The 115,343-nt window shown below is 43.0% G+C and carries 88 protein-coding genes (1 of these 88 running past the window's edge); 38 read left to right on the top strand and 50 right to left on the bottom strand.

Going from position 1 to position 115,343, the window contains the following annotated elements; translation table 11 throughout:
• The 5 genes from KXD93_RS17990 to KXD93_RS17970 all read right to left on the bottom strand — a co-directional run.
• Window positions 1-154 carry the start of a SusC/RagA family TonB-linked outer membrane protein gene (locus tag KXD93_RS17990; RefSeq protein WP_258138716.1) on the bottom strand. 3,143 nt of this gene lie to the left of the window's left edge, so the window shows 154 of its 3,297 coding nt (coding positions 1-154); its start codon is at window positions 152-154; its stop codon lies beyond the left edge, outside the window.
• Window positions 155-753: 599 nt separating this feature from the next.
• Window positions 754-1,191: an L-rhamnose mutarotase gene (locus tag KXD93_RS17985; RefSeq protein WP_258138715.1), complete on the bottom strand. Its 438-nt coding sequence runs from the start codon at window positions 1,189-1,191 to the stop codon at window positions 754-756.
• The gene (locus KXD93_RS17980; protein WP_258138714.1) at window positions 1,178-2,821 is read right to left on the bottom strand and encodes a sodium:solute symporter; all 1,644 of its coding nucleotides are present in this window, start codon (window positions 2,819-2,821) and stop codon (window positions 1,178-1,180) included. Before KXD93_RS17980 ends, KXD93_RS17985 begins: the two co-directional genes overlap by 14 nt.
• 18 nt (window positions 2,822-2,839) lie before the next feature.
• Window positions 2,840-4,069, bottom strand: a complete 1,230-nt coding sequence (locus KXD93_RS17975) for an enolase C-terminal domain-like protein (protein WP_258138713.1) — start codon at window positions 4,067-4,069, stop codon at window positions 2,840-2,842.
• A complete protein-coding gene (locus KXD93_RS17970) occupies window positions 4,066-4,869 on the bottom strand; it encodes an SDR family NAD(P)-dependent oxidoreductase (protein WP_258138712.1) in 804 nt (267 codons plus the stop codon). Before KXD93_RS17970 ends, KXD93_RS17975 begins: the two co-directional genes overlap by 4 nt.
• A 375-nt stretch (window positions 4,870-5,244) precedes the next feature.
• On the opposite strand from KXD93_RS17970, the gene KXD93_RS17965 reads away from it, so the two are divergent.
• Both KXD93_RS17965 and KXD93_RS17960 read left to right on the top strand, forming a co-directional pair.
• On the top strand, window positions 5,245-6,147 hold the full coding sequence (locus tag KXD93_RS17965; protein WP_258138711.1) for an AraC family transcriptional regulator: 903 nt from the start codon (window positions 5,245-5,247) through the stop codon (window positions 6,145-6,147).
• Between the two features lie 113 nt (window positions 6,148-6,260).
• The gene (locus KXD93_RS17960) at window positions 6,261-8,603 is read left to right on the top strand and encodes a glycoside hydrolase family 95 protein (RefSeq protein WP_258138710.1); all 2,343 of its coding nucleotides are present in this window, start codon (window positions 6,261-6,263) and stop codon (window positions 8,601-8,603) included.
• Window positions 8,604-8,698: 95 nt separating this feature from the next.
• Here the strand turns inward: KXD93_RS17960 and KXD93_RS17955 are convergent, their stop codons facing one another.
• The 13 genes from KXD93_RS17955 to KXD93_RS17895 form a co-directional block, all read right to left on the bottom strand.
• Complete coding sequence (locus tag KXD93_RS17955) at window positions 8,699-12,274, bottom strand: VCBS repeat-containing protein (protein ID WP_258138709.1); 3,576 nt, start codon at window positions 12,272-12,274, stop codon at window positions 8,699-8,701.
• A 186-nt stretch (window positions 12,275-12,460) separates the two neighbouring features.
• Complete coding sequence (locus tag KXD93_RS17950) at window positions 12,461-14,077, bottom strand: RagB/SusD family nutrient uptake outer membrane protein (protein WP_258138707.1); 1,617 nt, start codon at window positions 14,075-14,077, stop codon at window positions 12,461-12,463.
• A gap of 25 nt (window positions 14,078-14,102) precedes the next feature.
• Entirely contained in the window at window positions 14,103-17,312 is a 3,210-nt protein-coding gene (locus KXD93_RS17945; RefSeq protein WP_258138705.1) for a SusC/RagA family TonB-linked outer membrane protein, read from the bottom strand.
• A 775-nt stretch (window positions 17,313-18,087) separates the two neighbouring features.
• A complete protein-coding gene (locus KXD93_RS17940; RefSeq protein ID WP_258138704.1) occupies window positions 18,088-20,499 on the bottom strand; it encodes a glycoside hydrolase family 31 protein in 2,412 nt (803 codons plus the stop codon).
• A 469-nt stretch (window positions 20,500-20,968) separates the two neighbouring features.
• Entirely contained in the window at window positions 20,969-23,437 is a 2,469-nt protein-coding gene (locus KXD93_RS17935; RefSeq protein ID WP_258138703.1) for a glycoside hydrolase family 95 protein, read from the bottom strand.
• A gap of 48 nt (window positions 23,438-23,485) precedes the next feature.
• Window positions 23,486-27,655, bottom strand: coding sequence for a hybrid sensor histidine kinase/response regulator transcription factor (locus tag KXD93_RS17930; protein WP_258138702.1), 4,170 nt, complete (start codon window positions 27,653-27,655; stop codon window positions 23,486-23,488).
• A 352-nt stretch (window positions 27,656-28,007) separates the two neighbouring features.
• On the bottom strand, window positions 28,008-28,898 hold the full coding sequence (locus KXD93_RS17925) for an AraC family transcriptional regulator (protein ID WP_258138700.1): 891 nt from the start codon (window positions 28,896-28,898) through the stop codon (window positions 28,008-28,010).
• Between the two features lie 151 nt (window positions 28,899-29,049).
• The gene (locus KXD93_RS17920) at window positions 29,050-29,649 is read right to left on the bottom strand and encodes a LutC/YkgG family protein (RefSeq protein ID WP_258138699.1); all 600 of its coding nucleotides are present in this window, start codon (window positions 29,647-29,649) and stop codon (window positions 29,050-29,052) included.
• On the bottom strand, window positions 29,649-31,028 hold the full coding sequence (locus tag KXD93_RS17915; protein WP_258138698.1) for a LutB/LldF family L-lactate oxidation iron-sulfur protein: 1,380 nt from the start codon (window positions 31,026-31,028) through the stop codon (window positions 29,649-29,651). Before KXD93_RS17915 ends, KXD93_RS17920 begins: the two co-directional genes overlap by 1 nt.
• A complete protein-coding gene (locus KXD93_RS17910; protein WP_258138697.1) occupies window positions 31,029-31,739 on the bottom strand; it encodes a (Fe-S)-binding protein in 711 nt (236 codons plus the stop codon).
• Window positions 31,736-33,121, bottom strand: a complete 1,386-nt coding sequence (locus tag KXD93_RS17905; protein ID WP_258138696.1) for an FGGY-family carbohydrate kinase — start codon at window positions 33,119-33,121, stop codon at window positions 31,736-31,738. Before KXD93_RS17905 ends, KXD93_RS17910 begins: the two co-directional genes overlap by 4 nt.
• Before the next feature lie 18 nt (window positions 33,122-33,139).
• A complete protein-coding gene (locus KXD93_RS17900) occupies window positions 33,140-34,414 on the bottom strand; it encodes a sugar isomerase (protein ID WP_258138695.1) in 1,275 nt (424 codons plus the stop codon).
• 83 nt (window positions 34,415-34,497) lie between these two features.
• Window positions 34,498-36,618 (bottom strand): bifunctional aldolase/short-chain dehydrogenase, encoded by a 2,121-nt coding sequence (locus KXD93_RS17895; RefSeq protein ID WP_258138694.1) that lies wholly within the window; start codon window positions 36,616-36,618, stop codon window positions 34,498-34,500.
• A gap of 434 nt (window positions 36,619-37,052) precedes the next feature.
• Between KXD93_RS17895 and KXD93_RS17890 the strand changes: the two genes are divergently transcribed.
• From KXD93_RS17890 to KXD93_RS17855, 8 genes are all read left to right on the top strand, one after another.
• Window positions 37,053-39,245, top strand: coding sequence for a glycoside hydrolase family 3 N-terminal domain-containing protein (locus KXD93_RS17890; RefSeq protein ID WP_258138693.1), 2,193 nt, complete (start codon window positions 37,053-37,055; stop codon window positions 39,243-39,245).
• Between the two features lie 114 nt (window positions 39,246-39,359).
• Window positions 39,360-40,067 carry an NUDIX hydrolase gene (locus KXD93_RS17885; protein WP_258138691.1) on the top strand — a complete coding sequence of 236 codons (708 nt, stop codon included), beginning with the start codon at window positions 39,360-39,362 and terminating at the stop codon, window positions 40,065-40,067.
• Window positions 40,068-40,166: 99 nt separating this feature from the next.
• Window positions 40,167-41,834: a ribulokinase gene (locus KXD93_RS17880; RefSeq protein ID WP_258138690.1), complete on the top strand. Its 1,668-nt coding sequence runs from the start codon at window positions 40,167-40,169 to the stop codon at window positions 41,832-41,834.
• 64 nt (window positions 41,835-41,898) lie between these two features.
• Entirely contained in the window at window positions 41,899-42,600 is a 702-nt protein-coding gene (locus tag KXD93_RS17875) for an L-ribulose-5-phosphate 4-epimerase (protein ID WP_258138689.1), read from the top strand.
• A gap of 94 nt (window positions 42,601-42,694) precedes the next feature.
• Window positions 42,695-44,185, top strand: coding sequence for an L-arabinose isomerase (araA, locus tag KXD93_RS17870; protein ID WP_258138688.1), 1,491 nt, complete (start codon window positions 42,695-42,697; stop codon window positions 44,183-44,185).
• A gap of 150 nt (window positions 44,186-44,335) precedes the next feature.
• A complete protein-coding gene (locus KXD93_RS17865) occupies window positions 44,336-44,698 on the top strand; it encodes a BlaI/MecI/CopY family transcriptional regulator (protein WP_258138687.1) in 363 nt (120 codons plus the stop codon).
• Window positions 44,699-44,700: 2 nt separating this feature from the next.
• Window positions 44,701-46,353, top strand: coding sequence for a M56 family metallopeptidase (locus tag KXD93_RS17860; RefSeq protein WP_258138686.1), 1,653 nt, complete (start codon window positions 44,701-44,703; stop codon window positions 46,351-46,353).
• Window positions 46,354-46,394: 41 nt separating this feature from the next.
• The gene (locus KXD93_RS17855; RefSeq protein ID WP_258138685.1) at window positions 46,395-46,874 is read left to right on the top strand and encodes a hypothetical protein; all 480 of its coding nucleotides are present in this window, start codon (window positions 46,395-46,397) and stop codon (window positions 46,872-46,874) included.
• Between the two features lie 5 nt (window positions 46,875-46,879).
• Here KXD93_RS17855 and KXD93_RS17850 read toward each other — a convergent pair whose 3' ends face one another.
• Both KXD93_RS17850 and KXD93_RS17845 read right to left on the bottom strand, forming a co-directional pair.
• Window positions 46,880-47,560, bottom strand: a complete 681-nt coding sequence (locus KXD93_RS17850) for a LytR/AlgR family response regulator transcription factor (protein WP_258138684.1) — start codon at window positions 47,558-47,560, stop codon at window positions 46,880-46,882.
• A gap of 1 nt (window position 47,561) precedes the next feature.
• The gene (locus KXD93_RS17845; protein ID WP_258138683.1) at window positions 47,562-48,620 is read right to left on the bottom strand and encodes a sensor histidine kinase; all 1,059 of its coding nucleotides are present in this window, start codon (window positions 48,618-48,620) and stop codon (window positions 47,562-47,564) included.
• A 175-nt stretch (window positions 48,621-48,795) separates the two neighbouring features.
• Between KXD93_RS17845 and KXD93_RS17840 the strand changes: the two genes are divergently transcribed.
• A complete protein-coding gene (locus tag KXD93_RS17840; RefSeq protein ID WP_258138682.1) occupies window positions 48,796-50,106 on the top strand; it encodes an erythromycin esterase family protein in 1,311 nt (436 codons plus the stop codon).
• A gap of 61 nt (window positions 50,107-50,167) precedes the next feature.
• Here KXD93_RS17840 and KXD93_RS17835 read toward each other — a convergent pair whose 3' ends face one another.
• Both KXD93_RS17835 and KXD93_RS17830 read right to left on the bottom strand, forming a co-directional pair.
• The gene (locus KXD93_RS17835; RefSeq protein ID WP_258138681.1) at window positions 50,168-51,175 is read right to left on the bottom strand and encodes an EamA family transporter; all 1,008 of its coding nucleotides are present in this window, start codon (window positions 51,173-51,175) and stop codon (window positions 50,168-50,170) included.
• Entirely contained in the window at window positions 51,172-51,627 is a 456-nt protein-coding gene (locus KXD93_RS17830) for a TQO small subunit DoxD (protein WP_258138679.1), read from the bottom strand. Before KXD93_RS17830 ends, KXD93_RS17835 begins: the two co-directional genes overlap by 4 nt.
• 82 nt (window positions 51,628-51,709) lie before the next feature.
• On the opposite strand from KXD93_RS17830, the gene pdxR reads away from it, so the two are divergent.
• The 6 genes from pdxR to KXD93_RS17800 all read left to right on the top strand — a co-directional run bounded on the left by pdxR (window position 51,710) and on the right by KXD93_RS17800 (window position 59,003).
• Window positions 51,710-53,200, top strand: coding sequence for a MocR-like pyridoxine biosynthesis transcription factor PdxR (gene pdxR, locus KXD93_RS17825; RefSeq protein ID WP_258138678.1), 1,491 nt, complete (start codon window positions 51,710-51,712; stop codon window positions 53,198-53,200).
• Between the two features lie 330 nt (window positions 53,201-53,530).
• Window positions 53,531-54,307 carry an alpha/beta fold hydrolase gene (locus tag KXD93_RS17820; RefSeq protein ID WP_258138677.1) on the top strand — a complete coding sequence of 259 codons (777 nt, stop codon included), beginning with the start codon at window positions 53,531-53,533 and terminating at the stop codon, window positions 54,305-54,307.
• A complete protein-coding gene (locus KXD93_RS17815) occupies window positions 54,307-55,884 on the top strand; it encodes a Mur ligase family protein (RefSeq protein WP_258138676.1) in 1,578 nt (525 codons plus the stop codon). The genes KXD93_RS17820 and KXD93_RS17815 overlap by 1 nt, the downstream gene beginning before the upstream one ends.
• A gap of 20 nt (window positions 55,885-55,904) precedes the next feature.
• Entirely contained in the window at window positions 55,905-57,077 is a 1,173-nt protein-coding gene (locus KXD93_RS17810) for a D-alanine--D-alanine ligase family protein (RefSeq protein WP_258138675.1), read from the top strand.
• A 12-nt stretch (window positions 57,078-57,089) separates the two neighbouring features.
• Complete coding sequence (locus KXD93_RS17805; RefSeq protein ID WP_258138674.1) at window positions 57,090-57,917, top strand: aminotransferase class IV; 828 nt, start codon at window positions 57,090-57,092, stop codon at window positions 57,915-57,917.
• Between the two features lie 408 nt (window positions 57,918-58,325).
• Window positions 58,326-59,003 (top strand): outer membrane beta-barrel protein, encoded by a 678-nt coding sequence (locus KXD93_RS17800; RefSeq protein WP_258138673.1) that lies wholly within the window; start codon window positions 58,326-58,328, stop codon window positions 59,001-59,003.
• Between the two features lie 561 nt (window positions 59,004-59,564).
• Here the strand turns inward: KXD93_RS17800 and KXD93_RS17795 are convergent.
• The 3 genes from KXD93_RS17795 to KXD93_RS17785 all read right to left on the bottom strand — a co-directional run bounded on the left by KXD93_RS17795 (window position 59,565) and on the right by KXD93_RS17785 (window position 62,745).
• Window positions 59,565-60,212, bottom strand: coding sequence for an ankyrin repeat domain-containing protein (locus KXD93_RS17795; protein WP_258138672.1), 648 nt, complete (start codon window positions 60,210-60,212; stop codon window positions 59,565-59,567).
• Window positions 60,213-60,418: 206 nt separating this feature from the next.
• Window positions 60,419-61,435 carry a DUF1574 domain-containing protein gene (locus KXD93_RS17790; RefSeq protein WP_258138670.1) on the bottom strand — a complete coding sequence of 339 codons (1,017 nt, stop codon included), beginning with the start codon at window positions 61,433-61,435 and terminating at the stop codon, window positions 60,419-60,421.
• Window positions 61,435-62,745, bottom strand: a complete 1,311-nt coding sequence (locus KXD93_RS17785; RefSeq protein ID WP_258138669.1) for an MBOAT family O-acyltransferase — start codon at window positions 62,743-62,745, stop codon at window positions 61,435-61,437. Before KXD93_RS17785 ends, KXD93_RS17790 begins: the two co-directional genes overlap by 1 nt.
• A 313-nt stretch (window positions 62,746-63,058) precedes the next feature.
• Between KXD93_RS17785 and KXD93_RS17780 the strand changes: the two genes are divergently transcribed.
• Together KXD93_RS17780 and lolA1 are read left to right on the top strand one after the other, a co-directional pair.
• Entirely contained in the window at window positions 63,059-65,635 is a 2,577-nt protein-coding gene (locus tag KXD93_RS17780; protein WP_258138668.1) for an FtsK/SpoIIIE family DNA translocase, read from the top strand.
• 127 nt (window positions 65,636-65,762) lie between these two features.
• A complete protein-coding gene (lolA1, locus tag KXD93_RS17775) occupies window positions 65,763-66,443 on the top strand; it encodes an outer membrane lipoprotein periplasmic chaperone LolA1 (RefSeq protein WP_258138667.1) in 681 nt (226 codons plus the stop codon).
• Between the two features lie 182 nt (window positions 66,444-66,625).
• Here the strand turns inward: lolA1 and KXD93_RS17770 are convergent, their stop codons facing one another.
• Window positions 66,626-67,768: an acyltransferase family protein gene (locus KXD93_RS17770; RefSeq protein ID WP_258138666.1), complete on the bottom strand. Its 1,143-nt coding sequence runs from the start codon at window positions 67,766-67,768 to the stop codon at window positions 66,626-66,628.
• 154 nt (window positions 67,769-67,922) lie between these two features.
• Here KXD93_RS17770 and KXD93_RS17765 point away from each other — a divergent pair, with 154 nt between their 5' ends.
• Window positions 67,923-68,195 carry a hypothetical protein gene (locus KXD93_RS17765; protein WP_258138665.1) on the top strand — a complete coding sequence of 91 codons (273 nt, stop codon included), beginning with the start codon at window positions 67,923-67,925 and terminating at the stop codon, window positions 68,193-68,195.
• On the top strand, window positions 68,192-68,959 hold the full coding sequence (locus tag KXD93_RS17760; protein WP_258138664.1) for an MBL fold metallo-hydrolase: 768 nt from the start codon (window positions 68,192-68,194) through the stop codon (window positions 68,957-68,959). The genes KXD93_RS17765 and KXD93_RS17760 overlap by 4 nt, the downstream gene beginning before the upstream one ends.
• Window position 68,960: 1 nt before the next feature.
• Here the strand turns inward: KXD93_RS17760 and KXD93_RS17755 are convergent, their stop codons facing one another.
• Window positions 68,961-69,446, bottom strand: a complete 486-nt coding sequence (locus KXD93_RS17755) for a hypothetical protein (protein ID WP_258138663.1) — start codon at window positions 69,444-69,446, stop codon at window positions 68,961-68,963.
• Between the two features lie 175 nt (window positions 69,447-69,621).
• Here KXD93_RS17755 and KXD93_RS17750 point away from each other — a divergent pair, with 175 nt between their 5' ends.
• Together KXD93_RS17750 and KXD93_RS17745 are read left to right on the top strand one after the other, a co-directional pair.
• Complete coding sequence (locus KXD93_RS17750; RefSeq protein ID WP_258138662.1) at window positions 69,622-70,320, top strand: SGNH/GDSL hydrolase family protein; 699 nt, start codon at window positions 69,622-69,624, stop codon at window positions 70,318-70,320.
• A 34-nt stretch (window positions 70,321-70,354) separates the two neighbouring features.
• Window positions 70,355-70,873: a 3'-5' exonuclease gene (locus tag KXD93_RS17745; RefSeq protein ID WP_258138661.1), complete on the top strand. Its 519-nt coding sequence runs from the start codon at window positions 70,355-70,357 to the stop codon at window positions 70,871-70,873.
• 82 nt (window positions 70,874-70,955) lie between these two features.
• On the opposite strand, the gene KXD93_RS17740 is transcribed toward KXD93_RS17745, so the two are convergent.
• From KXD93_RS17740 to KXD93_RS17730, 3 genes are all read right to left on the bottom strand, one after another.
• Complete coding sequence (locus tag KXD93_RS17740) at window positions 70,956-72,116, bottom strand: PepSY-associated TM helix domain-containing protein (RefSeq protein ID WP_258138659.1); 1,161 nt, start codon at window positions 72,114-72,116, stop codon at window positions 70,956-70,958.
• Between the two features lie 2 nt (window positions 72,117-72,118).
• Window positions 72,119-74,593 (bottom strand): TonB-dependent receptor, encoded by a 2,475-nt coding sequence (locus KXD93_RS17735; protein WP_258138658.1) that lies wholly within the window; start codon window positions 74,591-74,593, stop codon window positions 72,119-72,121.
• Window positions 74,594-74,922: 329 nt separating this feature from the next.
• Complete coding sequence (locus KXD93_RS17730) at window positions 74,923-76,803, bottom strand: CocE/NonD family hydrolase (RefSeq protein ID WP_258138657.1); 1,881 nt, start codon at window positions 76,801-76,803, stop codon at window positions 74,923-74,925.
• A 144-nt stretch (window positions 76,804-76,947) separates the two neighbouring features.
• Between KXD93_RS17730 and KXD93_RS17725 the strand changes: the two genes are divergently transcribed.
• Complete coding sequence (locus KXD93_RS17725) at window positions 76,948-80,340, top strand: DUF6443 domain-containing protein (protein WP_258138656.1); 3,393 nt, start codon at window positions 76,948-76,950, stop codon at window positions 80,338-80,340.
• A 4-nt stretch (window positions 80,341-80,344) separates the two neighbouring features.
• On the opposite strand, the gene KXD93_RS17720 is transcribed toward KXD93_RS17725, so the two are convergent.
• Entirely contained in the window at window positions 80,345-81,037 is a 693-nt protein-coding gene (locus tag KXD93_RS17720) for an imm11 family protein (protein ID WP_258138655.1), read from the bottom strand.
• A gap of 515 nt (window positions 81,038-81,552) precedes the next feature.
• On the opposite strand from KXD93_RS17720, the gene KXD93_RS17715 reads away from it, so the two are divergent.
• Window positions 81,553-81,927, top strand: a complete 375-nt coding sequence (locus KXD93_RS17715) for a hypothetical protein (RefSeq protein WP_258138654.1) — start codon at window positions 81,553-81,555, stop codon at window positions 81,925-81,927.
• A 59-nt stretch (window positions 81,928-81,986) separates the two neighbouring features.
• Here the strand turns inward: KXD93_RS17715 and KXD93_RS17710 are convergent, their stop codons facing one another.
• From KXD93_RS17710 to KXD93_RS17680, 7 genes are all read right to left on the bottom strand, one after another.
• Window positions 81,987-83,831, bottom strand: a complete 1,845-nt coding sequence (locus KXD93_RS17710; RefSeq protein WP_258138653.1) for a CocE/NonD family hydrolase — start codon at window positions 83,829-83,831, stop codon at window positions 81,987-81,989.
• Window positions 83,832-84,131: 300 nt separating this feature from the next.
• Window positions 84,132-85,100, bottom strand: coding sequence for a glycoside hydrolase family 5 protein (locus KXD93_RS17705; RefSeq protein WP_258138652.1), 969 nt, complete (start codon window positions 85,098-85,100; stop codon window positions 84,132-84,134).
• A 123-nt stretch (window positions 85,101-85,223) separates the two neighbouring features.
• Window positions 85,224-86,039: an MBL fold metallo-hydrolase gene (locus KXD93_RS17700; RefSeq protein ID WP_258138651.1), complete on the bottom strand. Its 816-nt coding sequence runs from the start codon at window positions 86,037-86,039 to the stop codon at window positions 85,224-85,226.
• The gene (gene bla / locus KXD93_RS17695) at window positions 86,020-86,907 is read right to left on the bottom strand and encodes a class A beta-lactamase, subclass A2 (protein ID WP_258138650.1); all 888 of its coding nucleotides are present in this window, start codon (window positions 86,905-86,907) and stop codon (window positions 86,020-86,022) included. Before bla ends, KXD93_RS17700 begins: the two co-directional genes overlap by 20 nt.
• Window positions 86,908-87,068: 161 nt before the next feature.
• A complete protein-coding gene (locus KXD93_RS17690) occupies window positions 87,069-88,469 on the bottom strand; it encodes an alpha/beta hydrolase family protein (protein ID WP_258138649.1) in 1,401 nt (466 codons plus the stop codon).
• The gene (locus KXD93_RS17685; RefSeq protein WP_258138648.1) at window positions 88,466-89,134 is read right to left on the bottom strand and encodes an SdpI family protein; all 669 of its coding nucleotides are present in this window, start codon (window positions 89,132-89,134) and stop codon (window positions 88,466-88,468) included. The genes KXD93_RS17690 and KXD93_RS17685 overlap by 4 nt, the downstream gene beginning before the upstream one ends.
• Before the next feature lie 13 nt (window positions 89,135-89,147).
• A complete protein-coding gene (locus KXD93_RS17680; protein WP_258138647.1) occupies window positions 89,148-89,411 on the bottom strand; it encodes an autorepressor SdpR family transcription factor in 264 nt (87 codons plus the stop codon).
• A gap of 339 nt (window positions 89,412-89,750) precedes the next feature.
• Between KXD93_RS17680 and KXD93_RS17675 the strand changes: the two genes are divergently transcribed.
• The 3 genes from KXD93_RS17675 (at window position 89,751) to KXD93_RS17665 (ending at window position 93,187) form a co-directional block, all read left to right on the top strand.
• Complete coding sequence (locus tag KXD93_RS17675; protein WP_258138646.1) at window positions 89,751-91,373, top strand: amidase; 1,623 nt, start codon at window positions 89,751-89,753, stop codon at window positions 91,371-91,373.
• Between the two features lie 73 nt (window positions 91,374-91,446).
• Window positions 91,447-92,163, top strand: coding sequence for a hypothetical protein (locus tag KXD93_RS17670; RefSeq protein WP_258138645.1), 717 nt, complete (start codon window positions 91,447-91,449; stop codon window positions 92,161-92,163).
• A gap of 97 nt (window positions 92,164-92,260) precedes the next feature.
• Window positions 92,261-93,187, top strand: coding sequence for a DUF72 domain-containing protein (locus KXD93_RS17665; protein ID WP_258138644.1), 927 nt, complete (start codon window positions 92,261-92,263; stop codon window positions 93,185-93,187).
• 118 nt (window positions 93,188-93,305) lie between these two features.
• Here KXD93_RS17665 and KXD93_RS17660 read toward each other — a convergent pair whose 3' ends face one another.
• The 7 genes from KXD93_RS17660 to KXD93_RS17630 form a co-directional block, all read right to left on the bottom strand.
• Window positions 93,306-93,995 carry a DUF1345 domain-containing protein gene (locus KXD93_RS17660; RefSeq protein ID WP_258138643.1) on the bottom strand — a complete coding sequence of 230 codons (690 nt, stop codon included), beginning with the start codon at window positions 93,993-93,995 and terminating at the stop codon, window positions 93,306-93,308.
• Window positions 93,996-94,075: 80 nt separating this feature from the next.
• Window positions 94,076-94,273, bottom strand: a complete 198-nt coding sequence (locus KXD93_RS17655; RefSeq protein ID WP_258138642.1) for a YwbE family protein — start codon at window positions 94,271-94,273, stop codon at window positions 94,076-94,078.
• A complete protein-coding gene (locus KXD93_RS17650; RefSeq protein WP_258138640.1) occupies window positions 94,273-94,722 on the bottom strand; it encodes a PIN domain-containing protein in 450 nt (149 codons plus the stop codon). The genes KXD93_RS17655 and KXD93_RS17650 overlap by 1 nt, the downstream gene beginning before the upstream one ends.
• Entirely contained in the window at window positions 94,719-94,925 is a 207-nt protein-coding gene (locus KXD93_RS17645) for a hypothetical protein (RefSeq protein ID WP_258138638.1), read from the bottom strand. Before KXD93_RS17645 ends, KXD93_RS17650 begins: the two co-directional genes overlap by 4 nt.
• A 126-nt stretch (window positions 94,926-95,051) precedes the next feature.
• Window positions 95,052-96,164: a TlpA disulfide reductase family protein gene (locus KXD93_RS17640; RefSeq protein WP_258138636.1), complete on the bottom strand. Its 1,113-nt coding sequence runs from the start codon at window positions 96,162-96,164 to the stop codon at window positions 95,052-95,054.
• 42 nt (window positions 96,165-96,206) lie between these two features.
• The gene (gene argH, locus KXD93_RS17635; protein ID WP_258138635.1) at window positions 96,207-97,541 is read right to left on the bottom strand and encodes an argininosuccinate lyase; all 1,335 of its coding nucleotides are present in this window, start codon (window positions 97,539-97,541) and stop codon (window positions 96,207-96,209) included.
• Window positions 97,542-97,685: 144 nt separating this feature from the next.
• Entirely contained in the window at window positions 97,686-98,750 is a 1,065-nt protein-coding gene (locus KXD93_RS17630; protein WP_258138634.1) for a M20 family metallo-hydrolase, read from the bottom strand.
• Window positions 98,751-99,533: 783 nt separating this feature from the next.
• Here KXD93_RS17630 and KXD93_RS17625 point away from each other — a divergent pair.
• Window positions 99,534-100,208, top strand: coding sequence for a basic secretory protein-like protein (locus KXD93_RS17625; protein WP_258138633.1), 675 nt, complete (start codon window positions 99,534-99,536; stop codon window positions 100,206-100,208).
• A 151-nt stretch (window positions 100,209-100,359) separates the two neighbouring features.
• On the opposite strand, the gene KXD93_RS17620 is transcribed toward KXD93_RS17625, so the two are convergent.
• Window positions 100,360-101,814 carry an MFS transporter gene (locus KXD93_RS17620; RefSeq protein WP_308726293.1) on the bottom strand — a complete coding sequence of 485 codons (1,455 nt, stop codon included), beginning with the start codon at window positions 101,812-101,814 and terminating at the stop codon, window positions 100,360-100,362.
• An 8-nt stretch (window positions 101,815-101,822) separates the two neighbouring features.
• On the opposite strand from KXD93_RS17620, the gene KXD93_RS17615 reads away from it, so the two are divergent.
• Together KXD93_RS17615 and KXD93_RS17610 are read left to right on the top strand one after the other, a co-directional pair.
• Window positions 101,823-102,455: a hypothetical protein gene (locus KXD93_RS17615; RefSeq protein WP_258138632.1), complete on the top strand. Its 633-nt coding sequence runs from the start codon at window positions 101,823-101,825 to the stop codon at window positions 102,453-102,455.
• The gene (locus KXD93_RS17610) at window positions 102,452-103,267 is read left to right on the top strand and encodes an alpha/beta fold hydrolase (protein WP_258138631.1); all 816 of its coding nucleotides are present in this window, start codon (window positions 102,452-102,454) and stop codon (window positions 103,265-103,267) included. Before KXD93_RS17615 ends, KXD93_RS17610 begins: the two co-directional genes overlap by 4 nt.
• A gap of 12 nt (window positions 103,268-103,279) precedes the next feature.
• On the opposite strand, the gene KXD93_RS17605 is transcribed toward KXD93_RS17610, so the two are convergent.
• From KXD93_RS17605 to KXD93_RS17595, 3 genes are all read right to left on the bottom strand, one after another.
• Window positions 103,280-103,540, bottom strand: a complete 261-nt coding sequence (locus KXD93_RS17605) for a hypothetical protein (protein ID WP_258138629.1) — start codon at window positions 103,538-103,540, stop codon at window positions 103,280-103,282.
• Window positions 103,541-103,786: 246 nt separating this feature from the next.
• Window positions 103,787-104,788 carry an aldo/keto reductase gene (locus KXD93_RS17600; RefSeq protein ID WP_258138628.1) on the bottom strand — a complete coding sequence of 334 codons (1,002 nt, stop codon included), beginning with the start codon at window positions 104,786-104,788 and terminating at the stop codon, window positions 103,787-103,789.
• Between the two features lie 124 nt (window positions 104,789-104,912).
• Window positions 104,913-107,024, bottom strand: a complete 2,112-nt coding sequence (locus tag KXD93_RS17595; protein ID WP_258138627.1) for a S9 family peptidase — start codon at window positions 107,022-107,024, stop codon at window positions 104,913-104,915.
• Between the two features lie 340 nt (window positions 107,025-107,364).
• Between KXD93_RS17595 and KXD93_RS17590 the strand changes: the two genes are divergently transcribed.
• The 6 genes from KXD93_RS17590 (at window position 107,365) to KXD93_RS17565 (ending at window position 113,822) form a co-directional block, all read left to right on the top strand.
• On the top strand, window positions 107,365-107,943 hold the full coding sequence (locus tag KXD93_RS17590) for a YceI family protein (protein WP_258138626.1): 579 nt from the start codon (window positions 107,365-107,367) through the stop codon (window positions 107,941-107,943).
• 282 nt (window positions 107,944-108,225) lie between these two features.
• Window positions 108,226-110,622 carry a glycoside hydrolase family 3 N-terminal domain-containing protein gene (locus KXD93_RS17585; protein WP_258138624.1) on the top strand — a complete coding sequence of 799 codons (2,397 nt, stop codon included), beginning with the start codon at window positions 108,226-108,228 and terminating at the stop codon, window positions 110,620-110,622.
• Window positions 110,623-111,115: 493 nt separating this feature from the next.
• Entirely contained in the window at window positions 111,116-112,330 is a 1,215-nt protein-coding gene (locus KXD93_RS17580; protein WP_258138622.1) for an ROK family transcriptional regulator, read from the top strand.
• A gap of 19 nt (window positions 112,331-112,349) precedes the next feature.
• On the top strand, window positions 112,350-112,697 hold the full coding sequence (locus tag KXD93_RS17575) for a DUF1801 domain-containing protein (RefSeq protein ID WP_258138621.1): 348 nt from the start codon (window positions 112,350-112,352) through the stop codon (window positions 112,695-112,697).
• A gap of 12 nt (window positions 112,698-112,709) precedes the next feature.
• A complete protein-coding gene (locus KXD93_RS17570) occupies window positions 112,710-113,159 on the top strand; it encodes a GNAT family N-acetyltransferase (protein ID WP_258138620.1) in 450 nt (149 codons plus the stop codon).
• A 27-nt stretch (window positions 113,160-113,186) separates the two neighbouring features.
• The gene (locus tag KXD93_RS17565; RefSeq protein WP_258138619.1) at window positions 113,187-113,822 is read left to right on the top strand and encodes an HAD family hydrolase; all 636 of its coding nucleotides are present in this window, start codon (window positions 113,187-113,189) and stop codon (window positions 113,820-113,822) included.
• A 6-nt stretch (window positions 113,823-113,828) separates the two neighbouring features.
• On the opposite strand, the gene KXD93_RS17560 is transcribed toward KXD93_RS17565, so the two are convergent.
• On the bottom strand, window positions 113,829-114,605 hold the full coding sequence (locus KXD93_RS17560) for a hypothetical protein (RefSeq protein WP_258138618.1): 777 nt from the start codon (window positions 114,603-114,605) through the stop codon (window positions 113,829-113,831).
• Window positions 114,606-114,741: 136 nt separating this feature from the next.
• Here KXD93_RS17560 and KXD93_RS17555 point away from each other — a divergent pair, with 136 nt between their 5' ends.
• On the top strand, window positions 114,742-115,239 hold the full coding sequence (locus KXD93_RS17555; RefSeq protein WP_258138617.1) for a DinB family protein: 498 nt from the start codon (window positions 114,742-114,744) through the stop codon (window positions 115,237-115,239).
• Window positions 115,240-115,343: the final 104 nt, after the last annotated feature.

Below are 115,343 nucleotides of genomic sequence, written 5' to 3'. Positions count from 1 at the left end.
AGTCGGTCACCGTACCTGAGATCTTTAGTTCCTGCGCCCTGGCTTTTGTTGCTGTAATGCTTAGCAACAGCGTCGCGAAAAGCAAACAAGCCGAGGCCTTTAGCACCAGTTTTATTCCCCACAGGCGGTTAATAAAATTGTAAAATTGTTTCATATTATTATAGTGGTTTATTATTGGTTTTATATTGGCGATGCGCGTAAAAACGCACAATAGTTTTCTTCAGTTACACTGGTTTTACCAAAAAACTTAAACTATAATAAAGGCAAAAGAGGCCGTGTACACAGTTTTATAACTGCATATAATTGGTGTTATTTACGAAGTGCGTTTAATTACAACCTGTGGTTTCGGGATTGGTCTGCTGCTAAAATGCTGCGCCCGAAATTATTAGTGTTCATATGTACTTGTGACAGTTAAACACTTTTACAAGCTTTAGTTAACGATGTAAGTAAATTTTTTGCATAAATTAAGTTTTAAATCCTGGTTAATTGGTTTAGTAAAACTATTACCCGTAAGGTATTATTAAAATGGATAAATCTTTAAATTAGATGGATAATTCCACTACATGCAACAATATTATTACTTGTATAAAATACAATAAAACAGATATTCTACTTAAAAATCTTTAACACGATCCCGACTGGCATATATTTAATGGATTATACTACCAAATAACAATAACACACATTAAAGTCTGCGAAATACCCGGTGAAAATTTTGCAACGTGTGTAGGCCCCATATTTGAGAACAATTTTTTATTCAGTATGAAAAACTTCCTCCATATCGGCCCAGACTTTCCCGTTAGCGGCCGCCTCCGGTAAAGGCTGTTGACAGGGATCAGTTTCCTTCCACCATCGCTGGGTAGTAGGGTCATCAGCCATCTTTTTCATATCCGCCTTAAAATCGGTTCCGGTATATTCAAAATAGCTGAAGAGGTAATACCTATCCTGTATTTTTTTTAGGTAAATGGAGTAGTTACTGATATTGCAATCCTTAATCCTTCTTAAAACCGCAGGCCAGGCGTGTGCATGCAGCTTTTTATAATACACCAATTTTTCAGCCTTTAAACCGGTTATTGATGCAAAACGTTTTACATGAACGTTATAGCTCCGCTCAAAAGATATAAACAAAAAGCAAGTAAGCAACAAGGCAAAAATGTACCTTATTACACGTTGTTTGCTATCTGAAAACATAATACAATGCTCCTATTATTAGTAATAGTAATACCGATAATGTTTTATAATTACCAATTCCCTTCCAGGCCACCCCCTGCAGCGGTTCCCATACGGATCTCCAATAAAGTTTTGAACTCTCAGCAGTATGTTGTACCGGGTATAATGCCGAGAAAAATATTTGTATTGCCACGCATATACTGAACAAATAGAAGGCCATCATCATAAAGGGCACCTGGCCAATAATACTATCCGGGTAAAGCTTACCGATCACAAACACCAGTACGCCTAAGGCAGAACCAAACCACAAAGTGAGTTTTGCCGACATTGCAGATGCCCCTTTCCAAAACACACCCAGCAAAAACACGCACGTTATAGGCGGAGAAATATGGGCGATAATATCATTAAGTCCGTCAAATATGCTTTCGTATTTATTTAACAAAGGCAGTAAGCCAAGCGAAAAGACCAGTGCAACGCCCGCCGATATTCTACCGGTCAATACGAGCTGCCGATCGGAGGCAAGCGGCCGATAGCGTTTATACATGTCATAACTGACCAGCGTGGAGATGGAATTAAGCGCACCCGAAACCTGGCTCATTAAGCCCGACAAAAGGGCTGCAACCAAAACACCAATCAATCCCGACGGTAAAAGCTGGGTGATCATAAGCGTATATATTCCCTTTGAGTTCACCTGTCCTTTATCATCCAATCCAAGGCCGCTAATGTCAAGGTGTCCTGTTTTCGCCAATGCGTAAGCGAATAGTCCCGGTAAAACAAAAATGAATACTGGTAAAATTTTTATAAAACCACAAAACAACGGTCCTATCCGCGCATTGTTTTCGTCCTTGGCGCCAAGTACCCGCTGCACAATGGTCTGATCAGCACACCAGTACCAGATGCCCAAAACAGGATACCCCAAAAACACTGCGTACCATGGCAATCCGCTGCTGTCACCGCGCGGGCGTAACATCGAAAGTTTGTTTAATTCATGATGGCTCTTCAATACCTCTACCATTGGCTGCCAGCCGCCCATCCTGTTAAACGCGGCGTAGGTAATAAGTATCGCTCCGGAAAGCAGGACTACAGTTTGAATAGATTCTGTTACAACTACGGCTTTTAACCCGCCGACAATAGTATAAATCGCCGTTATAATACAAATGATGATCACGCTGACATACATATTGAGGCCGAACAACGTTTTCAATACGATACCGCCCGCCAGCATTGAAAAAGCGATATGAATTATTACGGCAGATATAACAGAAATGATGGTAAGCCAGTCGCGGCTGGAGCGATCATAACGTTTCTCTAAAAAATCAGGCAGTGTGGTAATGCCGGACTTAATATAGAAAGGCACAAAGAATAATGCCAGCAACACAAGCGTAAAAGCTGCCATCCACTCAAAATTCCCCTTTAGGAGGCCACTGTCAAACCCGCTTTGGGCAAGGCTCACCAGGTGCACGGTAGAAATATTGGTCGCAAAAAGCGCCAAGCCGATAGCCGGCCACTTTAACGATTTACCCGCCAAAAAGTACTCGCCGGCAGCATTTGCTTTGCTTTTACGGCGATGCCTAATGCCCACCCACAAACCAATAGCGAGGATCGTAAGGATATATATAATACTGATATTTAAGTCGAGTGATTTTAACATTGAAAATTTTTCCGGTTATCAATTCAAAGCTATCAAATCGCAGCTGCTGCCGGGCTGTTGCGGGGTTTTATAAACACCATTAACAATCTGTACCGGGTTTTCAAAATACTTTTGCAGGTGCGGAATATGTTCTAAAAACAGGGCCTCGTGCCCCATAGCAATGTGATTGAACAACACCAGATGCTGATGCAATTGCCCCATATCTCCCACATGCGGCACAACGGGCACTCCATATTTTTTGCATAGCAAGCTTACGGTAATAAATTCGCTTACCCCGCCTACCCTAACTGCATCAACCTGTATAAACGATGCGGCGCCTGTTTGCAAATAGTTTTTAAAGATTATCTTATTCGGCACATGCTCACCCAGCGCTAACTTAACCGGTGCAATGGCATCGGCGAGAGTTTTATGAGCGAGTACATCATCCGGATGGGTGGGTTCCTCTATCCAGTAGGGATTCATGCCCTTCAATTTGTTACAAATTGAAATTGCCTGCGGCAGATTCCATTGCTGATTGGCATCAAGCATCACCTTTACATTATCGCCTGCTACCTCGCGCACAATATGTGCGCGTCGAATATCCCTTTCGGGGTCGGTTGAGCCCACCTTTAGCTTCATTGCTGTAAAGCCCTCAGCTACGGCCTTTTTGCAATTTTCACGCACCTTTTCATCAGAATAATTGAACCAGCCAATTGAAGTATCATATCCCGGGTAACCTGATTGCAGGATCGCTTCCCGCGACATTTGTGTTGATTCCTGCCCCTTCAGCAGTTCAATGGCTTGTTGCTGCGTCAATTCATCCTCCAGATACGAAAGGTCGAGCGTAGCTACAATTTCCGCCGGCGACAGGTCTATAAGCAATTTCCATAGTGGCACTCCTCTCTTTTTCGCCCAAAGGTCATAACAAGCATTGGTAACAGAGGCAAGGGCCAGGTGCACCACGCCCTTATGCGGCCCAAGCCACCTGAATTGCTGGTCGTTTGAAAGCTGTTTAAACAACTCGCCAAAATTGGCCATCGTCTCCTCAATATCCCGGCCCACCAGTTTGGCGGCATAATATTGGGCTGCCTTACAAACAAGATCGTTGCCCTCGCCTAATGTAAATGCGAGGCCGGTTCCGGTTACTCCGCTATCGTCAACCAAACTGGTAACCGCATATGAATATATTGGGTCGCGGTGTATGGCATCGCTGCCGGCGCTTCCGTCAAGTGCATAACGCCTATCTTCTATTTTAATACTTTTTATCATCCTTCAGCCTGGTTTTCCTGTACAATTTGATTTACTGACCTACGATAGCCTAATTCGGCACCGCCGGATACCGGTAAAATGCAGCCGGTAATGAACCTTGCCTGGTTTGATATTAAAAACAAACAAGCATCAGCCACTACGTCTCCTTCGGGGCAATAGCCCAATGCATGAATCTCATCTAAGTAGTGCTCAATTACAGATGCATCCGGCTGCTGTTTGCTCCAGGTTCGCAGCATGGGGGTCCATACGCCGGCAGGTGCAACCGCGTTAACCCTGATGCCAAATTGGGCGTAGTCAAGGGCCATTGATTTTGTTAAGGTGTTTATGGCGCCCTTTGTAGCGCTGTATGCCGCATGGATTTCCTGCCCTATGTCTCCCACAAGGCTGCCTGTATTTAAAATATTACCTTTCGTTCTCTTTAATTCGGCAATGCCAAACCTGGTGGTGTTATAAACCCCCTTTACATTCACCTCGAAAAGACGATCCCATTCCTCCTCAGTGGTTTCATCAGTGGTTTTTGAGGGGTTTGAGATCCCTGCATTGTTATGGATCACATCTATTTTACCAAATTTGTTTATGGTATCGGCAATAGCATTCTTTATTTCATCTGCATCCGAAACGTCGGCTTTTAAATAGATTATATTATCCGCCGAAAGGCGATCAACAGCCTCACTGATGCTGCCTTCGGAATTGGAGATGATACTGAGGCTCGCACCGGCATTGTGATATGCCTTGGCACATTCAAAGCCAATACCCTCGGTACCACCGGTTAAAAAAATTATCTTGTTTTTTAATAGCATGTTAATGTTATAATAGGATATTGCTTACCGGCATCGATTAAAATTTAACAGGATATAAGTAACATTAACGAAAATGCATTAAACACGGCTAAACAGGAATACGAATACCCTCAACTAAATGAGTAAGGTCAAAATTGGTTAACGATCAATCCAAAAGTAACTACAGCCAGCGCTTGCTATAATAGGTTAAACATTTATTTTAATGGACAATCCGATTAATAGCTATACTAAAGCATTTAAAGCAACAAAAACATAAAGCAGTAACAGCAAGGGAAATAAATGATTGTATTTGCCAAATGTTTTATCTATAATAGCGCTAAATATTGTAAACCAATTTTATAATGGAATATTCCATTATAGCGCCTATTTTATTTCATGAGTACCAGCTTTAGAAGACGTGATGGCTTTGAGGGAGAAAAATTGATAAGTATTCCCCAAAAAGTATGGAAGGATGCAAGAGAGCGTGATCCGGTTTTGTTCCCGGTGTATGTTACTCAAATTGGCTATTTTCCGAAAGCCGCAGGGCATTACCGGGAACGGAGGAAGGGCTGCGAGGATAATATTTTTATTTATTGCCTGCAGGGAATAGGACATTATATCTTAGATAACAAACGCTTTGAGGTACATTCAAACCAGTTTATCTTAATACCGGCCACCGATAAATACATGCGGTATTGGTCTGATATTGACGATCCCTGGACCATTTACTGGGTACATTTTACTGGGGACGTTATCGACAGCTTTAATAAATCGCTTAACTTAACCATAACCAGGAGCCCGGTACAAGTGCCGTTTAATGAAAAGGGAATTGAAACCTGGCACAACATTTATCAAACCCTGGAAATGGGCTACAGCGTGGAAAATCTTTGCAGCGCAAATTTTTGCCTGTATTATTTACTTGCCACCTTTTTATTTCCCGAACGGCATATTGCCAAGGAAAAGGATGACCAGGGCGATATTATTACGCAAACTGTATTAAACATGCGCAATAACCTGGGTAAAAAGCTTACCGTTGAGGATATGGCCTGCAGGCACAAATTGTCGGTATCACATTTTTCCAATCTTTTTAGAAAAGCGACCGGGATGCCGCCGATAGATTATTTCATTCACCTAAAAATGCAGCGCGCCTGCCAATTGCTATATGCTAAGGGCGCCAAAATAAAGGAGGTTGCCTTCGATCTTGGCTATGATGACCCTTATTACTTTTCTCGCATCTTTAAAAAATATATTGGTACCTCGCCGGAACAATACAGGCTATCTGCAAAAAATACCGGTTAATGCTTTTGGTTTAATTAGCTTCAATTATCCATCTAATTAAAAGTTTTGTCTATTTCGTAAGGTCAGGTTTGCCTATACTTTTATTCGGATAATTTGCTAATTATACAATTTCCATGATAAGAACATTACCGAAAAGGATACTCCTGCTTTGCTATATTGTTTTCCCGACAATTACACATGCCCAAACACAATTGAGATTATGGTATGATAAACCTGCTTCACAATGGGAGGAAACCTTACCACTGGGAAATGGCCGGCTGGGCATGATGCCGGACGGAGGTGTAACAAAGGAGAATATCGTTTTAAATGATATTACATTGTGGTCGGGCGCACCACAGGATGCCAATAACTACCAGGCTTACAAACGACTGCCCGAGATCAGAAAATTGTTGCTCGAGGGTAAAAATGATGAAGTCCAGGATATCATCGATAGGGATTTTGTTTGTACGGGCAAAGGTTCGGCGGGCGTAAATTATGGCTGCTACCAAACGTTGGGCAACATGGTGCTAAAGTTTAGCTACAAGGGCGTCGACAGCAATAATGTAAAATTCAATGACTACAAACGTGAACTTTCCCTAAGCACAGCCACGGCTACTTCCAGCTATCTGGTTAATGGTGTTACCTATAAAAAGGAATATTTTACCAGTTTTGGCGACGATATTGATATCATTAAGATATCAGCAGATAAAGCTGGGGCATTAAACTTTAACATCTCACTAAACCGGCCCGAGCGATTCACAACTACAGTTACGAATGATGAGCTGCAAATGTTTGGCCAGCTTGATAATGGGATAGATGGCAAAGGGATGCAATACCTGTCCGGCGTTAAAGTGCAGTTAAAAGGCGGCAGCCTTAATACTACCGGCAATTCATTGCAAATTAAGGATGCTACCGAAGCTATAATTTATATTTCTGCCGCAACGAGTTTCGAAAATCCAGACTATAAAGAGAGGGCAGCAAGAATTCTGGCTGCCGCGATAAAAAAGCCTTATAAGCTGCAAAAGCAACAGCATGTTACAAAGTTTCAAAAATTATTTAACCGCGTAAGCATTGATCTGGGCGGAACTGATATTGGATTGCCAACCGACCAAAGGCTTAAAAACTTCCATGCCGATCCCGCAACAGATAACGGACTGCCAGTGCTATTTTATCAATTTGGCCGCTACTTAAGTATTTGCAGCACCCGTGTTGGTTTACTCCCGCCAAATTTACAGGGACTGTGGGCAAACCAGATCAGCACCCCGTGGACAGGAGATTATCACCTGGACATAAACGTGCAGATGAATCATTGGCCTGTAGAAGTTTCCAATCTTTCGGAATTGAACCTGCCGCTGGCAGAATTAGTTAAGGGTATGGTAAGAAGCGGCGAGCGAACAGCAAAGGCTTACTATAATGCCGATGGCTGGGTGGCCCACGTAATAACCAACGTTTGGGGTTTTACAGAGCCTGGCGAATCAGCGTCATGGGGTATTTGCAAAGTGGGATCGGGCTGGTTGTGCGATAATTTATGGCAGCACTATGATTTTACGAACGACAGGAAGTATTTGGCAGATATTTACCCTGTGCTGGTAGGCTCGGCAAAGTTTTACAGTTCTATGCTGATAGATGATCCGAAGACAGGCTGGCTGGTAACCGCACCATCCTCCTCTCCTGAAAATGGATTTTACCTCCCGGATGGAAGCGGCAAACACGCAAGTATTTGTATAGGCCCCACCATCGATAACCAAATTATACGGGAACTGTTCAACAATGTGATCACTGCAACCAAAGTATTAGGCAGGGATGCTGCACTGAGAAAAACACTGGAGGAAAAATTAAAAAGACTTCCGCCTCCCGGCAGGATTGCAAAAGATGGCCGTTTGATGGAGTGGATGGAAGACTACAAAGAGCTTGAACCGCACCATCGCTGTATTTCGCACCTGTATGGTTTATACCCGGCCAACCTGATCACACCTGAACATACGCCTGATTTGGCCGAAGCCTGCAAAAAGACTTTGGAAGCGCGCGGCGACGATGGACCAAGCTTTTCAATAGCTTATAAAATGCTTTGGTGGGCGCGCCTGCATGACGGTAACCGGGCATATAAGTTGTTCAATCAGCTTATTACACCCACGCTGGCCACATTTATGAATTATGGCGATGGCGGCGGAATTTATCCGGATCTGCTTTCGGCTGGTCCGCCGTTCCAGATAGACGGTAACTTTGGCGCAACAGCAGCCTTAGCCGAAATGCTGGTACAAAGCCATGCCGGCTTTATCGACCTCCTGCCAGCGATACCAGATAAATGGAAAGCATCTGGCGAGGTAAGAGGACTTAAAGCGCGGGGTAATTTTACAATAGATTTTAAATGGAAGGATGGCAGGATCACCTATTACAAGATAGCTTCCGCAATACCGCGAATGGTGAAAATAAAAGTAAACGGCGTTGTTAAGAATGTTATGGCAACCAGAGTATAGTGAATTTCTGCAGTATCCAGTGTCATCCAAATAAAACAAAAAGAGCAGTATCCGGGCTATTTGCCGATACTGCTCTTTTAAGACTTCACATCCCGCTATTTTAAGGCTATGGCCCTGGTTTTACCTCCTGTATTGGTTATCTCAATCGTTTTGACGTCCTTATTCACCGTTAAAAACCTGCCTGATTGCGATAAAAACGAAGATCCATAATAAAACTCCTGCTTTTGCTTTACGCCATTATTGTAAGTAATAACAGCGCTTTGGTCATCAGGCTGAAGCTTTATATTTTGCACACCTCTTTTTAATTCAAATATTTTCAGGGCGCCGCGGTTTTGGCTCGCAGCCATCATATATTTGCCCGTATTGCTCTGCAACTTAACCAGGGCCTTACCATTCCCGGGTATATAAATACCACTTTGAAGTATACTTTGCGGTGCGAAGTTACCCTTGCCATCCCCTTTTAACATTAACCCGTTGAGCGCGTCATAACGTCCTGTACCCACTTCCGTACCAAAGTCATTACCGTTCATCATTACATCAAGGTTACCATCTCCGTCAAAATCATCAACCACCATTCCGCTTAGGGCCGACACCTGGGCCTGCTTAGGCAGCTCGATCATGGCAAACTTTCCATTGCCATCATTACGTAAATAGCAGGATGCAGAAGTATTTACGTTTAATCTTAGTGCTCCCTTGCGCTCCTCCGGGGTTAAAACTTCATCCATAGTGGCAAGTGCATATGACTTATAATTGGTAAACATTTTTCTCCGGCTGATCATTTCCTTCAAAATATCCTCTCTGCCCATTGCCGGAAATTCTTTTTTCTCTCCGTTCACATCGGGCAAAAAGATGGAAGTGATGGCATTATAACTTCCGTTCTTTTCAAAATCCTTGGCAGTGATATAAACCGGATATTGCTCGCTTGCCTTATACAAAGTATTTAAGCCAACGTTACCCACAATGTAATCCATCCTGCCATTGTGCCTGAAGTCGCCTGCTACAATGGTGTTCCACCAGCCGGTTCTGTTAGCCAAACCTGAAGCTTGTGTGGCGTTCTTAAACACTCCATGGTCATTCTTTAAGAAGGTAACAGGCATCCATTCGCCGGCCAATATCAAATCCGGCCAGCCATCGTTATCATAATCTGTAAAAAGAGCGTCGCAAACCAGGCCGATATTTTTCAAAGCCGGAGCAACTTCGTTGGTCACATCTGTAAATTTTACTACGCCATTCTTGCTGTCGTTGCGCAATATGCAACTTGATACCGGTTTGGGATATCTCCAGGGTTCAACCCTACCCGATACAAAGAGATCTGGTTTGCCGTCCTTATTATAATCAAAGGCACGTACACACATTTTGCTGACATAATTTATTGGCAAAGCATCTGGCGACAAGGTAAAGTTGCCCTTTCCGTCGTTCAGATACAGCCTGTCCTGGTACGCTTTATTGCCTGGCGAGTTACTATATCCCCCGCTGGTTATATACAGGTCTAATTTACCATCGCCATTGGCATCAAACAACAACAGGCCTTCATCAGTTGTTGTCTGATTGGTGTTATCTGGAACTTTCGTAAGGCCCCGTTGAATAAATTTACCGTTTGCCTGCTGCAGGAATACTTGTGCCTGGGAATAGGAATTGCCACCAACTACAATATCGTCAAGACCATTGCCGTCAACGTCCCCAACGGCCATTGCCGGGCCGTAATCAGAGAGCTTATGAGTCAATATTTTCTGAATGTTAAAGTCAACAAAATCATACTCAGCGTGGGTATACTTAACCCCTCTTTCACCTGTTACTTCCTTAAACAGGGTTTTGTCAGCAACTTTTGGAGCGGCCCATGTATACGGTTCCTTTGCATTTGCAATATCCGCGGTAAGCACCTGGTTCGTCTTTACACTCTGTAAAACCTGCTTTTTTCCATTATACCAGCGAATAACCACCGAATCAAGCTGCCTGATTTTACCCAGGCCAAAGTGAGCAGTATTTTGATTTGATGACAAGTAGCCCCTGTAAGGGTTATTTTCGGCGACCTGATGTTTGTTATGGTCGTAGTAAATATCAGCCCAGGCGCCCAGTCCGTTTAAGTTGTGAGCGTCACCCTTAAACTTTACCTGGATGTAGTTGGTATTTACAGTATCCTTTTCGCGGGATGTGTTTTTGTAAATAAGGGCTTCATCATCAATGTTATTAATTACCATATCCATGGCCCCATCGTTATTCAGATCGACATAAACCGCCCCGTTTGAAAAGGTTGGCAATGATAACCCCCAGTCGGTTGATTCGTCCTTAAAAGTCAGGTCGCCTTTATTTTGGAAAGCATAATTGTGGATCTTTACCGATGGTATTTGCTCCAGCATCTGTTTTTTAGGTACCGTTATATAAGCATTTTGCCGGTAAGCAACAAAATCATGGTCAGATACATCCTTTGGAAAACCGTTAGTTACGATAACATCCCTCAGGCCATCGTTATTAAAATCCGTTATCAGGGGCGTCCAGCTCCAGTCAGTTTGGGCAATACCGCTCATAAATCCAATCTCGCTAAAAGCGGGACTGCCAATGGTATCGTTTTGTAAAACCCTCGGTCCCTGGTTTAATTGCAGCGTGTTACGAACGTATTGATATTGAAAGCCATAATACGTAAAATTTTGTATGGCTGTATAATTTGCAGCTCCCAGCATCATTTTTTTACGGTAGTTATCCTCTGGATTCATATCGAGCTCAAAAACATCAGCAAGTCCGTCGTTATTTATATCGATAACGTCCTGGCCCATTGCGTTAAATGAAGTATGCTTAAAATACTCGCTCGATTTATTGGTAAAAGTGCCGTCGTGATTATTTATATAAAGTAGGTTAGCCGATAAAAAATCGTTTGAAACATAAATATCCTTCCAACCGTCGCGGTTAATATCAACAATAGTAGCAGCATGCCCTAAACCATGTATATTAACACCTGCTTTGTCGGAAACGTCCCGAAAAACAGGATGTTTCAAGCTGTCGCTCCATTCGTTATGGAATAACCTGCCCAAGCTTTGGCGCGGGGCCTTCGATGATGCGGGCCCGAACAAATTGGGGTAATAGCTTTCGCTTGCTTCGTTGACGGTGAGATACATATCAAGGTTCCCATCATTATCATAATCAAAAAAAGCTGCCATGGTTGACTGGACGTGAATATCAAGCCCATACTCCTTCGCCATCTCCTTAAAATGGGGAATTCCGTCCTTGTCTATTCCCTGGTTAATATACAGCAAATTGCGGCGACGGTTCGAATCGGCATAAATGGTATTACAAACGTATATATCCATTAAGCCATCATTGTTGATATCCACAACCGAAACCCCGCGGCCCCATCTGCCCATGCCCCCAACACCAGCTTTATCGGTGATGTCTTCAAACTTAAAATCGCCCCTGTTTAAATATAAGCGATTGGCAACCATGTTCCCGGTGAAATATAAATCCTGTAGCCCATCGTTATTAAAGTCGCCCACTCCAACGCCGCCACCGTTATAAACGTTCACCACATCCAATGGGTTTATACTATCGTTCTCTGTTATTTTATTATTAAAATGGATTCCTGAATGAGAGGAGGAAATCTGTTGGAATAAAGCCGGTTTTTTACACGCGAAAGTGGTCAGAAGAAATAACAATAAAAAAAAATGGTAAAAAAATCTCATTGGTTTTCAGGTTTGAATCAATCTGTTAATATATTGATTTGTTTACTATTAATGCAAATAAATTGAACTTTTTTGGAAGCTATAGCTCAATCGGGATTTGAAGATCGATGATTAAAAAACGGGCTTTTAATTAAAAAGGCTCTCGGATCGTAATCCGAGAGCCCGTATTTAATTAACTAATAAAATTTAATTACCGTAGGCAGGATTTTGGGTTAAGTTTGGATTTAGCCCGCGCTCTATTTGTGGAATTGGATATAAGTCACGGCCAGCCGGAATTGTTACCCCGTAAGTAGCCCTGACAAAATCGATAGCTACCCCCGCTCTTCTCAAATCATAAAAAGTGGAGTATTCACCTGTAAGCTCGTGCCTGTATTCGCTATATACCATTTGTAATGGATCGGTTATCGGCGTTGTTTTATCCCCGTCTTGCATTATAGCCGGGGCTGCACCACCCCAGGCCCGGTCTCTTACAATTTTCAAGGTAGCCAACCCTCCGGGTACATCACCGTTCCTTATCTGGCATTCTGCTTTACTCAACAAAACTTCGGCATAGCGTAACAAGATTTGGTTTTGTGCACCAAAAATTGTTGAATTTCCTGAATTAGCGTCAAGTGTCGGGTCACGCCACATTTTCTCGCAATAGTAGCCTGTACGCAATTGAGTGTTGTCTGATCCGCGCCATGGCTTAGTCTTTGTTCCGCACGTATTGATTATTTTGCCATCATCGCCTATATAACGCGCGTCACCTGCTGCAAAGCCTGCTTTAACCAATGGATAACCCGCTATGCCACCCCTGCCAATAATTCCGGGGCTGATGTTTGGATCGCCCGGGCCAATAACCGTTGCCAGCTTACGCTTATCTCCATTTTGGAAAGAATTATACAGCCCATCATTAGCATAATCATAACCAAAATTTGAAATTTCTTCCGGCCAGCTAAAATCCGAGATCCATGCAACTTCGTTTCCTGCACCCCAGCTTTGTGTACCGGCCACATCAAACTGAACTTCGAATAACGATTCAGGGCTGTTTTGATGGTCGTATTCGTTTACGTCGATAAAATTTGGCAATAGTGTGTATTTACCATTCAACTGATTGAATGACGCCAAAGCACCTGTATAATCCTTAACCCACATTTGCGCGGCGCCGAGAAAGCCATAGGCAGCGCCTTTTGTAGCCCGTCCTATTTCAGTAGTCGGAAGGTCTTCTTTCCATGGCAATAAGGAAGCTGCGGTCTTTAAGTCTGATATTACCTGGTTAAATACTTCATCCTGGGTGCTTCTTGGTTTTAAACCAAGGTTTGCACCTGTTGTCAGCTCTAACGGAACACCGCCAAAACTGGCCCCAAGATAATAATAGGTCATACCGCGCAGAAAATAAGTTTCACCGGTTAAGCGGTTCGCCAGATCTGCAGTAAGTACTCCCCTGGTTTTCATATCTGCAATAATCGGTAATGCAGAATTTGCCCTTGCTATACCGACATATGCACGTGTCCAAAAAGTTTCAATGGCCGAAAAATCAGAAGGGATTGCATAGGTATTGTAAAACCTGTCATTACCCCAGTTGAAAAAATCATGCGTTTGAAAATTGGCGTAGTACCAGATCGACTTCTTTAACAGATCGGCATTCTGATAGGTGTCATATATCGCGTTTATTAGGGCTACGCCATCGCTTGCTTTATTGAAGAAAGCGCTCGCAGTGGTTTGTTGTGAATCAGTTTGATCCAGGAAGTTCTTTTTACAACTCAGTGGAATCATCAATGCCGCACACAAGGCTATAAGGGCATATATTTTATTGATTTTCATATCTTTATATTTTATCTTCTCGTTATTAAAACGTTACGTTTATTCCTAATGTATAAAATTTAGAGGACGGATAAGTACCCTCGTCTACACCTGATGCTGTTGCACTTCCCTGGGTAGCCCCTGTTTGCGGGTTTGTACCACTTGGATTTCCAATTTCAGGATCAAGCCCGCTGTATTTTGTAAAAGTTAACAGGTTTTGAGCAGAAAAATATAACCTTATCCTGGTTACAAAAATCTTTTTTAGCAGGTCAGTTGGCAAAGTATAGCCTATTGTAACGTTTCTTAACCGCAGATAACTACCGTTTTCAACATATTGACTTGAAGCAACATTATTGCCGCTTACGTCATCATTGTAGGTAACCCTGGCGTAACGGTTTGAAGGATTGGTTGGCGACCAATGGTTCAGATAATAATTCACGCCGACATTTTCAACTCCAACAAATCCAGGAGCCTGGAAGCTCTCTAGCGTTCTTTCCTGGTAATTAAAGATCTTGTTGCCATAAGTACCATAGAAGTATGCGTTAAAATCAAACGCCTTATAAGTCAGGTCAAGGTTTAAACCACCATAAAATTTGGGAAGCGGGCTACCTAAGCTAGTTCTGTCTGAAGGAGTTATCTGGCCATCGCCATTGGTATCTTCATAATAACGATCGCCGGGTTGCGTGGTTGCCTTTTGATAATAAGGCGTACTTGGATGCAGTGCCGCGGCCTTTGCATTTAAGTTATCAATTTGAGCTTGCGTTTGGAAGATGCCAAGCGATTTATAACCATAAAACTCTCCAACCGGCTGGCCAATATTTGTCTGGCTGAACGTACCCCAACCATCGGCAGTTAAGCCACCTAAAGTAACGAGGTTGTTTATGAAACTTGTGTTCTTATTGATACTTAAAAGCTTATTGTTTACAGTAGTAACCGATAAGCCTACACCATATTTGAAATCCTTTATTGAATGGTTGTAATTCATCGAAAATTCAAATCCCTTATTATCTATGCTGCCAACGTTCTGCGTTTGATATGCAAAGCCTGTTTGTGTTGCAGTAGGCAGCGTTAATAGAAAGTCTTTCGATTTTTTATTGTAATAATCAACAGTGAATGTTAGGTCGCCATGTAAAAAAGCAACGTCCATACCTATATCAGTTTGATTGTCAGTCTCCCATTTTAAATTTTGGTTCTCCAGTTGGGTAAGCGCAATTCCGGGCTGATAAACTTTATTAAATGCATAGCCTACGTTATTGCCTGAACTTGCAGGGCCACCGGATGTGTACAAAGCTGCATATTGAAACAGGCCTATCGAACCCTGGTTACCAACCTCGCCATAACTGCCTCTGAACTTCAGATCGGATAACCAGTCGACACTTTTAAAGAATGATTCTTCTTTGGCCTTCCAGGCAATAGCTCCCGAAGGGAAAACGCCATATTGATGACCCTTATCAAACTTGGAAGATCCATCCCGTCTTACTGTACCTGTGATGAGATATCTATCATTAAATTTATAGCTTAACCTAGCAAATTGCGAAGCAAGGGAATAGGTTTGCTGGTTTCCAAAAGCCGTAAGATTTTGAACCTGGCCCAAATCTCTTATGGCATTATTCGGTAAATTATTACCGGCGCCGCCAACTTGCCTGAAAGTGTTTTCCTGTTCAGAAACACCACCTACAAAATCTATATTATGTTTGCCGAAAGTTCTGTTGTATGAAATGGTATTTTCCCAAAGCCATTCAAAAGTGTTATTAGCCGATTGAGAATAAACACTAAGTTGGTTGGGCCCGCCCAGGTTATATTGGTCATTGGAACGGTCATCCTGGGGTTGAAAATAATAACCGGAAAAATCGCTCACATTCACACCAGCATTGGTTTTTATTTTAAGACCTTCGATAATACTGGCTTCCAATGATGAATTGGCGAGGAAATAATTGTTCAGGTTTTTATAATCATTGGTTTCGATATTATAAACCGGGTTACCCCAGCTTTTTGTATAGATGTTCACCGGGTTATAAAAACCATAGTTACCATTTGCATCTTTAATCTGGTTGGTGTTTTTATTGCCTGTTATAGTAGGAATAAGTTCTGTTAATTGTCCCAGCGAACCTGTTCCGAAAGGGTTGTTCTGATCTTGTCGCGAATATTTGGCGCTCGATGAAGATTTAAGCCAGTTTTCAACTTTATAATCTACATTCATACCAAGATTTAATCTTTTAAAATACGAACCCAGCACTATGCCTTTCTGATTGTAGTACCCGGCTGAAAATGCCGTTTGAACTTTATCGTTACCTCCTCTAATCGCAAGGTTATAATCTTGTTTCAACCCGCTGCGATAAACAGCTTTTTGCCAGTCGACATTAGTTAACGATGACGGAGTGCTCCATTCAGGCAATTCATTAAACCCACCTTCAACGGCATGGTCCTGATTGGCGAGTGTAGCCCATTGTTCTGCATTTAATACCTTATACTCTTTAGGCCTGGTTTGCACAGAGCCATAAGCATCAAGGGAAATTTGGGTGCCATTCTTTCTTCCTTTTTTAGTGGAAATGATCACTACACCATTAGCTGCCCTAACCCCATAAATTGCTGTAGCCGACGCATCTTTCAATACATCAATAGTGGCAATATCGTTGGGGTTGATATTGTTAAGGCCGCCCGAGATCGGGTAACCGTCTACAACGTACAGCGGGTCATTGCTATTTAAACTTCCCACGCCCCTGATCACAACGCTAACCCCGTTACCCGGTGCGCCATCATTATTGGTAACCTGCACACCGGCAGCGCGACCTTGTAAAGCCTGGTCAATTGATGTTACAGGTATTTTAGCAATTGTAGCGGCCGAAACTGAGCTGATAGACCCTGTAAGGTCTGTACGTTTGGTAGTACCATAACCCACCGACACTACAACCACTTCAGTTAAACTGTTCACGGTCGGCGTTAACTTAACACTGTAAGTATTGCTGGCGCCTACTGGAATTTCCTGTGATTCATAGCCAACAAAGCTAAAAATCAGGGTTGCATTATTTGGAACCGATAGTGTAAAGGAACCATTAACATCAGTTGTAACACCTGTTGAAGTTCCTTTAACCTTAACGCTGGCACCCGGAATCGGTGTGCCGTCGGTAGCAGATACATTACCTGTAACTTGCCGGGTTTGGGCAACCGCAGCGTAACAGGTAAATAAAGTAAGCAAAAAAACGAGCATCGCCTTTTTGAAACTATTGAAATTGTTAAAAAGTAAATCTTTCTTCATTTCGATTCATTTAAATTAATTGGATTTATACGTTGTTAAATTGGTCTACAAAAATTCATCGCAAACAACAAAAACTATTACTGGTATCAATTACATTAAGCGTAGCTATTACAACCCATGTACATCCATTTATAATCACTGTTCAGTTTGCAACAAGCTTCGGTTTTTGATAATTGGTTTCTTTTATAAAAGTATAAATGACCGTATCAAACCAGTAACAGTATTGATAATGAATATAGCACAAATGTTAATCGATTTATATATTATTGATTATCAAATATTTAACAAAATAAACATCAAAATTTCATCAATAAATGCTAAAATAGTGATATACTATTTTAACGTTATTCGCATCCTAAATCAACATCTGGCCATATAATGCTATAAATACACCTTATAATAGATTAGCGTAAACCAGTGTAATCCTGTTTAGAAATATCACACGCGATAAAAATCAGTGTTGCGGCATTTTTATATATCTAAACCAAAAACGTAGTAAAATCTGCAGCTGCTTTTTCAGACGATTTAAAGACTTGCCGTTTTTCATTCACTATACATAACCCTATGAGAGCATCGGTTATGATAACTAAATTAATACAGTAAAGGCATAAAAAAACCAGGCAGTAAAACTGGCCTGGTTAATTGGTATCACTATAGGATAAGCGTATTATGCGATAATATGCTATTTATTAACTAATGAAATTACCGTGTCGAAATACCGTACTTCAACTTAAATTCATGATTTAAATTTGTACAATATTTAACCCTACATTGGTTATATTTTAACCACTACCTGTTTACCTGCATAGCTAACGGTTTTGTCCGCCTTGTTGCTGATACCGATATCTGAGCCATGTCCATCCTTAACAATTACAATATTGAATGTGTGCGTTTTCATCATTGCCGGGAAGGATCCCTTGCGGGCAGTAATGGTAAGCTGGCTTAATTTATCGTTCCATTTAAAGCTGAATGTTGACGAATTACCCTTTTCGTAATTGTAGTTATCATTTTCATCTTCATAAAATTTAAACTCGCCATTTGCTCCCTTGTAAATGCGTAATTCAATAGCGCCCGATGGGTTTTGATTAGCATATTCCACATTTGGGCCCATAGGTACAATTGATCCGGCCTTAACATAAAGCGGCATCGTTTCAATTGGTGCAGGTGCGTCAACCGACTGGCCGCCATCAAGCGATTCGCCTGTCCAGAAATTATACCATTTGCTTCCCTTTGGCAAGTAAACTTTTCTTGTTTTGGTTTCTGCGCTTGCATCCTTGCCTGTGTATAGCTGGCTGGTTACCGGGTTCACCAAAAATGCGGGACCAAACATATATTGATCAGGAATGGCGTACACATTTTTATCATCCCTGAAATCAAATGCCAGGGCGCGCATTATGGTGTAATTATCATTGGTCACCCTTGCTGAAAGCGAATAAACATATGGCAGCAGGCGATAACGCAACTTATCATAATTTAACAGGATGCCTTTTGTTTTATCATCCCAATTGCTTGAGAATAATGCCCTTTCTCCCTTGCCATGGATCCGCATGATAGGGCTGAATGTTCCGAACTGGAACCAGCGGGTAAATAGTTCGCGGTATTGCGGTTTCGACCAATCAGGAATTCCGTCCTTATCAATACGCGACATGTAGCCACCGATATCAGACGTCCAGTAAGGGATCCCCGACACACATGCATTAATTCCCTGTGGAATTTGATTGCGAAGAGATGCAAACGAACAACTAATGTCTGACGACCAAAGCGTAGCCGCATTGCGTTGCTCCCCGGCAAATGATTGGCGGATCAACAAAAAGCTGCGTTTACCCGCTATGTCTTTGCGCCAGCCCTGGTAAAGCCCTTTTGAATGCTCTAACGAGTAAGTATTAAAATAATCAATCCCTTTACCGACTGAAAAATCAGCTTTGCGGCGCTCATCCAGCAGCGAGCCGTTATCAGGTTCGCATTGATCAACCCACCAGGCGTCCCAGCCGTAGCGCTTAATAACGCTATCCCTTGCCTGCTCCCAGTAGCGTTGCCTGGCTTTGGGGTTATGCGCGTCGTAATAAGTGTCCCATGTGTGTGTAACAAAATTATCCCAGGTTATACTTGTTAAAAAGCCTTTGCTTTTCAGGTCATCAAAATCCTTTGTTCCGCTTCCAAATACCGGCCAGATAGAGATCATGGCGTGCATATTTGCCTTGTGCAGTTCATCAATCATCGCCTTTGGATCCGGGTATCTCTCCTTACTCATAATATGTGAGCCGATAGGTAATGGCGACCACCAGTACCAATCCTGCACAATGGCATCAACCGGGATGTGGTTATTGCGGTAATTGTCCTTCACGCCCAAAATTTCGTCCTGCCTGTTGTATTTGTCCTGCGACTGAAACAATCCAAACGCCCATTTCGGGTACATTGGCGCCTTACCTGTTGCTGTTCTGTACAGATCAATAATACGATCGAAGTCAGGGCCGTAGAAAAAGTAGTAATCTACCATTTTGCCGCTTTCTGATACATATTTGTATTGTGAATTCTCTGCTTCAGCGCCATAGAAATTCGACGCCGAATAGTTGTCCCACAATAGGCCATATCCTTTTGTGGATAACATAACAGGGATTGCGCCTGTCATATACTTGATCAGCATCTGCTGGTTACGCCCCTTATAATTGATAGAGAGCGAATCCTCAGGGTGACAACCAAGTCCAAAAAGCGCTTCGTCAGCCGGGGAATTAAAAGCCGTATTGCAGTTGTAAGTATTGATACCGGCAATTGTTGCGCTGTTCATGCTTTTGTTTTCAGAAGCCTCAGAAGTTACCGCTACGCCTTTTTTGTTGGTGTAGGTGATAGCGTTTGTGGCTTTGTTAATACTGATATTTAGCCGTGATGTGCTGATTACAATTTGGCCGCCATGCTCCGCAACTGTAAAAGGCGATTTTTCCTTCCAGGTGTTATTTACAACCAACGAGTTTTTTACCGGGAATGTGTTAAATATGGTATACCTAACCTCAATAATGTCAGCCTTACAAATCCTTATATTCATCAACCCTTTATCGAGCCTGAAGACGACGCCGTTATCGTTTTTAGTATAAGATTTTACCGAGGCACTGGTTATTTGAAACGATGCCAGGCTAAAAATTAAAAATGCAGCTGATTTTAAAATAAGCGATCTGTTTAAACTTCTTTTCACGTTAGGATTAATTATAAGATTTATAAAGGCTTATGTTGTTTTTACAAATGGGGTTTATTGTATAGCAAATAAAACGTGGCGGTAAAACTAACGTCGATTTTTAAAACGGAATAACAGATTTTTTAAAATCTATAACACAAATGTTTACTAAGGGGTTGTTTTGGAGGTGAAATAATAAATTTCTGGCGGGCCGGCATAGCAGTTTTGTTAACCAGCTACATGATTTGATAATACAGGGCAAAAATGGACCTGATAAATTTCTAATTTTTGCTTACCTGGCTGATCCATTCCATTACAAATGTTAAAGGCTATTTGGCATACGGTGGAACCAGCCAACATTTAGCAGTGGCGTATTTGGCGGCGGTATTAAATCCCTCCCCCAACTGATTGCATAAAACAACAGCCCGGTTACAAGCTACCTGGTAACTTGCAACCGGGCTGTTACCTCCGGGGGAACCAATTTATTATATCATTTGCCTGTGCCGGTAATACTATATCTTACGCCTTTTTTTGATTCGAAACTAATCACATAGCCATTGGCAGTTTTCTTTGCAACAGCGCTTATTGTTACAACCTTTATCGGTTCATTACTCCTGATGGTGCACCTGCCGCCGACAACGGACAATATGGATGCCTTAAACAGTTTCTTATTTTTCCAGCTTATGCCTACCTCAAAATTGCCCCTCGCCTTTAGCCCACTAATCTGTCCTGTTGCCCAGGCATCCGGCAAGGCAGGTAACAAGTAAATTTCATTTTCCTGGCTTTGCAAAAGCATTTCGGTCATCCCCGTAAGTCCACCAAAATTTCCGTCTATCTGGAACGGCGGATGCGCGTCAAAAAGGTTAATATACGAGCCGCCACCGCCCGAATAATTGGTGCCCTCCACATTCGTGGCACGCAAAAGGTCCTTTATCATCTTATAACTGTGGTTACCATCGAGCAATCGCGCCCAAAAGTTAATTTTCCAGGCGAGGCTCCAACCGGTACCTTCGTCACCCCTTAACTCAAGTGTCTTTTTTGCAGCGGCGGTTAGTTCAGGCGTTTTTACAGGCGAGATCTGGTGGCCGGGAAATAGTCCAAACAGATGTGAAACATGCCTGTGGTGTGGCTCCGGATCTTCAAAATCCTTATACCATTCCTGCAGGTTACCTTTTTTACCAATTTGGAAGGGGTATAGTTTTGCCTTCTTCGCAATGATGGAATCACGGAATGCCTTATCTGTTCCCAGCTCATTACTGGCATCTATCACATTATTAAACAGGTCGCGAATGATGGACATATCCATTGTAGTGGCGATTGATACGCTTGCTCTTTTACCATTGCTGTCAAAAAACGCATTTTCGGGTGATACTGATGGCGCCGTTACCAAATACCCATCTTTATCAGTCACCAACCAATCCTCACAAAACTCCGCCGCACCCTTCATTAGCGGGTATGCCACCTCGCGCAGATATTTTTTATCCTTTGTAAACTGGTAATGCCACCACAAGTGCTGCGAAAGCCATGGCGACCCCATTGTCCAGTTGGCCCAGGTGGGGTCGCCGTTACCCTTATCACCAACAGGGTTTGAAAGTGCCCAGATATCGCTGTTATGGTGTACCGCCCAGCCTTTAGCATGATAAAATTCCGTTGCCGTAACTTTACCGGTGACTGCAATGTTCCTGATAAAATCAATAAACGGCATATGCATTTCAGAAAGGTTCGCGACTTCTGCCGGCCAGTAGTTCATCTGCACGTTAATATTAGTAGTATAGTTCGAGCTCCATGGTGGTTGTAGTTCCTTGTTCCAAATCCCCTGCAAATTGGCGGGAACACCCAGCGTCCGCGAACTGGAGATCAACAGATACCGGCCATATTGAAAATAAAGCGTTTCCAGTTCCGGATCCTTCGTGCCTTTTGTATAGGAAACTAATCGCTCATCAGTAGGCAGCGATGCATTCCGATTGTCTGCAGGTGTGGCGAGCTTAAATGACACCCGGTTAAAGAAATGGTGGTAATCGGCCTCATGTCCTAAAAGCAACACTGACCAGGGCAAAACAGAAGCCCTTTTCATGTTCGACGAAGCAAGCTTATGCTCATCCTTGCCATCGGTGCCCGGACATTTTTCAAATCCATTAAAGCTGGTTGCCGCTGAAAGAAAAATGGTTACTTCAGTAGCATTTTTGACGGAGATTCCGCTGGTATCAGCACTTACTTGTCCGTCTCTGTTTATTGCCTTTACCTGCAATTCAAAACGCATTCCCCTGCATCCTGTACTGTCGTAGGTAATCGGGTCGCTCGACTCTACGTAATTAGGTTGTACGTGTGACGGGGCATTTCCTTTTAAAGCTATTTCATTGCCCGAAATAACTACAGGATGATGCCTTAATTTACTTGCAGTGCCAATTTTGAAATTCAATTGCCCGATTTTGTTAGCGGTCAGATGTATAATGATCACCTGGTCAGGCGCCGAGACGATGACCTGCCGGATGTAAGTAACACCGCCGATGGTAAAACGTGTTGTTGTTATCGCATCCCTGATATTCAAATCGCGGTAATAGGCTGATGTAACCGTGTCCTTAAAATTCTGTGTTATGGTTAAATCTCCCAGGGGCAAATACGATTCAGAGTAATAACCCTGCATCCCCTTAGCATAGTTGTAAGCCTTTGCATAGTCTTCATTTTTAAACAATGCCTCCCTTGCAAGTTGCAAATTCGCATACGCACCGGGGTTTACGTTGGTTTTGACCGGGCCGCCGCTCCACAAAGTGGCCTCATTTAGTTGAATAAGCTCGTGCTTAACACCGCCGAATACCATGGCGCCCAGCCTGCCGTTGCCAACCGGCAGCGCATCGGTCCAAACCTTGGCGGGTTTTTTGTACCAAAGTTTTAGGTTATCCTGGCTAAAAGCGTAAAACGGGAAGATAAATACAAAAAGGACGAAAAGCTTCCTTAACATAAAATGAAGTTTATTTTTAATTAAATAAATAGATGTTTTTTGATGTGCCTATACAACCGGTTCTTCCTTTTCCTTACTGCGAAGTTCAATGATATACTCCGATGGCAGCATTCCAAATTCCTCCCTGAACACTTTGGCAAAATATGCAGCATTATTAAATCCTACCTCATAAGCAACGTTTGCAATACTTAGCTTACTCTTTTCCAAAAGCTGAACAGCTCTTTTTAAACGAATGGTCCGGATGCAATCAACCGGGGTTTTGCCGGTAAGCGTTAACAGCTTTTTGTAAAGTGATACCCGGCTCAGGTTTAAATGCCTGCTCAGTTCCTCTACCGAGAAATTAGGATTTGTGACATTAGTTTCGATGCAGGCCAATGCGTTTTTCAGGAACTTCTCGTCTTCTGATACTACAACAATATCCTGCCCCTGGATCTCTATTTGTTTTTGGTAGGTTTTCTTATACGTCTGCTGGATCCTTAGCAAGCCATGAATTTTTGACAAAAGTATCTCGAAGTTAAAAGGCTTAACCAGGTAATCGTTGGCGCCGCTGTCAAGGCCTGCCAATTGATCCTCCTGCCCGGTTAATGCCGTCAACAGGATAATAGGTATCGATGCTGTACGGTTGTCACTCCTGATCTTCTTACACAATTCCAAACCATTCATTTCAGGCATGCTGATGTCGCTAACAATAAGCTTAGGATGCAGGGCAAGCGCCTTTTGCCATCCGTCCTTCCCATTTACCGCTTCAATTATATGAAAGCTGTTTTTCAGATTGTCCTTCAGGTAAAACCGCAGATCGTCGTTGTCCTCAATTAATAAAATTGTTGTCTTTTTTGCCGAGTTCTGTTCATCTTCTGATATTTTCACTACAGAGTATACAGGTTCCTCTTGCGGCGCCTCAACAACCAATTGTTCTTCTTGCTGCCTGCGAACTGGCAGATTAATGGTAAAACAAGTTCCATAATCCGGTTCACTTTCTATCTCTATGGTACCGCCATGCATTTTAACAAATTCCCGTGTAATTGACAGTCCAATGCCGCTTCCCTGGTTAAGCAGGCTTTCGGGCATACTATCCTGGAAGAACCGCTCGAAGATCTTTTCCTGGTTTTCCTTAGCTATGCCGATACCCGTATCTATCACCTTTATCTCAAGCCTTCTTTGATCAGGCAAGGATTCATCGGGTGTAGACAAACTCAAAATAACGCTGATGTATCCTCCTGACGGCGTAAATTTTAGCGCGTTTGATAACAGGTTAAAAAGGATCCGTTCTACCTTGTCATGGTCGAAATTAGTTACGAAGGAACTCGTTTCACTCTCAAAGAGATATTGGATTTGTTTTTGATGAGCAACATCCGTAAACGAGGAAGAAACATCCTTTATAAATTTGATGATATCGCCCTTTTTCAAACTAAGTTTCAACTCGTTGTATTCCATTTTTCTGAAATCCAGCAACTGATTAACCAGGTTAAGCAGGCGTTTGCCATTTCGCTTAATCATCACCAGGTGATGCTGCTGATCCGGGCTATCTGTTGTCTTGATCAGTTCATCAATTGGCGACAGGATCAATGACAAGGGTGTACGGAACTCATGGCTGATATTGGTAAAGAATTTTATCTTCATCAAGTCAAGATGGTGCATCCGGCGCGCTTCAGCCCGCTCATTGGCTATTTTCCGTTCTTCCTCTAACTTATCTTCCTTCAGTTTAAATTCCTGTTTTAGTTTAAGGATACCCTTGTGCCGCGCGTAAAACAAAATACCGGCTATAATAACCAGGTAAAGCACATAGGCAAATGTCGACTTCCAAAAAGGCGGTAATACCTTAATATTGAGTGTAATAATACTTGCATTTTCCGGGTCGTTAATATTAGCCGCCCTTACCTTAAAAACATAGTCGCCGGCATCAAGGTTGGTATAGGTCGCTTTCCGGTTGCTGTTTTGGGCATTAAGCCATTGCTTATCAAATCCGTCTAACCTGTATTGATAGGCAATCTTATCCGGGTTAAAATATTCGCAATCCGCAAACTCAATGCTAAAATCATTTTCGTTGTGGCTCAATGTTAAATCGTGAGTAGCTGCAATCGAGTTTTTTAAGATCACGTTTCCGTTAATCGTATCGCCAACAGCAATACTTTTATTAAATAGCTGAAAGTCGGTAAACAATAATTGGGGCTTTCGTCTGGTGATAGTTATGCCTTCGGGGTTAAACAGGTTAAACCCATGTGCGCCGCCAAATATCAATTGTCCGTTTCGTGTTTTGAATGCTGAATACGCGTTAAATTCTCTGCCCTGCAAACCGTCAGACTCATTAAATTTGTTGATCTGGAAGCTATAGTCGGTACCTTTTTGGGTTGCCCTGATACTTGCAAGCCCATTTGCTGTGCTTATCCATATTTTTCCGGCATTGTCCTCCAAAACCTTTAAAACATCGTTACCCGGCAAACCTTTTGCCTCGTTAAGGTTATAAAACGTATTAGTTGACGCATCTAAAATGCTTAGGCCATCCTTTGTGCCAAACCACATTAACCCTTTGCTGTCCTGGGTTATACTGTTTACGTCGTTGGCAATCAAACTATTGGAATTATGAGTACTATTTACATAATGTCTCACTTCGCCGGTAACCGGTTTTATCAAATCAATCCCCTTATCACGCCCTATCCAGATGTTTTTTTGCTTATCCTCGTAAATAACAGCCGTATAGTTGGAGAGCATAGGGTAGATTGGGTGCAAAAAGCTATTTGACGCCCGGTTGAAAATATTAATGCTTCCCGCAAAAGTTCCTACCCATAATTTTTGTGATGAATCTTCAATAATACTATAAACCCTGTCGTCTGAGAGACTCGATGGTATGTTGTCGTTATGACGGTAATGGATAAACCTGGTGCCATCAAAACAATCAAGGCCGCCAAAATAGGTACCTATCCATAGTTTGTGCTCATGATCAATGCACAAGCTAATCACAATGTTATTGGCCAGGCTGTTGGGATCATTGGCGTCATTTTTAAATTGGGTATATTTTTTAGTTACAGCATTATAGTTGATCAGGCCGCCGCCGTTTGTGCCTATCCATAGGTTGCCTTTGTTGTCGTCGGCAAAACAATCTACATCCTCATAGGGCAGGCTTTTGCTATCAGAAAGGTAATGGCGCACAAGCGGAAATTGTATAATGCTTTTGTGGTAATAACTTATGCCCTGCTTAAAGGTTCCGGCCCAAATAATGCCTGTGTTGTCCTTGTAAAGTACCACACTATTGCCCTTTAACGATTTGGTGTCATCCTCCCTGTTTAACAAATATTGCACGGTATTATTTGCCGGGTCGACCAGGTTAATCCCGCCGTGATCGGTACCTATCCATATTTTTTTATCGTCGCCGAGTATAATGCTGTTGATAACGTTGTAATTAAGCCTTATCCCTCCTGTTTCGGTGCTAAAATGATCAATACCCTTTGCACTCAAATTATAGCGGTAAACTCCCAGCGGGCTTTCACTTGCAAACAGCCACAAATTATTGTCGTTATCCAGGGTACCTGAGTAAAGCTCCGGTTTACTGTTATTTAACCTGGCCAAACTATTTGAGCTTGATACAACTGTATTGGTGCGGGTATCAAGCTTGTCAATTACACCGTCGTCATAAATCAGCCAGGAAAAATTATTGCCGCCATCCACTACATCGGTTATTGTATTTGAGTGCAGAGGTACCGGCGTTCTGTCATAACTGCAAATAAAAACCGTTGTGCTATCCTTCGGATGATAACAGTACAGCCCCTCGTTATAAGTTAGAAACCAAAAATTGCCACGCTTATCCTTTTTTATTAGATATAACTTATCTGTTAAAACCTTATACCGGGCAAGTTGAACTGCGATATCGTTTGAAAACTTTTCAGTGATGGGATCGTATATACTTAACCCATTATTGGTTTTAATCCAGATCTTATTTCCGGGCCCTTCAAAAATGTTTTTTACGGCATTATCTATCAGCGAAGAAGGATTGTTAGCCATGTGCTTAAACACCCTGAATTTATAGCCATCATACCGGTTTAAGCCGCCAATTGTGCCGAACCACATAAACCCGCTGGCGTCCTTATAAACGCTACTAACCTGGTTAATTGAAAGTCCGTTTGAGATATCCAGGTGTGAGAACTGGTAAACAGGGTTTTGAGCAACTAATTTTTGTTGCAGTACAAAGCACAATATAATTGAAACATATACTTTAAAACGCATCACATTTATAAATTGGCCTTATATCGGTTTACTAGCAACAATACCGCTGCTATAATTGTAATTTCTACATTCATAAAAATTACCGCTTTATTACTTCCGCTTATCAGGGCTTAGTCAGTCAAGCGGGTTAAGTAAGTTTTTCGGGATCAACAGATCCTGCGGTAATTTTTGGTTTATAAGAATGCTTACTGTAAAAATATAGCTTTTAAAAGTAATAGCATGCAACAAATGTTAAATTTAATGTGACATTGGTTAGCATAGTACCACAAAAAGGCGCTTTTATTGATTGTCGACGGCCTTTTCACCAGGTAGCTGAAATGATAACCGTGTATCGAAATAACGGACGAGTTTATTAGATGTAAACCTTTTTGCCTGAGTTATACGTTTCCCTAAACACTTTAGGAACGCACAATTTTTTCAGCTTAAAAATGCGATTGAAGTTGGAAATATTGTTAAAGCCACACCTATAAGCTATAGTGGTGATATTAAAATCTGTATCTGCAAGCATTCTTGAAGCATGGCCAAGCCTGATCTCGTTAAGACTTTCAACAAAGGTCTTCCCGGTTCTTTTTTTAAAAAACCTACTGAATGAGGTTGCGGGCATATTGGCAATTTTCGCCACTTCGGTTAAGGTGATTGATCTTTCGTAATTATTAAAAAGAAACTCAAATACCTTTTCTATACGCCTGCTTTTGTAGGGAAGTTTTTCATCAGAAAAACCTATATCTGAAAGTAATTGCGTGTTTGCAGAAAGAGATAGCGTATGTAAAATTGAAAGCAGCTCCAGTACCGCCGCAAATTGCGTTTTTTGTTTCAGGTTTAAGATGCGCTCAACTATGTTGTTAACAGTATCCCTTGGAAACAGGATCCCAAGTTGGGCATTATTAAACATGTTCCTGATCAAACAAAACTGATTCCTGTTTAAGAAATGTTCATCAAAAAGGTCCTGGTGAAATTGTATGGTAATTTCGGTAAACGACTGCGATTTGCACTGATGGGTAAACCACGCATGGTAAAGATTTGGGCCGATAAAAACAAGTTCGGCATCGTCTACTACACCAATACTGTTGCCAATAACCCGTTTAGCACCCTTGGCATTTAATAAAAGTGTTAGTTCATATTCATCGTGATAATGCAGGGGGAAATCAAATTTCGTTCTTTCCCGCGATGTTATGGTAAAACAGTCGCCCGCAGAAAGGGGCGTTATTTCACGCATTACGTTTGGAGCTAATACCTGGTGCATTGCCGTTATAAATTGGAGTCCTAAGTTTATCAATGTAAAACTATAGGTTTCCTGTTTTTTGGAATGCCACGAAAGTTAATGTTTGGTATAAAAAATGTTAACCGAAGCGCGTTTGGGAGCCAATTATGTCGATTGTTAGTGCTTATAGGAATTAAGCCATGATAAACACCGTCATTGATTTTGGTCCATGAGCACCTAATACCAATGATTGCTCAATATCCGCGGTTTTTGACGGACCGGCGATAAACGCACCATAATTATATTTTGATGAGCCGATCTTTTTATAAGCTTCGTGCATAGTTGGTACCAGGTTCTTCTCATCTACAATAACTACAAGGTGTTGGCAAATGAACGGTAAAGCCCGGTTACCCATCAAATCATCGGTAATCCATACAGCGCCGTTTTCTGCTACGCCAAAATGGGCTTTAATAATGGCGACATCCACGTCTTCGAACGCATGACCGGAAGCAGGGGTGACAAATTGCAGGTCAAGCGCCCGTCTAACATCTGGATCAGAGCTGTAAATTCGCTTTAGTTCAGGAAAGTCGTTTTTGATAGTTGAGATGACCTCGTCTATCGTTCCTTCACGGTGGTGTGCCTTCCCACCAATATTGCCTAGTATAGTAATAAATTGTTCTGTAACAGCTGCTGTGCCATTTATAAAAAAGGAAAGATCTGGCAGAGGTGTGCTCTCCGGTTTGTTCAATGCGACCTTGCCTAAAATACTATCTCTGCTCGTTGATGTGCTCATTACTGTTTCTTTCGATTTTCCTTATACCACTCGCCAAACGATTGCTCAGGCGCCGATGGTAAGTCGCGTTGTTTATACCATGGATTAAGCCGGTTATTAACGGCAAATGGCGCATATTTTATTACGAAACGGCCCATTTTTCCAGCTAAGTGATAAGCAGTTGGCGATGATAATGTATTGCTCATTACCTGCATGCTTACTTTTTTGGTTTTGGTTGCATAACCCTCCTTAACAATTACCTGCCGCCATTTATATAACTGCTGATGGATGTCAATTTTTACCGGGCATACATTTGAGCATGATCCGCAGAGCGTCGATGCAAATGGCAGATCAGCATAATCCTTCATATCCAGGTTTGGAGCCAATATAGAGCCTATAGGGCCTGCAATTGCATTGTGGTAACTATGGCCACCACTTCTCCGGTATACCGGGCAGGTATTCATACATGCTCCGCAACGGATACATTTAAGCGAGTTGCGAAAATCTGGCCTTCCCAATTGCCGGGTTCGGCCGTTGTCGACAATAATAATGTGCATCTCCCTGCCATTCTGTGGTGTTTTAAAATGGCTGGAATAAGTGGTAATAGGTTGCCCTGTAGCGCTTCGCGTTAGTAATCTTAAAAATACACCAAGGTGTTCTTTTTTGGGGATGATCTTTTCAATCCCCATGCTGGCTATATGCACGTTTGCTAAATGAGCGCCCATATCGGCATTGCCTTCATTGGTACAAACTACTATCTCGCCGGTTTCGGCAACGGCAAAGTTCACACCAGTTAGGGCTACCTTACGGGTAAGGAAAATCTCGCGGAGATGTATACGCGCGGTATTGGTTAAAAATTGGGGATCGGAATTACCCTTTTCAGTTCCCAGGTGAATGTGGAACAGCTCCCCTATTTCTTCCTTTTTTTTATGGATACAAGGCAATACGATATGGCTTGGGGCTTCTTCAGCCAGTTGCACGATTCGTTCGCCCAAATCAGAATCTATTACTTCAATGCCATGCTCTTTGAGGTACTCGTTCAAATGGCATTCCTCGGTAAGCATAGATTTGCTTTTTACCATGCGCAACACGCCCTGGTCAAGCATGATCTGGTAAACTATCTTATTATGCTCTTCAGCATTCGCGGCCCAGTGTACCTTAACGCCATTTTGCAATGCGTTGGCCTCAAACTGTTCCAAATAAGTATCCAGGTTACCCAGCACATGGTCTTTTATCTGCGATGCTGCATCCCGAAGCCGCTCCCATTCAGGCAATTGATTTACAGCCTTGTCGCGCTTAGCACGGATCCACCATAGGGTTTCGTCGTGCCAGTCAACACGGTCTTCGTCTTTGTTAAATTCACCGGCTAATTCGGCATGTTCTGCGTGGATCTCCTTCATCTATTCGCCGTTTAAAATTTCTGCCAAATGAATAACTTTTACCTTGCTGCCTTTTCGCTTCAGGATACCCTCCATATGCATCAGGCACGACATGTCGACACCGGTAATATATTCTGCCCCATGTTTCAGGTGATCATCTACCCTGTCAACACCCATTTTTGCCGATACCGCTTCTTCGGTCACGCAAAACGTGCCACCAAAGCCACAACATTCATCAATCCTGTCCAGCGGGATAATTTCGATTCCTTCAACCATATTCAGCAAACTGCCGGGCTTTGAAAACTGCGGTGCCACCAATTCGCTCATTTGTGATAGATGTAACCCGCGCTGACCATGGCAGCTTTGGTGCATCCCAACTTTGTGCGGGAATTTTGCAGGCAATGATTTTACATTCAATATATCCGTTAAAAACGCGCTCAGCTCGTAGATCTTTTCACTAATGGGGTGATGTAAATGTTCCTTGATATGCAGCACACAACTTCCTGAGGGCGCGACCACGTAGTCAAATTCAGCAAAGTTTTTTATGAAGAGTGCGTTGCAGTCGCCGGTTAAATGCTCAAAGCCTGAATTTGCCATTGGCTGCCCGCAGCAAGTTTGATTAGCCGGGTAAGCAACATCCACGCCCAGCTTTTCCAGCAATTGCAAAGTGGCAATGGCTGCGCCCGGGTAAAATTGGTCTACGTAACACGGAACAAATAGTCCAACGGTCATATGGAAGCGGTTTGACTGGCTGAGTAAAACTTTAAGTTTATAATATCATTCGGGATGCTCTTTCTGTTCCATTCCTTATGAATGGCCAGGGCTGCACCAACTGCGGTTGCCTGCGCCATTGAGGCTGCAAACACTTCGATACCCGGAAAGGCCGTAGCCAGCAGGTGCATATAAACACTGTTTTTACTAAAGCCTCCGTCAACAAAAATACGCTTAACGGCGGTATCCTTTAACACCAACTGCGTTGAAAACACCTGCAAATTTACCAGGTCGACTATTAATTGGTGGTATGCCTCGATGTCATCACTGAAATCAGAAAGGTCCCTGGTTTCAAAAATAGTTTTTTTATTTTCATTAACTGTATCGTCGACGGTTATTTTTTTCTTTTTTAGGTGATCGATGATGTCCTGGTCGAAAACCACGTTCCGGTATTTAATGATATCGGTTTTAAAATGCTCGGCTATCCGCTTTACCTGCTGCTCATGTTCAAAACCCGAAAACAAGCGGGAAGCCTTCACCGGCTTGCCCTGGTATTGCAAGTAGCTTAAACAATCGTTCTTAAGCTGCGATACAGTTAACGGGGAATCATTAAAGGGATTCAGGCTGATACACCAGGTACCGGTGGAGATTAAAATAAACGGTTCGCTAAAGTTTACAAGGTATGGGATAAGTGCGGCAGAACTATCGTGCAAGCCAACACCTACCTTATAACTATTACCCGGAAAAAGTGCCGGCACCACGGTATCGGCGTCAACAATGGGGGCTAGTTTCGATTCAATACCCTCATGTTTTATCCAATCATGATACCTATTTTGTGTAAAATCCCACATAGCGGTATGACAGCCAATGCTGGTAAGGTCGGAACAGGCGCTGCCCGAAAGTAAAAAACTCAGGTACTGCGGCAGATGCAGGGCGTATTTTATCTTCTTGAAAACTTCGGGCTTCTCCTTTTTTAACCGGTATAACTGGAGCCCTGAATTTAAACTTCCTAAAACCGGCGACGCAGTTTCAACACTGAATTTTTCCTCACCACCGTATTTTCTATAAAACTCGCTGCTGAGTTCTTCAGGATACGCTTTGAGATAATTATATAGCGGCGCAACCGGCTTGCCGTCTTCATCAATATAAACAAAGCTGGCTCCGTATGCCGAAAAATTCACCGCCTTCACTTCATATTGTTTCAGCCTGAAAATTTCGCTCAACGAATCAAAAACCGACAGCCTCAAGCTCTCCAGGTTTTCGCAGGCAAAGCCATCTTCATCAACGGTTTCGATAAAACGGGCCGATTTCTCAAAAACTATCTGGTAATTTTCATCGAATAAAAACAGCTTTTTGTTGGTTTTGCCAACGTCAAATATTGCTATTACGGGTATGGCGCTCATTTACTGGTAAATATTTGGCTACAACCCGGTAGCAACAGTTTTTAATCCGCGTTCCTTTATCAAATTATCACGCACTTTAAGCTTTCTGTACACACCAACCGGATCCAAAGCACCGCCTTCTTTCAGGCTTGCTTCTGCAATTAGCGGGCGAACATCTGTGCGATAAGCCTGCTGCAAGATTTCCTGTGCGAGGGTTACATCATTATTTTTTTGTGCGATCTGTAATGCTGCTTTATCAACGATCAAAGCCTGTGCGTAAGCAATTTTTATTGCCTGTACCGACTGCAACAAATCCTCGATAGGATCTTTTACATTATGCGATGCATCAATCATCCAGCCGATATCGGTTGCGTGGGTCATGCCGCGGGCATCCATACCTTCAACCAGCTCATTAAAGATCAGGAACAATTGGTATGGGTTAATGCTGCCTACAGTAAGGTCATCATCGCCATACTTCGAATCGTTAAAGTGGAATCCGGCAAGCTTGCCCTCCATCAGCAATAAGGAAACAATCTGCTCGATGTTTGCGCCTTGCAAATGGTGACCAAGATCAACTAACGTAGCCGCTTTATCGCCCAATTTATTCGCCAATAATAATGACTGTCCCCAATCGCCAATGGTGGTTGAGTAAAAGTTCGGTTCGTACGGTTTGTACTCTACCCAAACTTTCCAGTCATCAGGCAGGGCGCTGTAAATTTCCTGCAAACTTTCCAGTGTATTTTGAAAAGCAGTGCGGAAGTTTAACTGTCCCGGAAAGTTTGATCCATCAGACAACCAAACTGACAATGCTTTTGAATTTAGCTGAACGCCGTATTTTATTACTTCGATATTGTGCTCAATAGCCTGTTTCCGCACTTCCTTATCAACATGATGAAGTGAACCAAATTTGTAGCTGTATTTTTGATCCTTCTGATCCTGGAAGGTATTGGAGTTAACCGCATCAAAATGCAAACCCAATTGCGAAGCCAGCACTTTTATAGATGCTGCATTATCAGGAATATCCCATGGAATGTGCAGGGAAATGGAATTGCTTGACCTGTTAAGCGCATGAATCACGCCCACATCTTCAATTTTTTCTTCCAGGCTGCGTGGCTCACCGCCACCAGAAAACCTGCCGAAACGCGTACCGCCTGTACCTAATGCCCAACTTGGGATAGCGATATTGAACGCTTGTAATTTGGCCATTACGCCATCAAGATATTTCACATCGGCGCCAACAAAATCAAGCTTGCGCTTGTGGTTTGCCAGTTGTTCGCCGTTTATTTCTTCTATTTTATATTGCTCTATCCGCATAATATAAATTTAAATTGGTGTTTTTTAACATTCATTCACAGACTTCCGGCCATGAACCATCAACTATGAACCATGAACTAAAATTATCTAACAAATGCTGTTGCTACTCCCCCATCAACATTCAGCACGTTCCCTGTCGATTTGTTCAGCAGGCCACCTGTAAAAGCGAAACAAGCGTTGGCAATATCATCAGGAAGAATTACTTCATTCAATAATGTTCTTTTTGCATAATAAGCAGGCAGTTCCGCAACCGTAATTCCGTAAGCTTTTGCACGGCCTTCGGCCCATCCGCCGGCCCATATATTACTGTCGCTTATTACGGCATCAGGGTTTACGACGTTAACACGGATATGATCAGCACCCAGTTCAGCAGCATTAAGTCTGCTTAAGTGGAGCTGTGCAGCTTTCGCACTGCCGTAACCCGCATTATTAGGACCGCTAACCAGCGCATTTTTACTTACAATGTTCAGGATATCGCCGCCAATTGCCTGTTTTTTCATAACTGCGGTGGCTGCCTGGGTTACAAAAAACTGACCCTTTACCAGTACATCATACAATAAGTCCCAATCCTTTTCGGTATGGTCGGCTATAGTTTTGGAAATAGAAAGTCCCGCATTGTTTACTATAATATCTATCCCGCCGAAAGCCAAAGCTGCGGTTTCAAATGCTGCATTGATCTGCTCTTCGTTGGTAACGTCAAGCACAGCGGTTGTGTATGAATCTTTACCGAATTGTTTCTTAAACTCTTCACCTGCTCCGGCTAAACGCTCGGTGTTCATGTCGTTCAGGATCACAACAGCGCCTTCATCAACAAACTTTTTAGCAATAGCTTTACCTATACCACCGGCACTGCCGGTAATAAGGGCAATTTTACCTGATAGTGCTTTAGGTTTTGGCATACGTTGTAGCTTTGCTTCTTCAAGCAGCCAGTACTCAATGTCAAATGCCTCCTGTCGCGGTAAAGATGTGTATTCAGAAATTGCTTCCGAGCCCTTCATTACATTGATGGCGTTAGTATAAAACTCTGCTGCAACGCGCGCTGTTTGTTTATCTTTTGAGAACGAGAACAAACCTACACCCGGATATAAAATAATTACCGGGTTGGCATCGCGAATTGCCGGGCTGTTATCATGTTTGCAGGTATTATAATAGTCTGTGTACATTTTGCGGTAGGCTTCAAATGCAGGGGCCAAACGCTCCTGTAAAGCTTTAACATCGCTTAAATCTTCGCCGGGTTTAAGATCCAATACCAGCGGACTGATCTTGGTGCGCAAAAAGTGATCCGGGCAGCTGGTGCCTAGTGGCGCCAAACGGTCAAGATCATTTGAGTTGATAAATTCCAGCACACGTGCATCATCAGTAAAATGACCGATCATGTGTTTTTGGCTCGAGCAAAATCCGCGCAGGATTGGCGCTATTGCAGCTGCCTGTTTTTTACGACCGGCTTCGTCAAGGCTTTCAATTTTTTGTCCGCCAAAAACAGGGCCTTTTTTACCATAGTTATCTTCCAGGTATTCAGCGCAGCGCTCAATTACTTCAAGCGTGTTTACATAGCTTTCGTAAGCGGTATCGCCCCAGGTAAATAAGCCATGCGAGCCCAACATGATGCCACGGATACCGGGGTTTTCATCAAGGCACTGCTTTAATTGCAAGCCCAGCTCAAAGCCAGGTTTTTTCCATTCAACCCACCCAATGGTGCCGTTGAATAATTCCTGGGTTATTTTTTTACCGTCTTTAGCCGCTGCAATTGCAATAGCCGCATCAGGGTGAAGGTGGTCGATATGTTTAAATGGTAAAAAGCCGTGCAAAGGGGTATCGATAGAAGGTGCCTTGGAGGCCAGGTCATAAATACAGTGGTTAAACAGTTCCACCATTTCATCTTCATACTGCACACCGCGGTAAACGTTTTTAAGGCTGCGTAACCTGTCGACATAAAGCGCCGCCAGTCCGCTCTTTTTAAGTGTGCCGATATCGCCTCCTGAGCCTTTTATCCACATTACTTCAACTTCGCTGCCGGTTAACGGGTCTTTCGAAATCACCTTGCAGGAAGTGTTGCCGCCACCGTAGTTGGTAAGCCGCAGATCTGCGCCCAATAAATTGGAGCGATATATTAATAGGGCTACCTCGTCGCCGGCAAGTTCGGCGGCTTTTGCATCATCCCAAAGGTAACTTACATGCTTAAATGATGTTGTGCTTAGTGACATAACTAAATTTTAATTTTATTTTATTGTTTAATAAGGTTTAATAACCGGATCAAATAGCGATTATGAAGTTACCTTCATCTAATTGGCTTTACAAATATGGCGCAACCTATTCAAAAAAATAAATACAACCGTCCCTCTCTGTCATGTTATACGAAAAACCGGTGATTTTTGTCTTACGGCGCAATAAACCCGATTTGACTTTACCTGACTCTTTTTAAAAAAGGTATATGCTGGAAAGTGGGTTTACAAAGGTTTACACTTTTCAAAAACTTAGATATTAACACATTGATTATGAACAATTTAAAAAAATCATGGTTTACATTTATTTGTACTGCACAAGTATACTAGCGACTAAACATCCACCTAAAGGTGACGCGAAAGTAGCTTTTCGCAATTTCATATAATTTAGCTTAATTGCATCATCAATTGTTAAAATGACACAAAATTTAAAAATCCCCAAAATAACCATCGGAAAGGCCGGTTTGTTTTTTCTCGTAAGTCTCTTTTCGCTGACCTGCCAATATTCAAAAGCACAGCAATTGCCGGTGTTCAGGGATGCAAGCAAACCGCTGGATACGAGAGTGGCCGACCTGATCTCTAAATTAACGCTTGAAGAAAAGATATCATTGCTTGGCTATCGAAGTAAAGCAGTGCCGCGCCTAAACATCCCGGCCTATAATTGGTGGAACGAGAGCTTACATGGTGTTGCCCGCGCAGGCGAGGCCACCATTTTTCCGCAGGCCATAGCCATGGCTGCTACATTTGATGATAACCTGGTGAAACAGGTGTCAACCGTTATTTCAACCGAGGCGCGGGCAAAATATAACCTTGCCTATGCAAAAGGGCAGCACCAGCAATATATGGGATTGACATTCTGGTCGCCCAATATTAATATTTTTCGCGATCCGAGGTGGGGCCGCGGGCAGGAAACTTATGGCGAGGACCCTTACTTGACCGCCAGGACCGGCACTGCATATATACAAGGGATGCAGGGTAATGATCCGCTGCATTTAAAGGTATCCGCAACTGCCAAGCATTTTGCCGTACACAGCGGCCCGGAAAGTGAGCGTGATAAGTTTAATGCCATCGTTGACGAAAAGGACCTACGCGAAACCTACCTTTATGCTTTCCACGCGCTGGTAAATGGCGGTGTTGAATCGGTGATGAGCGCTTACAACCGGATCAACGGGATGCCAAATTCTATCAATAAAACATTACTAACTGATATTTTACGCAAGGAATGGGGCTTTAAGGGCCATGTAGTCACTGACTGCGGCGCTTTGGACGATGTTTTTTTAACCCATAAGACTTTACCAAATAGTACAGAAACGGCTGCGGCGGCCATAAAAGCTGGCATCGACCTGGATTGCTCCAGTATTTTGCAGGATGATATTTTAAAAGCCATCAACCAAAAACTGCTGACCGAAAGGGAAGTTGACCAGGCACTGGCTGCACTGTTACGCACGCAAATTAAGCTGGGCTTTTTTGACGAGCAGTCTGCATCTCCCTATAAAAACTTTGGTGATGACAGTATCCATAATGCAGCCCATGTTGCGCTAACCCGTAAAGTAGCCCAACAAAGTATGGTGCTATTAAAAAACGACAAAAATATCCTGCCATTGAAAAAAAGCGATTATCCCAGCATTATGGTCTTAGGGCCAAATGCAGCTTCGCTTGATGCTTTGGTGGCCAATTATCATGGCGTTAGCAGCAAGGCGGTTAATTTTGTTGAGGGGATAACTGCCGCAGTTGATAAAGCCACCCGGGTTGAATATGATTTGGGGGCAAGCCATACGGATACTACCCACTTTGGTGGCACCTGGGCAGCAGGTAATGCCGACCTCACCATTGCAGTTATCGGCCTGAGCCCGGTATTGGAGGGTGAAGCAGGCGATGCCTTTTTATCCCCTAGTGGCGGCGACAAAAAAGATTTGAGTTTGCCTCCAGGCGATATTGCATTTATGAAGGAGCTGAGAAAATCGGTAAAAAAACCAATTATTGCAGTGGTAACAGCCGGCAGTGATGTAGATATTTCTGCTATTGAGTCTTACGCCGATGCCATTATATTAGCCTGGTATCCCGGCGAACAGGGCGGCAATGCTTTAGCTGACCTGGTTTTCGGGGCAGTTTCACCATCAGGACATTTGCCGGTTACTTTTTATAAATCGATAAAGGATGTGCCGGCTTTTGGTAATTATAACATGCAGGGCCGCACCTACCGTTATTTTGACGGGCCGGTGCAATATCCGTTTGGGTTTGGCTTAAGCTATACCAGTTTTAATTATCAGTGGCAACAGCAACCTCAGCAGAAATACACCGCTAAAGATTCTATAAAAATTTCGGTACAGGTTGAAAACACCGGTAGCATGGATGGCGATGAAGTTGTACAGGCTTATATTCAGTATCCGCAAATTGACCGTATGCCATTAAAGGAATTGAAGGATTTTAAACGTGTAAATGTTAAAAAGGGAGATAAGCAATCGGCATTGATAAGCATCCCGGTTAGCGATCTGCAAAAATGGGACCTTGAAAAACACAAATGGCAGTTGTATCCCGGTAAGTATCAATTGTATTTGGGAAGTAACTCCACAGATAAAAAATTGAGCGCCGAATTTTTAGTTAAATGATCTATTAAAACTGATAATTTGCGATACAATGTTGCGTGAATGTAAACAGCATTTCTTTATATATTAACAATGTAATACATTTGCCACGATTGCAAGCAAATCCATTTTTTACAAATGCATAAGTATTCAAACCAAACCCGACATTTATTAGCAGTTGATTGTATAGTTTTTGGATTTGACGGTGAATCACTGAAAATACTTTTGATCCAAAGGGCATTTGAACCCGAAAAAGGCAATTGGAGCCTTATGGGCGGCTTTGTGCGACAAGACGAAAGCCTGGAACAAGCCTCAAACCGAATTTTGAAGCAGTTAACCGGCTTGGATGGCGTATACCTTGAGCAGCTGCATACTTATGGAGATGCAAAGCGCGACCCGATAGAGCGTACAGTGTCTACCGCATATTTTGCTTTAATCGATATCTATAAATACGAAACCCAGCTAAGTAATGATTACCATGCTGAGTGGTTCCCAATGAAACGGGTCCCCAAATTAATCTTTGATCACCAGGAAATGGTTGAAGCGGCCAAAAGACGGATCAGATACAAGGCTGCCCTTCACCCCATTCTTTTTGAGTTATTACCGGATAAATTTACCATCCCCCAGCTTCAAACGTTGTACGAAGCTGTCTTTAATACGACCATCGACAAAAGAAATTTCAGTAAACGGGTGTTAGCCACTGGGTTGTTGATAAAATTAGCCGAAAAGGACAAGGCGGGTTCTAAACGGGGAGCCTATTATTACCAGTTAAACAAGCAAAATTACTATGCCAAATTCCAGGCATTTTTAAATTTCATACCCAACCCCGATACTCTTTCGCTGTAACAATTGATTAGCTTTGGCAGTTAGATTGCTAATTTTTTATTCAAAATTTCTTTTTGTCAAAAAATAAGTGTTATTTCAACACTAAATTATAAACAAGATATGACTACCGACCAATTTGTAATTGGGGTGGACTACGGATCCGATTCCGTCCGCTCTGTATTGATCGACGCAAATAATGGTGAAGAGATAGCAACCTCAGTATTTAACTACCCAAGATGGCAGCAGGGATTATACTGCAACGCACCTGAAAACCAATTCAGGCAACACCCCCTCGATTACATTGAAGGCCTGGAAACTACCATTAAGGATTGTTTAAAAAAGGCTGGCCCCGGAGCTGCAAACGCTGTTAAAGGCTTGGCGGTCGACACTACCGGATCAACACCTGTGGCCGTAGATAAAAGCGGAACACCATTGGCTTTAACACCCGGGTTTGAAAATAATCCGCACGCGATGTTTGTTTTATGGAAGGACCATACCGGCGTAAACGAGGCAGCAGAGATAAATGAGCACGCCACCAAATTTGATATTAACTACCTTAAATATGTAGGCGGTATTTATTCGTCCGAATGGTTTTGGGCTAAGCTATTGCGCACTTTACGCACTGATGAGCAGGTAGCAAAGGCATGCTATTCCTGGGTGGAGCATTGCGACTGGATCCCATTCTTATTAACCGGAGGCAACGATGCGTCGCAAATAAAACGCGGCCGCTGCTCTGCCGGGCACAAGGCACTTTGGGCCGAAGAATTTGGCGGATTACCACCAGATGAGTTCTTCTCATCGCTCGATCCGCTTTTAACGGGCATCACTTCAAGATTATTTAAGGATACTTATACATCAGACGAACCCGCCGGTACGTTAAGCACTGAATGGGCTGAAAGATTAGGACTATCCACCAACGTGGTGGTTGGTGTCGGCGCTTTTGATGCGCATATGGGCGCGGTTGGCGGGCAGATTGAGCCTTATCACCTGAGTAAGGTAATGGGTACATCAACTTGCGATATACTGGTTGCCCCTACCGCTGACATTGAAGGCAAACTGATCCGTGGTATTTGCGGGCAGGTAAATGGCTCGGTTATCCCGGGAATGGTTGGGCTCGAAGCCGGGCAATCTGCCTTTGGCGATACTTATGCATGGTTTAAGAACCTGGTTGCATGGCCATTGAACGCTTTGTCATCATCTACGCTTATCGACCCAAAAACAGCCGAAGCTTTAAAGGAAGAGCTTTTGGCTAAGATAATTCCCGAACTAAGCAGGCAGGCTGCCCTGTTACCTATTGAAGAAAACGCCGAACTTGCGATAGACTGGTTTAATGGCCGCCGCACACCTGATGCCGATCAAACACTTAAAGGTGCGATAACAGGCTTAGGCCTTGGTAGCGATGCCCCGCGTGTTTTCAGGGCGTTGGCTGAGGCCACCTGTTTTGGGGCAAAAAGTATTGTCGACCGTTTTGTGCAGGAGGGTATCCCTGTAAAAGGGCTGATAGGAATAGGCGGCGTCGCAAAAAAATCACCTTATATTATGCAGATGATGGCCGATGTTTTGGGAATGCCAATCCGTATTCACCAGTTTGAGCATACCTGCGCGCTTGGCGCCGCTATGTTTGCCGCCGTTGTAGCTGGCATCTATCCTACGGTTGAGGATGCGATGGTTGCCATGGGAAGAGGTTTTGATGCGGAGTACTATCCTAACCCGCAGAACAGGGAGATCTACCAAAAAAGATTTGATAAGTATACAGCCCTCGGAAAATTTATTGAGACAAAGCACTAATTTCTCGAATTTGTTCGAATTTCACGAATTAAGAAGATGGTAGAATTTATTATATTTTATTAAAATGAGTAAATATCAGCATATAAAACAAAGCGCGTACGAGGCGAATATGCAGCTGCCTAAATTGGGGCTGGTGCTTTTTACCTTTGGCAACGTGAGCGCTGCCGACCGGCAGCTTGGTGTTTTTGCTATAAAGCCAAGTGGCGTCCCGTACGATGAACTTGCGCCCGAAAAGATGGTGATTGTTGATTTCGACGGCAATACCATTGAGGGTGATTTGAGGCCATCGTCCGACACTAAAACACATGCCGTACTTTACAAGCAATGGGAGCATATCAATGGCATAGTGCACACGCATTCAACGTACGCAACGGCCTGGGCGCAGTCGCAACGCTGCATCCCTATTTATGGAACTACCCATGCCGACCATCTAACTGCCGATGTCCCCTGCGCACCGCCCATGCACGATGATATGATAACCGGCGATTACGAATACCAAACCGGGTTCCAGATCATCAATCATTTTGAAGAGGCAGGCCTGGATTACAGGGAAACGGAAATGGTATTGGTGGGTAATCACGCTCCCTTTACCTGGGGTAAAACTCCCGAGAAAGCAGTGTATAACAGTGCAGTTTTAGAAGCCGTCGCACAAATGGCTTATTTAACCGAACAAATAAATAACAACGCGCCGCGCCTGAAGGATTCGCTCATAAAAAAACATTTTGAACGTAAACATGGGCCGGATTCTTATTATGGACAGAGTTAATCAGTTGGCAGTTTTGAGTTTTGAGTTGGCAGTATATAAACACAATACAGCAAATCACTAATTCACTAAATCGTTAATTCACAATTAAAATACAATGATAGATTTAAAAATATTTGAAGTTTGGTTTATAACAGGAAGCCAGCATTTATATGGGGAAGAAACTTTAAAATTAGTTGCGGAGCATTCACAGCAAATTGCAAAGGGTTTGGATGCGGATGCACAAACGCCCGTGCGTGTTGTTTACAAGCCGGTTGTTAAAAGTCCGGAGGAAATTTACGCCACGTTGCAGGAAGCTAATACCACTGAAAATTGTATTGGGATAATTACCTGGATGCATACGTTCTCTCCTGCCAAGATGTGGATCCGCGGACTGAGCATTCTGCAAAAACCGATGCTGCACCTGCATACCCAATATAACCGCGATATTCCGTGGAGCTCAATTGACATGGATTTCATGAACCTGAACCAAAGCGCTCATGGCGACCGGGAGTTTGGCTTCATCGTATCGCGGATGCGCAAAAATCGCAAGGTGGTGGTTGGGCACTGGCAGGATCCTGAAGTATTGGGACAAATAAATGCCTGGGCACGTGCAGCAGCCGGCTGGCACGACTGGCAGGGCGCAAAGTTTGCCCGCATTGGCGATAACATGCGCTATGTAGCGGTTACCGAAGGCGACAAGGTTGAGGCGGAATTAAAATTCGGGTACTCGGTAAATACTTATGGCGTTGGTGATTTAGTTAAAGTGATTGACGCGATTAGCGATGAAGCTGTTAATAATTTGATTGCTGAATACGAAGCTACTTATGATATGGCTGCCGATTTGCTTAAAGGTGGCGCTAAACATCAATCAGTTTACGATGCTGCAAAAATTGAGCTTGGCTTAAAACAATTTTTAGAAGATGGCGGCTTTAAAGGCTTTACCGATACGTTCGAGGATCTGCATGGTATGATCCAGCTCCCGGGAATTGCAGCACAGCGCCTGATGGCTGCCGGTTACGGTTTTGCCGGCGAGGGCGACTGGAAAACTGCGGCTTTAGTGCGCGCGTTTAAGGTAATGGGCAGCGGCTTAAAGGGTGGTAATGCCTTTATGGAAGATTACACTTACCACTTCGACCCTAATAATGAGCTTGTTTTAGGCTCACACATGCTGGAAATAGATGCTTCGCTGGCAAATGGCAAGGCTGCATTAGAGGTGCATCCTTTAGGCATTGGCGGCAAAGCTGATCCTGCCCGTTTGGTGTTTAATGTTGCAGGTGGCGCTGCGCTGAATGCATCCATTGTAGATATGGGCAACCGCTTCCGTTTATTGATAAATGAAGTTGAAGCTGTGGAGCCGCAAAATGATTTGCCAAACCTACCCGTGGCCCGGGTGTTATGGAAACCATACCCTGATATGAAGACCGGCTGCGCTGCGTGGATCTATGCAGGTGGAGCACATCATACCGCTTACAGCCAAAATTTAACTGCCGAACATTTGCAGGACTTTGCTGACATAGCCGGGTTGGAATTTATTCGCATCGGCAAGGATACCAAACTTGATCAGTTACGAAATGAGCTGCGGTGGAACGACGCCAGCTACAAATAGCCTGATTTTTAACATACATATGAGCCGGATAGATGAAAATCTACCCGGCTTTTTTATGAATTAACCGTCTGCCCATACTTAAAACTGAAAAATAAGTTATAAAACTTAAAGTTTAGTTGTATAACTGAAAAATAAGTTATACATTTGAGTATGGAAGAATTAACAAAAACAGAAGAACGCGTAATGCAGGTGATCTGGAACCTGAAAAAGTGTTTTGTTAAAGATATTATTGAGGCCCTGCCGGATGATCCTAAACCGCCCTACAATACCATTTCGTCGGTGGTTAGGCTGCTGGAGAAAAAGGGATATGTTGGCTATAAGGCCTATGGGAAAACCTATGAATACTTTCCCGCCATTTCAAAAGCAGCCTATCGCAAAGCATCATTTTCGAGGTTTTTTGAAGGATACTTTGATAATTCAGCCGAAAGCCTTTTCTCCTTTATGATAAAGGAAGAACAGCTAAGCGCTGATGAAATAAAAAAGTTAAGAGAAATTATCAATCAAAATAAATAACAATGAGCAGCATCGTTTACCTTCTGCAGGTTTCGGCCTGTACCTGCGTGTTTTTCCTGTTCTACTACATGGTGTTAAGCAGGCTTACTTTTTTTACAGCTAACCGATGGTATTTCGTGGCTACCATTGTATTGAGCTTTATTATCCCAATTCTCCGGATGCCGTTGGACCCGCAGGAAAAATACATCCCGGTGATACAACAGGTGGTTTATATCAATACGCTTCAATATTCATCGCCTGTGCTTTTACATGCAGCAAAATCTACAACCATCGTATCACACAACATAAACTGGCTTTTGATACTGAAAGTAACTTATGTTTTAGCAGTGATCGGATTGATCTGTCATTTGTTGATTACGCTCCTGCTTTTTGCAAGGCGGTTAAAAAGCAGCACAAGTGTAAAACTTGAAGATGCTATCATTCTGAAAAGCAAGAAAACGGTAAATAATGGCTCGTTCCTGAACTACATATTTTTAAATGACGACGAATTATCTGCGGATGAAAAGCAACAGGTGATCGACCATGAGTTGATGCACGTTAAATTATATCATTCGATAGACCGTATCCTGGTGAAGCTGGCTCAAATTATACTGTGGTTTAACCCGTTCATCTATTTCTACGTAAAGGCAATTGAGGCAAATCATGAGTTTGAGGTGGATAGAAAAATGGCGTCATCTACCAATAAAAACAGTTACGCCAACTTGTTGCTTCAGCTTGCAGTTTCGGGGCAGGGAATGCTCTGCAATAACTTCAGCAAGGCGCCGCTCAAAAAACGTATCAACATGTTATTTAATAAACCTTCAGCAAATATGAAAAAAGCAATTTACGTGCTTATTGTACCCGTGGTATTGATAAGCTGCCTTGCATTCAGCAAGCTAAAAAGTATTAATGTAATAAAGAATTCCTTTTCGCGCCAGCTGCCGGATACGATGAAGGATTATCGTAAAAAAACAAAGCTTAGTAAAAACGAGCTGACAGAGCAGGAGAAATTTAAAGCCTACCGCTTAACGGACGATTTTAAAATCAAGGAAAAAGCAATAAAAAACATTTGGCACAAAGAAGTCACAATTACCATAAGTGGTATCATAAAGGATAAAAAAACCGGTAAACAAGCCGGATTTAACTTCACGTACGACAATTACAATTACCAGCTCCGCTCGATGTACGGACAGGAAAAACAGTTGAACGGGTTACTGAAGCCGGGTGATAAGATCACTATGCGGATGTTTACGGGTGGTTTTAATGTAGAGCAGCCGGTAATGGTTAGCCCTGCCTATATCCTGAAGGATAATGTAAAGATCTTTCAATTGGCCGAGGCTGATAAATTACCCAATTACCCTTTTTTATATGAAGCAAACAAGGTCCGCTTTGCGGAAGGACAAGTTAGTAATATTGTAAAGTACCCGGACGGAAAATGGAAAACAGCGCTGTTTGAAACTGTAAACGGCTACAAATTTAACCTAAGCTTTAAATCAGATGCCCCGGATTTAAACAGCATCGAATGGGGCGATCATATCACGCTCCGTTTTGTACACGAAGTTAAAACCGGATCCAAGGCCTATAAAATTAACGACTGGGTGTCGCTCTCCAAAAACAGTAAGGAATACGGCGTTAAAAATCCCGATCTATTTAACAAGTTTTACACCGCCATTTAAGGTGGTGTAAAACTTTTGCGGTTTAAAACTGTCATATCCTTATGAAGTATTTAACCCAGTTTTGCATTGCGTCAATATTCATCGCGTCTTGCTCGTCAAATAACAATAAAGCTGCTAATAAGGATTCTTCGGATGCACATGCTGCCGACACCGGCAAAATTACTACGACAGCACCGGCCGTGAGTTCGTTGTGCTTTTTGAAAACCGAGGGAAAAGACACTACCAGTATAGAACTTGTAACTAAGGACACCAAAGTTACCGGGATTATGAACTGGCTGCCTTATCAAAAGGACAGCAGGAAGGGAACGCTTGATGGAATAGTTAAAGGCGATACTATAAACGCTGTTTGGAGCTTTATGCAGGAAGGCATGAAGGATACCCTGAACCTGAAATTTGTTTTGAAAAATGGTGAACTGATGCAGAAACCGCTGAAGTTAAATACAAAAACGGGTCGCGAGCAAACGGACGAAACAGCGGGTTATACAACCGTTTACCAGGCATACAACAAGGTGAAGCATTAACTTAGTTAGCCATTGATCTGCTGCAATAACCCTTTCTTATAAAGCTGCCCAACCGGAATAAACGATTGATTTTGCAGGATGATATTGTCCTGAACAATCCTATTAATGAAAGCTTTGTTTACAATATACGAACGATGGCTTTGCACAAAAATCTCCGGATTAAGCTTTTCAAGAATACCCTTTAACGTATGGTAAATGATATGCGTTTGCTGCGCAGTAATGATTTTAACATAATCCCGGCATCCCTCAACATACATTATCTCCTGCTGTTTGAGTACCAGCAAGCCTTGTTTATCTTTTATAGTAAGCGTGCTTGCTGAACTTTCGGGTGCTGGCTCTGCATCAGTTTTTGCTTTTTGAATAGCTTTTACAAAACGCTCGTACGCGAATGGTTTTAGTAAATAATCTACCGCATCTAATTCAAAACCCTCGTAGGCATATTGTTTATAGGCAGTTGTAAAGATGGTTTTTGGTGGATTTGGCAGCGCCTTTAAAAAGTTAATGCCGTTCACCAAAGGCATCTCAATATCTAAAAACAGCAGATCGATATTATTTTTACCCAGGTATTCAAAGGCGTCAAACGCATTACGGAATGAAGCGGCATGCTGCAGGCCCGGCGTTTGGGCTATGTAATGCTCCAAAACCTGGTGCGCCAAGGGCTCGTCGTCAACAATTACACACTTCATTTTACAGCTTAATTATTAGTGTAGCAATATACTGATTGTCTTTTTGATCAAGCGAAAGTTCGTACCGGCCACGGTAATATAATTCCAATCGTTTTTTTATGTTGATGAGACCAATGCCGCCGCTTGCCGGTTTAGCCGCTGGCACAGACTGTTCATAAACATCATTGCTGATGATAAACCGGATCTCTTTATCGGATACAGTTAGCCTTGCCTCTACCCCTGCCGTATCTTCCAGTTTGTGCTTGCCATGTTTAAAGCTATTTTCCACCAATGGTAAAAACAGTAGCGGAGGAACGTTAACATCCGGGATCAGTTCAGGCACGTCCAAAATTATTTTTGATTTGGGGAACTTCTTTTGTTCCAGTTCAAAATATCCCTTTAAAAAAGTCATTTCGTCCTGTAAGTTTACCGTTTCAGTATCGCAATCGTACAAAATATACTGCATCATTTGCGACAGCAGCAGGATAAAACGCGGCGTGTCCTTCGATTCAGTGAGACTCATCCCATATAACCCGTTTAGGGTATTAAACAAAAAATGAGGTTGCAATTGTGCCTTTAACATGCCGAGCTGCAATTGCAGGTTATCCGTTTCCATTTGATGGCGGAGCTGCTCATTTTGATAAGAGAACCTGGCAAACGCAATACAGAAAAAAGCCAGCAGGTCGGTAAACATCAGGTTGAGATCGGGTCCAAACCAGCTTGATTGTATCACAAAAAACCTGTGTACTGTTAAGCCGTTTGTGCATTTAGCGAAGATCCATCCCCAGGCAACGTCGTTAATTGGCATAAGGAAAATAAACACCAGCACTGTTGCCCCAAACAGCAGCCAGTACCTTTTAAGGTGCAATAGCTTAGGAACCGCCCAGCGATAATATGGGATCAGGTATAAAGTGGAGCAGATACTATAAAGGCAAACCTGCAGGTAAGGAAAATTACTGTCCCGCAGAATTGGTAGGTGTGCCTGGTCTAAATAGTAAGAGTACTTATACAAGCATACATATAAGAGCCAGATGAGCACCTCAAATGCGATAGGGAATGTTATGGTCTTTTTCTTAGTCACGATGCTAATGTGCGGCTATTTATCGGGTTTATGAACTGCATTTTCGACTAAACCCACATTTTGCGCGACGAAAAACGACACGATTTTTCCGGTGGTGCAAATCCTCTATCCCGTCGAATAACAAATAAGGCCAATCATTTTTCGATGTTGATTTGCAGCATAAACAATTAAAGAAATGAAAAACATCCTGGTAACACTGATCGCAACTACGCTACTATTATTCTCGGCAAACAAAAAAGCATCGGCGCAGCCAAAAGCTGAACAACCTAATAATTTAACTATTAACCAAAGTGCTGCAAAAGCGGTATCGATGGAAAGCTACGAAGCTTTTAAAAAATCAATTAAACCGTTGATCGAAAAAATGGGCACCAAACAGATCATCGGTTTGGGCGAAGGCACCCACGGAACGGCAGAGTTTTATAAACTGCGCTACTGGATCAGCCGGATCCTTGTGGAGGAAAAGGGCTTTAACCACATCGCTTTTGAAAATGACTACAGTGATGGCTGGCTGTTAAACAGCAAGCTCAATACAACCGCGAACCTCGACAGCCTGATGAAAAAACACATGCTCAGCATTTGGCAAAATACCGAAACCAGGGAGTTGCTTACCTGGGTGAAGGAATATAACAGCACCCATGCTAAAAAGATAACTATCAACGGCATTGATTATGTTTTTATAATGCCTGATATTGAAGTTTTTAAACAGTTAATTGCGAACACTCCTGCCGCCAATTTTGCAGATTCGCTTGCCGTTATTGCCAAAGCTGCTGCCTACCAGGACCAAAGCTGGCAGGAAACGAATAAAAAGGATTCGAAATTTGATTTCCAGGCGACAGATAAGAGCAGTTTTTACGGCTATAAGGCCACTGATAAACTGGACAAACAAGTGGCAGCCTCAAACCTGCCCGCAAAAACCAAGGCCGATTGCCATTTAGCTTTATTGAACATAATGCAGGCATTTTCGCCTTTTTATGACGAGTTTATGCTGTTACCAGCTGCATCGCGGGATAGTATCATGGCGTACAACACATCATTAATTATGAAGGAGCCGGGTGCAAAAATGATCATCTGGGCGCATGATGTGCACCTGGCGAAAAAGGGAATTTACAACGATGAGGTTGGCGGAACCGGCGGTAAACTCCTGAAAATGTTCCCCAATGATTATTTCGCACTAGGCACGGGTACAGCAAGCGGAACATTCGCGGCTACAACCGAGCCAAGGGATACATATACCAACCCGATGAACGCATATCCACTGGCAATCCCGGTTAAAGGGTCGTGGGATGAGTTGTTAAACGGAATGACAGGAAAGGCTTTCTATTTTGATCCGGCAGCGTTTAATCCCGGTGGGACAACCAAACAAATGCGTTTTATAGGATACGGACCAGATAGCGGTGAAAAATCATACGATGCTGTGAACATGAATGAAATGTATGATGCCTATTTATTTATAAAGGATACACATGCAGCTACGCCTTTAAAATAATATTAAATACACAAAAACCTGGCTCCGCTTTGAGCAAGGTTTTTGAATAAAATCCGGTTTTTTAACAAGCCTCCAAAACCTTACATTTTACAGGCAATTCGGCAATTTTAATAACAGGTTTCACTTGTTGCTTTTCCTTTAATGCCTTGCGGTATTTATCAAGATTGATCAGCAATACACTGAACAGGATAACTGCCAGGCCGACGATCTGTAAGCCCGAAATGTGCTCGCCTGCAAACATCACACCCAATAGTACAGCAATAACCGGGTTTACGTAAGAGTGCGTGCTTACCTGGGTAGCAGGGCGCACCTGCAGCAGCCAAACGTATGCACCGAACGCAGCTATCGAACCAAAAATTATTAAATATACCAGTGCCATCCATGCCGACACAGGTACCTGGTGAATATTGAAACTGCTAAATTCCTTGTTGATAGCCGCTGCTGGTAAAAAGGCAAGCCCGGCAATAGTCATTTGCCATGCCGTATTTAAGCGGGCAGGGCCGCTGCTGCCCTTCTTTTTTGAATATAATGAACCGGCCGACCATGCAATTGGCCCGGCAACCAATAATATTATTCCCAGTAAATTTGATGAATTATGGCTACCGGACAGTACTTTACTAAGTTGTTCGCTAAATAGCAAGATTACTCCTGCGAAGCCGATAATGAGTCCGGAAATGACGTATTTGTTCTTGAAATTTGCGCGATAATTTCCCTTATCAAGCACCACAAACCAAATTGGGTTTGCCGATACCATAATGGCTACCATAGCGCTGGGCATTGTCCGCTCAACCCAAAAAACTATCCCGGTGGCTACAAACAGAGTAAGCAAACCGCTGATTCCAGAATTGATAATATCCTTTTTTGTCCAGATCCTATCGCCCTTGAAGGCACTCCAGGCTAATAATAATAGCCCGGCTGTTGTATAACGAATTGCGCCCAACAGCATTGGAGGAAAGCCGTGTACCGCCATCCCTATAAAAAAGTAGGTAGAGCCCCATACTACGTAAACTATAGCAAATGCAATTAAGACTAACAATGCAGGCGCTTTTTGTTGATTACTTGTTATCATGATATTTGATTTTTATTTAATAGTGAATCGATACTCCATTTGTAATTTGGCAGCGACGCCAGCAGCAGGCTTGCTGCACTTACCGTAAAAACTGAATAGCCCAGCGGCGACTCGATACCGAATGAGATTGCCATAGAGATGCCGAATGCAAGGCTTAATAAAGCGCTGCCTATTGCGGCATAACGGGTAAACAATCCGGCTAAAAGCAGTAGTCCAAACAAGCCCTCGCAAATTGTGGCTATTACGCCAAAAACAGGAATGATGGACTGCGGCATAAAAGCCATTGTTTGCCTTGCATAATCCATAAAGTGCGACCAATCGCCCCAGCCAACGTGTGGTTGCCCGTGAGCGCCGAGGATGCCGAGCCTGTCGGCCACCTCCCATAGGTAGCTGCAGGCTAACCCTGCGCGAAGGTAGATAGAAGCGAATATTTGATTTTTGATGACTTGCATAATATTTTCTTTGCTGATGTAAATTTACATTGCAATTGGCCTATCTTTATAGTCCAGAAAACACAAACAAGGTAGTCCAGATATGCAATTTCCGAATGGCCTGGTAGTAATTGATAAAAGCTCGCAAATCCCTGTTTATTTGCAAATAGCGAATGGTATTATCAGCCATATTCGCAGGGGAACTTTAAAGCCAACGTCTGCCTTGCCATCAAGCAGGGCATTGGCTGCTGATCTGAAGGTTCACCGCAAGACGGTGGTAGCGGCATACGACGAATTGTATGCGCAAAGCTGGGTTGATGCTTACCCGCGCAAAGGCCTTTTTGTAGCCAAAAACCTGCCCGATGTAGCGCCAAGAAAAATAGCGACAATTACGCAGCAATATGTTTACCCGGAAAAGACTTTTTTTGATGTAGCCGCCGAGAAGTTTCCTTTACCCACACCGTCCGCAAAGAAACCGGAAAACAATTTAGTGTTAAATGACGGCTTCCCTGATACACGCCTTGCCCCAGTCGACTTGATGGTGAGGGAATACAGGCGGTTTGCAGGGTACCAGTTTACTTCAAAATATTTGATGTACGGGCCTGAGCAGGGATCAGAAAATTTAAGGAATGAACTAGCCCGTTTTTTTGGCGAAACCCGCGGCCTGCAGGTTCAGCCTGAAAACATCCTGATAACGAAGGGAGTGCAAATGGCGCTCTATCTCACTGCAAAAGTATTGCTTACAAAAAACGATGTTGCCATCGCAGGCGACCCAGGCTACGATGGTGCAAACGAAGTTTTTGAACAAACGGGCGCTAAATTAATGCTGGTGCCCGTTGATGAACACGGGATAGTTGTAGATGCCATTGAAGCTATCTGTAAAAAGAAGAAGGTAAAACTGGTTTATGTGATCCCCCACCACCACAGCCCCACAACAGTAACCTTAAGCGCCGAGCGCCGGATGCAGTTGTTGGAATTGGCGCGGACGTATAAATTCGCCATAATTGAGGATGATTATGATTACGATTTTCATTACGCCAGCAGCCCTATCCTGCCATTGGCCAGTGTTGACTATTATGGCTCAGTAATTTATGTTGGATCTTTTTCAAAAACCATAGCGCCGGGTATTCGGATAGGGTTTATGATAGCCCCGCAAAATTTCATTAAACAGGCCACGCGGTTCCGCAAGCTTATCGACCGGCAAGGCGAGCAGCTTTTGGAGGAGGCGATGGCTAACCTGTTAAAAAACGGCGATATAAGCCGGCACCTTAAAAAGGCGAATAAAACTTGTCACGAACGACGGGACATACTATGCAGCCTGTTACATGAAAAACTGGACGGATATGTTCGTTTTAAAATCCCGGACGGTGGTTTTGCTATATGGATGGAATATCTGAACGGACTTAAACCACATGAAGTATCTGCGAAAGCAGCAACCATGGGCCTGAACATCAGTGATGGCAGGGGTTATTTTCATGATCCGGATTATCAGAATATTGGTATCAGGGTTGGCTTTGCATCATTAAATCCAAAGGAGCTTGAGCAGGCGGTTGAGATCTTAAAAAATGCGATCACTGCGCTGACCTCTGCTTAAACATGGAAGAAAGGTCGTTGAGACGCAATAGTTTGCGTCTCCTATGCAACTGGCATTGTAGATTTGCGTGGACGATAGTTTGCAGAATTTAAATAATGACCGTCTTTTCAGCGGGAGACGCAAAATATTGCGTCTCTACGATAATATTTCTTCTATCATTTTAACTTTATTCCTTTTTGGTAGAGACACAATGAGGTTTTATTTTTAAATATCATTCTTTTCAACACATAAAGCGAGCATTTTTGTTAGGCATTTTGAGCTTGCATAACCTGTGCCGGCCTGTTATTGCTATCACTTATTTATTATCTTTGCAAGCATCGTATTGTACTTATGGAACAAACCCAACTGGTTAAGGGCCTTAACATAAATTTTAATGAAACCGGCGAAGGCAAACCGCTTGTTTTTCTGCACGGCTGGGGCTCAAACCTGCAGGCCTTCACAAAAATACAGGAACACTTCACGCCTAATTTTCACATTTTCGCCATTGATTTACCGGGTTTTGGTAAAAGCCAGGAACCCAATGAGATTTGGGGGGTTGAAGAATACACCCAATTTATAGAAGAGTTTTTCAGGGTAAAAAATATCAGCAATCCAATCCTTGCCGGTCACTCCTATGGCGGCAGGATCTCGATTCTTTTTGCGTCGCGCAACCCGGTTTTAAAATTAATTTTGCTGGATAGCGCTGGTATTAAACCGAGCCGATCGCTTGAGTATTATATAAAAGTTTACTCGTACAAGGCCGCTAAAAAAGCACTGCCATTGTTTGTGGGCAACAATAAAGCCCAGGAAATAATGGAAAGCTACCGTAAAACTGCCGGATCGAGCGATTATAACAATGCTTCGGGTGTGATGCGGAATATTTTGGTTAAATCGGTTAACGAAGACCTTAAGCATGTAATGCCATCGATAAAAGCCCCTACCCTTTTAATTTGGGGCGAAAATGATACGGCCACGCCAGTTAGCGATGGGCAAACAATGGAAAAGCTGATCCCCAACGCCGGGCTGGTAGTTTTAAAAAATGCCGGTCATTTTAGCTTTGTTGAAAAGCTGCATGAATTTTTAATTATATTGGATAACTTTCTACAGGCCGATAAGAAAAACGCTTAATGGATAACATACTATTTTTTATTGCTCTTGCAGTTTTATTGGTTTATGCATTTGCAAAGCTCAGGTTCGAGTTGCACATGATGCAGTTAAACTCATACCGTAACGACCGGTATTTTAAATGGCTTAAAACCAATTTGATCCTTTCAACCCGGGTTCTGGAAGTTATTGTGCTTGTTATTACCGGCATCATAATCCTGCTTGCCAGCCCGGTTGTAAGCAGTGTACTATTTATATTATTGTTTGGTTTACTGGCCTGGTTGCTGTTTATTAAAAAGCAGAAAAAACCGGTAGTGTTCACAAAACGCGCGCAAAGGCTTTTCGGGCTAACGTTCGGGCTTTCTGTAATAGTTGCGTTGGTTTACTTTTTTGTAACCGGTAAAACGCTTTGTTCGCTGTGGGTTGGTGGTTTTGTATTATTGTTGAGTTTTGTTTTTATCGCGATAGCAAATGTTTTAATCGCACCGATTGAAAAGTCTATCAACAACTGGTATTATAACGATGCTAAAAAGATCCTTGCCGACAGGCCTGACCTGATCATTATTGGCATTACCGGCAGCTATGGCAAAACCAGCACCAAACACTTTTTATACAGGATCCTATCCGAAAAATACAACGTGTTAATGACCCCCGGAAGTTATAATACTACCATGGGTGTTATCAAAACTGTTCGCGAGGAATTGCAGGCTACCCACCAGGTTTTTATTGTGGAGATGGGCGCCAAGCAACCTAACGACATTAAGGAGATTTGCGATTTAGTACATCCTCAAATCGGCATCCTCACCGCAGTTGGAGAGCAGCATTTGGAAAGCTTTAAAACTATCCAAAATGTTCAAAAAACAAAATTCGAGCTAATCGACGCTTTACCCTCCGGCGGACTTGCAGTATTGAACGCAGACTACGAATTTATAGCCAATCGCCCGGTTGCCGACAGAGAAACAGCCCTGTATTCGTCGGATAATGAAAAGGTAGATTTTTATATAAAAGATATTTCTTATTCTGCACGGGGCTCAGCTTTTTCGGTTTATCAAAAAGGCAAACACCTTGCCGATTTCGAAACCAAGTTATTGGGCAGCTACAACTTATCGAACATATTGGCAGGATATATCGTGGCACGGCACCTGGGTGTTCCGGATAGCAGCGTAGCATTCGCCGTTAAGAAATTGGAGCCGGTGCAGCACAGGCTGGAAGTTAAAGTACATCCAAATGGTGTTACAGTTATTGATGATGCCTTTAATTCAAACCCGGTTGGCTCAGGTATGGCGCTTGCTGTTTTAAAGGCGATTGAGGGGCAGCGAAAGATCATTATAACACCAGGTATGATCGAGCTTGGCGAGAAACAGGAATATTATAACACCCTTTTAGGTGAACAGATTGCAGAAAGCTGCGATTATGCTATACTTGTGGGTAAAAACATAACTTTACCAATTATGAAGGGGCTGAAGAACAAAAACTACCCCGACAATAAAATATACGTTGCTCAAAACTTTAAAGACGCCGTAAATCATTTAGGCGGCATGACGCGGGCGGGCGATGTGTTATTATACGAAAACGATTTGCCCGATACATACGAACTATAGACTAATTATTTAGAGAACAAATGAAGATCAAAGTAGGTGTTATTTTTGGCGGACGGTCAGTTGAGCACGAAATTTCTGTTATTTCGGCACAACAGGCTATCGCTGCATTTGATAAGAACAATTACGAAATTACCCCCATCTATATTACCAAAACCGGCAAATGGTACACCGGCGACGCGCTTTTAAATGTAGATAATTATAAAAATACAGATAACCTTTTAGCGCAGTGCACCGAGATTTATTTGTCGCCCGCCTACGGCGATTTCACTATTAATGCGATGCAATCGTCCATTTGGAAAAGCAAGGAACTTGGCAAAATAGATATTGCATTCCCCATCATCCACGGCACCAACGGCGAGGACGGTTCGTTACAGGGTTTGCTTGAACTAAAGGGAATTCCCTATGTTGGCTGTGATGTTTTATCCTCGGCCATTGGCATGGATAAGATTATGATGAAGATGGTTTTAAAGGAGAGCAAGCTGCCCGTGGTTGACTATACCTGGTTTACCGACCGCAGCTGGCACCTGGATAAAGAGACCATCATTGAAAATATTAAGAAAATCGGTTTCCCGGTTATTGTAAAACCATCAAACCTGGGTTCAAGCGTTGGGGTATCAAAGGCGGCCGATGAAGCAGCTTTAATAGATGCAGTTGAGCTTGCCAGCCGATTCAGCGCCCGTATATTGGTTGAACGCATGGTAACCGACCTGAAGGAAATTAATTGCTCCGTTATAGGCGATTCAGCTAATCAAAGCGCCTCTGTTTGCGAGGAGCCTCTTGGTGCTGGCGATATTTTAAGCTATAAGGATAAATACATTACCAAAGGCAGCTCATCAAAAGGGATGACAAGCACCAAACGCCAGATCCCGGCTAATATACCAAAGGAACAAGCTATGCTGATCCAGGACCTGGCAAAGGAAACCTTCAGGGTCCTTTCCTGCTCAGGTGTGTCGCGAATCGATTTCCTGGTTGATAAAAAGGACAATAAGGTGTACGTAAATGAAATAAATACCATACCTGGCTCATTATCTTTTTATCTTTGGGAGGCAACTGATAAAAACTTCGGTCAGCTTTTAAAAACGCTGATAGACGTAGCCCTTAAACGCCAGCGTGAGCGCGACAATTTGATTGTGAGCTACGGTGAAAATATATTTAACATGAGCGCCGGATTGTCGAAATCGGGCAAATCATAAAACAAAAATGCTATGGCTGCTAAATATGTATCAATAAATAACCAGCTGTTTTTAGAGGAAGATGCCAAAATTGGCGTCGCCGACCTGGCTATGCACCGCGGCTATGGCATTTTTGACTACCTTAAAGTTATTGATAACCGGCCCATATTTATCGAGGATCATTTAGACCGATTCTTTAATTCTGCAAAGGAGATGTACCTGGAGGTTGAGCCTGACAGGGAACAGCTCAAGAAAACTATCCTTGAATTAATTGAAAAGAACGGGATAGCAACTTGTGGTGTTAAATTATTGCTTACCGGCGGTTATTCCACCGATGGATACGCAATGGGTAAACCCAACCTCATCATCTCGCAATATCCGCTCAACATGGAGCAGGAAAACGAGTTTGACATGGGCATGAAGCTGGTAACTTATGATCATCAACGCCAGCTCCCTTTCATCAAGACTATTGACTACCTGATGGCGGTAAGGCTGCAGCCTTTTATGAAGCAGAAAAATGCAGATGATGTGCTATACCACAACACCGGCGTTATAACCGAGTGCCCGCGTGCCAACTTTTTTGTAGTTACCGAGAAGGAAATCTGGACACCTGCACACAATATTTTAAAGGGAATAACCCGCAGTAAGGTTTTAAAATTCAGGATCAGCGGCTATCCGATAGTTGAGAAGGACTTCAGCATTGACGACTTCAAAAATGTTCGCGAAGCATTTATAACCAGCACCACCAAGTATGCCTACCCGGTATCATCTATTGATGGCAGGATGATCGGTAATGGGAAAATAGGCCCGGTTACCAGGCAGGTCAGGGATCTGTTGTTTAAATTGACTTACGCCAAATAGTATTAGCTATATGAAATCTATCATTCCCCTAAAATTAATGCTCCCAATTGGCTTGTTATTATTAGCTGCCAGCTTTATTCTGAAACACTTTTTTATACTGCCTGATTTTGTTGATGGATTCCTTAAAGGGATTGGTATCGGTATTATTTTCATATCCATAATCAAGCAGTGGTATATGAAACAGGAGAACGCTAAATAGAATACTACCCTTAGTATTGGCAATGTCTATTTCCGCGGAATTTTCACTTGAATTTCATCTCCCCATCACCTAAAAACCTTATAAAACGCTGCCTTCCCTCCTATAGTATCCAACAAAAAATATATAAAATTATCACCTGATTTATTAGTTTAAACTAAAATATTAGTTGTTTTTGTGCGTTCATTTGGCTCACTTAAACAACAAACAACATGAACAAATTTTTGATTTTAATCGCAGTATTTCTATTTACTTACCAATTTGTAAATGCACAAACGGAGAAGGGAAACCAAACGCTTGGTGTTAATCTTGGGTTTCAATACAGCAAAGCCAGTGATATAGCGGTAAACCCGGGCGACAACTCGGTAACAACTACAAAAACCAATTACAACAGCTTTAATATCGGCCCGAATTACAGCTATTTTATTGCCGATAAACTGGATCTTGGCACCTCGCTTTCTTACTCCAAATACCTATCAGATAATAGTAATAATGTGTCGAACCCAAAAACTACCGGGCATAGCTTCCAGGCGATGGTGTTTTTGAGAAAATACTTTTTGTACGATAATAAAATTGGATTTAGAGTTGGCCCCTACCTGGCTTACATGTATGGCGATTCAAAAAACACTTATGCACCTGTAAATTCCATTTATAGTGTTGAAAATAAAAACTACAATTACATGGGCGGGTTTAATTTGGCGCTGGTATATTACCCTACAAAAAAGCTGGGCGTTTCTGCCAACATAGCCAATCTTGAATACGATCACGCTAAAAACACCGCGAGCTATCAAAATGCGGTAGACAATGACCATGGCAAAAGTAATAACGTCTATTTCGATTTTATTAATAATGGTTTATCGCTCTCTGTATTCTACACTTTTGGCGGATAATGTCGATTAAAAAATCTCCAGGCGAATAAATCCGCCTGAAGATCTGAGAGCAGGTGAATCATCATATGGGATCCCGGACTAAGTCGACAGGATGACATTCCAAATTCAATTTCGGGCGTTTAAACGGCTTTTTTCTACAAAATCAGTCAATCTTAAAAAAAATAAAAAAAACTGAAACTTTCGAAAAATAGTTGTCGTATAACAACACTCATTGAGCGCCCTGCTCATCAATAATTTATCAAATCAAAAAGACTCCTGGCGCGAGGCCGGGAGCCTTTTATTGAGACTAATATAAATATTAAATTTATATTCTCAATAACGTTTTGATTCACAGGGCTTAAATTTTTAGTTTAGATAGTTTACTATAGGATGGAGTTTAGATAGCTGGTAAGAAATTACCGGCTATTTTTTTTATTGGAGATTCCACCGATTATTGGAAGATCGCACCGATTAAATAGATCTTGCGAAGATGATTTACCTGATTTTGTACCCAGTTTAACATAATGTTACTGCCTACTGCCTACTGCCTACTGCCTACTGCCTACTGCCTACTGCCTAACACTAATCCAACGCCTCTGCTATTTCCATGAAGCCTTTTTCGCGTGCAAGGTCCGCAGCGAGTTTGCCGCCTTCCATGCGGGTGGTAACATCGGCGCCATGTTCCAGTAATAAAATGAGCAGGTCGATATTGCCGTTTTGGGCCGCTGAGTGCAGCGCTGTTGCGCCTGCCTGCTGCTTTACATTTATTAAAGCATTGTTTTCAATTAGCATCCTGGCAATTTGGGTGTAATTGCCTGCAGCAGCAGAATGTATGGGGTATACCCGAAAACCATTGTTCGACGGCATATTTACGTCAGCCCCTTTTAGCACCAGGTATTGCGCTATTTCATAGTGACCGAAATAACAAGCCAGGCCAAGTGGCGTAAAACCATCCTCGGCGTAAAAGTTAATAGCATCAGGATGATTATAAACAAGATTGGCAACCACATCGAAGCGGCCAGCGGCTGATGCTTCAAAGAGGTTTATCTCGTCGAGATATTTTAGAATGATAGCAGTAACCTCCGGCTTTTTGTAATAGCAGGAAAGCATGAGCGGTGAAACCTGGTGACTGGTACGGCTTTTTGCCAGCGCAGGGTTCTGCGCAAGCAGGGCGTCGAGGCTGCCCAAATCGGCCATAGTGATGTATTGTTCCAGCTTTTCAACACTCATTATTTTTGCATTAACTACAGGTTAGTATATAAATTACTGGTAAATATAATAAATACCTGCTTTTTTTCACATTAAGCAAATATTCTAATTAGAACAAAGGCGCTAAACCGATCTAAATAGGCGAAAATTACGCAAATATTGCTGGTTGTGCTGGATTGACCTGGGTCGCAGGAGCATTTTAAACAAAAGAAGTCATGCCGAACTTGTTAATAAATTCCTTTAGAAGTGTTTGTTAATTGCTGCCTTCCGGTATTTAGTTTTGCTTTAATACGTTGACCTATAATTGCAGAATATTCTTCCGAACCGAGTTTGTTAAGGTGGAATACATCATCAAATTTTTCAGGGTGGTAGTTAAAACGTGGGTCTGTTGAGTAATCTAAAAAAATAACATTTGGATATTCCCTACTAATTTTTTCGATCAACCCCCTTTCTAAAGTTTGATTATCCAGGTAAAATGCATTGTTTAGTATAGTTGGCGAAATAATAACAAGCGTTGTAATTTTTTCCCTGGCAGCATTTTCCAAAAACCGTTTGAAATAATTTATCGCTTTTATATCGGCAACTTCGTTCTTTTTACGAGTTCTTAGCGCTCTTATATTCATCCTTTTACTATAATCCTCCATCTCCGGCTTCGTCATAGCTCCCGTAAGGGGTAAATATCCATTGTCATCCTTTTCGGCAGATTTTGCAAAGAAAATATTGTGGGCCAGGATAAAGGCTGAGGAATTATAAGGATAGGTTTTAGAAAATAGCTTATATGTTTCAAAAGGGCTAACCTCTTTTATATACTTTATAAATTGTTGGTGCTCATCGCAATAAGGCAATAAAATATCAAGCTTTTCGTATTTTGATTTATCAATGCCCAATTCTCTTGGGGTTATGTCTAATATGATAACTTTAGGGATATGCCTGCTTAGGGAAATTTCTTCCATAGCCGCTGAATAGGGAATCATAAGCCCGTCGCGACCTGAGTCATAACAACTTAGTCCGGTGTATTTCGATATTATACTAGGTGAATAATGTCGTACCGCTCTTGAACTTCCAAAAATCATAACATCCTGGAAGGTACTGTCAATGGCGTAAGTGGTTTGGCTAAATTGCCCTACCCGCTGGTTAAAGTATGCTTTTTTCAATCCAAAACCCACTAGTCGATCGGCTGCAATAAGTATAACTGAAAACCCCGCTAATCTTACGAAAAATCTAACGACTAATTTGTTTTTCATCAAAATTGAAAATATATGAATTGGCTGCCATTAAATACACCAAAAATAATTATCCAGAGAATTGTAAAAACCAGGGTACCCCATCTTAGCATAATATTTGGCGAACTGAAAAAGTTAAACTTGCCGGGGAAGTACTCTATCTTATATTCTAAAATAAACAAGAGCACGATGGCTAAAACAGATTGAGCAAAATTGCTGACCCCATCGCCTATAAATGGCATAGCCCCAAAGCTTTTTAAATTATGAATGAGCGTAAAGGCATCTTTAACAGAATTTGCCCTGAAAAATATCCACGCAAACGTAACCAGTGATATAGTAAATACAATATTACCGAACCGCATTAGCGCTGCGGCGAATTTATTTTCGGGTGTTTTACGCAGATATGGCTTGATGAGAATATATACCACAGAATACAAACCATGTAATACACCCCAAATAATGTAGGTGTAGTTAGCGCCATGCCATATCCCGCTCAATAAAAAAACGATGAACACATTTAAGTACCTGCGACCGCCGGACACTTTGCTGCCTCCTAAAGGAATATACACGTAATCGCGAAACCAGGTTGAGAGGGATATGTGCCATCTTCTCCAAAAATCCTGGATATTGGAAGCAAAATACGGTCGATCGAAGTTCTTCATCAGATCAAACCCCATTGTTCTTGCACAGCCTATAGCGATATCCGTATACCCCGAAAAATCACAATAAATTTGTATGGCAAAAAAAAATGATGCAATAACAATGGTAGTGCCGTTGTGCATATCCGGATTGTTATAAACGGAATTTACAAAAATCGAAAGCCGGTCGGCAATTACCAGCTTTTTGAAAAAACCCCATAACATCATTTTCAGCCCCGATTGCATCAGATCGTAATCGAACGAATGCCTGGTATGCAACTGAGGCAGAATATTTTGGGGCCTTTCAATTGGTCCTGCAACCAATTGCGGGTAAAACATTACATATAAGCTGTAAATACCAAAATGTCGTTCGGCCTTTTGATTACCGCGATACACCTCGATGGTGTAACTCATTGCCTGGAACGTATGAAAGGATAAGCCGATAGGAAGTAATATTGTTAAATAAGGGATGGGGTTATGATAGTTGAATTTGTGTAACAGGATATCGACATTGAGGTTTAAAAAATTAAAATATTTGAAAACAACCAGGATCCCTACATTAGTAATTAAACTTGCTGCCAATAGCAATTTTCGTCGTCGGGGAACATGTTCCGCTTCAATTAATATCCCGGCGAAATAATCAACAACAATGGTAAAGCCCAGTATGAGAATATAAACGGGAACAAATGCCATATAGAAATAGCAACTTGCCGCTAACAATATTATCCATTTGAGTTTGTGCGGAACGGCAAAGTATAAAATCGTTACGATTATGTAGAATATTACAAAATCAATGGAATTAAATAACATATCGCTTTAAGGAATATTGGCCTTGTACGCAGGTAATTGTCTGAAAGTTAAATTGTAATTAATTTTTTACAAGGACTGTACTTTTTTAAAAAGTGATTAAACCGGAAGATATAAATGTTTACTAATAAAAAATTCGACTAGATAAGTTGTTTAATCTATTAACTTTATATTTGCATAATAACAGGGTTACATCAGGATGCCGGTAAAGGGAAATCAATTTAAATCAAATAATTTCAAGGAAGAAAATCAGCCGCGCCAGCCATCTGCAAAGACGGAGAGGGAGAGGCCTGTAAAGCAAAAAGCTTACTCGCAGCAGTCGTACGAGGTATTGAACAGCAAATTGATAAAGATATTTGGCTTGTTTTTACTACTGCTTTCTGTGTATTTTCTACTGGCCTTTACCTCCTACCTGTTTACCTGGCAGGAGGATCAAAGTTATGTTTCTCCAACGAATGGCGGCTGGCATAACCTCTTCCGCACCACGCAGGAATTGATGGAAAATGGTGTAAAATCCCCCGTTACCGACAACTGGGCCGGTAAATTAGGCGCACTGCTATCCAACCAGTTCATTTATGAATGGTTCGGCCTTGCTTCCTTTGTATTTGTATTCGTATTTTTTGTTAGTGGCTATCGCTTGCTTTTCAAGGTGCGTTTGCTTTCGATGAGCAGAACATTGGCTTACAGCTTCATTTTGCTGATATTTGTTTCGGTAGCAATAGGCTTTTTCCACGCCTTTATGACCGATACGCCGAATTACATGGAAGGTGGCTTCGGCTACTGGAGCAACCGCCTGCTTGATGCCCAAATTGGCGAGGCAGGTACCGGCGGTGTGCTGATATTCCTGGCGCTAACCATATTGATAATTGCCTACAATATTGACTTTAAGATCCCTAAACGCAGCAGCAAAACTGTTGCTACTGCGGCTGTGGATGAAATAGTGCCCGAGCCCGTTGACCTTGTTGATGAAGAGATTTCCTTACCTGTTGAATGGCCCGGCAGCCGTGCAAACAAGCAGAAGGAATCTAAGCAAAACGTTGAAAAAACCGTTAATCCCGAGCCTGTAAAGGAACAACAGTTTGTTCAGAACCCAATCTTTCATGAACCTGTTGTGTTAACACCGGACCCTGAAAAAGCAGATGATACCGAAGAACAAAACGATATCCCGTTAACGGTTGGCCTTACCCGCCCTACTCCTATCTTAAACATTGAGGAGGCAGATGAAGCTAAGAAGAACAGCTTGCTTGATCAGTTCGGCATATACGATCATAAGCTTGATCTTGCATCCTATAAATATCCGCCGCTCGATCTGCTGGAGAATTACGGTTCAAACAAAATAAGCGTTGATTCAAGCGAACTGGAAGCAAACAAAAACAAGATCGTTGAAACGCTGAACCATTACAACATCGAGATTGACAAAATAAAGGCGACCATCGGGCCAACTGTTACTTTATATGAAATTATCCCCGCACCGGGTGTAAGGATCTCCAAGATCAAGAACCTGGAGGACGATATTGCCCTGAGTCTTGCAGCGCTGGGCATCCGTATAATTGCGCCGATGCCGGGTAAGGGTACAATTGGTATTGAGGTTCCGAACCAGCATCCGGAGATGGTTTCCATGCGGTCGGTGTTATCGACAGAAAAATACCAAAATACTACGATGGACCTGCCTATTGCCTTAGGTAAAACCATCAGCAATGAAGTATTTATTGCCGATTTGGCCAAGATGCCACACTTATTGGTTGCTGGTGCTACCGGACAGGGTAAATCGGTTGGTATTAATGCCATATTGGTTTCTTTGCTTTATAAGAAACACCCTGCTGAACTGAAATTTGTTTTGGTGGATCCCAAAAAGGTGGAACTTACCTTGTTCCGCAAGATAGAAAGGCACTTTTTGGCCAAACTGCCCGATGAGGCCGATGCAATTATTACAGACACAAAGAAGGTAGTAAATACGCTGAACTCGCTTTGTATCGAGATGGATCAGCGTTATGACCTATTGAAGGATGCGCAGGTGCGTAACCTTAAGGAATACAACGATAAATTTGTACACCGCAAAATAAGCGATCCTGAAAAACACCGTTACCTCCCATTTATTGTGCTGGTGATTGACGAGTTTGCCGATTTGATGATGACGGCAGGCAAGGAAGTTGAAGTACCGATTGCCCGTATTGCCCAGCTGGCACGTGCTGTGGGGATCCATTTGGTGATTGCAACACAAAGGCCGTCGGTAAACATCATTACGGGTACCATTAAGGCCAACTTCCCGTCGAGACTGGCTTTCAGGGTATTGTCGAAGATTGATTCGCGCACCATCTTGGATAGCGGCGGCGCTGATCAGCTGATCGGTCGCGGGGATATGTTGTTATCTACCGGTAGTGATTTGATCCGTTTACAGTGCGCATTTGTTGATACGCATGAAGTTGAGCGCATTTCGGACTTCATTGGTAACCAGCGCGGGTATCCGTCGGCTATGCTGTTGCCTGAATATGTTGGCGAAGGCGAAGCCAGCAGCACCAAGGAGTTTGATCCCGACAACCGCGACCCGATGTTTGAGGACGCAGCACGTTTGATTGTATTGCACCAGCAGGGCTCAACCTCGTTGATCCAGCGTAAGATGAAGCTGGGTTATAACCGCGCAGGCAGGATAATCGACCAGTTGGAAGCCGCAGGGATAGTAGGCCCGTTTGAGGGCAGTAAGGCGCGCGATGTGTTATATCCGGACGAATACAGCCTGGAACGTCATTTAGAAACACTTCAGAAAAACAATAATTAAACCTTTATCGTTACTATTGCTCTTAATGCTATAGAATTGATGAGCCTAACGGATCATTAAGAAGGAATGAAACATTTTTTTAAAAATACTTTCTAATACAAAGCGGATAAAGATCCGGAACGACAAAATGAAGAAATTACTCTTATTATCATTATTCACCATATTAAGCGCAGGTTACACCTTCGCTCAAAAGGACGTTGCCGCAAAGGACATTTTGAACAAAGTTAGCGCCAAATACAAAATGTACGATGTAGTAAAAACCGACTTTGTTTTTACTTTAGATAATCAGCAGGCCGGGGTTAAGGAATCTCAAACAGGAACCCTGGTTGCCAAATCAAAGCTCAACAAGTTTAAGGTGAGCCTTTATGGTAAAGATGCAGCTACCAAAAACGTTGCCGAGCAAGAAATTATCAGCGATGGCAAAACCCAGTGGACCTATCTAAAAAAGGATAACGAAGTGCAGGTGGGCAATGTTGATAACAGTGGCGGAGGCTTAAATCCGGCAAAGATCTTTACCATTTATGAGCATGGCTATAAATACATCTACACCGGCGAAAAGAAGATCGGTGGTGTAATTTACCAGGAGATTGACCTTACTCCCGAAGACGATAAAACATCATTTTTTAAAGTAAGACTGGAAATTGACAAGGCAAAAAAGCAGATCTATAGCGCGTTGATTTTCGATAAAAATGGGAACAAGTACACTTATACCTTAAAAACATTTGTGCCGAATGTAGCAGTTGCCGATAATACTTTCACTTTTGATGCTAAAGCGCATAAGGGTGTTGAAGTGGTGGATTTAAGGTAGTGATTGGTAAACGGAGGTTGAAAAACTTTTGTCATTGCGAGGAGGAACGACGAAGCAACCTCGTCGAAAGCATGGCCGCATTCAGTTCGTAAACCATTCCTTTTTGCCCTGTACAGCTACGAGGTTGCCGCGCTATCGCTCGCAATGACATGAATTTGTAAAGCAACTTCATCACCCCCAACTCATAACCTCAAATAAATTTTATTCTTATCCAAAATCTTTCCGAATGTCCAGCAGATGAGCATGTAAAAGATGGCAAAGAGCAATGAGCCTATTGCTCCCGGCGCTATTACCTGGAAGAGCACTTTATTGATCCAGCCGTAAATATTGTCCTGCGGGGTAATTTGGATCATCCATAGGCAGACAACAAAAAGCTCGGAGAAAAGATAAACCGGCAGCGGGTTCTTCCCTACTGTAGTAAAAAATGCCGTCCAGTTAGCTTTGTTATATTGCCTGATCTCGATAATGTAAACTAAGGTAGATATCAATATCAAATCGATACCTACTGTTAACAAGGTAAACGAACTCGACCATAGTTTTTTGGAGATGGGGAATGCCATGTTCCAGCACAAGGCTATAAAGATAAATAACGCCCCCCAAAGCATCAGCTTCGCGATGGTTTCATAGCGCTTGCCCTTTTCCTGTATATAGCGCCCGGCGAAATATCCACAGATAACATTAACTATAGCCGGCAGGTTACTTAAAAAGCCTTCGGGATCAAAGGCAACACCCTCGCCGTGATACAGGTGATCATCGCCAATAAGAAACTTATCCAGGTAGGTTCCTGCATTGGTGAGCATGCCATAAGGCTGTGCGTGATCGCCAAAAATGAGCAGGATAAACCAATAGCCAAACAACAGCAAAACGCTGATGATAACAATAGCTGTAGTTGATTTTATAAAATGGATCAGCAGTGAAGCGATCATATAACATATGGCTATCCGCTGTAAAACGCCAAGAATGCGGGTATGGCTTATCGGCGTTAACTGGAAATGCCAGCCGTTTATATCATGCAAAAAGAACGGAAACCACGACATTAAATAACCAAACAAAAAGATCAGGGCTGCCCGCTTAACAATCTTCCATACAACCGTCGAATTACTTTGCCCGGCAAACTTTTTCATGGCAAAGCTCATGGCATTACCTACGGCAAACAGGAATGACGGGAACACCAGGTCGGTTGGTGTAAATCCAAACCATGCAGCATGTTCAAGCGGTGCAAAAGGCGCCGCTCCGCTTCCGGGCGTGTTTACAATTATCATAAAGCAGATTGTCATTCCGCGAAATACGTCGAGTGCGAGAAAGCGATTTGAGCTTTTGTCCATAGTTTAATAAATCGTTTAAGGCTGATTGGGAGAAATAAGGCACAATATAGTCCGAAAGTAGGGAAAGTCCGAAAGTTTTTTTTACATCTTTTAGACTTCCAGACTTTACTGACTTTCGGACTTTCCCGACTTTTCTTCCTATTTTTGAAATCCGATGCTTACTGTAACCACCCATACCCTCGAAAAGCTTGAACTGCTGCTCAGAACCAGCGGTTACCGGGTGCGTTATGAAAAAGGGAACTTTAAAACCGGCGCCTGCCTGCTGCAGAACAGCAAGGTAGTTGTGGTAAACAAATTTTCGGGCCTTGAAAGCAAGATCCTGGCGATTAGTGAACTGGCGCGGGATTTAGAGATGGATTATAACTTGCTCGACGAAAAACAAATTGCCTTTCATCAGCAGCTTAAACAAACAACACTGGAACTGTGAAGATAACTTTTTTAGGAACCGGAACTTCGCAGGGCGTACCTGTTATTGCCTGCAACTGCGAGGTTTGTACTTCTACCGATGCCAGGGATAATCGTTTGCGTACTTCCATAATGATTGAGGATAAAAGCAAAGTTATAGTTGTTGATTCGGGGCCCGACTTCAGGCAGCAAATGCTGAGAGCCCATGTACAGCGCCTGGACGCCATAGTGTTCACCCACGAACACAAGGACCATATTGCCGGGCTTGACGATATCCGGGCATTTAACTACCGGCAAAAGGGGCCGGTTGATGTGTATGGCGATTTGAGGGTGCAGGCCGCACTGAAACGCGAGTTCTATTATATTTTCGAAGAATTTAAATACCCGGGGATTCCGCAATTAAACCTGCATACCATTGGATCAGAGCCATTTAATATCGGTCACATCACCTTTACCCCTATAGAGGTTTTACATTATAAATTACCCGTGCTTGGTTTCAGGATAAATGATTTCACGTATATAACTGACGCAAAAATCATTTCGGCCGAAGAGACGGACAAGATAAGGGGCAGTAAAATACTCGTGATAAACGCCCTGCAAAAGGAAAGCCACATTTCGCATTTTACACTGGACGAGGCTGTTGCCTTTGCACAGGAAATTGGCGCTGAAAAAACATACCTCACTCATATCAGTCACCGGCTGGGCCTGCACAGTGACATAGCTAAGGAATTACCACGTGGTATTGAGCTTGCTTATGACGGTTTGCAATTGAATATGGCCGACTAAATTATAATTCAACGAAGCTTACCCTGTCCATAGTAGCTTTATAATGGCCCAAATGGCCGGTATTGTGCAGGTCTATCCTGCCCCTAACCGTTATATTTTTGTTATTCATAGGTGTAAACCCGCCATCGCTAGCTTCAAACAAACCAGTGTGGGTACCCTCCAAATAAAGCGGGCAGTCCTGACTGAAGTTTATCCAAATAGCATGTTTATCAGAATGGTCGGTGAATAAGCTATCGTTATATAATGCTGATTGTTCACGTGCTTCCTTATAAATACCCGAAACCTCAACATATTGCTGATCATAGTTTTTAATGCTGTCGATAAGTTTGGTAAATGTTACCTTTTTAAAAGTGATGGCTATATCGCAGTTGCTTTTATAGACCCCTTTATTGTTTTTACAGGATAGCAAAACGACAGACATCAGACATGGAAGCGCCAGTTTACCATAAAGTATAACAGCAGAGCGTTTTGCATAGGTAGATGCCATAACTTTATGTTTTGTTATACTTATTTATCGCGTAGTGAGGTTGTTTGACCGCATTCGGATTCAATGGTTTAATTTTTTTTATTTTTTATTTACAATTTCCGGTTTATATCTTGCGCTACCTAATAATTCCATTTTTACCGTTTGAACTTTACATTTAAATTAAAATAATCAATCTATGAACAAACTATTCTCGGCGGCGCTTATATTACTTTGCGCATTCAGCGCCAAGGCACAGGACGACAAATTACACAAGGATTGGGCCAACATACAGGGTTACGAAGAAAGAAACAACAAATTAGCGGCCCCAGCCAAAGGCGAGAACCGCGTGGTATACATGGGCGATTCTATTACCGAATTCTGGAACAATAACGACTCCACATTTTTCAAAAGCAATTCATATATCAATCGCGGCATCAGCGGGCAAACTACCGGGCAAATGCTGGTACGCTTTCGTGAGGATGTGATCAACCTGAAGCCGAAGGTTGTGGTGATCCTTGCCGGGATAAATGACATCGCTGAAAATAACGGCCCGTCGAAACTGGAGGATGTGTTTGGAAACATTGTTTCAATGGCTCAACTGGCAAAGGCAAACAATATTAAGGTAGTGATATCATCTGTATTGCCTGCCAACAAATTCCCATGGCGGCCATCAATAACCCCTACGGAAAAAGTTATTCAGCTTAACGCAATGTTAAAGGAATACGCTGCTAAAAATAGTATTACCTACCTTGATTATTATTCTGCAATGGTGGATAGCGAAAAAGGCCTGCCGGCCAACCTGGCAAAGGACGGCGTACACCCAACGCTTGCTGGTTATAAAATAATGGAGCCGCTGGCACAGAAAGCCATTGCTGCGGCGATGAAAGTGAAATAATAAAACAAATAGTAAATGAATAAATAAGATAATTATGGCTTATATAATGGTAGATGTAGAAACTGATGGCCCTATACCGGGCGATTATTCGATGATTTCTTTTGGAGCAGTTTTGGTTGATAACGAGCTTGACAAAACTTTTTATGGGAAATTAAGGCCGATAGCTGATGACTTTATCCCGGAAGCATTGGCAGTGTCGGGGCATTCACGGGAGGAAGTAATGACATTTGACGACCCCAAACAGGTTATGACAGATTTTGCAGATTGGATAAAAGCAGTATGTAAAGACAGGCCTATATTCATCAGTGACAATAACGGGTTCGACTGGATGTTTATCTGTTGGTATTTTCATCACTTTACCGGCGACAACCCTTTCGGGCATAGCTCTTACAATTTGGGCAGTTTATTTAAGGGGATGGAAAAAGATACCTTCAAAAACTTTAAACATCTGCGGCAGACGGTGCACACTCACAACCCGGTTGACGATGCCAGGGGAAACGCGGAAGCATTGCTCACGATGAAGAAAACGTACGGGCTGAAAATTAAGCTTTAGCCGCCATTACGATACCCGATTTTCACTACATGCCTATCGTGATGGCTTCTCCGTGCTTTTTAGTTCAATATTTTTATTGATGCTATCTTGCCAACTGCTTTTCCAATCGCCTGTGAACTATTTGTCTTGGCTTATTCTTTTTTGATTTTTTCCGTTTTCCCCACCAAATGATAAACCCGGTTATTGGCAGGCTTGCGCAGATCAGGCTGGCTAAAAAAGCAATGATCTTGCCAGCGAAGCCAAGGATCTGCCCTACGTGGATATCATAGTTCATCTCATTCATCTTCATGCCGGGGCTTTTTTTAGTATGAGGCAGCAGTTGCAAAAGTTTGCCGCTGTACTTATCAAACGTATAGCTGTCGCTGTTATAAAAGTGCAGGGTTTTGGCGTATGCGGTTACGCCTACTGTACCGGCAATTGCGTCATCATCATAAATTAAAAACATTTCTGCCGCGGGAGACTTACTTTGAGCCACCAGCAATGCCCGGTCAATTACCGGTTTATTTATTGTGGCTGATTTTAACAAGGAATCGGATTTAAAAATTGACTTTTCAGATGCATGGATTGTACCCAAATTAGCTACATTATAAATTCCGTTGCGCACCCAGTCGAATGCTATAGACAACCCGGTGATGGCCAAAATAATGGCGATACTCGTTGCGTAAAAGCCTAATACATTATGCAGATCATAATTTACCCGCCGCCAGCGGCCGTTCCATTTTATTTTAAAGCTGCGCTTGCGATCCGTTTTACGTTTAGGCCACCAGAGCACAATGCCGGTTATCATGATCAAAACAAATATGATAACAGAGATCCCAACTACCAATGTCCCGATTTTCGGCGGCAACAAAAGGTACAAATGGATATACTCAACCACGATAAAAAAATTGCTTTGCGGGTCTTCTGTATGGGCAATAACTCCGGTGTACGGGTTTATATAAACGTACTTGAAACCCGTTTTAGGGTGATTTACCAATACCGCGGCGGGCCTGTCCTTACCATAATAATATATATAGTTTGCTTTAGCGCCCGGATGCTGCTTGAGCGCCGTTTGCTTTAAAGCTGAAGGCGCCAGGTATTGCTTGTTTTGTACCTCGACCTTCCGATAACGGTGAATAGCATCCTGGATTTCGTCCTGGAAACAAAAGATACACCCGGTAATACTTACAATAAACACCACCAGCCCGGTTATAAAACCGAGCCAGCGATGCAAAAAAAGTATAGCTTTTTTAAAAGGGGTCATTATTATAGTTTGTATGAAGCGCTTAAAACAAATTGACGGAGCTTTTGAGGATTCACAGTTGTATAGCCTGTGTAGTAATGTTTATCGGTTAAGTTGTTTGCGCTTAAACCAAGGCGGTATTTCGTCCTGTCTAAAAATACCGAGGCATTTACCAGTGTGTATGATGGCAGCGAAAATGTACCCTGGCTCACACTGTTAACTATTTTACTATCGCTGGCGTAGTTACCGCCAAGACCGAAACCTAAGCCCCTGATAGCGTTTTGCGGTAGATGATAGCTAACATATAAATTAGCCAGGTATGGCGATCCGGCAGTGGTTGGCCTGCGGCCCAAAACATCTGCATCTGCATTGGTGTATTTTGAATCGTTGTAAGCAAAACCAGCCACCACGTTAACCCCTGTTAACGGATTTGCAACAATTTCAGCTTCAAACCCCTTACTGTTTTGGGTGCCATCCTGTACCGAGCCGTATACAGCCGAATTTGGTATGGCGCGAAGGGAGTTGGTTAAATTAATGCGGTAATAGCTAATGGTACCATTTAACTTTCCGTCAAACAATGCCAGCTTAACACCGCCTTCAATTTGGTTTGCATTTTGAAGTTTGGCAACTGTAGGTTGGTTATCGCCATTGGTATAAACACCCGGATTGATAAAGCCATTTTGATAGTTGGCAAACAGTGAAAGCACTTCCTTAATTGGCTGATAAATCAATCCAAACTTTGGCGAAAACGCAGTTTGATCAAATGGCTTGGTTTTCTGAAGATGATCGATGTCATAGGTGCCCTGGTTCCTGTAATTATCAACACGTACGCCTGCAGAGGCAATAAGTTGCTCGGTTATGTTGATCACATCAGAAACATAAGCGCTATAGGTATTTGTTTTGTAGATATATGGATAGGTATTGGCAGCGGTTAACGGATTTGCTGCATTGGTTTCATTAACCAATTGCTTGTTAAATGCGCCGTAATCGAAATTTGGGCTGTTGATGGGCGCTACGCCATAAAAATTTCCATAATACACCTGGTTTGAATTGTTGTGCTGCAGATCGAGCCCGAATACAAACCGGTTACGCATCGAGCCTACGTTAAAGTCGCCGTTTATATTTTCCTGGATCTCGGTAGCGTTGAGCTTGCTGTTGCGGGTCGACTGGTCATACCTAAGGATGTAATTATTATTGCCAGGCAAGGGGGTAGCGCCAAAGCTTTCTGCCACGGCATCGGTAACAAGGTAATAATACGGGTTAGGTCCGTTTGAAAAACTGTTTGATGATGTAAACATCGTTTGAGATGTAAACTGATCAGATATTTTATAGGTAGCCTTTGCAAAATAGTTAGTGCTGCGCGAGTATTGATTGATATCGTCGTTTGAATATGCCTGGTTGTAGTTTATCTTCAACTGGTTGGCATTGGTAACGCCCATATCAAGCGGTGATGAATAGAAGAAAAAGAATGGCTTCGCCGAATTGTGCCCATAGAATAATTCGGCCTGGGCCAGGAAAGACAGCCTGTCATTCGCCTTTATCGACAGGCTTGGCGCTACGGCTAACGAGCGGGTCATCCCGTAATTTTGAAAGCTGCCCTCCGTATTGTAGGCTGTATTTAAGCGAAAAAGTACACTTTTACTGGCATTAAGGGGTGTATTTAAATCGAGCGTAGTTCGGCTAAGGTCGAAGTTGCCTACGGTATGGCCAATCTCTACTCCCAGTGTATCATAAGGCTTTTTAGTTACCCTGTTTATCGCACCGCCAAATGAGGTTAAGCCGCTGCCGAACAAGGTAGCAGACGGCCCCTTAATAACCTCAATCTTATCGATGTTTACGGCGTCTATGCTACTGGTAACCAGTCCTGCGACCCCATCGCGTAAAAGGGATTGTGTAGTAAAGCCACGTAAGGTAAAGTAGCTGCCCCCATCGCCTGCCCTGCCTGTAGCATCCCACAGTTTTTGTATACCGGGCGCATTTCTGAGCGCTTCATCCACTGTAAATACCTGTTGCTCTGTAAGCAGCTCGTTTGTTATGGTTGAATAGCTTTGTGAATTCTCGAGATTGCTCAACGGTATTTTCCCAACATCGGCGCTTATCTTACGGGTAAAGCGGTTTGCCCTGTTGGCAATAACGTTTACCTCGCTTAACTGCGACATGCTCGCGTTAACGGTAATTAGGGGCACTTCAGTAGTTTGGTTAGCAGCAACCGTTACCGGCACTTCAACCGGCTGTACGCCCATGTAAGATATAATCAGCGTATATGAACCTGCCGGAGCCTTAAAATTAAATTCCCCATTTTTATTGGTTGCAGAACCAAACCTGGTGTGCATCAAGCCAATGGTGACATTTTCGGCTGCTTCCTTATTTGCAGTTACAACCTTCCCACTAACAGTTCCATTGGATTGCTGGGCATAAAGATTCCCCGTAGTTACAAGGGTTAGTAATATTAAAATGAGCGTGAAAGTTCGAAGAGTGGTAGGTTGACATTTTTTCATTTGCTTTTATTTAGACTAATTATAAATAATGGCGCAAATGTATAACCGACACTTTTAAAAACAAAGCTTTTTGAGGAATTTATTTAGAATGATTCTTAGTAATAAAACAGGAAATTAAGGTACAGGAGCCTATTTAGCTGATTTACAAATCTATACCAGCGTCATTGCGAGGAACGAAGCAACCTCTACACAGGACAATCAGGAACCTAAATGCTTTAAGTGACCTTACAGCCGCTTGATTAGTTAACATTTGGCTTTTTACTCCAGTGCATGGATGGCGTAGAAATTGCTTCGAAGCAATGACGATATTTATGTTGTTTGTCAACAATTTACTTTACCACCGGCAAAATTATCTTCGATTGGTTTTGATAGATATTGATAGTCTCCTTTAAAAAGTCTTCGTCCTTTGCATGGTAAATATCGATGAACTGCTGCGGGTTGCGGTCAACTAATGGAAACCAGCTGCTTTGAACCTGTACCATTATTTTGTGGCCCTTTTTAAATGTATGGGCAACATCTGGCAAGGTATATTTAACCTGGGTTGGTTTATTAGGCACAAAAGCTTCGGGTGCTGAATAGCTATTGCGATACCTGCCGCGCATGATTTCGGCGCGTACCAGCATCTGGTAGCCTCCCATCGGCACTTTGCTGGTGGCATCGGTTTCGGCATAGATATCTACATCGTTATAACCTGCGCCGTCCGGAAATACGTCTATCAGCTTAACCACAAAATCTGCATCGGTATTTGAGATCGCTACCAGCAGATCGGCCACCACAGGACCTGCCAGGGTTACATCCTTATCAAGTGCCGGTGTTTGGTACACCAGCACGTCCGGGCGACGGGAAGCAAAGCGCTGATCGTCTGTCATGTAGTTACGAGTGCGGTTAAAGTGTACGTCGTCGGTATAAGGCACCGGTTTCGACGGGTCACTTACATAAGTATCAAATGCGGGTGCAAAGGTGTTTACGGCATCAAATGACAGTTTGCCTTTTTGCTGAAGATACAGATCCGTCGGCGTAACATCTGCTGGTGGCCATTGCTTCATGCGGTGCCAGGTATTCTCGCCGGTATAAAACACGGTGGCCTTGCTGATACTGTCGACAGAGCCTACACCGCGCAGATAATAGTCAAAAAACGGGATCTCGATATTATCAGCGTAATACTTGCTGGTGTTACTCCCCCATTGCACGTTGCCAAGGTGAGTACCATCATTATTGCGCCATTGTTCGTGGTACCATGGACCCATTACCAGGCGATTATTGGTCTCAGGGCTTTGCTTGTCGATGGCTTTGTACGTGTTCCATGCGCCAAAGCAATCCTCCGCATCAAAAATACCGCCTACCACCAGCATGGCAGGCTTAACATTTTTTATGCCGACACGTGCGTTACGCGCCATCCACCAATCATCGCGATTGGGATGGTTCATCATCTGGTTCCAGAACACGAGGCTATCGCCCGCTAATTTGGTTAGGTTAGACACCGCGCCAACATTCAGATAAAAAGAGTAGCTGTCATGATCAGGGTAGTCAAAACCTTTGGCTGGGATTGTTGTAGGTTTTGGATGCGGGGCACCAAAAGCAAAGCCCGCATAAAATGCAAAGGCATCCATCTGGAAAAATGCCCCGTTGTGATGAAAATCATCACCTACAAACCAATCGGTAACAGGCGCCTCCGGGCTTACCGCCTTTAAAGCCGGGTGACCGCTTAATGATGCCATGGTTGAGTAAAAGCCAGGATATGAAATACCGAATACACCCACCTTGCCATTGTTGTTATCCAGGTTCTTCACCATCCAGTCGATGGTGTCATAAGTATCACTTGCTTCGTCGATATCTTTATTTGTTTTTTTATTGAAGTTGAATGGTCGTACATCAGCATAAACGCCTTCGCTCATCCACCTGCCCCTAACATCGGCTATTACCATGATGTAGCCCTTTTTACAGTATTGAATTAGGTGATTTACCCAAAACGCACGGTATTGATCCTTGCCATAAGGCGCGCATGAATAAGGCGTACGTTCCATCAGGATCGGATGCTTTTCTGAATTGTCCTTTGGCAGGTAAGCCGAGATAAATAGTTTGACACCATCACGCATCGGAATGGTTACCTCTTTTTTAGTGTAATTATTCACAAACCAAACCGAATCTGCATTTTGAGCAGATGCGATGAAAGGGAAAAGAAAAGTTAGCAGGAAGTATAATTTTTTCATTGCGATAAGTTACAACAAACTTATGAATTTTAAAAACTTCTTATAGCCGGTTAGTTACTGCTTTTCACAGGAAAAAAGAAATTCACATTGACTGCACCAAATATATTTTTTATCTTTAATTCAACAATCCTAATCCTTGACCGAATGAACAAAACCTGCCTTACCAAATCATTAAAGTACTTGTTGGCCACATTTATAAGCACCGCTTTAACTGGCAATTGTTTTGGGCAACTCGTGTTAAATCAGCCTAACACTTCAGGGAATTATACAGCCCCTCAAAGCATCCGTTTAGATCCGGGCTTTTCAGTCACAGCAGGACAGTCCTTTTCTGCAAAAATAACACCCGGCTGCATTCCATTGGCAACAGCTTTAAGCAGCAACCAAAACTATATAGTTACCTATACGCCGAAAATAGCCGGATTGACTAACCCTGCCGACCCCAACAATACAACCTGCCAGGTTATGGCCACTGTGCAATATTATGACGGATTAGGAAGGCCTATACAAAATATAAAGGTAAAAGGCAGCCCAACTTTCCGGGATCTTGTTTTACCAACTGCTTATGATCCATTCGGAAGGGAGACGATAAAATATAATCCGTATACCGTTTTGCCGACTGCTCCGAGCGACGGAAGTTTTAAGGGTAACGCAATAACAGATCAATCTTCCTTTTATGCTAACCCTGCAAATGTTGGCACGTGGAATGCCCCTGGCGTTGTACAAACGCCCTTTCCTTTTGCTGAAACGGGATTTGAGCCTTCCCCTTTAAACAGGATAGTAGAACAGGGCGCTATGGGCGATAACTGGCAATTAACAGGTAAACCCGGTGCAATATCTCCCGGCCATACGAATAAGTTAGATTATGTAACTAATGATGCCGCCTCCCTTACCAGCGGAAGCAGCCGGTGGGCAAAGCTATATTCTGTTGCGCTTGACGCAAACGGAAAACCAACTTTAGTGGATGGCGGAAGCTATGATGTTAATCAGTTATATGTAACCGTTTCAAAGGACGAGAATTGGAAAAGCACGGACGGGAAAGCGGGTACCACGGAAGAATATAAAGACAAGGAAGGCCGTACCATATTAAAACGTGTTTTTAACACCGGGGGACAAATAATGTCAACATATTACGTTTTTGACGACCTTGGTAATACATCGTTTGTGCTGCCACCCAATGCCAGTCCTGACAATGGCGGAATAACACAGGCTAAATTAAACAGTTTATGTTATCAATACCGTTTTGATGCGCGAAATAGGGTTATTGAGAAAAATCTGCCGGGCAAAGGTGTTGAGTATTTGGTATACAACGCACTGGATTTGGTGGTGGCAACACAGGACTCGACAGAACGATTTAATAACACATGGGCTTTTACAAAGTATGATGCATTATCCCGCCCTGTTATTACCGGGATCTGGAATAATGGCGGTACTGCCATAACCCGGATCAGCCTGCAAAACCAGGTAAACAACCAAACTACACAATGGGAAAAGAGAGATAATAGCGATGCTGTACACAAATATTACACAGCTAACTCTTTCCCCACAAGTAACACAATAACTTATCTGACTGTAGATTATTACGATGATTATAATGTACCCAGCTTGCCGGCAACTTACAACAAGCAAGCCAGTTACAGCACCATGACCCGCGGACTGTTGACGGCAAGCCTGACCAATGTGCTTGGCACAGCAGATATGCTATGGACAGCTCAATATTATGATGACCTTGGCAGGGTAACCAAAACTATTGAACAGCATTATTTAGGTGGATCTTTGGCCACAGCCAACTATGATGAAACCGGTACGTCTTACGACTTTACTAACAATGTCATTGCTACCCACAGAAACCATAACACAGCAACCAACCCGGTTTTAACAATTTCAGATAGCCTCGTTTACGATCATGTGAACAGAAAAACAGAGGCTTGGAACCAGGTAAACAGTAACCCCAGGATTCTGATGGCTAAAAACGATTACAATGAAATAGGCCAATTAAGAACAAAACATTTAAATGGTATCAATGGCAACAGCAGCTTTTTACAGGATATAGCTTATACATATAACGAGCGGGGATGGATGACAAAAGACAGTTCACGCTTGTTTGTATTGCAGCTAAAATACAATGATGGTACTACACCACAGTTTAACGGCAATATAGCTAACCAGTATTGGGGAACAGGTAGTAATCTTACCAAAAATTACACTTACAGCTATGATAAATTAAACCGGATTCTTAGCGGCGTATCAAGCGAAGGTTTTACTGAACAAGCCATAACTTACGACCTATCCGGGAACATACAGGGAATGACCCGTTTAGATCCAAGAGTACCAGCTACCTACACCATTGGATATGCCTATAATGGCAATCAGCTCACAACTGTAAGCGGGCTTGCCGCTACAGGTAATTATCTGTATGACGGGAACGGCAATGCCAGCTTTGATGCCCTAAACAATGTGAAAATTTCTTATAATGTGCTTAACCTGCCTCAAAACATTACCGGCAGCAAAACAATAACCTACACTTATGACGCAGCAGGGAACAAGCTGAGAAGGGTAAGCAGCAATGCTGCTGTGGGTACGGATGACTATATAAAAGGCATTCAATACCACAACAACGCTGTTAATTTTATCCTTACCAGCGAAGGAAAAGCGGTAAGAAACCCCGCTACCGGCGCTTACAGCTATGAATACACACTTGACGACCAATTAGGAAACAGCCGAGTTTATTTTGACGACAGCACGAATGTTGCCCGTGTTATACAAAAAGACGATTATTATCCATTTGGCCTTAATTATAACCGGTATACATTTGGTGTGGCTAATACTTATCTTTACAATAAGAAAGAATTGCAACAGGAGTTGACGCAATACGATTATGGCGCGAGATTTTATGATCCCGTTTTAGGACGTTTCACGTCAATTGACCCCCTTGCAGAGCATTTTCCTTGGATGACGAGCTACCAGTATGGTTCTAACAATCCTACATCAAAAAGAGACTTAGATGGTCTTGAGGGAGTATTCTTTTTTGAAGAGACAGGAGTCACCTTTGAGCCAGTAGCTGAAAGTATTGCTAAAGCTGGCGGAGAAGTTGCAAAAAGAGGAGTAGAAGATACACCAGCGCCAAAAGAAGATCATCATGTAGTTCCAAAGGCTTCTAAAGCAAATGATTTTGTAAAAGACGCAAGGGATGGTGGTTTTAAGTTTGAAGGAGAGGAAAATAAAATAAAGCTTGATAAATATAGTAAAGCTTCAGGAGAAGGCGAGCATGGCAATCACCCTGAGTATAACAAAGAGATGGATAAAAAGATCGATGCGCTTAAGGAAAATAATCCAGATGCTTCACCAAGCGAAAAAGCTAATCTATTAAGAAATTTAGTTAAAGACGTTAAGGATGTAATTAATAATAACAGAGGAGTAAAGACTAATGATCTCTTCAAACCAAAAGCAGCGGCTCAAGATGCGGTAAAAAATGTAGTTCCTGTTGTTGTACCCCCGCAACCACCTAAAAAAGGCAGTAACGAAATTGGTTGGATATAGGATGTTAAAAGATTATTCGATCTGTCATTTGTACGTGACAACCATTTATTTTATTTTCCATCAATGCATTTTTTAATGCTTCACTAATATAGTAATTGCCATCAAACAAACTTATCTTAAAAAAATCCAATTGCATATCGAAAAACTCCTGCTTAAAACAAATCCTTTTCGCCCAAATGGTAATATTTATTCCGGGGTTGTCCTGTTGTACCTGTTGTCTTTTTTTAAAATAATCGTCCAGGGAATTAATGGCAATATTACCATCATCTAAACGATAATGTTTGTAAATAAAGAAAGAGGATTGGGGATAATCAATATATTCGGTAAAGTCAGGAATAAAATGAGCCCAGAAATAATTATCCAATACTTTCTTCTTGTAAATTACTTTAGCCGAATAAAATCGGTTGGTCATCAAATGATGATTTTCCAATATAGATTTTAGTTTTTGACTAACAAAAAGTCCTGAGCCGCTTGTAATTGCGTTACTAATCAAATCTGTTGGCTTTGCATGGCCATGCAAGATAAAGCTATCCAAATCAGGCACCCTATCTGGGAAACCATTAATTGACTTTTTGAGATAAGAGTAAATGGAATCGGGCTTATTATCATCATAACCGGGCTTTAGCTTTTGGATTTGAGGATAAACCGGGCCAGTTTCCGGAGTGTCGCAAGCGGGTTCCAGTATATAATAAGACATTATCTAAAAGTTTAATATTTAATCGTATAGATCTTTCTTGTTTTAATTCTTCAACTTAGAAAGATCTATTTTCTATTTTCATCGAACTAAACACGTATTGCTAATAAGGCCGGAACATTTTCCAAATTGACTAGGAAACCAAAGTTAATAAAAAATCATTTCCAAATACTATCCTAATATCGCAAGAAAGTACAACTATTCCTGATACATTGAAAATCAACATTTGAAACTAAAAATGTAAAACGGCAATCATTAATTGAACAACTAAGAACTCAAGAAAAAATATCGAACGATAATGGGTTTAAACCTAAGCTGGATATTAATGAATCTGCAAAACTATCTAAGCCTTTAAAAAATTCCTCATTTGATATACAAACTTATAAGTCATCCACTGTGACATTAAAAGCTGATGCTGTAAAAGTAGCACCCACAAATATAAAACCACCAGATCCGCCTCCTTTACCACCGGGTTGGTTATAATTAATAGATTTGTTAATATAAAATGATGTCTTTACATGGAAAGTGATCTTGAAATAATAATAAGGGTACTAAAAATGCAAGCCGAAGCATTTTTATTGGGCGCAAAAGAATTTTATCCCTTTGGCACCTATATTAATAAAACGGGAGAGATTGTGCCTGTCGGTGCATATTTGGGGAGTGACTATTCACCCTCATTACCGCTAATTGATTTACTTGAAAAAGATTTTAAACAGGGCATAGAAAATAATGAATATAAAATTGCTGCTATAGCCGTTGATGGTTCTGTAACGGAAAAAGGCATTGTATACGATATTATGGAAATACGCTTTTTTGAAACGGATAAAGATATTTATAAAAAGTATTATAAATATAAAATAAACCCGCACTCTGTTGATTTTTTAGAAAGTTGAACTTTACAGTGCGGGTTGCGCTATTTACACTAAAACAGAACGGTAGTTATAATAGCTTTTTATTTCAAAACAGGTAAAATCAGCTTCGACTGATCATGGTAAATATTAATAGTCTCTTTTACAAAATCCGAATCCTTAGCCTGGTAAATATCCACAAATTGCTGCGGGTTGCGGTCGGTTAACGGGAACCAGCTGCTTTGTACCTGTACCATAATACGGTGCCCTTTCTTAAAGGTATGCGCAACATCAGGCATGGTAAATTTTACCGGTGTAGGTTTATTGGGAACAAAAGCCTCAGGCTTTGAAAAACTGTTGCGATACCTGCCGCGCATCACTTCTGCGCGTACCAGCATCTGGTAACCGCCCATCAGGTATTTGGTAACCGGGTTTCTCGGCGCGTTGTCCGGCAAAACATCAATCAGCTTAACCACAAAATCAGCGTCGGTTTTTGAAATGCTTACCATTAGGTCGGCTATCATAGGGCCGCCCAGGGTGAGGTTATCTGTCAGCGTATCTGTTTCAAAAGTTAACACATCCGTACGGCGGGAAGCAAAGCGCTGGTCGTCGGTCATGTATTCTCTTGTGCGATCAAAGTGGATCCGCTCAGCATATGGAACCGGCTTTGCCGGATCACTTACATAGGTATCAAAACCTGGTTTGCCGGATTTGGTAAAAGACAGCTTTCCATTGTCTTCAAGGTAAATAGGCGTCTGCACGATATCTGTCGACGGCCATTCCTTAAATTTCCGCCATTTGTTCTCACCCGAAAAAAAGATGGTAGCCTTGCTGATGCTATCAAGTGAGCCTTTGCCTTTCAGGTAATAATTAAACCATGGCACTTCTATATTATTCTGGTACCATTCGGAGGTATTATTATAGAACATAACGTTACCCAAATGGGTGCCATCCTTACTGGCCCATTGCCCATGATACCATGGGCCCATTACCAGCTTGCTGGTGGTTGCCGGGCTTTGTTTAATCAACGCATCGTACGTGTGCCACGCGCCGTAACCATCCTCTGCATCAAACAATCCGCCTACCACCAGCATGGCGGGCTTTACATTTTTAATGCCCGAGCGTGTATCACGCGCCTTCCACCAATCATCAAGATTGGGGTGCTTCATCATATTATCCCAAAACTCAAGCGAATCGCCGGTTATTTTGGTAAAGTTGGGTAGTGCACCCATTTTCAGATACCAGGAATAATTGTCGCCGCCTGAAATATTAAATGTTTTCGCGGGCAGCATTGATGGTTTCGGGTGTGGCTGACTAAAGCCATAGCCTACGTGAAAATCAAAGGCATCCATCAAAAACAACACGCCGTTATGGTGGTCGTCATCGCCAAAAAAACGGTCGGTTACCGGTGCCTGCGGACTAACAGCCTTTAGAGCCGGGTGCCCGCTTAGCGCTGCCTCGGTTGCGAAAAAGCCAGGGAACGAAATACCAACTGCCCCAACATTGCCATTGTTATTTTCCACATTTTTTACCAGCCAGTCGATGGTATCATAGGTATCGCTGGCTTCATCAATGTCCTTGTCTGTTTTTTTATTGGGATTGAAGGGCCTAACTACTTCAAATTTGCCTTCGCTCATCCACCGGCCACGAATATCCTGAGTTACCAAAACATAGCCTTCGCGGCAATATTTCATCATATAGCTGTACCAATACTGGCGGTATTTTACGCCATAAGGCGAACAGGAATATGGCGTGCGGGTAATCAGGATTGGGTGTTTTTCCGACTGATCTTTAGGCTGATAAATAGAAGTAAAAAGTTTTATACCATCCCTCATCGGGACAGTGACTTCCTTTTTAACATAATTATTTACAAACCAAACGGAATCGGCATTTTGGGCAAAAGAAATAAACGGCAAAAAGAGAAATAAAAGAATGTATAATTTCTTCATAATAATGAATTAAGCGGTCAGCAAGTAAATATGCTGATTTTTAAGGAAGAAAGGAAGATGATGTGCGAATTTTTGATGTGCGAAGTGCGGATGCACCTTTTGCCGCAAATAAGTTCACGAGATCGTCATTGCGAGGAACGAAGCAAACTCTGAACTGTGCAAATCAGGGAACAATAATATTGTGACAACCTAACAGCGGCTGTAAAATCCATTTAACATTAAGGTCCGTTGATCATCCTGCGTAGAGGTTGCTTCGTTCCTCGCAATGACGATTTGATAAGTTATTTATTACCAGGTTACCTACTTATTCAATTCCCGCAACTTTTCCCTGATGTAGATTCCTGCCGGGGTTAGCTGTTCCTCTGTCCAGTTGCCGGTTTCCGGTGCGCCGGGGAGCAAAAGGGCTGTGGTTTCCTGTTTATCAGTAATGTTCCAGTTCGTCCAGCTCAAGTGATTGGCTTCCATCCATTCCATCCATGTTTTTACCTGGTCGCGATTGAATTTACCGTTACCGTTTGACTCACCTACGCCCCACTCTGTTATCATTAGTGCGAGGCCCTTTTTGATAGCAAGATCACCTTTAGCACGCAGCTTTTCCTGATGACTTGGGTCGGATGCGTAAAAATGAAAGGAATAGGCAATGTTCTTAAACCCGGTAATGGAGTTTGTCGCCGCAAGATCCACGTCCTGATCCCAATGAGGGCTTCCTACTACAATTAAATTATCCGGATCATATTTCCTGATCTCCCTGATTACCTGAACCGCGTAATTTTTAACGGTGTCCCAACTGATAGCTTCAGGTTCGTTCCAGATCTCATAGATCACATTCGGAACGCCTTTATACTTTTGCGCCATCTCCGCAAAAAAGTCCTTTGATTGCGCAAGGTGCTGATTGCTGTGGTGATCATGCCAGTCAATCAAAACGTAAATACCATCCTTAATTGCCTGGTCAACCACATTTACAATTAGTTGCTTTTGCAGCGCAGGCTCCTGCAAATACCCATGATCAGGCTGCACACCCATGGATGCCCTGACGAGTGACACTTTAAAATCGCTGGTAAGCCAGTCGACCACCACCGGATTATAATATTTGCGCCCCTGCCATAAGCTCCATGAAAAGCTGATGCCGCGCAGTTGCGGCGCAACATCGTTTTTGTTTACAATTTTATCGCCTTCAACCCTTAAAGCGCCATTAATGGCTACCGGTGTTTGTGCGAAAAGTGATGTGGTAAAAAGAATAAATAGAAAGATCCCTGCCGCCTGTTTCATCAGATTTTATAATTGAAAACAATGTAACAGAATTTATTTACAGGAAGATGAAGATGCAAAAAATGAATTATAAAAAGGGAAAAAGTGATCAGATCACCCGTAGAGACGTAATATTTTGCGTCTTTATTTAAAGATCTCCAGATAACGACTGACCGAGCGCGTAAACATCTCCCTGGCGCCATTCTCAATGTTTTGCCATTCAAAGGCGCCATACATTGCATCAAACTTCAAAGGGCTAACCCTGTCACTGATCTGCAAAATAGCCTTTTGCGGAAGCGGAATAGCATTAGGGTAACTGTACATCATGCTGATAAATTTACGATCGACGGCAACGTAAAGACTATCGCCCACAAACAGGCTGCCATTTATACCGATACCAGGCACATGCAAAACAGTGCTTCCCGGGAAATGCCCGGCTGTATGAATTATTTCCATACCATCCCATAACACCTTTTTTTGTCCCTGCCAAAGCTCAATTTTCGGGCTTTCGTCCATTATCCATTGCTTATCACCTTCGTGCAAATAAATTGGGCAATCAAAAATGTCGGCCCATACAGCCATCAAGCTGTAATAATGCGGATGCGATATGGCGATACCTTTCAGTCCGCCTAATGATTTGATAAAAGCGACCGTGGGCTCATCGATAAACGGAATGCAATCCCAAAGCAGGTTACCTCCCGGTGTGCATATTAAATGTGCCTTTTGCCCAATGGCAAACGGGGGCGTTATCCGCAGATCATAAAGATTGGACAACAAATGGTTAAACCTGATGCTCCTGCCGGTTTTAACCTCATCATAACTTATCCATTTCTGACCTGTTGGAAGCACGTACTGGCGGTCATCTGCACAAATTGTACATATTTCAGGAACATTGCCGGCATATCTTGTACCACAGGTTTGGCAGATATTTCTGTCCTGGTTATTTGCAATAATGGTCATACGCAGCTTTTGCAATTTTTGCGATCACCGCATCGCGGGTGGCTTCATCATCGGTTGAGTTACATACAAAAATGGAAATAGCAAGGTGCTTGCCGTTTGGCAGGGTAATTATTCCCACATCATTTGTCGCCGGCGATAAACCACTGTCATTTGTTGGAGATGTTCCAGTTTTGTGAGCAACCACAGTACCTGCCGGTAACAAACCTTTTATGCGGTGAGGGCCGGTGCTTGTTTCGCTAAGGATTTTATATAAAAAATCAGTATTCGGTTTTGAAAGGATTTCGCCCTTATAAAATTTATCCAATAAAATGGTTGCTTCCTTCGGCTTGCACCAGTTGGTGTATTGCAGTTCCCATGACGATGCCATGTCCGCCTCGGATGCTCTAACGGCAATCCCCCTTATTCCAATGTGCAACATATAATCCTGTACTGTCTTGGGGCCGTCAATCACCTTTAATAAAATATCGCAGGCATCGTTATCACTTAAGGATACCATATAGCTCAAAAGATCGGCGATGGATACGTCAACATTGCCATCAGGGTATTTATCACGCAGCGGACTGTAAGTTTTTGGCAGGTCCTTTTTTTTGATGTGGATCTTTTTATCCAGTGTAAGCTTACCCGAATCAACCCAATGCAAAACGGTAAGCGCTATCGGGAATTTCATTACGCTGTGCATTACCAGTCGTGCATCGCCGCTGACTGATAAAGTATCACGGCTTTCCAAACCTAAAATGGATACGCCTACAATACCTTTTGACGATTTTGCAATAGTGGTTATCTGTTCACGAAGCGCAGTTTGCGCTTTAACAAAAAATGGGGGCAAAAGTATCAGCATTAAGCCTGCTGAAAGGAGAAATTTTTTCATAGTTGGAGATTAGAACTAAGAGTCAAGAGCCAGGAAAGATAAAATCGCTGAATCTGATCGTCAAAAATAAAATTAAAAAAACAATCTAAATCAGAACTTATCCTGATCGTCATTTTTTCTTGATTCTTGACTCTTGCATCTTGACTCTAACATTAACGCATTTATTTTACATGAATTTTAATCCAGTCGGAAATTATCTTCATAGCTGCGGGCGACATGGTTTCTTCGATCTTTTCATACTCTGATAAATCGCCGGTTTGTGCAGTTTGCATCAGGTGGTTAAGGCCGGGCATCGCTTTTATCTCGACATCCTTATTTCCATTTTTTGTGAGGATCTCCCTTATTAAACTTAAATTACTTGCTGCATCCACCTGGGTATCCTTTTCGCCATTGATTGCCAGTACCGGGCATTTTACCTTGCCGAGGTCCTTTTCAGGATCATAGGCAATAAAAAAACGCATCCACGGGATGTTATACAAACTGTTGTACTGTTTATAAACGTCCTTTATGTCAACATTTTTAGCGTTCAGCGCCACTAATGTTTTATCGGTTTGCCCTTTCTTCCAGTTCTCAAATAAGGGCGTAATCTGCTTATCCAAACTATCCACGTTGGGCAATGTCGCAAAAAGTTTAAGGATCCCCAGGTGAAGCTGCTTAAATGCGTTGATCGACGTAGTATCGACCCCGACTCCCTTCAAAGCGTAGATATTTTGTTCGGTATTGATCGCCGCGCCGCCAACCCCGGGCCCTCCCCACATTACTATAAAACTAACATCCTTGCGACGGGCTGCTACCATAGGCGCGATGATCCCGCCTTCGCTGTGTCCTATTAAGCCGAGGTGCTTTTTATCAACATCCTCCCTTGTCTCCAAATAATTTAAACTGGTTTCCACATCGTACGAAAAGTCGACGCTCGTTACATTTTTGCCGGCGCTGCCAATAGTGCTTTTGCCTGCTCCCCGGTCATCAACCCTTAACACGGCTATGCCATTTTTGGTAAGGTAATCAGCCAGTACCCAATATAATTTATGCCCGAATAAAGTTCCGTCCCTATCTTGTGTACCACTTCCGGTAATTATAATTAGGGCAGGGTATTTTCCTTTTCCGTTCGGCCGGGTAAAGGTTGCGCCATAATGCAGGCTTTTATCGGCATTGTCATATTCCACCTCTTCGGTAAAATAGTTAAAAGGAGGCTTGGGTGTTTGCGGCCTGCGCATCAGTTGCAGGCTAAGCGGCAGGTTCGATCCTCCCTGTTTGAAAGTCCCGGTGATCCCACCTTTTCCATCCCACAAACCCTTGTAAAGAATTCCGGCCTGCGCAACCTCTATAGAAAGACTGTCCTTTACAATAGTGGTTTTACTGCATTTTATCCCAAACGCCTTTTGATCAGGGCTATCGAAGGTAGCACTGTAGCTGCCGTCTGCTGCTTTATCCACATTAAAAATCACCTGGAGATTGGTGCTTGCAAGGGTTAACGAGCCAAGGTAGCTACCGCTCACGTCCTGTGCGTGTAGTTGTTTTATGCCGATTAGCATTAATACACAAATGATTAATTTTTTCATAAATTTTGATCTGGCTGGTGTTTTTTGAAATAGATATAGGAGTAGATAACTGGTATAAATACGATAATCCCAACGCCGCACATAAATGCAACGGTCGCTGCCTCAGGCGGCAATACTAGCGTGAGTACGGTAAGGATAATCCCTCCGACAAACCATAATTTTCCTGCTAATCGATGAGTTACACGCCAAGTGTCTTCGCTCTCCAGGGTCCACGGTGTACGGATACCGGCAAAATAGTTGGGTTTGATGCTGTGCATAATGTTGCCCATAAAGGCAAACAACAAGCCGGTTAGGGGTAATATCAGTTTATCTATCTTAATCCCCTTATGAGCGGTGGAAAATATAATTGCAATGACCAGGGCCGATATAAAAAACACTATCCCCAAGGCCAGTTTTTGAAAAGTACCCTCCCCGGACTTTACTTGCTTTTTAGGATCGATGCCCGGCAAAAACCGAAGCAGCAGGTAAACAAATAGCTGCGTGCCCAGCATGATGGCCACAAGGGTTATCAGTTCACTTTTATTGCCGTAGCGATTTACCTTGCCATCCATACCATAGTGCATGGGCACGGTTTCCGGCAGCGACGCGTACACAAAAAACAGGTAAATAACCGGGATTAGCCATATCAGCAGGGCGGCCAAGTCGATATATGTAAACTTTTTCATTGTGATTATATTTCTATTTTTTAGGTGATTGCAAACTGATGATCCATTTGAGCATCTCGTCCATAACGGTGGTGTTTAAGGAGTAATAGATAAACTGCCCCTCCTTAACCGATACTACCAGGCCCGCCTGTCGCAGCAGGTCGAGGTGATGCGAGATGCTTGGCTTTGAAATGTTAAACTGATCAGCTATTTCGCCCGCTGTAAGGTCCTTGTCCTTTAGCAGTTCCAGGATCTCCCTCCTTGTGGAATCATTAAGAGCTTTGAATAGCGCGTTCAATTTGTATTTATATATTTAGACAAATGTCTAAATACTTTTTGAGATTTCAAAGGGGAATATATCGTGCGTAGAGAAGACTCACCCGACATTGCTTCGCTCGTTGACATCTCTTCCGCAAGCGGTAAAGAGGTGGAGGAAAATTTTCTTATTTTCTTTCCCCTCTTTGCGCAGCAGAGAGGGTGGTCCAGCATAGCGTCGACCGGGTGAGTCCGCTCTGCGCCATGGATTCACACTATTATCTTTCCAAACCTTTTCCCGCTTACCCAAATGATTTTTCTGTTACCATCCACATAATTCCCTAAAATTTCGTTACTTGTAGCTGCTAATCAACCCACCATCATGCAACGAAGAAACTTCCTCAAAACCGGCTCGCTTGCCGGACTTACTTTAACCACCCTTGCTGCAACATCCTGCAATTTAGTTTCGTCCGACAAAGACAAAAGCACTGCTGATGGACAGAAGAAAGATGACTTCGCCTTAAATGAAGTAACTATCGATATGCTTCAGCAAAAGATGAAAAGCAAGGAATATACTTCGCGCTCCATCACCGAAATGTATTTGAAGCGGGTTGATGAGATTGACAAGAACGGGCCAAAGCTTAACGCCGTTATCGAACTCAACAAGGATGCACTCAACATGGCCGATGCAATGGATAAGGAACGCGCCGCCGGGAAAGTACGCGGGCCTTTGCATGGCATCCCGGTATTAATTAAGGACAACATAAATTCCGGCGACAATATGCACACCACCGCCGGTGCCCTCGCCATAGCTGATAACTTTGCCAAGCAGGATGCATTTATTGTGCACAAGCTCAGGCAGGCCGGCGCAGTGCTGCTGGGGAAGACCAATTTAAGCGAGTGGGCCAACTTCCGCAGTACACATTCAACCAGCGGATGGAGCAGTCGCGGCGGGCAAACAAAATGCCCTTATATTTTGGATCGTAACCCCAGTGGATCAAGCGCTGGCTCAGGTTCGGCCGCTTCGGCTAATTTGTGTGCCATTGCGATAGGCACCGAAACTGATGGCTCTATTGTGTCCCCATCATCGGTAAACGGCCTGGTTGGCATCAAGCCCACGGTTGGGCTTTGGAGCCGCTTTGGCATCATCCCGATCTCGAAAACTCAGGATACCGCCGGGCCAATGGCGCGCACTGTAAGGGACGCCGCTATTTTATTGGGAGCCCTAGCAGGCGAAGACCCACAGGATGTATACACCTTAACCAGCAAAGGCAAAATTGAGGCAGACTATACCAAATTTTTAGATGCGGATGGCTTGAGAGGCAAGCGCATCGGCATTGAAAAGGATGGCATGAAGGTTAGTCCCGCTATGGATCTTATATTCCAGCAGGCTGTTGATCTGCTAAAGGCCAAGGGCGCAACCATTGTTGAGGTTGAACTTTACAAACAAATAAAGGAAGCCGGCAAAAATGGATTGACCGTACTGCTTTACGAATTTAAGGACGGATTGAACAAATACTTAAGCGACGCCAACTCAAAGGTAAAATCACTGGCGGATGTTATCGCATTTAACAAAAAGAACGAAGCCAAGGCCATGCCTTTTTTTAAACAGGAAATCCTGGAGCTTGCTGACAAAAAAGGTGGCCTTGATGAAAAGGAATACCTGGATGCCGTGCAAAAAACAACAAGCATCACCCGAACTGCCATCGACATCATTTTAAAGGAAAATAAATTGGATGCTATTGCAGCACCCACCAATGGCTTTGCTGTTTGCATCGACCTGTTGAATGGTGACTATGACAATGGCTTTTCGTTTTCAGGCCCGGCTGCTATGGCGGGGTATCCGCACATTACAGTGCCAATGGGCTATGCGCACGGATTGCCTGTCGGGCTTTCATTTATCAGCACTGCTTACAGGGAGGCTGATATTATTAAGCTAGGCTACGCATATGAACAGGCATCTAAAAAAAGGGTAGCACCACAGTTTAAGGATGTTGTAGGATAGTTGATTGAGTTAGGTATTAATTATTTTATTAAATATCAATTTATTCAACTAATCACTATTTTTATTGCCAACTATGGCCGAGCACGAAATAATAAAACACACCCGCGAAATAATAAAGGTAGTTAAAAACCCTGGCGACCTGAAGCATAAAATTGGTGATACCATTTTGGAAATTGCCATTATTGTTTTTGCCATAACGCTTTCTCTTTTTGTGGAGCGCTACCGCGAGCACCAGCAGGAACAAACCCTTGAACATAATTTCCTGACCAGCCTGGTAGGCGATTTAAAGGGTGATCTGCTGCAGCTCCATAACGATTCGGCCAATTATGCCCGGATGAATAAAAGCTTTGCCTATTTGAGACAAGCCTACACCGGCAAAAAACTGAATCCTGATAGCGCCTTAAAGGCAGCCGAATATTTATACAATTCGGTTGAGTTTGTTCCATCAAACAGCAGGTATGAAGCGTTAAAAGCCTCCGGAAAGCTGGATGTTATTGAAAATAAAACACTACAGGTGGAAATAGTGAACCTCTATCAGCAAACCATGGCAGGTTTAATATTGTCGACCAAATCCTTCTCGGCCTTTAAGAACAAAATGAGCGATTACGCCGACTATAATATTGTGTTCACCAAAACGGGGAATAACATTCAACAGGTAATGGAAAGGCCGGTAACCTACAACCTGTTAAATAAGGCGGGGTTTATTAATAACATCATAGACCAATATCATCAAACTTCGGTAGAAGTAAGGAAGATTATTACCGAGATAGAGGAAGAAGAACATAAATAGTGATCTTTCAGTCCGAAAGTCGGAAAAGTCCGGAAGTCCGAAAGATAAAGAACAACGCTTCCTGCCATGAACTATGAACCATTAACTATCAACTAATATGGAATTTGGCCGTGTAACACCAGGGGAATTGATGGAAGTAGATTTTACACTGCCTCCCGATCCCGAATTAACTATAAAAACTTTGGCTTCGGCGAAAAGCGACCAGCCCTTACAGGTTCATGTTGGCTGTGCCAAGTGGGGACGTAAGGAATGGATCGGCAAGATCTATCCGCCTAAAACAAAGGACGCTAACTTTCTCGACGAATATGTAAAGCACTTCGACAGCATTGAGCTGAATGCCACCTTTTACAATATCTACCCGCCCGAAACCATTGCCAAATGGAAGGAAAAGGCGGCGGCAAATCCCAGCTTTAAGTTTTGCCCAAAGTTTTCTCAAAGCATCAGCCACATCCGCAGGTTAAAGAACGCGGACGAGATCACCACACAATATTACAATGGCATTATGGCCTTTGGCGATCAGCTCGGCCCGCTGTTTTTGCAGGTCGGTGATAATTATACCCCAAAAAGCCTGCCCGATCTAAAAATCTATCTGCAACAATTACCTAAGGATGTTCCCGTATTTTTAGAAGTACGGCACAAGGAATGGTTCGCCGTGCCTGAAACCCGTGATGCATTATTCAGTATGCTGCATGAGTTGAATATCGGCGCGGTAATAACAGATGCATCCGGACGGCGCGATGTAGTTCACATGGAACTGCCAACTCCCCATGCCTTTATTCGTTTCGTGGGGAACAGCCTCCACCCTACTGATTATGCCCGCTGTGACGAATGGGTAGAACGCATAGCCCAATGGCAAAAAATGGGCTTACAATCTGTTTGGTTTTTTATGCACCAACATGATGAACGGTATTCACCCGAATTAGCAGATTATGTAGTTGAGCAGCTTAACGAAAAGCTAGGTTTGAGCTTATTAAGGCCAACGTTTTTAGACAGGGATCAACCGGTATTATTTGACCTGGATTAATTAACCGGGATTAAGAGATTTAAAGTATTTACTTTTAAGTTCAATAGATCATCCGCGTGATTTATTAATCTAAATTTTAAATCCAAAATCAATCCCTCTAATCCATTAATCCCGGTCCTTATTGAGCCACCAACCCCGAGATCACGTTAATACTCAACGCCAGTATGGCTGTATTAAACGCAAACGACAACAGTGAATGGATCAAATTAAACCTGCGGATTTGCCTGGAACTGATGGAAACATCAGAGGTTTGAAACGTCATGCCGATAACAAAGGAAAAATATACGAAGTCAAGGTAATCTGGTTCGGGGCAACCGGGAAATTCCAGCCCGCCGATCTTCTTTATCTCGCCATCATCCGTGTTGGTATCATAATAAAGATGTGCATATAACAGCGTAAAGATGGTATGCACAAGCCACCACGATACCACCACCGCAAAAATAGAAAGCAGGATATGCCCGTTGACATTTGCCGCGTGCCCTTTAGCTGATTTTAAGAGTGAAACAATTGCACCCATGCTAGCTACTGCCGCGCAAATTACAAACATGAAGATCGCCGTACGACTCGAATCCTGGAGCTTGGCAATTTTGCGTACCTCCTTAGGATGCGAAGTAGCTATGATGATCCAGTCAAGCACAATAACGGTAAGGGCAAAGCTAATCCAGGTAAACAGCACCAACGATGGCAATGCAAAATGCGTCCGGATACAAAAAAACGTGATAGCAGCAACTGTCAGCGAGATCAGCAAACGATAATGCGCATCGAGGCGGTAAAAAAATCTTTTGTCGGGTTTTAGTGCTTTTGCCATAGGGGAATTTAGTAGAGTCGGTAAAGTCCGAAATCCGGAATACTATTAAAGGCCTAAGATATAAAGTTTTGAGAGAAGATTTAATCTTCTATAATTTCTGCCACGCGGCCCACCTGTCCATCTTCCAAACGCACCTTTATTCCCCGGGAGTGATAAGCCGAGCTGGTAAGCAGGTCTTTTACAATACCCCGTGTTAATTTGCCTGAACGCTGATCCTTTTTCAGGATGATTTCAACTTCAAGGCCAGGATATATGTCGCTTCTGTTTTGTCCGTTCATTAAAATTTCAATTTGTTATTTCTGAGTTCAAAAAGTTCTTCCGTAGTGAGTATATTGGTGAATCCTTTTGTCTTTAGCCCGTTAAATAGCTTTTTGTCTCCCGACCAAATCTTACACTTGAATTGCTTTGAATAAGCTACATACTGGATATCATTCGCGTCGATACCACGAACTAACTCATAAGCCTCACTCCAAAACTTATGATCTATCTGTTCTTCGGATATGAATGTAATTTCTTTACATACCAGGTATTCGGCTTCCTGCACCTGTTCAATAGTCAGTCCTGATATTGATTTAAGCCGTTCGTACTTCTCTCTTATTTCATACCTCAAAAATTCGGGAGCAATAAAACTGAATTGCTTTTTTGAGTTGATTAACAGGTCCCCAATTTTACCATGAGAATTCAATATGCCACTGAACACGATATTGGCATCGACTATAATCTTCACTTAATAAAACGAGATTTATTGGCCTCCCACCAGGAAGAATTAACTTCATCAGCAAGCTTATCTACTTCTGCTTGTTTTGCTTTAGAACCGGATGTAGCTTCGAGATATTTGAGATAGTCGATTAATCGCTGTAATCCAAACTTATCTATGGATTTGGATACAGTGATAGTAATATTGTTATTATCTGCGTTTTCAATCAACATATACAAATATAATAATTTACATCAGCAAATTTCAACTTTAAGGTTTTACCAATTTCTATATCCATCTCTTCCCCATTCAAAAATAAAAAGCTTCCAGCTATCTTAAAACAACATAGTTATTCCCCATTATAAATTTGCAGCGATGATTTTCTTAAACGCGGCCTCACCGTTAGGATCGGCTCCGTCAATTTCACCTACCAGTTTTCGTTTGTTGTTGATGAAATAAATCTTCGGAATAAACCCAAGATTATAAAGCGCTGTTAGATTATTTAAGTTTTTAGCTTCAATGTCGAGCTGCTGCCATGGCATCTTCTGAATTTCCAGCATTTGCTTCCATTTTGTTTTGTCCTTATCCAGTGATACGCTCACCATCCTGAAATTATTATTTTGATAGCCTGCATATATCTTTCTCAAAACAGGAATTTCCTGTTTACACGGCCCGCACCAGCTTGCCCAGAAAACTACCATGTTTAATTTTTTGGTTGTGTCGATCATTTCTGCCTGCTTTTCATCGATGGTTGTCAACAACGAATTTGGTATCAAACTAGAATCATCGGGACGCTGTTTCAAAAAAGCGGCAACGACTCGCCCTAAGTATGCTTGCTTTACCTCGTCATTAAACTCAGTATACAGGCTTTTTATTTCGTCGTTTTTTAAATAGAATCGCCAACTGTACAAGGCAAACATTGCCTGATAGGCATTAGGGTTATCGTGGATTAGTTTTTTTAACCTGCCAAGCTGCGACCTATGGCTTGTGCTGTCTTTAGTTATTCGGATAAATGGCAGGTAGATGTGCCTGAAATTAAAATCATTTTGTTCACCACTCTCTATTTTAATACCCGCATGCCTGTTTTTGGTCAGATCGCCTGAAAGCGTTGTTGTGCCGGGCTCAATATAAAAATCAACGAACAGGTCCGGCTTGTCTTTGTGTGGTGAATATGGGTTAATAATGCCCAGTTGATTTTTTGTATTACCGACGTCGGTAAACCCGATAAAGCCCATCTCAGGTTGAAATAGCGTATCAGTGTGGATCTTAAATTCGAAATGGTCGTTAACCACCTTTGCCGAATCAATTGCCGTGCTGCCAACCGGGAAGGTTTTATAAAGATAAACCTTAGTCGTATTTACGCCTTTTATATCTCCCTTGATAATTATAGTTTTCTTATCGGGATGACAGGCGGACAAAATGCCGATCAAAAAAAGACAGGTTACTTTTATAAAATTGATTGAGCGATGCATAGGTTTAGAATTGATATTGCAATTTACCTATTTAATTCATCTTTAAGAAACCAGTGCTGTTACGGCTTGCTCTACCTTCCCAAAATCAAAGCTGCCAACTATCTTGTCAAACGATGCAGTGATCTCGGCATTCATCAAATTGCCGATGCTGCCTTCATGGGTATGGTTAACCTGCTTGTCCGGGTTAAAATCGCCTTGTTCAATGGCATGGCCAACTTGCTTGTAAGCATCGCGGAAAGGCGTGCCGTTCAATACCATCCGGTTTACTTCTTCCACGCTAAACAGGTAGGCGTATTTCGGGTCATTCAGGATGTCTTTATTTACGGTGATATTTTGCAGCATAAAGGTTGCCATGTGCAGGCAGTTTTTCAAGTCGGTAAATGCAGGGAACAACAGTTCCTTTAGCAGCTGCAGTTCTCGGTGATAGCCCGATGGCAGGTTGGTGGTCATCATCGCAACATCAGTCGGCAGGGCTTGCAAACGGTTACATTTGCCACGCATGATCTCCCAAACGTCCGGGTTCTTTTTATGCGGCATAATACTGCTGCCGGTGGTCAGGGTATCCGGGTAGCTTACAAAAGCAAAATTCTGGCTCAAATATAAAGCTTGGTCCATTGCCATTTTTGCCAGCGTGGCAGCTATGGATGATAGGGCCTGCGCGATGATCCTCTCGGTCTTCCCCCGGCCCATCTGTGCATAAACTACGTTATAGTTAAGGCTGTCGAAACCCAACAAATTGGTAGTTAATGTACGGTTAAGCGGGAACGACGAACCATAACCAGCTGCAGATCCCAATGGATTTTTATTGGTGATCTTATACGCCGCCAATACCAGTTCCAGGTCATCTGCCAAACTTTCGGCATAAGCGCCAAACCATAAGCCGAACGACGATGGCATGGCCACCTGCAAATGGGTATAGCCCGGCAATAAAACATCTTTATGTTTTTCGCTCAATTCAATCAGCTGGCGAAACAGTTTTTCAGTTTCCTCAACAACTTCCTGCAGCTCATGACGGAAGAAGAGCTTCAAATCAACCAGCACCTGATCGTTACGTGAACGGCCGCTGTGGATCTTTTTACCGGCATCGCCAATGCGCTGGGTCAGTAACATCTCCACCTGGGAATGCACATCCTCAACCTCGGGCTCAATGGTGAAATTACCGGCTTCAATATCTTTGTAAATGGTTTTTAATTCCTGTTGAACCAGCTGCAAATCATCGGCATTCATCAAGCCAATACTCTCCAGCATTTGTGTATGTGCAAGTGAGCCAAGCACATCAAAGGCAGCCATCTGCAGGTCAAACTCACGGTCGCGGCCAACAGTGAAGTTTTCAACGAGTTCATTAACGGTAACTGATTTCTGCCAGATTTTTGCCATGGTACAAATTTAGCCCTCTCGTCATTGCGAGGAACAAAGCAAACTCTAAACTATACAGAGCGGCTCTGCAGATCGGGGTTTGCTTCGTTCCTCGCAATGACGGGCGGAGATATTCAAACTTACTTCTTTTGTATTACTTATTTCTTAAACAATGCTGCTTAGCATTTTAATATACAACTCAATCCCCTCTCTTACCTCATCCACATAAACAAACTCATCCGCGGTATGTGAACGCGCCGAATCACCGGGACCAACCTTTAATGATGGAATATCCAATAATGATTGATCTGATGTTGTTGGCGAGCCGTAGGTCGTTCTTCCCAAAGCAATTCCTGCCTGAACTATGGGGTGTTCCCTGTCGATTTTAGATGGCTTCAGGCGAATAGAGCGCGGGGTAACATCGCAGCTTACATGCTGGCGAATGATCTCCAATACTTCTTCATTGCGATAAGCATCAGTCACCCGAACATCAACTGTAAAAGTACAGCTTGCAGGCACCACGTTATGCTGTGAACCGGCATTAATAATGGTTACCGACATTTTTATCGGCCCAAAAACTTCCGACTCATTTGGAAAGCGGAATGTTCGGAACCATTCAATGTCAGTTAATGCCTTGTAAATAGCATTGTCGCCCTCCTCGCGGGCGGCATGGCCGGCTTTGCCGTGAGCCACGCAATCCAATACCATCAGGCCGCGCTCGGCAATGGCTAACTGCATCAGGGTAGGCTCTCCTACTATTCCAAAATCAAGCGGACCAAGATCCGGGATGATCAGCTCAAGTCCGTTTACACCGGAGATCTCTTCTTCTGCAGTAGTAGCCAGGCAGAAGTTATATTTTAAGTTTTCCTTTTCATAAAAATAAAGGAAAACGTTGATGAGCGATACCAGACATCCACCTGCGTCATTGCTGCCCAAACCGAAAAGCTTGCCATCTTCAATTTTGGCATCATAAGGATCGCGGGTATAGCCGGAGTTTGGTTTCACCGTGTCGTGGTGCGAATTAAGCAGGATGGTAGGCTTAGCCGCATCAAAATGCTTGTTCCATGCCCAAATATTATTCAACTTTCGGTGGGTTATCACGCCGTGACCCTGCAAAAACTTTTCAATAACATCGGCAGTCAGGTTTTCTTCCTTGCTGAATGAGGGGATGGCTATGAGTTGCTGCAACAGGTTTATGGCCTGTTCATATAATGTGTTTATTTCGATCATAAGAATGTGGCTGCAAAATTAACTTTTTTCCAAAGCAGACGGGGAAAAATCTATAATTGTGACAGCGAAACAGGATCAATTCCTAAAAAACGTTGGAATTACGAGAGCAAAACGCCCTTTTACCCCTGATAAAAATTTCGATTACGAGGGTAAGGCAGGTTTTGCCCCTGTTAAAATTTTGGATTACGAGAGCAAAATGATTTTCACTCCTGATAAAATTTCGCGTTACGAGGGTATAACACCTTTTGCCCCTGATAAAATTTTAGATTACCATGGTAAACAGCTTTTCACCCCTGATAAAATCAATCCGATAAATTTATTAAAACATTGATTTACAGATATTTAAATAAAAACAGGTGAAATTAAGCTAAAGATTCGCCCAAATGAAACTTCCTGATGCCGGAGAATGATAAGAAAAGAACTACCCTTAAGGGCGTTTACAAATATAAGATTTTTTCCCCGGATTTGAAAATCAAACAACTTATTCCGGTACCAGCGCAGGCCGTTGACCTGCGTTGTTAAATTTCGCCCTTTCAAGGCTTGGCTTTCTCATATAACTTTGCTCCCCTGACCCTGGATGGGTCTAATTTGTCAGCGCAGGTCGCAGGCCTGCGTTAAAATGTACAATTAAAAATATTGTCTAATCCGTCTTAGTGTAATCTTAAATTAAACATAGAAAAATTTACAAGTAGACTCTGCCCCGTCATTACATTTTTACATGTCACCCCTACATTTCAGCCTTATAAATCCCTATTATTGCGGCTGAAACTGAAAAAACTGACCATGAAAAAAACACTCGTACTTGCGGCGATTTTATCTGCCATAATTATAAAATCTGCCGATGCGCAAACCACCAGCAGAACCTACAAACACGGCGGCTATACGCTAACCCTCACCAACAACGATGCAACGCTTGATACTGCCGAGTTAACCCGCCTTGTAAAAACATTCTACATCGTTTACCCGGAGCTGGCTAAGGAATACAACCCTGCAACGCTTAAGGATGTAAAAATGGCCGTTGATACCAGCTATAAAGGTGTTGCCGCTACCGCCGATGGTAAAGTTACCATTGCTGCAAGCTGGCTGCACAAACGTCCTGAAGACATTGACGTAGTAACCCACGAAGTAATGCACATTGTACAGGATTACGGCGAAAGCGTTGGACCAGGCTGGCTTACAGAGGGCATTGCCGATTACGCGCGTAACCAGTTCGGCGTAAACAACGCTCCTGCCAAATGGACTTTGCCTGACTTTAAACCAACCCAAAACTATGACAACGCCTACCGCGTTACCGCTCGTTTTTTAGTTTGGATAGAGAAAAAAGTTAAACCGGGCCTGGTAAAAGAGATGGATAGCCAGATGCGGAAACATACGTATACCGATGCCTCATGGAAAACGCTAACCGGCAAAACGGTTGACGAGCTTTGGAAAAGCTACAGCGAAAATCCGGCTATTTAAATAAAATCATGTTGTCATTGCGAGGAGAAACGACGAAGCAACCTCCTCGCAATGCATATTCGCCAAGCAAGTATTATACTTTTCTATTCGATCTGTAACCGACGAGGTTGCCACGCTGCGCTCGCAATGACAAATTTTTAATAATAAAGCATCAATCCTCAATCTTCGAATGCTTGTGCGTGTCATTCATCGTGATGTACAGGATGAGTGATAACGCTATGCAGATGGTAACATACCAGTAAAACCACTCCTGGTGATGGTCGGTTTTAAACCATAATGCAATATATTCAGCTGTGCCACCAAAAAGAGATACAGCTATAGCGTATGGAAACCCAACCCCTAAAGCCCGCACATTAGCAGGAAATAGTTCAGCTTTAACCACCGCATTTATCGATGTATAGCCGCTGACAATGATCAGCGCGCACATGATCAGCGCAAAGGCTATCCAGACATCTTTGGTATGGCTTAAGGTGGCAAGGATTGGAACCGTTGTCAGCGTTCCTAAAATCCCGAAACCTATCAATAAAGGCTTACGCCCGATCTTATCTGATAACAAACCAAATACCGGCTGCAACAACATAAATACCACCAGCGTAAGCGTAGAAATTAACGTGGCGCTGGTTTTTGAGAACCCCGAGGTATTCACCAAAAACTTTTGCATGTAGGTGGTAAACGTATAGAAAGCAACCGTGCCGCCAACCGTTAAACCTATTACGGTGAGCACCGCCCTCGGATGTGCCGCCAATGCTTTAATAGTTCCACGGTTTGAGCGGGTTTTAGTATCCGGTTCATCTAAAATTACCGATTCCGTCATACTTCGCCGCAAATACATTACCGTTATAGCAAGTATCGCTCCTACCACAAACGGGATGCGCCAACCCCAGGCATGCAGCTGCTTATCGGTTAAAAAAGCCTGCTGTAATAAAACCAGCACACCCAGCGCCAAAAGTTGCCCCATTATGAGTGTTACATATTGAAAGCTGGAATAAAAGCCACGGTGCTTTTTGGTAGCCATTTCGCTAAGGTAAGTTGCACTGGTACCATATTCGCCGCCAACACTCAGGCCTTGGATAATCCGCGCCAACACCAAAATTATCGGTGCTGCTACCCCGATTTGCTTATACCCCGGTGCGATAGCGATGATCAGCGAGCCTACGCTCATCAGTAATACCGAAAAGGTAAGCGCTGCTTTACGCCCCCGCCTGTCGGCATAAGTCCCCATTACCCAGCCGCCAATCGGCCGCATTAAAAAGCCGATGGCAAAAATGCCTGCGGTGTTTAGCAACTGTACCGTTTCGTTTTCCTTCGGAAAGAACGCAGCCGAAAAGTAAAGGGAAAACGCGGTATAAACATACCAGTCATACCACTCAACAAGGTTACCTAATGAGCCGCCGATGATGGAGCGGATGCGTTCGCCGGTTGTTTGGGGGGTGGTGATGGCTTTTGTTTGCATATAGCTTTGTAGTCGGATAAAGCTATCATTTTTAACAGGATTATCATAATTCCCGAATTGTCCTGCGATCTTTATGTGTAAATTAGTACCTATAATTTTCCGGCGATGAGTGGAAATTTTAGCTATTTTAGCCTGTATAAAATCATTGATCATAATAAAAAATGGATGAGAATTTCAAGTTCCGTGCGACGATGAAATCGGACGAAGAACTTCATGAATATGTGGATAACCGGGAGAAATATTTGCCGGAATCTGTTGAATCGGCAGTTGAAGAATTGCAAAACAGGGGTGTAGTTTTTTCGGACGAAGAATTAAAAGTGATTGCTGAAGATATGCAGGCCCGCCGGGAACTTGCCGGCACGCCGCCAACCAGCCCGAGTCTATTTGCATTTTCAGACATTAACAACCAGATCGACGATCCTGATGCGCCGGAATTTTATTCGAAACGTGCCATATACGTATTCTCTATTCTTTTTAGCGTCCTGTTTGGTTCAATAATGCTGGCTATCAATGTAGCCAAAACGCCAAAAAGCAGCCGGGCGGCCCTGGTAGCACTGTTTGGACTAGGCTATACAGCTTTGACCATCGTCATTGCTGAGCTACTCAATTTACCTGCCGGCGCAGGAATTGTTATCAGCATACTGGGTGGCTATATCTTAAATGCATTTTTCTGGAATAAATTTATAGGCAACGATACACTTTACAGGTTAAAACCTATCTGGGTCCCTTTAACTATCGGTCTTGTTATAGCTGGCGGACTACTATTTATTATATTTAAATACGGTACAAAATGAAAAAATTCTTATCCCTCACCTCGTTTATGCTGCTGGCGATACTGTCCTGCCACAGCCAGCAAAAAGGCATCCCATACGGCAACAACCCTGCCGCCGGTAAATATTACAACATCCGCGGTATTAAAATGTACTGCGAGGTTTATGGCGAGGGGAAACCGTTGCTGATGATCCATGGCAATGGCGGAAGCATCTCGGCGTTCAGCAAAAACATTCCCTTTTTCGCCAAAAAATATAAGGTGATCGCGGTGGATAGCCGGGCGCACGGCAAATCCATCGACACGAAGGATTCCCTGAGTTTCGAAATGATGGCTGACGATTTTTCGGCCCTGCTGGATACCATGCATATTGATAAAAGTTATGTGCTTGGCTGGAGCGACGGTGGTATCAACGCTATACTGCTTGCCATGCGTCACCCGGATAAAGTGATAAAATTTGCCTCAACCGGCGCCAATTTGTGGCCCGACTCCACAGCTTTAACACCCGCAACCTGGAAGGATATGCGCGATTACTATGGTAAAAACAAAGACACCAAATGGACCACGCCAAAAGAAAAAAACGACTGGAAGATCTTCATGCTCGACTGGCTGCAACCCAACGTAAAGCTATCTGCCCTAAAAGCCATTACGTGCCCGGCACTTATCATCTGCGGCGATCGTGACCTGATCCCGATTGAGCACACTGCACAAATTTATGAGAACATCCCCAAAGCGTATATGTGGGTAGTACCACATTCAGGCCATGGTACGCTGATTGAGCATACGGAAGACTTCAATAAAAAAGTGGATGACTTTTATATGCACGAATCCTTTTAAGCCTGTTACCTGTTAAAGCTCCAGGTGTTTTCTTAACGGCTGCGGATCGTCTGCCGGCCAGGGGGTATATTCGTTATCGATAACATCGCCTATCTCGTCGAGCGGGATGATCTCGGTACCGAAAAGATGCTGGACCCGTTTCCAGATCCCGAAATCGTTTTTGGCGATGATGTGACAGGTAGCGTAATTAAAAACGCTGAAAAAGTAGTTATCGCCGCTGTTGCGGATAACCCGGTAGGTTTGGTCGTTTACTGTTATCTCTATTGCTTTCATATTGTGATGCAACAAAGCTATAGGCTAACACCATGTAATACAAATAATTACAGGGGGTATTATAACCCATTTTTAAAGGGTGATTTAACGGGGTGCGGTTGGGGTGATTTAAACAAGGTCTCTCTCTTGTCATTGCGAGCGCAGCGTGGCAACCGCGAACTTTGCAACGCGTACAGAAAGGTTTGGGACTTGCATCGCGGTCGTGTATAGTTCGCGATTGCCTTGTTCCTCGCAATGACAAATGGGCTATTTATTCACCATTTTCATCGCCCCTTCAGCATACCGCGGCCCGGTATTTGAAAATTTATCCATCACGCTTTGAATATCCTGCAAATCGCCGGCAGACAAATCAACATCAACACAACCGGCATTCTCCCGCAGGTATTTTGTTTTTTTAGTTCCGGGAATCGGGATAATGTCCTCGCCCTGCGCCAGCACCCAGGCTAACGCCAATTGGGCAGGCGTGCACTCTTTTTTCGCAGCAAGTTCGGCAAAGGCCGATGCGAGGTTACTGTTGTTCTCCTTGTATTCATCAGCAAAGCGCGGCAATGTTTTGCGAAAGTCGCCGCTGCCAATCTCATCCAGATTTAAGGTATTCGTTATTAAGCCGCGCGAAAGCGGACTGAAAGGCACCAGCGAGATCCCCAGCTCCCTGCATACCGGCAGGATCTCATTTTCCACATCGCGGGTTAGTAAGGAGTATTCACTTTGCAATGCCGCTATCGGGTGAACAGCGTGAGCCTTACGGATGGAGGCAACCCCGGCTTCTGAAAGGCCCAGGTAACGCACCTTTCCCTCCTTTACCAGTTCGGCCATAGCACCTACCGTTTCTTCAACAGGTATATTGGGGTCGATGCGATGGGCGTAATACAGGTCGATGGTTTCAATCTTTAATCTTTTCAAACTTAGCTCAACGGCCTGTTTGATATAAGCCGGTGAACAATCAACATACGATCCTGCCCCGCCTGGCATACCGCTGCTGTTTTCCTTTTGCCTGAAGCCAAATTTGGTAGCGATGAAGATTTTGTCGCGGTTGGCCGAAAGCACTTTCGATACCAACTCTTCATTTTTGCCATTGGCGTACACATCGGCAGTATCCCAAAAGTTAATACCGAGATCGATGGCAAGGTTCAATGTGGCAATTGATTCCTCATCGTTAAAAGTTCCGTAGCCATGGTTCATACCCATGCAGCCCAATCCTATCGCCGATAATTGCTCACCGGTTTTTCCAAGTTCCCTGAATTTCATAGTAAGATTTTTTACAAATATACGGGGCCTAAATCCTCTCCAAAGGAGAGGACTTTAACTTCGCTCTTTTACATTTTATTTTAAGCCCCTCTCCTTTTGGAGAGGGGTTTGGGGTAAGGCTTGATTACTGATCCCGGCCCAGCAAACTCAGCATAAATGCATATTTCAATGCAGTAAGCTTCTGCCTGTCGAATCGTCCTGAATCTCCGCCATGCCCGGCACCCATATTCACTTTAAATAAAACAGGATCGGTACCGGTATTGTTTTCACGAACTTTTGCCACCCATTTCGCCGGTGAAAAATAAGGCACTTGTGTGTCATTCAATCCGCCCGTTGCAAAAATTGCCGGATACTTTGCCTTCTTCACGTTATCATATGGCGACCAGCTCAGCATATAATCATAATAATCCTTCTGGTTCGGATCGCCCCATTCCTCGTATTCAAGCGTTGTCAGCGGCAGACTGGTGTCCAGCATGTCGCTAACAACGTCCATCCAGGGTACTTCGGCAAGTACGCCACGGAAAAGGTCGGGCCGCAGGTTGATGATCGCTCCCATTAGCATACCACCGGCGCTTACACCATTTGCAAACAATTTATCGGGCAATGAATATTTATTATCAACCAAATATTGGGCGCAATCCACACAATCAGTAAACGTATTCTTTTTGTGGAACAGCCTGCCTTGTTCCTTGTACCAATAACGGCCCATCTCCTGCCCGCCACGGATATGAGCGATAGCATAAACAAACCCGCGATCGAGCAAACTAATTACGGCACCATTAAAAAACGGGTCGGAATTTGCTCCGTATGAACCGTAGGCATACAGCAACATCGGGTTGCTGCCATCCTTTTTAAACAGGCTCTTTTTATAAACTACTGATACCGGCACCATTACACCATCCCGGGCTTTCACCCAAATTCGGTCGGTTTCGTAAAGTTCAGCCTGGTAACCGCCGCCAACATGCGCCTGTTTAAGCAAAATCTTTTCCTTAGTTGCCAGGTTGTATTTAAATTGTGTAGTAGGTGTTGTTAGCGATGTATAGGCATACCGGATACTGTCAGAATTGTAGTTATCAGTAGATGAGCTCATCGCTGCCATATAAGCGTTCTCCTTAAAATCAACATAATACGACGATCCGTTTTCCCTGTTGATCACCCTGATCTGCACCAGCGCCTTTTGCTGGTATTGGCATACAAAGTATTTTTTCAGGATAATGGTGTTGGTCAAAAAAGCGTCAGGCATGGTTGGAATTATGTCCTTCCAGTTTTCAACGCCGGGATGTGCTATTGGCGCAGTTACCAATTTAAAATTTTCAGCCTTGTAATTTGTGCCGATATAAAAAATATCGCCACCATGGTATTGCGCGGAATACAACACATCCTTCAACCTCGGCTGGATCAACACTGTGCCGGCCGCCGGGTTTTGGGAATCGATATACCTTACTTCGTTGCTATTTTTGCTGGTGGTGTTAATAAACACGAAGCGGTTATCGTCAGATGTACGAACATCCACCGCGAATGTGCTGTCCTTTTCAGTATAGATCTCCTTGTCCGTGGCAGGATCAGTACCCGCGGTGTGCTTCATCACCTTGTAGCTGCGCACAGTAGCATCGTTGAGGGTGTAATATATTGTTTTTAAATCAGCGGCCCAGGCATAGCTGCCGTCTGTATTGCCGATAACTTCCGGTAAAAATGTACCGTCAGAAAGGTTTTTAATATGCAGGGCGCTTCTGCGGCTTCCGGTTGTGTCCGCCCCCAATGCCAGCCATTTACCGTCCTTACTTATTGCAGTTCCGCGAACCAGGTAGATCTTATGTCCCTTAGCCTCGGCATTTTCGTCGAGATAAACCTCCTCCGGAGCGGTTTGGGTTAATTTTTTGCGGCAATGAAGCGGATACTGGCTGCCGGCTTCGTAGCGGACATAATACCAATAGCCATTTTCCTGCACAGCCAGCGATTGAAATTTTTGTTCTATCCGTGCCACCAATTCGTCATATATCTTTTTTTGAAGCCCTTCAGTAGGTTTCAAATAAGCTGCGGTATAAGCGTTTTCCTCTTCCAGGTGTGGAATCACCGCTGTGTCCTTAGGATTATTGAGCCAATAGTAATCGTCTGTGCGGGTATTGCCATACTCGGTAAATACCTTAGGTACTTTTTTAGTTTTAGGGGCAATTAATGTTTGTGCATTGGCTGAGAAATAAATACCTGCGAAAACTAAAAATAAATATTTTTTCATGTGATTGTCAGTTAACGGGTTAGGTTATAAATATAATAATATGTTTTAATAATATTCGGCTGTTTGGTTTAAATGGCGCTGAGTAAACCCACCCAACAATGCGTCGCCTGTAGGCCTGTCTTTGCTTGCGCCGAAAGAGGCAAAAGACGATTTTACATTAAATTTTTACCGGTTATTGCTCTTACGACACGTTTTTACCATCCAAAACCGTATCTTTCACCCCCTCAAATCACCCAATTGTCAAAATACATGTTTAAACATCTTTTTTTAGCGCATGCGTAATTCTTTGTATTACATTTGTGACAAAGAAATTTAAAACTCTAAAAAGACAAAAACAATCATGAAAAAATTAATCATTTTAGTTGCAGTTGCCTTAATAAACACAGCGGCATTTGCACAAACTACCTGGAATTCTGACAAAGCGCATTCAAAACTTCAGTTTACCATTACTCACTTAGCAGTGTCTGATGTTGACGGCTGGTTTAAAGATTTTTCTGCTACCATCGTTTCTGCAAAACCAGATTTCAGCGATGCTAAATTTACCTTAACAGTAAACACTGCTTCCATCAACACTGAATCAGATCAACGCGATGGCCACCTTAAATCTGCTGATTTCTTCGATGTTGCTGCTTACCCAACAATGACTTTCGTTAGCACAGGTATCAGCAAAACTGCTACTGCTAATCACTATAAATTAAACGGTAACCTTACTTTACATGGTACAACCAAGGCAGTAAGCCTTGACTTGTGGTACCGCGGTACCATCACTAACCCAATGAGCAAGGCTGATGACGCCGGCTTCCAGGTTACTGGTACCATCAAACGTTCTGACTTCGCTTTCGGCAGCAAATTTGGCTCGCCAATGTTAAGCGACGAAGTTGCCATCAAAGCTAACGGCGAATTCGCAAAAGCTAACTAATTGTTAAAGATTAGAAATTGGTTAATTAGAGATTAGTTAACCTCCAAAAAAACAGCGCTCCGGATACCGGGCGCTGTTTTTTTATTTTAATTTTTATTTGCCAGCTTCTGCGTAGCTTAACAAGCATTTTCTCTTGACTCTTGACTCTTGACTCTTGACTCCTGACTCCTGACTCTTGACTCTTGACTCCCTCCTGCTTCCCAACCACAAACTTTTTACATCCTCCAATAGTGTATCTCCTACACAACTCCTATATTTGATTAACCAATATATCCTATCCTCATGAAAAAACTGTTACTGCTGCTTTTACTGTCGTACTCCTTCTGCGCATCAGCCCAGGAAAAAAACATTTACCACAAAGGCTGGGTTGATTTTAACAAGAATGGCAAAATGGATGTGTTTGAAGATCCGTCACAGCCGATTGACAAACGTGTTGAAAACCTGCTGAGCCTGATGACAGTTGAGGAAAAAACCTGCCAGCTGGCTACCCTTTATGGTTACAAAAGGGTTTTAAAGGAAGAAATGCCAACGCCATCATGGAAGAACGAAGTTTGGAAGGATGGGATCGCCAATATCGATGAGGAGTTAAATAACCTCACCTCCAAAACAGATGATGCACCTACGCAATATTCATATCCATATAGCAAGCATGCAACAGCTATAAACACCATTCAAAAATGGTTTGTTGAGGAAACCCGCATGGGCATCCCGGTTGATTTTACCAACGAGGGGATCCACGGCCTCAACCACGACAGGGCAACTTCGCTCCCCGCCCCTATTGCCATTGGCAGCACCTGGGATAAGGCATTGGTACGCCGCGCCGGGCAAACCGTAGGCATGGAGGCAAAAGCTTTAGGCTATACCAATGTGTACGCACCAATATTAGATGTGGCCCGCGACCAGCGCTGGGGCCGGGTGGTTGAAACTTATGGCGAAAACCCATTCCTGATCGCAGAGTTAGGCAAGCAGATGACGCTCGGAATACAGGAGAAGGGCGTTGCATCAACCTTAAAACATTTTGCTGTTTACAGTATGCCGAAGGGTGGACGTGATGGCGCTGCCCGCACCGATCCGCATGTGGCGCCGAGGGAAATGTACCAGTTGTACCTCTACCCCTTCCGCCGGGTGATCGAGGAAGCGCACCCGCTTGGCGTAATGAGCAGCTATAACGACTGGAACGGCGAACCCATTACCGGCAGCTATTATTTTTTAACCGAACTGCTGCGTCAGAAATTTGGATTTAACGGCTATGTAGTGTCAGACAGTGAAGCTGTTGAATACCTGTATAGCAAGCACCACGTGGCCGGCAGCATCCAGGAAGCCGTTCGCCAGGCCTTTGAGGCAGGATTAAACGTGCGTACCAATTTCAGTATGCCACAAACTTATATAATGCCGCTGCGCGAACTTTACAAGGAAGGCAAGATCAGCATGAAAACACTTGACTCGAGGGTTGGTGATGTGCTTAGGGTAAAAATGAAGCTCGGTTTATTTGATGATCCGTATGTAAATGATCCAAAGGCTGCCGATAAAATCGTACACAGCGAAGCATCTTCGGCAATGGGTTTACAAATGAACCGCGAGGCGATGGTGTTGTTAAAAAACCAGGATAATTTATTGCCGCTTAACAAGGCATCCATAAAAAACATATTGGTAACCGGTCCGCTGGCTGCCGAGAAAAATTATGCAACCAGCCGTTACGGACCATCGCACAACCACGTAACCAGCGTACTTGAGGGCATAAAAGATTATGTTGGTACCGGCGCAACAGTAACTTATACCAAAGGCTGCAACATAGTTGACGCCACCTGGCCCGAAAGTGAGATTATGGAAACCCCGCTAACCGCACAGGAGCAAGCTGATATCGATTCTGCAGTAACCGCCGCCAAAAAATCAGACGTGGTGATTGCTGTTGTAGGTGAAGATGTAGAGCGGGTGGGTGAAAGCCTTTCGCGCACCGGATTAAACCTGCCGGGCCGCCAGTTAAAATTGATCCAGGCCTTACAAGCCACCGGCAAACCGGTAGTAATGGTGATGATAAACGGGCAGCCACTCACCATAAACTGGGAAAATAAATTTGTACCTGCCATATTGGAAGCCTGGTTCCCGGGCCCCGAAAGCGGTAAGGTGATAGCCGAAACCTTATTTGGCGATAATAATCCCGGCGGAAAACTTTCTATCACCTTTCCGAAAACTACCGGTCAGCTTGAATTTAATTTTCCGTTTAAACCGGGCTCCCAAGCCGGGCAGGGCGGTGCAAACAGTTGGGGAAAAACCAGCGTTAACGGCGCACTATATCCGTTCGGCTATGGTTTAAGCTACACCACCTTTGCATATGATAACCTGCAGGTATCGCCCGAAAAGGAAAACCAGCAGGGCGATATCACAGTAACTGTTGATGTAACCAATACCGGCCAGCGCAAAGGCGATGATGTGGTTGAGCTTTACCTGAAACAAGAGATCAGTAGCGTAACCGTTTATGAATACGACCTGCGCGGCTTCGAGCGCATCAATCTCAACCCCGGGGAAAAGAAAACAGTGACCTTTACCCTGCACCCGGATGACCTGGCCATCCTGGATAAAAACATGAACTGGACGGTTGAGCCGGGAAAATTCCAGGTGATGATCGGGCAGTCATCGGAGGATATAAAGTTGAAGAAAGAGTTTGAGGTGATGAAGTAGGTTTGATTTCGGAGGGCTGATGTTAGATTTCGGATTTGTTTTTCGTCTCCGCAGGGTTTTCTCTTCGGAAAACCCTGCGTGTATGTTTGGTATGAACTAAACCCTGCGCACTTATACCTACCCCTTCAACAACAATGCTGTTACAAAGACAATATTTTTTGATTATTGGCCGATTTGCCGGCATTGTACCGCGCAGATTGGCAAGTTACACCGCGTGCATTATTAAAATATATTTAACTGATAAACAATCACTTAAAATAAATTTAAATCTCTTTCCCGTGAATACTGTCACACTTACAGTTTTTTTAGCGTCAATTTATTGACGTAAGGTAAACGCTGAATTTTTAATAGGAAAACGTTTTTTGATAGCTTTGTAGTGTTTTTGACGTATGTAGCATGCCTTGTATGTCGTTACATTTTTTTTAATTTTAGAAGATTAAATATTATAGTCGCTGCCGCGTCAGCAGGAAAAGCCAGAAAATCAGATAATTGAATGGAAGTTAAGAACAAAAGTGTGAAGGGCAGCCAGCTAAAACACATGATAACAAAATGCCTGTATTTTAATAAGGCAATGTCATGCGCAGAACTGGCGGAGTTATTTGATAAAAGTATTCCATCAATTGCCAAGATAATTAATGAATTGATTGATGAGGGTTTTGTAGTGGAACAGGGCTACGCCCCCTCAAGTGGCGGCAGGCGACCATTGATGTACGCCATTAACGCCGATGCCATGTATATACTGGCCATAGCCATGGACCAGATGAACACCCGCATTCAGTTGTTCGACCTGCGAAACCAGGCGGTTGCTGAAATGATGATGTTTGAATTGAAGCTTGGCGGCAATGATCAGGCTTTAACCACTTTGGTTGAAAACATCAACCTGTACCTGGAAAACTGCGGCGTACTTAAGGATAAAATTACAGGCATAGGCATAGGAATGCCCGGCTTTATCGACCCGGTTAAGGGTAAAAACTATACTTACCTTAACAGCGGTGAGCGCAGCTTGTCTCAATATATTTCAGAAGAAACCGGCTTACCAACTTACATAGATAATGACTCCAGCCTGATAGCCCAGGCCGAACAGAAATTCGGCATAGCCAAATCGCAAAAGGAAGTGATGGTAATAAACCTGAGCTGGGGGATTGGTTTGGGAATGATAGTGAACGGCGAGTTGTTCAGGGGCCGTAACGGTTTTGCGGGTGAGTTTAGCCACATCCCGTTGTCGGAAGATGGCGCACTTTGCGAATGCGGTAAACGCGGATGTTTGGAAGCTGAGGCCTCCATGTCGGTGGTATTGGAAAAGGCAATTGAAGGGATTGAACAGGGCCGTATTACCAGCCTTAAGCTAACAGACAACGAAAAAAGCAAGCAAATGGTTGATGCCGTAATGAACGCAGCAAATAACGGCGACCAGTTTGCTATTGAGCTATTTTCTGATTCAGGCTACAAAATAGGGAAAGCGCTTGCGATACTTATCCATATCATGAACCCGCAGGTTATCGTGTTGAGCGGTCGTGGAGCAAAGGTTGGCAAAATCCTGCTGGCGCCAATTCAACAGGCTTTACATAAATATTGTATTCCACGTCTTTCGGGCGGTACCGAACTACTGATCTCCGACCTCGGCTTCGATGCTGAACTTATTGGCGCAGCCATCCTGGTAATGGAAAACTTTGACCAGGAAGTAAAAAGTCAGGTGGTGACAAATTAATCCGAAAAGCCAATAAAAATTGCGTCCGATAGATGATTTCTTCCTGCAAAAAAACGAGCCTGTAAAAGGCTGCCTTCAGTTTTTACGGGATTTGATACTCAACCACGACAAAAACATAACCGAAGCCTGGAAATATGGCATGCCGTTTTATTGTTACAAGGGCAAAATGTTTTGTTACCTGTGGGTTCACAAAAAAACACATAGCCCGTATATCGGGATTGTTGAGGGCCGAAAGATAGAGCACCCTTTGCTTGTAATTGAAGATCGCGCCCGGATGAAGATAATGCAGCTTAATGCAGGGGACGACATCCCGGTCGAAACAATTAAGGCGATCCTGAAAATGGCGATCGATATTTATAGTTTTTGATTATCCTTGTCCATGCAAATAAAAAGAATATCCGCTTCAGAATATAACCTCGTTATCGCCTTGTTTAACAGCTATCGCGTATTTTACAAACAAGAGCCTGATCTTGCCCTTGCCGAAAGCTACATAAAAGCACGCCTGCAAAATAATGAATCGGTTATTTTTGTGGCGATGGTTAATGAAGAACCCGCCGGATTTACTCAGTTGTATCCCCGCCTTTCATCAGTTAGAGCGGCGAAGAACTGGTTACTTAATGATCTGTATGTAGATGAAAAACATCGCAAACTAGGTATTGGCGAGGCCCTTATAAAGGCAGCAATGGATTTTGCCCGGAATGACGGTGCTACGTTTGTTGTGCTGGAAACCGCTGTTGACAATTACACCGCTCAAAGCCTTTATGAAGCAATTGGTTTTGTAAAACAAAAATCCGACGGATCGTTTTTTACCTATCAAATTCAACTCTAATAATTCATCTATCCCAATAAACAAAACATGCAAAAGCCCGATAGCCTGATATTCGACATGGACGGAACCCTTTGGGATGCCGTTGATACCTACGCCGAATCGTGGAACCTGGTATTTAATGAATTGGGAATTGATATAACTGTTTTGCGGGAGCAGGTGCTGAAAATGGTAGGTATGGAAGCTTCAAAGGTGACAAGCAGGGTGATGCCGGATTTTGACGATGAAAAACGCCGGGACATGTACAAAATTGTAAACGAAAAGCGCCGGGAATTACTGCCCGTAAAGGGCGGCATTTTATACCCGGGTGTAAAAGAAGGATTAAAAAAACTTGCAGGAAAATATCAACTGTTTATCGTTAGTAATTGTGATAAGGGCATCATCCCGTTATTTATTGAATGGGCGGGTATTAATGAATACATAACCGACGAACTTGCCCATGGCGTAAACCTTATGCCGAAGAACCATAACATTAACCTATTGGCTGATAAACACGGCCTCAAAAAGCCCGTTTACATTGGCGATACCGCAGGCGACGGCCAGGAAAGCCGGAAGGCAGGAGTCCCGTTTGTGTTTGTTAGCTATGGCTTTGGCGAAACCGAAGACTACGACGCGAAGTTTGATGATTTTGACTCGCTTACTGATTATTTTATGAGCCTTGAGTAAAACGTTTTAATAGTTTTTTACCAATGTAAAGCCATTTGTTTTTGCAACATCCTTCAATCTGTCAACTAAGGCATATTTGTGGTAACAGCCTACAATAACCGCAATATTTTTACCCGGATATTTACGTGCATAGGTAATAATATTGTGCGCCATGGTATCATTTCTCAAATCCCAAAAATCTGCATCTTCTTTAGCAAACGGGTACCACGTTTTTAAGTCGTCATTATTTTTAATGAAAGCCACCTGACGCTGATAAAGAAGATTTTGCCGGCTAGAGGCAACGTCCATATACGCTTTTGAGTTAATATCATTAAGCTGCATATAGCCGTAATTATTCAGGATTTGTGTAGCGCTGCACAGAGAGCTGGTTATAAACCAGGTAGTATCGTTCATCATGTTGTTTTTGAACAGGCTGTCTATTACCTTACCCATCTGGTTTTCTTTGGCAAAAGTTTTATGTTCGGTGTAATACTTATTGCGGTAAACAACATCTATTGGCCTCAGCACGGTACCGGCATTGGCCTGACGATAAGATTGCGCTGTGCCAGATTCCAGCGACATTTTTCCCGGATCCCTCTTAAAAATCCCATTATTGTCCATTAATGAAGTATCCAGCTCAAGGAGAATTACATCGGCCTTGAAATCTTTGAGCGCCTTCAACAATGTGTCTTTAGTAATATACTTGGTTGGGGTATGTACCGAGCCCAGGATCATTACACGTGTTTGTGCGCTGGACGTTAAATAACAGAAAAATAGCAATAAGATCAGTTTGATACGGTTCATTTGAAGCGATAATTTTCACTAACAGACAGCTAAATTTACAGTGTGTGACATAAAAGTTTTCATTTCTTCCAGCCTGCTGACATAGGGCTGTCATTAGCGCATAGTTTATTTGAATAAACAATTAAACATAAACGCTATGGATATCATCCCAATGTTATTAAAGGAAATGGAGCAGGAAGCCCAAACCACCCGTAAAATGCTTGAACGCATTCCGAATGACAAGCTTGACTGGCAGCCACATGTAAAAAGCATGACCATAAGGCGGCTGGCTACGCACATTGCCGAACTACCATCATGGGTTAGCATGACCATTTTAACCGACCATCTTGATTTTGCCGCCAGTCCATATATTCCAAGCCCTGTAAGCAATTCAGCGGATCTTTTGGCCCTGCTTGAAAAATCGCTTGCTGAAGCCCGGACTGAACTGGAAAAAACCAATGAAGAGGAACTGTTAAAGGACTGGACGTTGCGCAACGGCGACCAGGTTTACAGTGTATCGCCCAAAATAGATATCATCCGCATGGCATATTGTCAAACCGTGCACCACCGCGCTCAGCTTGGTGTTTTCTTGCGCCTGTTAGATGTGCCGATACCCGGAAGCTACGGGCCGAGTGCAGATGATGCCGAATTTTGACAGGTACTTTTAAACTTGCCTTTAGATTAGCTTCAACAAGAATTAATATGTTATTATTATTGTTGAAGCTTTCTTTTTGCTTCTTTTTCTTTGTTAATAACACT

This window comes from Mucilaginibacter phenanthrenivorans (assembly GCF_024721155.1).
Lineage (GTDB): Bacteria > Bacteroidota > Bacteroidia > Sphingobacteriales > Sphingobacteriaceae > Mucilaginibacter > Mucilaginibacter phenanthrenivorans.
Note: the sequence above shows the minus strand (reverse complement) of the source record. Positions and strands in the feature narration are given on the sequence as shown.

Coding starts and splice junctions, on each gene's coding strand:
- KXD93_RS17610 (WP_258138631.1), top strand. CDS start 102,452: ATGAAAAAATTCTTATCCCTCACCTCGTTTATGCTGCTGGCGATACTG.
- KXD93_RS17855 (WP_258138685.1), top strand. CDS start 46,395: ATGAAGTATTTAACCCAGTTTTGCATTGCGTCAATATTCATCGCGTCT.
- KXD93_RS17910 (WP_258138697.1), bottom strand. CDS start 31,739: ATGACCGTTGGACTATTTGTTCCGTGTTACGTAGACCAATTTTACCCG.
- KXD93_RS17865 (WP_258138687.1), top strand. CDS start 44,336: ATGGAAGAATTAACAAAAACAGAAGAACGCGTAATGCAGGTGATCTGG.
- KXD93_RS17660 (WP_258138643.1), bottom strand. CDS start 93,995: ATGGCAAAAGCACTAAAACCCGACAAAAGATTTTTTTACCGCCTCGAT.
- KXD93_RS17930 (WP_258138702.1), bottom strand. CDS start 27,655: ATGCGTTTTAAAGTATATGTTTCAATTATATTGTGCTTTGTACTGCAA.
- KXD93_RS17900 (WP_258138695.1), bottom strand. CDS start 34,414: ATGCGGATAGAGCAATATAAAATAGAAGAAATAAACGGCGAACAACTG.
- KXD93_RS17685 (WP_258138648.1), bottom strand. CDS start 89,134: ATGAAAAAGTTTACATATATCGACTTGGCCGCCCTGCTGATATGGCTA.
- KXD93_RS17670 (WP_258138645.1), top strand. CDS start 91,447: ATGGCCGAGCACGAAATAATAAAACACACCCGCGAAATAATAAAGGTA.
- KXD93_RS17725 (WP_258138656.1), top strand. CDS start 76,948: ATGAACAAAACCTGCCTTACCAAATCATTAAAGTACTTGTTGGCCACA.
- argH (WP_258138635.1), bottom strand. CDS start 97,541: ATGGCAAAAATCTGGCAGAAATCAGTTACCGTTAATGAACTCGTTGAA.
- KXD93_RS17860 (WP_258138686.1), top strand. CDS start 44,701: ATGAGCAGCATCGTTTACCTTCTGCAGGTTTCGGCCTGTACCTGCGTG.
- KXD93_RS17570 (WP_258138620.1), top strand. CDS start 112,710: ATGCAAATAAAAAGAATATCCGCTTCAGAATATAACCTCGTTATCGCC.
- KXD93_RS17835 (WP_258138681.1), bottom strand. CDS start 51,175: ATGATAACAAGTAATCAACAAAAAGCGCCTGCATTGTTAGTCTTAATT.
- araA (WP_258138688.1), top strand. CDS start 42,695: ATGATAGATTTAAAAATATTTGAAGTTTGGTTTATAACAGGAAGCCAG.
- bla (WP_258138650.1), bottom strand. CDS start 86,907: ATGAAAAAATTTCTCCTTTCAGCAGGCTTAATGCTGATACTTTTGCCC.
- KXD93_RS17830 (WP_258138679.1), bottom strand. CDS start 51,627: ATGCAAGTCATCAAAAATCAAATATTCGCTTCTATCTACCTTCGCGCA.
- KXD93_RS17755 (WP_258138663.1), bottom strand. CDS start 69,446: ATGGCATCTACCTATGCAAAACGCTCTGCTGTTATACTTTATGGTAAA.
- KXD93_RS17595 (WP_258138627.1), bottom strand. CDS start 107,024: ATGAAAAAATATTTATTTTTAGTTTTCGCAGGTATTTATTTCTCAGCC.
- KXD93_RS17640 (WP_258138636.1), bottom strand. CDS start 96,164: ATGCATCGCTCAATCAATTTTATAAAAGTAACCTGTCTTTTTTTGATC.
- KXD93_RS17665 (WP_258138644.1), top strand. CDS start 92,261: ATGGAATTTGGCCGTGTAACACCAGGGGAATTGATGGAAGTAGATTTT.
- KXD93_RS17780 (WP_258138668.1), top strand. CDS start 63,059: ATGCCGGTAAAGGGAAATCAATTTAAATCAAATAATTTCAAGGAAGAA.
- KXD93_RS17730 (WP_258138657.1), bottom strand. CDS start 76,803: ATGAAAAAATTATACTTCCTGCTAACTTTTCTTTTCCCTTTCATCGCA.
- KXD93_RS17945 (WP_258138705.1), bottom strand. CDS start 17,312: ATGAAGAAAGATTTACTTTTTAACAATTTCAATAGTTTCAAAAAGGCG.
- KXD93_RS17750 (WP_258138662.1), top strand. CDS start 69,622: ATGAACAAACTATTCTCGGCGGCGCTTATATTACTTTGCGCATTCAGC.
- KXD93_RS17625 (WP_258138633.1), top strand. CDS start 99,534: ATGAAAAAAACACTCGTACTTGCGGCGATTTTATCTGCCATAATTATA.
- KXD93_RS17740 (WP_258138659.1), bottom strand. CDS start 72,116: ATGACCCCTTTTAAAAAAGCTATACTTTTTTTGCATCGCTGGCTCGGT.
- KXD93_RS17770 (WP_258138666.1), bottom strand. CDS start 67,768: ATGGACAAAAGCTCAAATCGCTTTCTCGCACTCGACGTATTTCGCGGA.
- KXD93_RS17895 (WP_258138694.1), bottom strand. CDS start 36,618: ATGTCACTAAGCACAACATCATTTAAGCATGTAAGTTACCTTTGGGAT.
- KXD93_RS17935 (WP_258138703.1), bottom strand. CDS start 23,437: ATGTTAAGGAAGCTTTTCGTCCTTTTTGTATTTATCTTCCCGTTTTAC.
- KXD93_RS17925 (WP_258138700.1), bottom strand. CDS start 28,898: ATGCACCAGGTATTAGCTCCAAACGTAATGCGTGAAATAACGCCCCTT.
- KXD93_RS17710 (WP_258138653.1), bottom strand. CDS start 83,831: ATGAAGAAATTATACATTCTTTTATTTCTCTTTTTGCCGTTTATTTCT.
- KXD93_RS17700 (WP_258138651.1), bottom strand. CDS start 86,039: ATGACCATTATTGCAAATAACCAGGACAGAAATATCTGCCAAACCTGT.
- KXD93_RS17620 (WP_308726293.1), bottom strand. CDS start 101,814: ATGATCAATGATTTTATACAGGCTAAAATAGCTAAAATTTCCACTCAT.
- KXD93_RS17645 (WP_258138638.1), bottom strand. CDS start 94,925: ATGTTGATTGAAAACGCAGATAATAACAATATTACTATCACTGTATCC.
- KXD93_RS17795 (WP_258138672.1), bottom strand. CDS start 60,212: ATGAGTGTTGAAAAGCTGGAACAATACATCACTATGGCCGATTTGGGC.
- KXD93_RS17965 (WP_258138711.1), top strand. CDS start 5,245: ATGAGTACCAGCTTTAGAAGACGTGATGGCTTTGAGGGAGAAAAATTG.
- KXD93_RS17555 (WP_258138617.1), top strand. CDS start 114,742: ATGGATATCATCCCAATGTTATTAAAGGAAATGGAGCAGGAAGCCCAA.
- KXD93_RS17705 (WP_258138652.1), bottom strand. CDS start 85,100: ATGAAACAGGCGGCAGGGATCTTTCTATTTATTCTTTTTACCACATCA.
- KXD93_RS17905 (WP_258138696.1), bottom strand. CDS start 33,121: ATGAGCGCCATACCCGTAATAGCAATATTTGACGTTGGCAAAACCAAC.
- KXD93_RS17655 (WP_258138642.1), bottom strand. CDS start 94,273: ATGAACGGACAAAACAGAAGCGACATATATCCTGGCCTTGAAGTTGAA.
- KXD93_RS17970 (WP_258138712.1), bottom strand. CDS start 4,869: ATGCTATTAAAAAACAAGATAATTTTTTTAACCGGTGGTACCGAGGGT.
- KXD93_RS17985 (WP_258138715.1), bottom strand. CDS start 1,191: ATGTTTTCAGATAGCAAACAACGTGTAATAAGGTACATTTTTGCCTTG.
- KXD93_RS17800 (WP_258138673.1), top strand. CDS start 58,326: ATGAACAAATTTTTGATTTTAATCGCAGTATTTCTATTTACTTACCAA.
- KXD93_RS17790 (WP_258138670.1), bottom strand. CDS start 61,435: ATGAAAAACAAATTAGTCGTTAGATTTTTCGTAAGATTAGCGGGGTTT.
- KXD93_RS17850 (WP_258138684.1), bottom strand. CDS start 47,560: ATGAAGTGTGTAATTGTTGACGACGAGCCCTTGGCGCACCAGGTTTTG.
- KXD93_RS17785 (WP_258138669.1), bottom strand. CDS start 62,745: ATGGCATTTGTTCCCGTTTATATTCTCATACTGGGCTTTACCATTGTT.
- KXD93_RS17735 (WP_258138658.1), bottom strand. CDS start 74,593: ATGAAAAAATGTCAACCTACCACTCTTCGAACTTTCACGCTCATTTTA.
- KXD93_RS17745 (WP_258138661.1), top strand. CDS start 70,355: ATGGCTTATATAATGGTAGATGTAGAAACTGATGGCCCTATACCGGGC.
- KXD93_RS17585 (WP_258138624.1), top strand. CDS start 108,226: ATGAAAAAACTGTTACTGCTGCTTTTACTGTCGTACTCCTTCTGCGCA.
- KXD93_RS17975 (WP_258138713.1), bottom strand. CDS start 4,069: ATGATAAAAAGTATTAAAATAGAAGATAGGCGTTATGCACTTGACGGA.
- KXD93_RS17600 (WP_258138628.1), bottom strand. CDS start 104,788: ATGAAATTCAGGGAACTTGGAAAAACCGGTGAGCAATTATCGGCGATA.
- KXD93_RS17880 (WP_258138690.1), top strand. CDS start 40,167: ATGACTACCGACCAATTTGTAATTGGGGTGGACTACGGATCCGATTCC.
- KXD93_RS17890 (WP_258138693.1), top strand. CDS start 37,053: ATGACACAAAATTTAAAAATCCCCAAAATAACCATCGGAAAGGCCGGT.
- KXD93_RS17715 (WP_258138654.1), top strand. CDS start 81,553: ATGGAAAGTGATCTTGAAATAATAATAAGGGTACTAAAAATGCAAGCC.
- KXD93_RS17955 (WP_258138709.1), bottom strand. CDS start 12,274: ATGAGATTTTTTTACCATTTTTTTTTATTGTTATTTCTTCTGACCACT.
- KXD93_RS17810 (WP_258138675.1), top strand. CDS start 55,905: ATGAAGATCAAAGTAGGTGTTATTTTTGGCGGACGGTCAGTTGAGCAC.
- KXD93_RS17630 (WP_258138634.1), bottom strand. CDS start 98,750: ATGATCGAAATAAACACATTATATGAACAGGCCATAAACCTGTTGCAG.
- KXD93_RS17915 (WP_258138698.1), bottom strand. CDS start 31,028: ATGAAGGAGATCCACGCAGAACATGCCGAATTAGCCGGTGAATTTAAC.
- KXD93_RS17580 (WP_258138622.1), top strand. CDS start 111,116: ATGGAAGTTAAGAACAAAAGTGTGAAGGGCAGCCAGCTAAAACACATG.
- KXD93_RS17820 (WP_258138677.1), top strand. CDS start 53,531: ATGGAACAAACCCAACTGGTTAAGGGCCTTAACATAAATTTTAATGAA.
- KXD93_RS17950 (WP_258138707.1), bottom strand. CDS start 14,077: ATGAAAATCAATAAAATATATGCCCTTATAGCCTTGTGTGCGGCATTG.
- KXD93_RS17605 (WP_258138629.1), bottom strand. CDS start 103,540: ATGAAAGCAATAGAGATAACAGTAAACGACCAAACCTACCGGGTTATC.
- KXD93_RS17840 (WP_258138682.1), top strand. CDS start 48,796: ATGAAAAACATCCTGGTAACACTGATCGCAACTACGCTACTATTATTC.
- KXD93_RS17565 (WP_258138619.1), top strand. CDS start 113,187: ATGCAAAAGCCCGATAGCCTGATATTCGACATGGACGGAACCCTTTGG.
- KXD93_RS17875 (WP_258138689.1), top strand. CDS start 41,899: ATGAGTAAATATCAGCATATAAAACAAAGCGCGTACGAGGCGAATATG.
- KXD93_RS17615 (WP_258138632.1), top strand. CDS start 101,823: ATGGATGAGAATTTCAAGTTCCGTGCGACGATGAAATCGGACGAAGAA.
- KXD93_RS17815 (WP_258138676.1), top strand. CDS start 54,307: ATGGATAACATACTATTTTTTATTGCTCTTGCAGTTTTATTGGTTTAT.
- lolA1 (WP_258138667.1), top strand. CDS start 65,763: ATGAAGAAATTACTCTTATTATCATTATTCACCATATTAAGCGCAGGT.
- KXD93_RS17765 (WP_258138665.1), top strand. CDS start 67,923: ATGCTTACTGTAACCACCCATACCCTCGAAAAGCTTGAACTGCTGCTC.
- KXD93_RS17590 (WP_258138626.1), top strand. CDS start 107,365: ATGAAAAAATTAATCATTTTAGTTGCAGTTGCCTTAATAAACACAGCG.
- KXD93_RS17980 (WP_258138714.1), bottom strand. CDS start 2,821: ATGTTAAAATCACTCGACTTAAATATCAGTATTATATATATCCTTACG.
- KXD93_RS17675 (WP_258138646.1), top strand. CDS start 89,751: ATGCAACGAAGAAACTTCCTCAAAACCGGCTCGCTTGCCGGACTTACT.
- KXD93_RS17920 (WP_258138699.1), bottom strand. CDS start 29,649: ATGAGCACATCAACGAGCAGAGATAGTATTTTAGGCAAGGTCGCATTG.
- KXD93_RS17690 (WP_258138649.1), bottom strand. CDS start 88,469: ATGAAAAAATTAATCATTTGTGTATTAATGCTAATCGGCATAAAACAA.
- KXD93_RS17720 (WP_258138655.1), bottom strand. CDS start 81,037: ATGTCTTATTATATACTGGAACCCGCTTGCGACACTCCGGAAACTGGC.
- KXD93_RS17560 (WP_258138618.1), bottom strand. CDS start 114,605: ATGAACCGTATCAAACTGATCTTATTGCTATTTTTCTGTTATTTAACG.
- KXD93_RS17885 (WP_258138691.1), top strand. CDS start 39,360: ATGCATAAGTATTCAAACCAAACCCGACATTTATTAGCAGTTGATTGT.
- KXD93_RS17805 (WP_258138674.1), top strand. CDS start 57,090: ATGGCTGCTAAATATGTATCAATAAATAACCAGCTGTTTTTAGAGGAA.
- KXD93_RS17960 (WP_258138710.1), top strand. CDS start 6,261: ATGATAAGAACATTACCGAAAAGGATACTCCTGCTTTGCTATATTGTT.
- pdxR (WP_258138678.1), top strand. CDS start 51,710: ATGCAATTTCCGAATGGCCTGGTAGTAATTGATAAAAGCTCGCAAATC.